This is a genomic window from Aquimarina callyspongiae (genome assembly GCF_034322225.1).
Lineage (GTDB): Bacteria > Bacteroidota > Bacteroidia > Flavobacteriales > Flavobacteriaceae > Aquimarina.
Window position 1 is genome coordinate 115,344 of the sequence record NZ_JAXLPA010000004.1, and the last position, 115,343, is coordinate 230,686.

Here is a 115,343-nt window from a genome sequence, read left to right on the forward strand (position 1 = left end):
ATTATCAGGATGATGAACCTATGAGGATTCAGGATAAAAATAAATTAAATGTCGTTGTAGGTAATAAACAAACTCAAAAAATTTCTCCTCTTGAATTATCTTTCTCTCCCGTTCCAGAAATAATTCCAGAAAAAGGAATATTACATAATTTTGATGAAACAAAAAGTAAAACTCTAGATAAGTTCATCAACACATATCAGGAATACTACGGAATCCCAGGAGTATCTTTAGCCCTTATAAAAGAAGGTAAAGTTATATATCATAAAACATATGGTGTAAAAAATACATTAACCCAGGAAAAAGTAGATGATAAGACTTTGTTTGAAGCAGCCTCTATTACTAAACCTGTTTTTGGATTTGCTGTAATGAGATTAGTAGAAAGAGGAGTAATTGATTTAGATAAACCTCTATACGAGTATTTACCATTTGAAGCCATTGAACACGACGAGCGTTACAAGTTAATCACGGCAAGACACGTATTATCACATAAGACCGGTTTTCCTAACTGGGCCTGGATGAATGATGATGGAAAATTAGACATCAAATTCACTCCCGGAACCGAGTATCGATACTCTGGAGAAGGTTTTGAATATTTAAAAAGAGTTGTTGCCCATATAACGGATAAGGATATGACAACTTTATTAAAAGAAGAAGTATTAGATCCTCTTGATTTAAAACATACGTATTTCAAAAAGAACGAATACCTTCAAAAAGTAGTCGCCAATGGGCATTTTAGTAATTATGCAACAAGAGCATCATTACCAGACAATCCAGGAATGGCTTGGAGTATGCATACCGAAGCTAAAACATTTTCAAACTATTTACTGGGGTTATCCGTCAAAAAAGGATTAAAGCCAGAAACTTATAAAGAAATGTTTAGTGTCCAAACCAAAATCCCAAAAGAAGAAAAAGATAATAGACCTGATTGGGAAGAATATTTTGGGTTGAGCATCCATCTGCAAAAAACACCTTATGGACTAAGCTTTGGACACGGAGGGAATAATGGAGATTTTAAATGCGAAGCACGAATGTATCAAGACCTTAATATGGGATATGTCATTTTTACAAATAGCAATACCGGCGATAAACTTAACGATGCCCTTTTAGAATTTTTGATAACTGGCAAGAAATAGAAAGAGTTCATAAAATCCAAAATACTAATTGATTATCAACAGCTTAATAGAATGCATTCTATTAAGCTGTTTTTTTTACAATCTATTTATATTAAATATAGTTTCATTATAGAAGATCAAACCAAACCCCAAACACACACATCTACTTCATATTCAGGAAAATACCCCTCAAAACATCCGTTTTAAAACTATTCATAAACCGTTTTTTACTTCTTGATCCAACATATGATCAGAAGTAATTTTGTCCCCAAGGTATTTCCGGAAAACCTAATTAAATCAAATAAATACTTTTAAAACCATTAATTATGAAAAGTTCATTTTTTAAAACATTTGCAATAGCAATTACTCTCGGAGTAGCCTTAGTTGCTTGTGAAGACAGAGAAGAAGACTTGCAAGAGGAGCAAGCACAAGAAATCAATGATACGCCAACAAAGAATGCCGTTTTTCCAACCGAAGTAAGCGATATTTCTTTTGAAGTAGCCAAAATCCAAAAAAATGGTCATGAATATCAATTCATAGCTGTTGGAGAAAACGATGATATGGTAGTTATTGAAAAGCTCTATGGTACTGCCGAAAAAAACAACGAAACCAGTAACTTAGAGAAAGATCAAACACCTTTCGACATTTTTGTTTCCTTAACAAATAAAAATATTCTGGTTCCTGAACGCATTGCAAAAACTGCAGAAGGAGCAGCGCTACAGACATCTGGAAGAACAATAGAAAAATCTGAGAGGCTTCTTGAAATTCTAGATCCAAATTATGTCGAATCCATTCAGCAAAGAGCTTGTTACGATGTGGGGTCCACAAATTTTAGAAATACATACTGTGGTGGCACTCCAGTAGTATCAACTCCTACAGATATTAGATTTTGTGATAATGGATTATGGTATTCAAATACTCGTAATTCATATTATGGAGGTTCCTGGAGAGAACGTGATGACGTACAAACCTGGACCAATGTTAAATGCGGTATGACCAGATTACAATTTTATGCATGGAAAAGTAGTGGTATATGGCCATTTAACACATATTCTTGGCATTTGCAATACCAGGTAGATTTTACAAATGGTATTTGGTATGCTAACTACTACACTTCTGATTATACAGAGAGAGAAGTGCGTAGAACAAGACCAACTAATAGCGGATCTTTCAGAGCATACACTCGATTCTTCTAAAAAATTGTATTTGCACAAAAAGTAAAATAAAACCCGAAGTAAAATACACATCACTTCGGGTTGCTTTATATTATCTCATTAAAAAAATTATTACCTTGAAACCACAATCAACAATGAGATATTCTTATGACTCAAAAACCCGAATTATACTTTAAAAATGATAAAGAATGGCGTTCCTGGCTTCATCAAAATCATAATATATCTGATGGAGTATATTTAATTTTCTATAAAGTAGAAAGCAAGAAACCAAGTATGAGATGGGAAGAAGCGGTCAAAGTAGCTTTAAGTTACGGTTGGATAGACTCTACTGTTAAAAAGTTAGATGATGAACGGAGACGTCAATACTTTTGCCCAAGGAAACCTAAAAGTGTATGGAGTAAACTTAACAAAACGTATATCGTAGAACTTACCAAAGAAGGTTTATTACATAAAAGTGGATTATTAACAATAGAAACCGCAAAGAAAAATGGTTCCTGGATAGCATTAGATGATGTAGAGAATGGTATAATTCCAGATGATCTAAAAAAAGCTTTTAATAAAAACGATGTTGCTTTTAAAAATTTTCAAGCGTTCAGTCGTAGTTATAGAAAAAACTATCTCTATTGGTTAAATCAAGCCAAACGTCAGGAAACAAGAGATAAAAGAATTATAGAAATTATAAGGCTTTGTAAAGCAAATATAAAGGATCGAGGAAATCGATAACATCAAATAATGATAATACTCTTTAAAGAAAATAAATTACTATCCTGTTCTATTATTAACATACTCTAATACTAAACTACTCACTTAACAACACTTTAAGATAATTTATAGCATAAATCATTATTTTCGGTTTCTATAAATTAATTCAATCATGCACAAACACATTGCTACTACTCTTTTATTAGGGGTGTTTCTTATTTTCAATACACAAGCACAGAAAAATAAAAAGGACAAAAAAGAAGATACCAAATGGGATGTTTCTAATCCAAATGGTGAATTCAATTATCAAGATCACACCTTTAGCACAGATGAAGGTACCTGGATGAATCTTGATGTAAGTCCTGATGGAAAAACTATTGTTTTCGATCTTTTAGGAGATATTTATAGCATCCCTGTTTCTGGAGGTAAAGCAAAAGTACTAAGAACCGGAATCCCGTTTGAAGTGCAACCTCGTTTTAGCCCAGATGGGAAAAAAATATCTTTTACTAGTGATGCTGGTGGTGGTGATAATATCTGGGTAATGAACACAGATGGAAGCGATGCTAAGCAAGTTACAAAAGAAAGTTTCAGGTTATTAAACAATGCCACCTGGGCTCCTGATGGAAACTATCTGGTGGCCAGAAAACATTTTACTTCTCAGCGTTCTTTAGGTGCTGGAGAAATGTGGCAATATCATATCACAGGAGGATCAGGATTGCAATTAACAAAAAGAAAAAATGATCAGCAGGATGTAAATGAACCTAACATTTCTCCTGATGGCAGATATATGTATTATAGTGAAGATGTGTATCCTGGCGGATTTTTTCAGTATAATAAAGATCCTAATAAACAAATCTATGTAATCAAAAGATATGATTTTGAAACAGGTAAAACAATTACAGTTACCGGAGGACCAGGAGGTGCTGCCAGACCACAAGTATCTAGAGATGGAAAAAAATTAGCATTTGTAAAACGAGTACGTACTAAAACTGTTTTATACATTCACGATCTTGAAACAGGAGAAGAATGGCCTATTTTTGACAAACTTAATAAAGATCAACAAGAAGCTTGGGCTATTTTTGGAATTTACCCTAACTATAGCTGGATGCCTGGTGATAAAGAAATTGTATTCTGGTCAGCTGGAAAAATTCATAAAATCAATATTGAAAATTTACAGGTTACCAATATCCCTTTCACTGTAGATGCTACTATTAAAATTGCAGAGACACTACGTGTAGATAGTCCCGTTTCTCCAAAAGAATTTACTGCCAGAGTAATTCGTAACGCGGTTACTTCTCCTGACGGAAAAACTTTAGTTTTTAGTGCATTAGGTAAATTATGGAGTAAATCTTTACCTAAAGGGAAACCTCAACGATTAACGTCACAAACTTCTGACTTTGAGTTTGAACCAAGTTTTTCTCCTGATGGACAACATATTATTTATGTGACCTGGAATGATGAAAACCTAGGATCTATTTCAAAAGTTCCTGTTACAGGAGGAGCCTCTACAAAGATTACATCAGAAAAAGGTATTTATAGAACTCCTGTTTATAACCAATCCAATAACCTTATAGCGTACTTTAAAGAAGGAGGTAATAACGACCAAGGAAGAAGTTTTGCAAAAAAAACAGGTATATATACCATGTCTTCTTCTGGAACTGATATAAAGTTAATTTCTAAAGAAGGGGCGTATCCAATGTTTTCTGCCGACGGAAAACGAATTTTTTATCAAACAGGAGGTACTTATTTTGGTAATTTAACTAAAACCCTAAAATCAGTAGATCTTAATGGTCAGGACAAAAAATCACACATAAAGTCTAAATATGCTAATCGTATAGTACCAAGTCCTGATAATAAATGGGTAGCATTTACCAATTTACATAAAGCCTTTATTGCACCATTAGTATTAAATGGCAAAGAAATCAATTTAGATAATAAAAGTAAGTCTGTTCCTGTTTCTCAAATCTCTAAAGATGCTGGAGTCAACTTACATTGGTCTAAAGACAGTAAAAAAATATTCTGGACACTGGGAGAAGAATACTTCTCAAACGATATTAAAGATCGTTTTACTTTCTTACCTAATTCCCCAGAAAAAGTAGCAGAAGTTACTACAGAAGGGATAAAAGTTAACTTGGTTGCTAATACCGATACTCCTTCTGGTAAAATTGCTTTTACCAATGCCAGGATCATTACTATGGAAGGAGATCAGGTCATTGAAGAAGGAACTATCATTATTAAAGATAACCGCATCGAAAAAATTGGAAATGCTTCAGACGTATCAGTACCAAGCGATGCAAAAATATATGATGTAAAAGGTAAAACTATAATGCCTGGTATTGTAGATGCTCATGCACACATAGGAGGTTTCAGATATGGATTAACTACGCAAAAACACTGGCAATTATATGCAAATCTTGCGTTTGGAGTAACTACAGCTCACGATCCTTCTGCTAATACAGAATCTATTTTCACTATAGCTGAACTAATCAAAAATGGGCAAATGGTAGGACCACGCCTCTACTCTACTGGTTTTATTTTATATGGAGCAGACGGAGATTTTAAAGCCGTGGTAAATAACTTAGAAGATGCAAGATCAGCTATACGCAGAACAAAAGCATTTGGTGCCAAATCTGTAAAAAGTTACAATCAACCTCGTAGAGATCAAAGGCAACAAGTTATGCAAGCTGCTCGCGAATTAGGTATTAATGTTGTCCCAGAAGGAGGATCTACATTTTACAACAATATGTCTATGATCATGGACGGACATACCGGTGTAGAACACAATATCCCAGTAGCTCCAGTATATAAAGACGTTACAGAACTTTGGAAAACCAGTAATTCTGGATATACACCTACATTGATTGTAAACTATGGTGGATTAAATGGGGAGTATTTCTTTTATCAAAAAGATAATGTGTGGGAAAATGAAAGACTTCTTAAATATACTCCAAGAGCTATTGTAGATGCTCGTTCACGACATAGAACCATGGCTCCTGATGAAGAATATGAAAATGGGCACATCTTAGTATCTAAAACCTGTGCGGCATTAGCAAATAGTGGAGTAAAAGTAAACCTTGGAGCTCACGGGCAATTACAAGGTCTTGGTGCTCACTGGGAATTATGGATGCTTCACCAAGGTGGGATGACCAATCTACAAGCATTACAAGCTGCTACAATTAATGGAGCAAATTATATTGGTGCCGGAAATGATATCGGATCATTAAAAGAAGGAAAATTGGCAGATCTTATTGTTTTAGACAAAAACCCTCTAGAAAACATCAGAAATACCGAAACCGTTAAATATACAATGGTTAACGGTAGATTGTATGATACAGAAACCATGAATGAAATTGGTAATACTACTAAAGAAAGAACCCAATTCTGGTGGGAAAATAATAAATACAACAGAGCTTTCCCATGGCATGAAGAAGCGCAAAGTTTTCAAGTGCCTGGATGTGGATGTCATATAGGACATAACTAATTAGTTGACGGAGATCTATAATGATCTCAGAGGCTAACATTAAATTTAAATACCTGTATAATGAAAACTAAGGTTTATCTCCTGGTATTGTTCATTACTATACTCCTACCCAGTTGTAATGATTCAGAAACAACGGAGAAAAAAGGTACAATACCAGTTCAGGAAGAAACAAACTATTTTGATTATACCAATCATGATGATCAATTTATGGGTGGTATAAAAATGATTCCTATCTCAACTCCTAAAGGAGAGTTTAAAGTATGGACAAAACGAGTGGGTAACAACCCTAAAATCAAAGTATTATTACTGCACGGCGGACCAGGAATGACTCACGAAATTTATGAATGTTTTGATGGGTACTTTCCGCAGGAAGGAATCGAATATTACTATTATGATCAACTAGGTTCTTATTATAGTGATCAGCCTAAAGACAAAAGCCTTTGGGATCTTGATCGTTTTGTAGAAGAAGTAGAACAAGTTCGTATTGCCTTAGGATTAAATAAGGATAATTTTTATCTGTACGGACAATCATGGGGCGGGATTTTAGGAATGCAGTATGCACTTAAATATCAAAATAATTTAAAAGGTCTTATCATCTCTAATATGGTAGCTTCTATTCCTGAATATCAAAAATATTCTGATGAAGTATTAGCTCCGCAACTAGATCCTGAAGTTTTAAAAGAGATTATGAGTTATGAAGAGAAAGAAGAATACTCTAATGAAAGATACTTGGATTTAATTGTTCAGCATTATTATACCAAACATATTATAAGAATGCCTGTAGATCAATGGCCTGATCCTATTAACAGAGGATTTAAACACCTAAATCCCGATGTTTATGTTACTATGCAAGGACCTAGTGAGTTTGGAATCAAAGGTGATGCAACTTTAAAAAATTGGGATGTGAAAGATCAATTGTCAAAAATTACGGTTCCTACTCTTTCAATAGGTGCAAAATATGACACTATGGATCCTAAAGAAATGGAATGGATTGCAAATGAAGTACAGAATGGTCGTTATTTACATTGTCCTAATGGTAGTCATTTATCCCAGTTTGATGATCAAAAGAACTTTTTTACAGGATTAATAAAATTTATTAAAGATGTAGATAATGGTGATTTTGAAATCAAATGATTATTAAAAATTTGTAAAATAAACATATAACAGAAAAACTAAAGAAATGAAGAAAATAGCCTACCTCTTATTATCATTATTTCTTTTTAGTTGTGCTCAAATTGAAAAAGATGTTTATGATATCGTGATTTCTGATATTAGTATTATTGATATTGAAAATGGAAACATATCAGTAAAAACCATTTTCATAAAAGATGATATCATCATTAAAATCGAAAACCAGGATAACTCTGATCTATATACTACTCCAAACAAAATAGACGGTTCTAATAAATATGTACTTCCCGGATTTTGGGATAATCACATACATTTAAGAGGAGGAGAAGAACTAATCGAAGAAAACAAAAATCTTCTTCCCCTTTTTATTGCCAATGGTATTACTACAGTACGAGATGCAGGAGGAGATCTTACGGAGTCAGTATTAGCCTGGAACAAAGAAATTGCTAATAAAAAATTGATTGGGCCTACCATCTATACATCCGGACCTAAATTAGATGGCAAAAATGCTACTTGGGCTGGATCTCTGGTAGTAGAATCAACTGAAGATGCAATCAGAGCATTAGATTCATTAGAAAAAATACCTGCTGATTTTGTAAAAATTTATGACAGTAGAATATCCAGAGAAAACTATCTGGAAATTTTAAAGCAGGCAAAAAAGAGAGGAATGATCTCTTCTGGTCATATGCCATTTACTGTAGAACTACATGAAGCCGTTAATTCTGGAATCGGGGCAATAGAACATTTATACTATATTTTAAAAGGATGTTCATCAAATGAAAAAGAAATCACGCAAGCCATTATCAATAAAGAAACAGGATTTTGGGACGCTATGGATGGTTTAATCAATACCTATAATGATACTATCGCTATAAAAACTTTCCAAAACCTTAAAGATAATAACACTTATGTAGTTCCTACTTTACACATAGGTAATATACTAAGTTACCTCGATGAAGATGATCATACCAAGGATTCTTATCTAAAAATAATTGGCCCTGGAATCATTAAAACTTATGAGGGCAGAATTAAAAGAGCTCTTAACGCTACAGAAGAGAGTAAAAAATCAAGAAAAGAGCTAAATGCATTTTTCAAAATGCTCACAAGAGCACTTAATGACGCTGGAGTAAAATTATTATCAGGATCTGATAGTGGAGCCTATAACTCATATACTTATTCTGGAATCTCGCTGCACAAAGAACTTGAAGCAATGGTAGCTGTGGGTATCTCTCCTTTGGATGCCCTACGTACTTCTGCATATAATGGATCAAAATTTCTCCAGAAAGATACTATTTCAGGAACCATAGAAATAGGTAAAGTATCTGATTTGGTTATCTTAAACAGTAATCCATTAAACAATATTAAAAACACTAGAGATATCTATAGAGTAATTAAAAATGATCAGATTTATGATCCTAAAGAAATTGCCAAACAATATGACTGTCTTGAGTGTTTTACTTTCAATAATAACTAGAACTAAACACCATAATTCAAATAGATACTATATCTATTGAGAATTAGTAAAATATTCTAACTCATGAAAAAATATATCTTTTTGCTTATAGTTGTACTATCTATATCTTGTGCTAAACCGCAAAAACAAGTTAGTCCAACTGCCATATTGATCAGTAATGTCAATATCATTGATATCAACAATGGCTCTATAGCTCAAAAGCAACAAATTATTATAGATTCTGGTAAAATCAAAAACATATCAGCGTCTATAGAAAACATTGATAAGTATACTACTGTTATTAACGGTGATGGCAAATATGTTATTCCGGGATTGGCAGAAATGCATGCACATATTCCGCAACCCACAACCAGCCAAGAACGTATTGAAGAGGTATTGTTTTTATATTTATCAAATGGTATAACTACTATTAGAGGAATGTTAGGACATCCTTCTCATCTCGAATTAAGAGAAAAAGCTATAAAAGATGAAATTTTAAGTCCAAGAATATTTACTTCTAGCCCTTCATTAAACGGAAACTCAGTTAAAACTAAAGAAGAAGCTATTTCTAAAGTAACAGCGTATCAAAAAGAAGGGTATGATTTTTTAAAAATTCATCCCGGAATTAAAAAAGAAGTATTTGATCAGGTTGTAAGTACTGCTAATGAGGTGGATATATCATTTTCAGGACACGTTCCTGTAGATGTTGGCATTCGTCATGCTTTACAAAGTAAGTATGCCTCTATCGATCATATAGATGGTTTTCTTGAAGGCCTAGTTCCTGAATCTGAAAATGTAAACCCGCAGGACAATGGGTTCTTTGGTTACAACTTCACTCCTTTGGTAGATATAACTAAAATTGATGAATTAGTACAGTTATCCAAAAACAATAAGGTATGGATCGTACCTACTCAAAGCCTGTATCAACGTTGGTTTGCACCAATATCAGCCGAAGAGCTTCTTAAAGATCCAGAAATGAAATACATGCCTGCTTCTACCCTAAAAAACTGGAAACAAAGAAAAGGGCAATATACTGAGGCTAATCCTAATTTTAATAAAGAACAATGGCAACAATTTAACGATATTAGGCAAAAACTACTTAAAAAACTTCAGGATAATGGTCATGGTATTTTATTAGGGTCTGATGCTCCACAGCTTTTTAATGTTCCTGGATTTTCGATTCATCATGAAATTCAAGGTATGCTACAAGCTGGGATGACACCTTTACAAATATTACAATCAGGAACTACAAATCCTTCAGTTTTCTTTGATAAACAAGATACCTTTGGTTATATCAAAGAAGGATTGGACGCTGATTTAGTTATTTTAAATGCCAATCCTATAGAAGATATAAAATCATTACAGCAAATCTCTGGAGTAATGGTAAGAGGAACCTGGCTTTCTAAAGATATGATCGATAGAAAATTAGAAGAAATAGCTAAAAATGCAGCAAATAACTAACTTTACAAGAAATAGCATTCTATGAGAAAGATTATCATTTTATTAGTATTTCTAGGGACACATCATAATTTTTATTCACAAGAAAATAAGATCCCTGATGTTCAAGTTACTACCTCTAATGGAGAAAAAATACAAATCCTTGATAAGATCGATAAACTTACGATCATTGATTACTGGGCAACCTGGTGTAAACCGTGTATCGCAGAAATGCTTTTTTTAGAAAAAATTGAAAAAAAATACGCAGGAAAATTAGATATAATCTCTATTTCGGTTGATAACAGCGAGGGTCCCTGGAAAAAATATATAACAAAAAAGAACAAAACAGGTCATCAATACTGGATCGACTCTCAAAATTCATTAATGGAATTAATTACCGAAGAAGTTACACTAAGAGATGGTCAAAAAGGAATCAGTTGGTCTATTCCTAGATTTTTGTTGGTAGATAAAGATGGAAAAATACTTAATAGTGACTGTCCTCCTCCTTCAACCGGATCTTTAGACACACTTATTGAAAAAAATCTATAATTCATTTAAGACGAAAATAATTAGAATGAAAAATATCTTTCGAAGCATTTCAATTTTATTGGTATTTGCTTTTGTATTCACAGCAAAAGCACAACAAATAAAGGTACCTATTGATACAACAATAGTTTCTAATCATACGGCAATTATAAAAGGAAAAACGATTCCTTATAAAGCCACAGTTGGTTTCCAACCTGTTTGGGATGAGAAAGAGGTTCCAATAGCATCGTTATCTTATACTTATTATAAAAGAACTGATGTAAAGAACGATGAAAATCGTCCTTTATTAATTTCTTTTAATGGAGGTCCCGGATCAGCATCAGTATGGATGCATATTGCTTATACAGGACCAAGAATTCTTAAAATAGATGAAGAAGGCTTTCCTATACAACCTTATGGAATTAAAGCCAACCCAAACTCCATATTAGACATAGCAGATATTGTATTTATTAATCCTGTTAACACGGGATATTCACGAATGATTGCTGATAAAGAAGGAGAAATGCCTGATGAGAAATTATTTTTTGGGGTGAATGCAGATGTTGAATACCTTGCAAAATGGGTCAACACATTTGTCACCAGAAATAATCGATGGCGTTCTCCAAAATATTTAATAGGAGAAAGTTACGGGACTACCAGAGTATCAGGTTTAGCTCTGGAACTTCAACAGCAGCAATGGATGTATCTAAACGGGGTCATTCTGGTATCACCAACACAGATTGGATTTAAATTCGACGGACCTGTAGAAGTTGCTAATCGATTACCTTATTTTGCGGCCGCTGCCTGGTATCATAAAATGTTACCACAAGAACTTCAAAATAAAGATCTCTTTGAAGTTCTTCCAGAGGTTGAGAACTATGCTATTAATGAATTACTTCCAGCCTTGGTACAAAGTGGTTATTTAGATTCTACTAAAAAAGAGGAAATTATAACTAAAATGGCCTATTATTCTGGACTTTCAAAAAAAACAATTCGCCAGCATAACTTAGAAGTTCCTAAACGCTATTTCTGGAAAGATTTGTTAAGAGAAAAAGAAGGTTTAACGATAGGTAGATTAGATTCGCGTTATAAAGGTATGGATATTAAAGAAGCTGGAGACTCGCCTGATTATAATAGTGAATTAACCTCGTGGTTACACGCATTTACACCTGCAATAAATTATTACTATAGCCAGGAATTAGGATTTAAAACTGATTTAAAATACAACATGTTTGGGCCAGTGTATCCTTGGGACAGAAATGATAATAGCACAGGAGAAAACCTTAGAAAAGCCATGGCAATGAATGCAAACCTGCACACCATGGTACAATCTGGTTATTATGATGGTGCTACTACTTATTTTAATGCCAAATATGTAATGTGGCAACTTAATGCCAATGGAAAACTTACAGATCGTTTAAGTTTTAAAGGATATAGAAGCGGTCATATGATGTATCTTCGTAATGAAGACCTTATTCAAGCTAATGAAGATATTAGAGTATTTATTACTAGATCATCATCCAACATTAAAAACGGATCTAAATATTAGTTTGTAGTCTTATAAGCCAATATAATTAAACAACCATTATTTAATATAAGGTATGCATTTAGCACAAGTAAATATAGCAGAGATGATAGCTCCAATAAATGATCCTATCATGGCAGATTTTGTTAATAATCTGGATCGTATTAATGCACTTGCAGAACAAAGTGATGGTTTTGTGTGGAGACTTAAAGGTGATGAAGGAAATGCAACAGCTATTCGAGTTTTTGATTATGATTTTTTAATCATCAATATGTCTGTTTGGAAAGATATTGATACGCTATTCGATTTTACTTATAAAACTGCACACGTTGAGATTCTTAAGCGAAAAAAAGAATGGTTCCACAACATGAAAAAAATGCATATGGCTTTTTGGTATGTTGAAAAAGGGCATCATCCTACTGCAGAAGAAGCCAAGGAAAGACTACAATACATTAGAGATCATGGAGAAACACCATATGCGTTTACGTTTAAAAGCAGGTTTTCTATAGAAGAATTAAAAACATATAAACCCAAAAATTAAACGCTGCTATAAATATGTTTTCTTCTTCCTTCAAAATTCAATATTATCTAATGTTCGTATGTATCATCCTTATGGCTCATACACATGCACAAACTAAGTTTGAACGAGAATATCGAATCAAAGTAGAAAATATTCCTAAAAAGGCTAAGGATTTTATCGATCAATGTTTCTTTCATCAAAAAACCAAATGGTATGCTGAAGAGAGTCAAGATGGAAAAACAATTGAAGCAAAAACACTTTATAATGATCATAAATATAGTATTGAATTTTCTACTGATGGTAACGTACTGGATGTAGAAAAGAAAATAAAATTCGATAACTTAAAAACTGCACATAAAAATCAAATAACTACAACATTAAAAGAGCTTTTTAGCAAATACAAGATTATAAAAACCCAAATCCAATGGAAAGCCGATAACCACGTATTGGTTTCTCTTATTAAAGATGGATATACTAACAAACAATATTCTTTACATTATGAGATGGTAATCAAAGCAAAAAAAGAAAAAGGATATCATTTATATGAAGTATTATTTACTCCCAATGGAGAAGCGATTAAAATTCTCAAAATTGTACAACGAAATAGCGATAATTTACAGTTCTAAAAATTAAGATTTTCTTGGTTTTTTATCTTTTTACTTATGAAAAAGATTTTATTTATTTTTTTTACCATCCTTAGTTGTTGCAAAATACAAGCGCAAAGCGAATTCTCAACGGGTTTATTACCAGGTGTTAGAATATCAACCAAAATATCAGATCAAATCAAATGGATTAATGGCCTACAATCAAGACATATTCTTACAGATAATACCAAAGTAAAATCTTTTGATTATGAATATATACTTACAGATATTTCTTCTTTAATTTCTATTAAAATTGGAGCTCACGGAGTTTTTAACACAGGATACTTAATACGTTTTCAAGATGATGAAGTAATTCATAGAAGTATTCAACAATATAACCTAGTGCAAAATCTTGAAAGGTTACGAATTGGACATAGATTTGCTACCGATCAAACTTTTAATACTAATAAATCTCCTCAATTTAGATTACGATACAAAATATCGCTCGAAAAACCCCTAGCTGGAGATAAAATAGATCCCAAAGAATTTTATCTAAAATTAGGAAATGAGTATCTAGGAATCTACCAAAGTAATGATACAGAATTAGAAATCAGAGTGTTGCCGTTTATAGGATATGAAATTAATCATAAAAATAAAGTAGAACTTGGAATAGATTATCGATTGAGTGATTTTTTTAATTCTGGATCAGAAAATGATTTATGGTTAAGCATGAACTGGTTTTATACTATTGATGCAAAAAATAAGTCAAGTAAGTAATTACTTAAGAATATGATCTTATGTTATTAACTAGGCTTTAAGAAGGAATGCAATATAAAACACATACTTTAGAGTACTTTTTATTTAAATAATTATGGCTGCAATTATCAAAATCAAACCTTTAAGTTTTCCTTGGGAAACCAGTGATCCATTTCTTTTCTGTGCTTATCATGAGGACAGCTATCCAAAAGGCAATAAAAAACTAGGGCCTGATGCTTCTCTAGAAGGAAGAGTTATCGGTCAGGATTTCACTTTAAAGGATGGTTGGCGAATGTATCACGGCACACAAGTACCTGGATTTCCTGCACACCCACATCGTGGTTTTGAGACTGTAACTATTGTTCAAAAAGGCTTAGTTGATCATTCCGATTCGTTGGGAGCTGCAGGACGATTTGGAAACGGAGATGTACAATGGATGACAGCTGGAAAAGGAGTACAACATTCTGAAATGTTTCCTTTATTAGATTCAGAAAATGACAACCCTTTTCTTTTATTTCAGATATGGCTTAATCTTCCCAGAAATAAGAAGATGGTAGACCCTCATTTTAAAATGTTATGGAATGATGAAATTCCAAAAATATCTACCAAAGATAAAAATGGAAATAAGATCGAAATTATTTTAGTAGCTGGACAACTTGATGATAAAACAGCCCCAGCTCCAGCTCCTGACTCCTGGGCAGCAGATTCTGATAATGAAATTGCAATTTGGACTATAAAAATGGCTCCAAATGCTACATACACTTTTCCAAAAACTTCTGTTGGTATGAATAGATCTCTTTACTTTTTTAAAGGAAGTGAAATTAATAGCGAAGCTTATACAATTCCTGTTAACCATGAGATTATTATAAATCCTAGTTTAGAACACACCATTGTAAATGGTGATTCTGAAGCACATCTTTTACTATTACAAGGAAGACCTATCCAAGAACCTGTAGTAAAACATGGCCCTTTTGTTATGAATAGTCAGTTAGAAATTAGAGAAGCAATACATGAGTATCAACAAACCGAATTTGGTGGCTGGCCTTGGCCATCACACGATCATGTACATTCAAAATCCAAAGGTAGATTTGCTTTATATCCAGATGGTACAGAAATCAATAAATAGTCCTATTAGTAATTTCTCCATAAACACTTTAACCTATGTAATTTTCTAAGGTTTTCTTTAGCATCACTACTTTAAGGATTTCTCAAAAAAAGCTTTGTAGATTATCTTTTTTTCAATCATATCACAAAATAACAAAGGTTCATTCTTTTAAATTGTTAAAATTATAGTACATTTATTAAAAAATGCTAAGCACTTTATTGAATAAACACCACTTGTAATGTGTAAAAAATTACCCCTGTTATTACTACAAGTTACAATTCTTATCTTTCTTTATTCTTGTTCAAAGAATGAAGATATTCTAAATGATCAACAAAAAGAATGGTTACAACAGCAAGCCCCTATTAAAGTTGCCATTTTCCCCTACTACCCTCCTTATCAACTACTTAATGACGAAGGAAATGCAGAAGGCATTTTCCCGGAGTATTTAGAACTTATTGAAGAAAAAATCGGATATAATTTTCAAAAGGTATATTTTGATACTTGGCCAGAATTAATGAATGCTGTCGAAAAAGAAGAAGTAGATATCATTTTAGAAATGCCTCCGTCAAAAACACGAGAATCATATCTTAATTTTTATGCACAGTTATTCGAAACTCCTAATATTATTACCACTCGTATAGCTGATTCTTTAGGAACCAAAATCTCTCACTTTGATGGTAAAACAGTGGTACTTCCAGAGAATTATGTAATTATCGAATTTTTGAAACAAAAATACCCTCAAGTAGATATTGTTACTTGTAAAAATGATTTCCTTTGCTTACGAAGATTAAATGCTGGAGAGTTTGATGCTTATATAGGCCCTAAAACTGTAGTTCATTACCTAATTAAAACAAAAAACTTTAACAATCTTCAAGCTATTGGAGAAACCGAATTTAATTATAATCCTGGACTTGCTGTTTTTAAAAACAATATTGTTCTCAATCAAATCATTTCTAAAGCTACACAGTGTGTTACTAAAGAAGAAAAGCAAGTTATTTTAGATAACTGGTTGTTTAATGTTGTTACCCCATTCTATCAAACAACAAAATTTTGGGTATTATTCTCTGTGGTTGTAATAATCCTATTAATCAGCATCTTATTAATTAATAGTTATCTTAAAATCAAAATAAAACAAAGAACTCGAGAACTACGAGCGGCAAAAGAAAATGCAGAAGAAAGTGATCGTCTTAAAACTAATTTCATCAGAAACATATCTCATGAGATAAGAACTCCAATGAATGGTATCATAGGTTTTTCAGAGTTTTTAAATAATCCTGATTTAACACCTAATGAACGAAAAGAATATACTCGTATTATTATAAATAGTGGTAAACAGTTGATGAGTATTATTGAAGATATTCTCGAAATTTCTAAACTTCGTTCAAAACAAGTTTCTGTTAATATCGAAAAAACAAATCTTATTATTTTGTTTCAAACTCTCTTCTCTGTTTTTAAAATAAAAGCTCAAGAAAAAAACATCGACTTACTTCTTGAAAATGGATTACCTGACGATCAAAAATTAATATTAATAGATAAATCAAAACTCAATAAAATCCTGAGTAACCTTATAGATAATGCTATAAAATTTACGGATACTGGTTACGTTAAAATTTCTCACAAAATAAAAAATGAGCTTTTACAGATTTGTATTGAAGATACAGGAATAGGAATCAATACTAAAGATCAAGAAGCAATCTTTGCAAGTTTTTCTCAATCAGAACTTGAAATTGCCAAAAATTATGGTGGTCTGGGTCTTGGATTAACTATTGCCAAAGAAAATGTTGCTCTTATTGGTGGCCATATCGCATTTAAAACTATTCTGGGAGAGGGAACAACGTTCACCGTTACTGTACCTTACAATTCAGTACAATCTGATATTATAAACACTTCTATAGAGCTAGATAAACCCGAAGAATCTAAAAAACATATCATTCTGATAGCCGAAGATGGAGAAGTCAATTTTTTATTTCTAAAAATGATCTTAATCAAAATGACCAATTATGATTTTATAATTCATAGAGCTAAAAATGGGAAAGAAGCTGTAGATCTATGTCAGGAAAATAATAACATTGATTTGGTACTAATGGATATAAAAATGCCAATTATGGATGGTTATGATGCAACTGCTAAAATCAAAAAAATAAGACCCGATTTACCTATTATTGCTCAAACTGCATATTCTACAGAAGAAGATATCCAAAAAGCATTAGCTGCCGGTTGCGATGATTTTGTTTCAAAACCAGTAGATTCTAAAATATTAAAACCCATGCTGCTTAAGTATTTTGCAATGTTTAGAAGCCCGAAATAATTATCTTTTTTTATAAAGAATAAAGTCCAAGTGATTTAAGAGATTACGATTTATCTTACCTACTTTTTACAATAATGATTTTTTATGACTTTAAAATTTAAAGTTTTTATTGTCATCCTAATACTTGGTATTCTAATACAGTTTTACAGGCCTCACAAAAATGTGCAAAAAGAAGTTTCAGCAAACGATTTTTTGGTCTACGAAAAAGCACCAAATAACGTGAAGCAATTGTTCATCAATGCATGTTATGATTGTCATTCTAATCAAACAAATTATGAATGGTTTGATAACATTGCTCCCATCTCTTGGTACATCGATAATAATATTAAAGAAGGGGTTTTTGTTTTAAATTTCTCTGAATGGGCAAATTATGAAACAATTGACAAAGAGATTATCTTCTCTGCTATACCATTTAATATTAATACTGATAGAATGCCTACTCCGCAATACAAAATATTACACCCTAAAGCAGAATTATCTAATAACAATAAAAGAAACATGTTACTATGGCTAGAACAGGTAAAAAAGCGATTTTTAAAGGAAGAAAGCGAAAAATCACATTATTAATACTTATAATATTATTTGCAGCAGTACAATTTTATAGACCTCATAAAAACATACAAAAAGTAGCTACAAAAAAGGATTTTCTTAGTTATGAAAAAGCGCCAGAAAATGTTGCTAATCTCATCAAAAACTCCTGTTATGATTGTCATTCTGATTATACAGATTATTACTGGTATGATCATATAGCGCCAGCCTCTTGGTTTGTCGATAACCATATTAAAGAAGGCAAAGAACATCTTAATCTATCCAAATGGTCTATCAAGGATTACCGTGATAAAAGATCTTATCTCTCGCAGATGGCTTCTATGATCAAAGAAAACAAAATGCCTCTTCCATCATATACCTTGGTACATCCTAAATCCAAATTATCAGATACAGAAAAACAGCAAATTATCGACTGGTTATTTACAATCGAAGTTAAAAGGTAGTTAAAAAGGTTTCATTTTTTGTTAATTGATCTTCAAACAAATACAAAAATTAAGCAATATTAAAAATTTAGAAATTAGTTAATATTATAATAATATACTATCTTTATTAAAGGGAGTAAAAAAAAGTAAGTGATAATTTAAATAAATATGTTTAAAAAGTTACCATACTATTTTTTACTAATCATTCAGTTAGTTTTTCTATCTGCTTGCTCTCAATCTCATACAATTGAAGAAGAAGAAAAAAATTGGCTCCAAGAGAATGATGATATTACAGTTGCCTTATTCCCTTATTATCCTCCATATCAATTTATCAATGACCAAGGCAATATTGACGGGATCTTTATTGAATATTTAGAGTTAATTGAAAAAAAAATTGATCATAAGTTTAAGAAAAAACAATATTCAAACTGGATACAATTATTAGAAGATAAAAAAGCGAATAAAGTTGATATCATCTTAGAGATACAACAAACAGAAAAAAGAGATTCTTATCTTAACTTTTACGCTCAACTTTTTCAATCTCCTCATATCATTGTTAGCAATAAAAAAAAGGATAATCCAACTAAACTTAAAGATTTATCAGGAAAAATTGTCACTGTACCAAATGAATATGCTATTTATGAAAATTTAAAAAAACAATATCCTAACTTAAATATAAAAGTAGAAATAGATGAATTAACCTGTTTAAAAAAGGTAAACTCTGGAGAATATGATGCTTATATTGGCCCTAGAGCGGTTGCTAATTATTTTATTAAAGCAGAAAATTTATCTAACCTTAGAATGGGTTCCAAAACAAAATTCAAGTATGAACCCAGTATTGCTGTAACAAAAGAAAATGCTATGCTCAATGCTATTATTGAGAAAGCAACTAAAAGTATTACTAGTAAAGAAAAACAATCAATTATCAATAATTGGCTGTACAACGTTGTACAACCATTTTACAAGAAACCAGTATTTTGGATCATATTATCAGGAATCATTTTTCTAATCCTATCATTCATTCTTTTACTCAACGTATATTTAAAATATAAAGTAAAAGAGAAAACAAGAGAATTAGTAATCGCCAAGGAAAATGCTGAAGAAAGTGATCGATTAAAAACAAATTTCATACGAAATATTTCTCACGAAATTCGTACACCCATGAACGGTATTGTAGGATTTTCTGAGTTTTTAAACAATCCTGATCTAACAGCCGAAGAAAGTAAAGAATATACTCGCATTATAATTAATAGCGGTAAGCAATTAATGAGTATTATAGAGGATATTCTTGAAATTTCCAGGCTCAGAACAAAACAAATTAAAGTTAATGTAGAGAAGACTAATTTGATCATTTTGTTTCAAACTCTCAATTCGATCTTTATAATGAAAGCCCAGGAAAAAGGGGTTAGTCTTCAGCTCGATAACAGATTACCAGATGATCAAAAACTGGTATTAATTGATAAATCGAAACTACATAAAATCTTAAGTAATCTTCTTTCAAATGCTATCAAATTTACAAATGAAGGCTCAGTTACTATGACCTGTAAAATAAAAGAGGAGTTGTTGGTTATATCTATTGAGGATACCGGGATCGGAATCAACCCTAGAGATCAAGAACTGATTTTTAAAAGTTTTTCTCAATCAGAAAAAGAGATTTCAAAAAACTATGGAGGATTAGGGTTAGGACTTACCATTGCTAAGGAAAATGCAACTCTAATAGGAGGTCATATTTCATTTAAATCTATTTTGGATCAGGGAACTACTTTTACCGTGACATTGCCACACAATCCTATACAATCAAATATTGTTCGTACTTCTTCAAAGTTTAAAAACAAACTTCCAGAATCAGAAAAACATATTATCTTGATCGCAGAAGATGGGGATGTTAATTTTTTATTCCTTAAAACTATTTTGATCAAAATGACAGATTATGAATTTGTTGTGCATCGCGCCAAAGATGGAAAAGAAGCTGTAAGTCTTTGCGAAAACAATCTTAATATTGATTTAGTACTTATGGATATTAAAATGCCTGTAATGAATGGATATGACGCTACAAAGCATATAAAAAGGATGAGACCAGGATTACCCGTAATAGCTCAAACTGCTTACTCTACAGAAGAAGATATCCAAAGAGCACTTGATGCTGGCTGTGATGATTTTATTTCTAAACCTGTAGATAGAAATATCTTAAAACCAATTCTAAAAAAATACTTTTTTTCAAAGCAGCGTCAATCCAATCCTTAATGTCATTAATTGATCAATACACTGGTTTTTTAGAAAGTCAACCATTATGGAATTCAAATGATCTTTTTGAATTAATTCAATTTAATACTCAAGAACTGTTTGAAACTTCAACAACAGATAAGGTTTCAGAAATCATTATATCTGAAAACGAAGTTTTAGGTAAACGAATCGAACGTTTTTTTGAGCATTGCATTAACGAATCAATTCACTACCGTATAATTTCTAAGAACATACAAGTATTTAAAGACAAGATTACTATTGGCGAACTGGATTTCTTATTACAGGATGTAAGCAATAAAAAACTTATTCACGTTGAACTGATATACAAATTCTATGTTTATGACCCTAATATTAAAGAAGAACTAGAACGATGGATTGGTTCAAACAGAAAAGATTCACTTTTGCAAAAAGTCCAAAAACTCAAGACCAAGCAACTTCCTTTACTCTTTAAACAGGAAACAAAATCAATTTTAGAAAATTTAGAATTGGATCGCTCTGTCATTCAACAAGAAGTATGTTATCTCGGACATTTGTTTGTTCCTCTATCATACATCAACAAAAAAATCCCTTTCTTAAATAATAAATGTATTGTAGGATATTGGATTCATCTAAAGGATTTCACCTATGATCAATACAAAGATTATCTATTTCATATCCCTCAAAAAAAAGATTGGGTAGTGAACCCCAAATCTTGCTTAAACTGGTCTTCTTATAAAACTATCTTGAAACAATTAGAAATGCAATTACTACAAAAAAAATCTCCACTACTTTGGTCAAAAAGTAATGAAGATTCTTATGCTCGTTTCTTTATAGTCTGGTGGTAATTATTATACCTTATTAAAGTCCACTTATATAGCTTCCGTAAAGATCTTTAAAATGAAACCCTTCAGACAGCCTATGTTTACTAAGTTTTTTATACTCTACTAGTCCCCATAATAAAAACTCTTTTATAAAATAGCTATCATTTTCAGAAATATCAGATTGATATTTTTTAATTAAACCATTGAGAGGCAAAATAGAATTTAATTTTTCTTTATAAATAGTATCCGGTACATCATCTAATAGTTCAAAGCCACTATTTTCAAAAAACCAATCTATCAATTCTTGATATGGACTTTCATACCCTTCTTTTTCTAATTTTTCGATTTTAGGAAAAAAGTCTGGAAACAAGGTCTTGATAGCATCAGATAATAATGACTGCGCAACAGAATCTGCTCCCTCTTGTTCTCCTTCATACACCAATTCTACTTTACCTGTTATCGCAGGAATAACGCCTATAAAGTCACTTAATCTCAATAGCGTATGTTTATCTTCTGATCTTAGAGCTCTATACTCTGCCGTACTTAATAAGTTTTCATATGCAGTAATACTCATACGAGCACTTACTCCACTTTTATGATCAATAAACTCACTCTCTCTTGCCTGAAAACTAATTTGCTCTAAAATATCTTTTGCTACTTCTGGGACATACACTAAGTCTTCTTGTCTTGAATCCAAATGTGCTTCTTGTTGGGTTATACTTTTAGCTATTTCAATTGTCTCTGGATAATGTGTAAGAATTTGTGATCCTATCCTATCTTTTAGCGGAGTTACAATACTACCTCGATTGGTATAATCTTCTGGATTTGCAGTAAATACGAACTGCAAATCAAGTGGTAATCTAAGTTTAAAACCTCTGATCTGTATATCTCCTTCTTGTAAAATATTAAACAAAGCCACCTGTATACGAGCTTGTAAATCTGGTAACTCATTAATTACAAAAATACATCTATTGGCTCTTGGGATCATCCCAAAATGTATTACTCGATCATCAGCATAACTCAATTTTAAATTGGCTGCTTTAATCGGGTCAACATCTCCTATAATATCAGCAACAGATACATCTGGTGTAGCAAGCTTTTCTGCAAATCTATCGGATCTATGCACCCAACTAATAGGTGTGTCATCTTCTTTTTCTTTCACTAAATTAACCGCATATCTGGAAATTGGATTCAAAGGATCGTCATTAATTTCTGAACCTTCTACTACAGGCATCCACTCATCCAGTAGATTTATCATTTGTCTTGCCAAACGTGTTTTTGCCTGACCTCTTAATCCTAATAGGTTGATATTATGACGAGATAAAATAGCTCTTTCTAACTGAGGAATTACCGTGTTTTCATATCCATAAATCCCTGTAAAGGTTTCTTCATTATTAACAATTTTTCCTCTTAGATTATTCCTGAGTTCATCTTTTATAGATTTGCTTTCGTACCCAGATTTTGTAAGTTGTCCTAATGTTTTTATAGTTGGTATTTTCATATTTTCTTCTTTAAGAAAAAAAGAACTTAGTACATAAAGGTTAACATATACTAATTTTTAATGTTTAATTGTTCTTTATCTCTTTTCTTTAGCTCTTTATTATTTTTTTTATCCTTTGATTCTTTTTTTTCTATTGGTCTCATAGTCTTCAAAAATCATTTCTCCTAAGCCTTTAAGACCTGTATAAAATGCTTTTCCTTGATTTGCATAAGTAAATTCTCTTACAAACTGCATCAAATATGGATCCTGAGCTATCATAAATGTAGTTATGGGTATATGAAGTCTTCGTGCTCTCTGCGCCATCATATAACATTTATTGACAATATGACGATCCAAACCATTACTATTTTTATAATACTCTCCATCTGGTAACCGTAAACAACTAGGTTTACCATCAGTGATCATAAAAATTTGTTTATTGGTATTTCTTTTTCTTCTGAGCATATCCATAGCCAATTGAAGTCCTGCAACTGTATTAGTATGATATGGCCCTACTTGTAAATAGGGTAAATCTTTAATAGCTATTGGCCAGGCATCATTACCAAAAACCAAAATATCCAATGTGTCTTTAGGGTATCGGGTAGTAATTAATTCTGCTAGCGCCATTGCCACTTTCTTGGCTGGTGTTATTCGATCTTCTCCATAAAGAATCATACTATGACTAATATCTATCATCAGGACGGTACTCATTTGAGCTTTGAACTGTGTTTCTTCTACTACAAGATCATCTTCAGTTAATCTCAGATCTCCAATCCCATGATTAATCTGAGCATTCTTCAGGCTCTCTGTAATTGATATTCGTTCAAGAGCATCTCCGTATTGATAATTTCTATATTCTCCAGAGTGTTCATCTCCTCTACCAATATAATTAGTTCTATGATTACCGGATCCACTACGTTTTAATTTACCGAATATCTGATCCAAAGCGCGTTTTCTAATTGCCTGTTCTGTTTTAGCAGTAATAGACATCCCTCCTTTTCCATCTGGTTTTATTTCTTCACGTATGTATCCCTTTTTCTTCAGATCTTCTACAAAGTCATCAAGTGTATATTCTTCATCAGTTAGATGGTATTCTTTGTCGAGTTCTTTCATCCAGTCCAAAGCTTCATCTAAATCACCAGAAGTATGCGTTATAATTTCCTGAAAAATATCAAAAAGCTTTTCAAACGGAGATTGTTTTGGAGCTTCATATATTTTAAACGTGAATCCTTTTCTGAATACTTTTTTTTCTTTTTTCATAACATTATATCCCTAACACTTCTATTATCAAATAATTAACCCAAAGTATTAGTGTTTTTTATAATCATTAAGGATGTTCTCCAGATAAAGTTAGTGTTTTTTATAAAAGATAGAAATACATATATCGGTAAGGAATAATAATTAACATTTGTTTTGGAGAATTCCAATACTTTCAAAAAACCAAAATAAAAGCTCACAACTAGTAACGAACATTTAGTATATTTGAGACACCAGTTGGGAAACCTGGGAAAGGTCAACACTTATATTACCTTCGTATTACTACACATTTTATCTTGATTACTATGAAAAAAACAATCTTATGTTCCGTCATCTTTCTTTTTACTACTTTCTTTTACGCACAAGAAGACTTTGAAAAGGTAAAAACTACTGTTTCTAAGGCCGAAATTGAAGGACATATTTATTTTCTGGCATCAGATGAACTAAAAGGAAGACAAACCGGAACTCCTGAAAATAAAATTGCAGCACAATACCTTGCAAATATGTTACGTGGTTATGGTGTTAAACCAATTCCTGGAACAGACTCTTATTTACAAAAGGTAGAACTAGAAAAAACGACTGGCGCTTCTAAAACCGAATTTAAGAGTGGTGATTTAAAACTAAATAGCGTTTTAACCGTTACTAAAACCAATATAAACTTTGATGGTAAAGCTGTATTTCTAAACTATGGTTTAGAAGAAGATTATAAAAGCACCGATGTAAAAGGTAAGTATGTGATGTGTTATCTTGGGTCTAAGGACAATAATTCTATCAGAGCTGCTTTTTCTTTAACAAAAGAAAAAAGTCAACTGGCTCAAAAAAATGGAGCTCTTGGTGTTATAGAAATATGTAGCGTAGACGATAATACAAAATATAGATTAGAACATTTCCTGAATGGCGAAAAAATGATCCTGGCAAACCCTAATACTTCAAACAAGGATGAATTTGCTTATTTATGGATCAATGATAAAGAAGAGAAAATCAGCCAGCTATTTACCAAAAAGAAAGAAACAGATATTACAATTACCGTAGAAGGGATTACAAAAAGTAAAATCGCTTCACAAAATGTAGTTGGTGTGGTAGAAGGCTCTGATCCCACATTAAAAAATGAATATATTATTTACTCTGCACATTATGATCATGTAGGTATTGGCAAAGCAGTAGAAAACGATTCTATTTATAATGGAGCAAGAGATAATGCAGTAGGTACAGTAACCGTTCTTTCTGCTGCAGAGAATATTGCAAAATATCCTACAAAGAGATCTGCTCTATTTATTCTCTTTACTGGTGAAGAAAAAGGTCTTTTAGGAAGCAGTTGGTACGTAGAACATCCTGTAATTCCTTTGCAACAAATGGTATATTGTTTTAATAGTGATAATGGAGGGTACAATGATACCAGTAAAGCAACAATAGTGGGCTTAGGACGAACCACTGCTGAAAAAGATATCATAAATGCTGCAGCAAAATTTGGCTTAGAAGCTATTGATGATCCTGCTCCAGAACAAGGGCTTTTTGATCGTTCAGATAATGTGAATTTTGCGGCTAAAGGTATTCCCGCTCCAACATTTAGTATGGGGTTTACTGCTTTTGATGAAGAAATCACTAAGTATTATCATCAGGTAACTGATAACCCTGATACTCTTGATTATGATTACTTATTAAAGTTTTTTCAATCATACGTATTAGCTTGCCGTAATATTGCTAATAACCCACAAACTCCTTTTTGGATAGAAGGTGATAAATATCATGAAGCAGGTATAAAACTGTATAAGAAGTAGTTTTAATTTTATACCATTCACTACTAATAAATAGATAGTTCTATAAGGTCAAGATTGATTGTTATAGCATTTCACTCTGAACAGATTTAATACAATAATTTGCGAAATTATAGTACTAAAGAAACAATAAACATATGCTATCTTAGACTCATTTTTTTAAATTTTTCACATTTTTTATACTAAAAAACCTCTTTATAACTATCTTTTTAAGAAAAATTCACCTTTTTTTAACAAAACTATGTCATAAAAAGGGCATTTAAGGCGTAAATTTATAGTCCCCTTTTTTAAGATTAATAAAAGCATTAAAAACAGCAAGTACAATATGATTACTATTTTAAAAACCTAGTAATTACATATTATGAAGCGGTGTAGGCATAGTATGTAATTCATAAATTTTTTAAATTATGAAAAAACATTTACTCTTCTCACTGTTATTCTCCTTAAGTACGCTGTATGTTAGTCCCAACATCCTAGATCAATTTGATATTATAACATCTGATATTCAAAGTAATAATGATCGTAAACTACCTGAAGAAGAAGTTAGACAACGAGGCATTGATCTAATGGCAAATCAAATTGTCGAAGATATAGATGAAATTGATCTTCGTAAGATGGCTCGATCTTCAATTTTTGAAACATCGTATGGCTTTAGATGGAAAATGGTAAATCTCCATACAGGAAAAATCATAATAATTAAGGTAAATAAAAATTTTGAACTCATTTCAGCTAGAAATAGTGATAATTCCAAAATAATGACCCCATAATTTCTGTCAAAAAACTAAGATCTATCTCCTTTTATGAAGAAAGTAGTTCTTTGACTTTTTCATAATCTTCCTCATATTCCCAATAGATAATTCTATTATATGCGTATTTGATCAAAATAAAGTTTTCACTTAACGACAAAATCCTATCGACTGATACTAATTTCTTAGAAGCTTCAGAAACCTTAACTTCTTCAATGATTTCCTGATTTCTGGCATCAAACCCATGTAAAATCTGATGATTTTTAAGAGTAAGCTCAATAAATTTCATGATGTATTCTTTTCGATCAAAAATACTCGATTTTACCTTAACACCCCTTTAAGAATTTAGCATTTACATTTTATTAACTTTAGGGGTTTTAAAATCAGTTACAGTGTCAAAAATTCTTTTTCTTTTCACTACAGTTCTTATAAGTACTATAAGTCTTTCTCAAGAGCGTATTAGTCTCGTCTATACAGGTAATATGGGAGTATATATATCTGATGGACAATCTTCTTTCTTAATAGATGGTTTACATACCAAGTATGGAGATGATTATCTTTTCCCTTCAAAAGAATTAGTTAAAAAAATTGGATCACAATTACAACCCGATGCGATACTGTTCACGCATTATCACGGAGATCATTTCAGTGCTGAGCTGTCAAAAGAATATCTCGATCATAATCAAAAGTCAGTTCTTTTTGGTTCTAGTCAAATCGCTAGTAATTTTAGAGCTTATAATAAAAGAATACATACGGTAACTACCAGTGATTATATTAAACGCACTACAAATGTTGGAGATCTTAAAATTACTGGTTTTAAAATAAATCATGCAGGAAAGAGACATCTTGCCGTAGAAAATGTGGGGTATATCGTAGATATTAAAGGAAAGAAAATCTTACACGTAGGTGATACTAATTGGCTAGAAGAAATAAACCTTTTTGATCAATTAGAACTAATTAAAGAAGAAATCGATATTGCTATTCTTCCATATTGGATGCTCTTACATGAAGACGCCACTAAACTCATAAAAAAACACATCAACCCAAAACAATTGGTCGCAACACATATTTCTCCCAGAATAAAAAAACAAGAACTTAGAGAATTAAAAAAACGTTATCCCAAAGTATATTTTTTAACAAAACAAGAACAACAAATACAACTATAATTAACTCACACACTACACAATGAAAAAATATCTATTTTTAATACTCCTCACTATTACTTCTGTTCTATCAGCACAGGATTTTTCGATGGATCTCATAAAAGACCTTACTCCTCGTAATATTGGACCTGGTGGAATGAGTGGTCGAGTTACCTCAATCGATGTGGTTACTTCTGATCCAGACGTTATTTATGCAGGGACAGCATCAGGTGGATTATGGAAATCAACATCTGGAGGTATTAAATGGAAACCCATTTTTAATAATGAGGCTACCGCCTCTATCGGAGCAGTTGCGATTCAGCAATCAAATTCATCTGTAATTTGGGTTGGAACTGGAGAAGGAAACCCTAGAAATAGTCTTAACGGTGGATATGGTATCTATAAATCCTTGGATGGTGGAAAAAACTGGAAATTGATGGGGTTAGAAAAAACCAGACATATCCATCGAGTGATAATTGATCCTACTAATCCTGATACGGTATATGTTGCAGCAATTGGTTCTCCTTGGGGAGAACATCCAGAAAGAGGAGTTTTTAAAACTACAGATGGCGGTAAAACCTGGAATAAAATTTTATACACTAATAATAAAACAGGGGCTGCAGATCTTATAATGGATCCTACAAATCCTAATAAGTTAATCGTTGCTATGTGGGAACATAAACGCGATCCTTGGTTTTTTAAATCTGGTGGAAAAGGCTCTGGGCTTTATGTAACGCATGACGGAGGAAAAATTTGGGAAGAACGAACGGATAAAGACGGGCTTCCAAAAGGAGATTTAGGAAGAATCGGATTAGCCATAGCTCCAAACAAACCTAATATTATATATGCACTTGTTGAAGCAAAGAAGAATGCTTTGTACAAATCTACAGATGGTGGTTTTAAATGGAAAAAAGTGAATGATAAAAATGATATCGGTAATCGTCCATTTTACTACTCCGATATTTTTGTAGATCCTCAAAATGAAAATAGAGTATACTCAGTATTCACGTATGTAAATGTATCTGAAGATGGTGGGAAAAACTTTTCTCAATTGATGCCGGCTTATGGAGTTGATAATGGCGTACATCCAGATCATCACGCTTGGTGGATTCATCCTAATGACGGTAGTTATATGATTGATGGAAATGACGGTGGACTAAATATAACCCGCGATGGAGGAAAAACCTGGCGTTTTATAGGTAATCTGCCTGTTGCTCAATTTTACCATATCAATGTGGATAATGAATTTCCGTATAATGTGTACGGAGGTATGCAGGATAATGGTAGTTGGAGAGGTCCTGCCTATGTTTGGAAAGCACAAGGAATAAGAAATTCATATTGGCAAGAAATATCATTTGGTGATGGTTTTGATGTGGTTCCTGATAAAGATGATTCCAGATATGGTTGGTCTATGAGTCAACAAGGATTTGTAAGTCGTTATGATTGGATTACTGGTAACAATTATACAGTTCGTCCTACACATTCTGATCCAGAAGTAAAACTACGTTTTAATTGGAATGCTGCTATTAACATTGATCCGTTTGATAATAATACTATCTATTTTGGAAGTCAATTTGTGCATAAAAGTATCGATAAAGGACTTACGTGGACTGTTATTTCTCCTGATTTATCTACTAACAACCCTGAGAAATTAAAACAATCAGAAAGTGGTGGATTAACCATGGATGCTACAGGAGCAGAAAATCACTGTACCGTTTTAGTTATTGAGCCATCTCCATTAGAACAAAACATGTTATGGGCAGGTACTGATGACGGACGAGTTCATATAACGCAAAATGGTGGTGCCAGTTGGACAGATGTTTCCAAAAACATAAAAGAATTGCCAAAAGGAAGCTGGATTGTGCAAATCAAAGCCTCTAACAAAAAGAAAGGTGAAGCCCTATTAGTTGCAAACGATTATCGTAGATTCAACTATACCCCATATGCTTTTAGAACTACTGATTATGGTAAAACATGGAAACGTATTGTAGATCAAAATGATGTAAAAAGTTATACTTTAAGTATTGTTGAAGATCCTGTAGAAAAAAATCTTTTATTCTTAGGAACCGATGACGGACTCTATGTTTCTTTAAACGCTGGTACAGATTGGATTAAGTGGACCAAAGGTTTCCCTACTGTTTCAGTTAAAGATTTAGTGATTCAACCTAGAGAACATGATTTAATCATAGGTACTTTTGGTAGAGCTGCTTGGGTATTGGATGATATCCGCCCATTAAGAGCTCTGGCCAAAAACAAAAATATCCTTAATCAGAAGTTACAACTGTTTGATCCTCCTGTTGCGTATCAGGCAGCATATCAACAACCTACAGGAAGTCGTTTTGGTGGTGATGCTCTATATAATGGAGAGAATAGAGATTTTGGAGCACATCTTGCTTATTATGTTAAAGTAGAAGAAAAGAAAAAAGAAGACCCAAAAGAGGATAAAAAGGAAGATAACGAGGTAGAAGATGAAAAAGAAGAAACTAAGATAAAATGGGATTCTATTCATATTAAGATTTATGATGGCGATCGATTGATTAGAACATTAAAACAGAAAACCCCAGATTCTACCGGAATACATAAGACTCGTTGGTTTATGGATGAAAAAGGAGTAGATCGTCCTTCAAGAAAAATTCAAAAAAGAGATAGAGAACCAGGAGGTGTAAGCGTAAAACCAGGAACTTACAAAGTCGTATTTGAATATGGAGATCAACGTTCTGAAACAAAAATTGAAGTTAAAAGTGATCCTAGATTAAAGATATCACAAAAAAATATTAACCAGATATATGATGCTTCCAAAAAACTGGAAGCTATGAGACAAACCGCTGCTGATGCTGTAAAACAATTAGTAGAGAGTAAAGAAATAGCTTCTAAGTATCAAAAAGAGCTTAAAAAACTTGATAAAGAAAAATTTAAAGATCAAATCAAAGCTTCTAAAAGTATTACTAAAAAAATAGATAGTGTGATTGCTATTTATATCGGTAAAGAAGATAAACGACAAGGAATTACCCGTAATCCAGAAGTAAATGTTATGCAACGAATGGGTACTGCAGGATGGTATGTAGGTAGTCGTCAGAACGGTTTAACAGCTACAGAAGAAACTTTGATAAAGAACGCCAAAGATGCTTTACAAAAAGCAATAACCAAGACTAATGAGTTTTTTACAAATGATTGGAAACCTTACCGTGAAGCGATTGAAAAATTAGAAACTTCACCATTTAAGGAAACAAAGAATTTTAGTTTAGAATAATAAATAAACCAATATATTTTAAACCCATGAGAAAACTAATCACAATTAGTTTGGGCTTACTTCTACTCTATTCTTGTAAAGAAGAAAAAAAAGAAGAAGTTGCTCAACCTATTCAAATCAAAGAGTACTCCATTAAACAATTTATGGATAATGAAAATGCATTTGCTAATGGATTTTCACCAGATAAATCAAAAGCTCTAATAACGAGTAATCGATCTGGGATCTACAATATGTATACGGTTTCATCAAATGGTGGAGAATTTACTCCTGTTACCGCTTCAGATAGTTCTTCTGTCTTTGGGATCTCTTACTTTCCTGAAGATGATAGAATACTATTCAGAATGGATGGTAATGGAGATGAGATCTTTAAACTGTTCCTAAAAGATACTTCTGGTATCAAACGTCTTACTCCAGCAGAGAATGTACGTGCACTTTTTAGAGGTTGGGCAAAAGATGGTAAAAGTTTCTTCTTTGGTAGTAACCAAAGAGATCCTAAGTTTATGGATCACTATGAGATGGATATTGCCAATTTTACATCCAAAGTAATTTATGAGAATAAAGATGGATTAGACTTTGCAGGAATGTCTGACGACAGAAAATACATTGCTTTATTAAAACCTGTAAACACTAATGACACAGATCTTTTTATACTTAATACAGAAACCAAAGAAAAGGTTAAGGTTAATGATAATTTAAGCGGTAACTCTCCAGAAGATTTCTCTCCAGACGGATTGTCTTTCTATTATACAACAGATGACGGAGCAGAATTTAGTTACTTAATGAAGTATAATTTAAAAGATGGTAGTAAAGAAAAAGTAGTTGAAAAAGATTGGGATATTAGTTCATTTTACTTTACAAGAAATGGAAAATATCAAGTGATGTTCACTAATGAAGATGCCAAAACAGTAATGCAGGTTAAAGAAGTAGCCACTGGTGCTGTAGTAGAATTTCCAACTTTTGAAAATAAAGAGATCAGCAGTGCCAGTTTCTCCAGAGACGAGTCTATGGCATTTTTAAATGTTTCAGGTTCTGGAACTCCGAGAAATGTGTACTCTTATGATCTGGCTTCAAAACAATATCATAAATTAACAGATGTTTTAAATAAAGAGATTAATGAAGATGACCTTGTTGCTTCAGAAGTAGTTCGATTTAAATCATTCGATGGTTTAGAAATTCCTGCAATCTACTACAAACCTAAGCAAGCTACTGCAGATAATAAAGTACCTGCTTTAGTGTGGGTTCATGGAGGTCCAGGAGGTCAATCAAGACAAGGCTATAGCTCTGTTATTCAATACTTAGTAAATCACGGATACGCTATTCTTGCTGTAAACAATCGAGGAAGTAGTGGTTATGGAAAAACATTCTATAAAATGGATGATCAAAACCATGGTGATAAAGATCTTAAAGACTGTGTAGCAGGAAAAGATTGGTTAGCTCAACAAGAAATCATTGATGCTAATAAAATAGGAATCATCGGTGGTTCATATGGAGGATATATGACAATGGCAGCCCTTACTTATACACCCGAAGATTTTAAAGTAGGTGTTAATATTTTTGGAGTAACCAATTGGTTGAGAACTCTAAAAAGTATTCCGCCATGGTGGGAATCTTTTAAAGAAGCTTTATATGAAGAAATGGGAGATCCTAATACTGCTGATTCTGTAAGATTACGTAAAATATCTCCATTATTTCATACCGAAAAAGTGACTAAACCACTAATTGTTCTTCAAGGAGCTAAAGATCCTCGAGTTTTAAAAGTTGAATCCGATGAAATCGTAGCAGGTGTTAAGAAGAATGGTGTTCCTGTTGAATATGTATTATTTGAAGATGAAGGGCACGGTTTTGTTAAAAAAGAAAATCAAATTGAAGCTTACAGTAGAGTTATGAAATTTCTAGACAAATACCTTAAAAATACTGGTTCAGAAATAATCAATGATGGTAAATCTGAAACAAAAAAGGTTGAATCTGAATAATCATTTTATAATATTATAAATCTATAAACTGTAAAAAATAAACTTGTCCAAAACGATATCTTAATTTGATTATTGGATAAGTTTATTTTTTACATTTGTGCCTTACATTAAAAAAAGATTACAATGAAAAAAATATTTTTACTAGCAATTATCCTAACAACTTTTATCTCTAATACCTATGCGCAGGAAACTGGAGAAGATGAATGGGGAGCTTGGTATATGTATTTTGGAACCAATAAGGTTACCGATAAATTAAGTATTCATACCGAAGCACAATTCAGATTTTATGAAATAGCTTCTACTTTTAACCAATTACTACTACGTACCGGACTTAATTATCATATCAACGAAAATGCTATCGCTACTTTTGGATACGGTTATATCAGTACAGATGGCACGTTTGAAGATGTTCCTGGAGAAGAAAACTCTGATGAACACCGTATTTTTCAGCAATTTATTCTTAAAAATAAAGTAGGTAAATTTAAATTCGAGCACCGTTATCGTTTAGAACAACGTTTTATTAGTACGCAAGCAGACGATTTTACCGAGCATCGTGCCCGATATCGTTTACAGCTTACCTATCCTATCAATGACAAATGGTTTTTAAACGCTTATGATGAAGTATTTATCAACTTACAAGAGCCTATTTTTGGTCAGAATCGTTTATATGGAGCGATCGGGTATAATGTAGAAAAGAACATTAGCGTTCAGCTAGGATATCTTAAAAATCATTTTACCGGTAGAAATTTTGACCGTTTACAGTTAGGAGTATTCTTTAATACCGACTTTAGAAAAAGTAAACAAAAAAACAAAGGTTAATAAATTTCTGCACTTACTTTTTACTAAGTAGTGTATAACTTTTTAATATGAGAACGAAGCGGTTAGATTTGTTCTCATTTTTTTGATTTATTTATTTTCAAATAATTAAAAACATCAAAAGCACATGAAATTAACAAAACAAGATAATCCTGCTTTACTTCTTATTGATATTCAGAAAGGTTTTGAGGACGTTCCTTATTGGGGTGGCGAACGCAATAATCCCCATGCAGAAGGTAATATGGAAAAACTACTACAATTATGGAGAAAACATCAACTTCCGGTTTTTCATATAAAACATTGTTCTACCAATCCTGTTTCTCCTTTGGCAAAAGGAAATCCTGGAAATGATTTCATGGACTTTAATGTACCTGCAAACAATGAACCTATTATCGAAAAAGATGTAAACAGTGCTTTCATCGGTACTGATTTGCAACAACAGTTAAAAGATCAAAAAATTGATAACCTGGTAATTGTTGGTCTTACAACAGATCATTGTGTATCTACAACAACTCGCATGGCCGGTAATTTTGGTTTTGACACGTATTTGGTTGAAGATGCGGTTGCAACTTTTAATAAAGTAGGAGCTAACGGAGAAAATTATAGTGCTCAATTAATACACGATACTGCAATAGCTAGTTTAAAAGATGAATTTGCTACGATTATAACTACAGAATCTCTTTTTGATCAATTCACTCAATAATTCATGCTAATATTTTTCGTTGAAAGAAAAAAAAACATCTATAACTAATAAATAGTGTCAATTGCTTAAATATTTCTTTTCGGAAATTCTTTCCACTTTTACTATCTTGTTTTTTTATCTATAAGTTCAAGCAGGTATTTTAATACTAATCACAAACTAAACGTTCACAACAAAATAAAGGTGGAATTTAAAGAACAAGTAATAACGTATAAGGATCGTGTTGTATTTATAAAGCTATCAATGCCTTCTTTCAATAGAACGCTAAAGCATTATATTGAAGACGAAGCTTGTTTTATGTTTGTAAATAAAGGAGAGGTTGGTGTTAGATCCTCAGAAGATTATTTTCTTCTCAATAAAAAAACAGCAATGCTCGCCAAATGTTTAAATTACTTCTTTGAGCCTAGTGATGATCAAACACATTGTAAAGATGGAATTGAATCTATTGGCATATTTCTTTATCCTTCTTTGGTAAAAGATTTATTTGAATTTGATGTTGCAAATTCTAATTACACTGTTGATTTTAATCTTAAACAAATTGTAGTTGATCGTCTTTTAGAAAATTACAAGGAGAGCATTAATATTCTACTTGATAATCCAGAGTTGGCAGATGATAACATTATAAAAACCAAACTCAGAGAATTTGTTTTACTTGTATCAAAATCACAAGAAGCTCCTTCACAATTGGACTTTTTAGCAGCTTTGTTCAAACCAAATGAAGTAGATTTCAAATCAACAATCCGCCATAATCTATATGCAAATTTATCATTAGATGAATTAGCAACCCTTTGTCACTTGAGTATTTCTTCTTTTAAAAGAAAATTTAAAACCATTTTTAACGATAGTCCTAAAAAGTATATTTCTAAAAAGAAAGTAGAGAAAGCAGCAGAGTTATTAAAAACAAACGATTTACGTATCTCTGATATTGCTTATGACGTTGGATTCGATTCATTAGCCACTTTTAACCGCAACTTTACTTCCATTTATGGAAAATCTCCTTCAGAATATCGTTTGAACCAAAATGATAAGTCTTTGGGCTAAAACGAGATAATATACCTTTCTCTTTTCGTGAATTTTGTTCTCAACAATTAAAAGAACAAAGTCATGAAAAATTCAAAAGTATTAAAGACCTATTTGGTAATTTCAGGATTACTACTCTCCTTTATAGGTGGCACTACTCTATTCATACCAATAAAAATGAAAGGTAGTGCCGGAATCGATATTGCAGGAAATATTAGTGTAATAAACGATGTCAGAGCTTTTAGTACTCTAATTCTTGCTATTGCAATATTAACACTACTTGGAGCCTTCCTCAAAAAATTAACCTATACATCCTCTCTTGTTTCTTTTCTTCTATTTCTCTCATTAGGAATAGGCAGAGTAATAAGCATTTTAATAGATGGAATGCCAGTAGGCGGTTTGGTAAAAGCTACTGCATTAGAGCTTGTACTCGGAACCATAGGAGCTATCCTTTTTTTAACATATCAGAGAAAAAAGTAAAAAAATAATTAAAAAAAAACAGAATTATGAAAACCACATTTAAAATAGGATTAACAGTATTGTTAATCATTGCAAAAACAAGCTTATTTGCTCAAAAAACAGATAAAAAAGTAATAACATTTTCGGTTGAACGAGCAATCAATGCGCCCGCTGATAAAGTATGGAAAGTGGTAGGAGAAGATTTTGGTGCCATTGCCAATTCGCACCCCAAAATTGTAAGTTCTAACTATAATCAAGGGCATATTATCGGAGGAGAAAATGCATCCAGAACTTGTAACTTTAATGAAAAAGGCACTAAATATTTACAAGAAACACAAGTGGATTTTGATGCTAAAAATTACACCTTCAAAGTACTCATAAATAACACTAGTGGGATTCCTCTAAACTCCGAATATAGTTATGGGATTTATAAAGTAATCCCTATTGATTCTGATTCTTCCAAACTAGTAATGACAATGGGGTTAAGAACTAAACCTGCATTTTTAGGATCGATTGCAAAAGGTCAATTTAAACGAGATATAGCCAATTACTTATTGGCAGTCGAACACTACGTATTAACTGGTGAAAATGTTAACAAAGAAAACTTCAAAGAGATTAAGAAAAAATATGAGAAGTAAATCTTCTCTAAATAAATAGTAAGACATTATGAAAAATTCACAAATAAAAAACAAAATCGTAATGATTACCGGAGCTAATGCCGGTATTGGTAAAGAAACTGCCAGGCAATTAGCGATGAAACCTGAGACTGAGAAAATTTACCTGGCTTGCAGAAATAAGGAAAAAGCCATAATTGCAAAAACATCATTAGAAGAATCCACAGGAAGATCAATCTTTGAAATATTGATTATGGATGTATCAGACTCTGATTCAGTAAAAAAAGCAGTTAAGAAATTAAATGAACCAATTGATGCATTGGTAATGAATGCTGGAGGTACAGGAGGCAAAAATCCGGAGAAAATCACTAAAGAAGGAGTTACAAACATTACAGCTACAAACCTTTTGGGGCATGTTGTACTCGTAGATGAATTATTAAAGGCTGATAAACTAAAAAACATTGTTCTCTTTGCTAGCTCAGAAGCTGCTAGAGGTATCAAAAAAATGGGAATGAAACGCCCTAATTTACAAAACTCGTCAATTGAGGAATTTACAACTGTATTTGACGGAACGTTTTTCGGAAATGATTTTGATCCAATGCAAGTATATGGAGTCATAAAATATGGAGGAACGCTATGGATGTCATCAATGGCTAGAAAACACCCAAAAATCCGTTTTATTTCTATAAGCCCAGGAGGAACAAGAGGTACTCAAGGATTTGATGACCTCCCACTTTTGAAAAAAATCATGTTTAAGTATATAGGGATGCCAATTTTCATGCCTTTACTTGGACTTTCTCATAGTCTTAAAAAAGGTGCAAAAAGATTTGTTGATGGAATTAGTAATGATTCCTTAAGTAGTGGTAGTTTTTATGGAAGTAAAGAAGGAGTTTTAACAGGTCCATTAGTGGATCAGGGAAATATTTTTTCGGATTTAAAAAATCAAAACTATCAGGACAATGCCAATATGGCGATTCATAGGTTTATAAATTAAAACATTATTTTGAATAAGATCTATAAGAAATAGCAAGGTAATCAAAATATTACCTTGCTATTTCTTATTCATTTTTATCTAATATCACATTTCGATTCCATCGATTTTTACTAATCCATCCGAGGCAAGTATAACATTAAACATAATCATTTGTACGCCTTCTGAGGTTTCTATACCTAATGCTATTTCGTCTCCTTCAGTTAATCGAATCTCAACAACTTTACCATCTTTTAACTTCTTATGAAATTGATTAAAAAAATTAAGATGTTCTTCCATAGGAAAAGATTGTAAAAATGAAGTCAGCGTTCTTCTCTCTAAAAAAGATTTCCAAATATCTTTATCCGTGGTACGCACTGTCTGCATAAAATCCTTGACTAACTGATCAGCCATCGTACCAGTTATATTATTTCTTTTATCTCTATCAGATATTTCTGGTCTAAAATCGAGAGTTAATAATATCCCTGCAACCTGAGAAGGTATTCTTTCATATTTACGCTGTACAGCATTTGTCATCAGGATAATCGTAATATCTTCTTCAAGATATCTCCAAAAGTCAGCAAAGAACACTCCGTTACCTCCATTATGCGCTATTAACTCGGTTTTTCTAGGTGTCGGAAAAATTGCCCAACCATATCCATAATAAGATCCTGCTCCTTCACCCTCTTCAATATGTTTATTATAAAATTTTTTCTTTGCCGCAGTATTCAAAATTTTATCTCCAAGTAATGCTTGATGCCACTTATACATATCCTGAACAGTAGAAAGGACTCCCCCATTAGCTTTAAGATGCCAGTAAGGTTCTTTACCATCCCATTCTTTTTCTGTTGGTTTTCCCCAGGTTTTATTTCTACGATATCCCACAGCTATATCTTTAAACTTTGGCAAGTCATATCCTGTTTGATCCATTCCTGAAGGTTTCCATAAGTTTTTAGCCAAATAGGTTTCATAAGACACTCCTGATACCTTTTCGATAATAATACCCAGAAAAGTAAAACCAACATTAGAGTATTCATATTGTGTTCCGGGTTTAAACAACAACTTTCGACCAGCTGCTTTTTTGATAAATTCAGTCGTTGTAATTTTTTGATAGTCATCTCCGATCGCTGGTGGTAATCCCGATGAATGTGTTAAAAGATGATGTAGTGTGATGTCTTTTTTGTCAGCAGGCATTTCTGGTATATACTTAGACAGTTTATCCTTTACTGATAACTTGCCTTGCATTTCTAACTTTAGAATAGCTGCGCCGGTAAATTGCTTAGTGATTGAACCTATATCAAAAACAGTTTGAGCAGTTGCTTTAATTTTTTGTTCACGATCACTGAAGCCATATCCTTTTTCTAAAAGAATTTTTCCTTTCTGAGCTACAAGAATGCTTCCTGAGAAACCAGATCTCTCTAATTCATCCATATAATCAGATAGTTTTTGAGTATAAGTAATTTCTGGTTTCTCATCAACACTTTGAGCAATCACTGGCTCTTGTCTACAGGATAGTAAGATACTTGCTATCCATGCTAATTTTAATAATTTAATCATAATTGTTCGTTTTTTGAAGTTCAATATTACTACTGGATTTGAACAGTTACAACAAAATGTTATCTAGCTAAAAACTAAGTTATCAATATCTTAGTTACTGTTACTAAAGAGATTTATACCTTTTATAACCCTTACATCACAAAAAACTCTATTACATCACATTTATATAATCGGTTCGACTATTATATATACTTTTGAATTGTGAATATGCAAAAGATAACATTACGACAAGGCGTAGAAATTTTCTTAAATGTCATTTTTTGGGCTATGGCTATTACCATTCTATTATTAACCACAGAAACTGGAGTAATAGAGAACGTAGAAGAAGATGACCACGGTAATATTATCAGGGAAACTATTGAAATGGGGCCTTTTATTCTTGAGAACTTTATAGGAATGTTGGGCATTATTCCTCTTTTTTATCTCAATACATTCTACTTAATCCCAAAATATTATACCAATAAGAAATATCTTTTCTTTTCGGGATCATTGATTTTAGGTTTGATTTTATTAATTGCTTTTGAATTAATTATAGTTATTTTTCAAAGAATTACAATCCATTCAATGATGGTTCGGTTTTTTATGTTCTATAATTTCTTTTATATAGCTATCGCTACTGTATACGGAATTATACGACATCAGTTCAAAATAGAACAAAAACAACAACTCTTAGAAAAAGAAAAAGTGAGTGCAGAATTACGGCTTATGCAATCACAGATCAATCCACATTTTATGTTTAATGCTTTAAATAATTTGCTCGCTGTATCAGAACGATCTAATAACCCTGAAACCTCGTCTGGGATCACAAAACTTTCTGATTTATTACGATTTATGATCTATGACACACAAGCAGAACGAGTGCCAATTGTAAAAGAAATTGAATTCATTAAAAATTTTATATCTCTACAAGAACTTCGTTATAGTAAAGAAGACCCTTTTGTTATTTCTTTTAATATCAAAACCAACCAAAACAACCCTCAAATAGCTCCTACTTTGTTAATACCTTTTGTTGAAAATGCATTTAAACACGGACTTCATATACAATCACCTTCTTTTATTAATATACAATTAGAGTTGAAAGATCATTTACTGAGTTTTAAAGTTGAAAATTCTAAACATCAGCTTCAGAAAACAGAGTTTGAAAAAAAATATTCTGGCGTTGGCCTGGAAAATGTAAAGAGACGACTTGATTTAATCTATCCCAATCATCACAATTTGGAAATTATCGAAGATGAACATACCTTTTGTGTACAATTAAAAATCGAGCTTTTGTAATGATCAAAACAGTAATCATAGATGATGAACCTAATGCTATAGAGCTGTTACAAGGATATGTCAAAAAAACACCTTTTGTAGAATGCATTAAAAGCTTTAGAGATCCTATAGAAGCATTAGTTTATCTGAATGAAAATCAAATAGATTTAATACTCCTCGATATTAATATGCCTCAACTATCAGGTATTTCTTTTATCAAAACACTTAAGAACCCACCAAAGATTATCCTGACAACAGCGTATTCTGAATATGCTGTAGAGAGCTATGAGTACCAAGTTGCTGATTATTTGTTAAAACCCATAGCCTTTGAACGTTTTTTAAAAGCATTATTAAAGATCAGGGATACAATAGATATTCCTTCAAAAAACGTAAAAAATAACAATACAGTTTATATAAAAAGTGGACAACAGCAGTATAAAATAAACCTTCAAGATATTCTATATCTTCAGAAAGATGGTAATTACATCAGCTATATTACTCATGAAAAGACCATTTTGGCAAGACAATCAATTAAAGAAGCTTTAAATGAATTAGGAGAACGGTTTATACAGGTTCATAAATCTACTATTATCAACTTAGATCACATTACAGCTTTTGATTCTAATTCTATAACAATAAAACAACATAAACTATCTATTGGGCAATCCTATAAAGTTACTCTTATTGAGCGTTTGGAAGTAAAATAAATATTTCGGTTCTTTTTATATTTATAACGTAGTTTCTTTTTGTATAAAAACTGTTGGTGTCATTTGAGTAACCTTTTTAAAAGCTCTATAAAAACTAGTCTTACTGCTAAATCCACACTCCTCTCCTATTGCTTGTACTGATAATTTATTCAAAGCTCCAGAACGTAGCATTTCTTTTGCTTTATCGATACGATATTTATTAACTATTTCATAAAAACTCGCTTGCATTTGCTCACTCAACACTTGTGAGATATGATGTGAGGGCACTCCTATCGCTTTAGCTAAATCTGCTATCTTTAAATTAGGATTTAAATAAAAATCCTCTTTTTCAAAATACACCTGTATATCTTTTTTGATTTTTCTTGATCGTGTTTCTGATAATGGTGAAGTTTTATATTTCGTGCCTTCCAAAACTGGTAAAACTTGTTTAATATCCACAATCCAATAGCCCAATAACAATATTGCAATAGACATTAAAGCAGAAAGTACAATCTCTGCAGTAATTGCAGATGCACCTGATAATAAAAATCCGGTTTGTAATAATAATTCTGTTAATGCTAATACTCCTAGCAGAATACTGAAGCGTTTTAATAAAATACTATTCTTTTTATCTTTTCTGTATACATATACAAATGCAATAATAGCATAGCCTAATAATAAAAGTAAATGCATACTGTTTTGCAACCAAACCGAAAAAGAAACTGCTCCATTAGGGAGAATATCATAATAATAATTAATCATTGATAATTTAGTTTCAGCATTCTCAAAATACTTAGGTATAAATAATCCCTGTATACCAAAAAATGGCAGTAAGTGTACTACATCAACTAATTTTAGTCTAAACGTACTATCAGCATAGCTTTTGATAAACATAAAGAATAAAGGACCTACTAAAAAAAATAATGGATACCCTACTCCAAACAGATGAGGCCATTGCTTTATCAATTGAGTTGTAAACAAAAGATAAGTAACTAAATGTTGAATTAGACCCAAAATGGTAAACGCCAAAAAATACCTTGATTGTTTTAATGAAGTACTTTTAAGGATGATCAACATCATAAAACATCCTATCAGAATAACACCTCCTAGTAAAAAGGTAATGATAAATGCAAAAGACTCTATACTGTTCATAGCATAAAAATAGTACTCCTTAATTACATGGGAAAATGTACCTGATTATAATACTACATAAAGTTGTTTCAATTAATTAAGAACACCATATCCAAAGGGATTTCAGTCTTTTTCTTAGGTACTTTTACTCAAAAAACAATCAGATATGGTACGTAAAATTTTAAAAGGTTTAGCACTATTTTTAGTTATAGATATTGTGCTTTTATTAGTTTATGGATTTGTTCAATACCCAAAAGCAAAAGGCGAGCAACATTTTACTGCAGAAAGAATTATTCATGCTCCCAAAGAAAAAGTATGGAAAGTAATCTCAGATGTAGGTAATTATCACGAAGTAACCGCACCTAACATTCATCATGTAAAAATTGTTGAAGGTAGTGGTCTGGGAATGAAAAGAGTTTGTAGTGCACCCGATGGAAGTAGTTGGGAAGAGACTTGCACACTCTGGAAACCTGGAGAAGAATTCAGGTTTAAAGTAAATACCCAAAGAGAAGATTATCCTTTTCCTTTAAAATCTTTGGCTGGTTCCTGGAAGGTTGAGACAGTAAGCCCTATGCAAACAAGACTCTTACTAGATTTTACTTATGAATTTAATAGTCCATTTTTAAGTGGTTATTTTCTTTCAGTGGGTATGAATCAAGCAAAAGAAGACACCGAGTATTTATTAGATAATTGGCAAGAATTAGCCGAAAAATAATCGGGATAAGTTCTTCTTCTGGATAAGGAGAAGAACTTATTACATAATAAATCATCCAACATAAAAAGAAAACAAATGAAAACATATATAATTAGCACTCTATTTTTATTAATCACCAATCTTTCTTTTGGTCAAAAAACTCCAGATTGGTTTGTAGATAATATGACACAATCGATTGGCACTTGGATAACCGACAACTCTTCTTACAAAACCAAACAAGAACCTTTTGATCAATATGGTATGGATTGGGAATGGGGAATTGGTAAACGAAATATCACCGGTAAATTATACGGGTTAATTAATGGTAAAAAACAAGGCATCTTCTGGGAATTCAGGCAATACTGGGATTTTGATAAAAATCAAGGTATCATTATACAATACGGGGCTGATGGTAGTATAGGAAAAGGTCCAATGATTTTAAAAGGAAATCAATTAGAACTTGTACAAGATTTTATATCCCCAGAAGGTAAAAAGACAGTACACGGACACCGTTCTACATTAAATAAAAACATTTTTATTAGTACTTCTTATGATATCTCAGCCAATGGTCACTGGCAAAAAAGACGATCCTATACCTGGTATTTATCTAGTGATCGATCTAAAATGGACCTAGGAGATTTCTCTATGTCTTTGGCTGTAAAAGACATCAAAGCTTCTCATTCTTTTTATGAAAAAATAGGTTATAAAATAGTTAATGGAAGTTTAGATCAAAAATGGGCTATCTTAGAAAATGGGACTTCCAGAATAGGATTGTTTCAAGGAATGTTCCCTACCAATACCTTAACTTTTACTCCTTCAGATATTAGAATTTTCTACAAAAAAATTTCAGAAAAAGGTATAAAAATTACCTTGCCTAATGGAATAGATAAAAAAGAAGGTCCAGCATCCTTTATGATCACTGATCCAGATGGCAACCCTATCTTAATTGATCAACATTAGACATAATCATTATCAAAAAAACAAGGTTTTTGTAATTCTATAATTTTGATTTAATGAAGCTCATCACATTTTCTAAAACCATTTGTTGTTCTGGTTCATTATGTAATTCATGATATAATCCAGCATATGCTTTAAATTCTATCAATGTATTTGTAGAAGCAAATTCTTCTGATCCTTTACAACTAGTAAGGCGATCTTCTGTTCCGTGCATAACTAATGTAGAAATAGATACTTTCTTTCCATTATCTTTTGCCCATTTTCCAGCATTAAAACAGGATAAAAAGAAAGATGGTGTGATTTTTCCGTGAACCAAAGTATCATTTTTATAGGCTTCAACTACATTTTTATCCCTGCTGATCGCAGTAACATCCAAGTTTGTGTTGTCACTAAAAGCAGGGTAAATTTTGTTCATTAATTTTGCTAAAATCACCTTGAATTTTGGAGGTTCAAAAGGCAATGTAAACCAAGGAGCTGATAAAATTACTCCGGTTACTTGAGGGTACCTTGTTAATAAATAATTTGCCACTACATTTCCGCCCATACTATGACCATAAACAAATAAAGGTATATTTTGATGTTCTTTATATGCAATAGAAACGATTTTTTCTACACTGTCCAATAAAAAATCATAATTAGGTGTATGACCTCGTTTCCCTTCAGATTTTCCGTGACCGATGTGATCAAAAGTAAACAAGCTAATATCCTGATTATTTAAAAAATCAGCTACATGTTGATACCGAGAACTATGTTCTCCCATACCATGTACCAAACAGACTACAGCTATAGGATTATCTGATTGCCATGATTGCGCATACATTTTTTTACCTTCTTGCAGCCAATCAAACTCTTTATACATCAATTACTTTGTTTAAAATAATATCAAATAAAATCCCGTTATCACCATTACGAACACGCATCCTAATATGAACATATTCTGACGATGCTCTACTTTCTGTTTTTCTCTAAATTTTTGATTGAATTCTCTAACTTCTTTTTCAGGCACCTTCTTAAATTCAGGTTTCTCAATATCTGTCACATCCTTATATCTGTCATGACTTTCTTTAAGTGATCTATTTTTAGCAAGTTGTTTTCTGTTAGAGTTTACAGATTTAACCATATCGCTTCCTGGTCCAAATCCAAATGCCATAAGTTTGAGTTTGCGTTGTTAAATAATTTTAATACGGTAAAATACACCTTTTATTTTAATCTCATCAACTCTTAAAGCATTAATTATCAACACAAAAACCATGTTTTGTTAACTATATAACATAATAATTTAATTACTTGGTAATAATGAGGTTTATCATTCTTAAAATTCTTTTTGAATTAATTAAATTTGAAAGATGTCATAAAACCAGCCCTAATTTCTACAAACCCCTTGATAAATCAAATCATATATAGGTAAATGAAAAAAACAAAGCAAATTGCCGATCGTTTTAGAGAAGTCATATTAAACGGCACTTGGGTTGCCAATACAAATTATAAAGATCAGTTATCTCAACTCACCTGGAAGGAAGCTACAACAAAAGTTGGTAACTTAAATACTATAGCCGTTCTTACTTTTCATATAAATTATTATATCGCTGGTGTACTACAGGTTTTTGAAGGTGGTGCTCTTGAAATTCGAGACAAATATAGTTTTGATGCTCCGCCTATACAATCGCAAGAAGATTGGGAAAAACGTTTAAATGCTTTGTTTAACAATGCAGAGAAATTTGCCAATAGAATCGAAGAAATGCCTGATCAAAAAATGGATGAAGCATTTGTAGATCCAAAATATGGTAGTTATCAAAGAAATATAGACGGAATGATAGAACATAGTTATTATCATTTAGGGCAAATCTCTTTAATAAAGAAAATGTTATTAGAAACCGAAACAAAAAGATAAGTAACAAATTATAATTCTATAGCACTAATAGATAAAATAGAATTATTCATAAAATGAAAGATTTATCAAAATTAATGAGAATAGAAATATTAATAATTCTATTGTTTGTTTTTTTTAAGTTTATCCGAAAACCTATTATACAAGGTAATTATCCAGACTATCTTAAAACATTTCTATTTTCATTTCCGAATTTATGTGAAGCTATTATTGGTACTTTTACACTAACTGCTATAGGATTAATTTTAAATAAAAAATGGAGAAAACCTGCATCTCAATTAAAGGAGCAAACCATTTATCTCTTAGCTGTTATTTTAGCAGGTATATATGTCATTACACAAGAATTTAAACTTCATAATTTAGGAGGCAAAAATATATATGACCCTATGGATGTATTATTCTCTATTATAGGATTGATCATTGCTTATGTATGGATAATCCGGATTTCTCCAAAATATAAAGAAAGATAATCGTATACCTCCTTCTATAAACTTTATATGTTTTGACTTACAAAAACTACCCGTTTCGGGTGGGAAAAAAGAGTTATTTTTTCTTTAATATTACCCAACACATTTTTATTATCTAAAATTAATACACTCATGAAAACCTTATTAGAAAGATTCGAAAATTTTAAAACTCTATCTCGAGAAGAACTTGTTAAAATAGGAGGTGGAAGAAATCAATGTACCGCAGCACAAGTAAATAGCTGTAGTTTTGTACAATATTATCCAGAAGGAACGGCTATGCTTGATTGCGGAACCTCTGTAGATGAAGATGGTGATGAAGTATGGACTCCTTGCGAAGCACATATAGCATAAACACTTATAATTACCCCACATTTAAATTCGAATTATTCCTGTTGTTATTATAAAAGACACATCTTTTTAGCATCAGTTCAGCACAGTCAAAATCAATATATTTTTAAATCGTTTTTTTGACTGTGCTACTATTAATAAATTCGTAACTTGAGAAGTTCATCAGAAATGAAAAATGATCTAGTTATGAAAAACTTTATTATTCTTTTTCTTATAGGGCTATTACCGTTTTCAAAAGGAATTTCGCAAACTAATTCGACTACGCCTATTCCGCAGGAATACACCTATGATCAAAAAAACAATTTAAAAATATATTGTTTCCGTCCTTCTACATATTCTGCAAAAGAACAATATCCAGCAGTAGTTATATTTCATGGAGGTGGTTGGTCTATAGGAGAGGCTTCTTGGGGTTTTGATACTGCTCAACATTTTGCCGATATGGGTTTAATTGCTTTTTCTGTACAATACAGACTTCAGGACGATAAAAATGATATCACTCCTTATGAATCTGTATTAGATGCTCAAACTGCGATACGATGGATGCGTAAAAATGCAAATGATTTATCTATAAAGGAAGACAAAATAGCCGCCTACGGATGGTCTGCAGGTGCGCATTTGGCTGCTTGTGCCGCAGTATTTGACAATCTTAATGCGTCGGATGAAAAAATTTCTAGTTCTCCAAATTTATTGGCTCTAAAATCTCCTGCTTTATCCCTTTTGTCATATTCAAACTTTCAAAAGAGGTTAGGCGATAAAATCTCGGTTGCTAATTTGTCTCCCGCAGAACACGTTTCTAAAAAAACACCTCCGTCGATTATAGTTATTGGTCGATCCGATACTGTGACTCCTTTATCTGGCTCAGAAATTTTTCATAATGCCATGCTTCTTCATAAAAATGATTCTGAACTACATATTTATGATGGAGTTGGACACCTTTTTACTCCATCTACTGAACCTGATGACGGTTGGCCAAATCCAGATAAAGCCATAAAAAATAAAGCTCAAAATGCTATAGATACATTTCTTAAAAAACATGGGTATATCAAAAATTGATAAAACAGTAGTAATAGTGTTATGGCCTCTCTGACCTCATCAATCAAGATTTCGGTTATAATTCATACTCTAGTCTCTTTATTAAAATAATCCGATCACTTTGGTTTAAGGTAAAGTAATTGAATGTGTTTTAACTTTTTTTTAACCAAATTAAAAAGTTAGAATACCATAAAAAATTCGACATTTAATATAAACTATAACCAAATGAGTCTTACTAAAATTACCTTCACCAATGCAGAAGGACATACGTTATCCGGACGTTTAGAATTACCTGCCGATCAACATCCTCACAATTTTGCATTATTTGCTCATTGTTTTACTTGTAACAAAAACTTGGGAGCTGTGCGTAATATTAGTCGAGCCTTAACCTCTCAAGGTTTTGGAGTATTGCGATTTGACTTTACTGGTTTGGGAGAAAGTGAAGGAGATTTTGCCGACACTAATTTCTCAGGTAATGTAGAAGATTTAATCGTTGCTGCTGAGTATCTTGCAAAAGAATATAAAGCTCCTGCATTATTAGTTGGTCATTCTTTGGGCGGAGCTGCAGCAATTTTTGCAGCAGCAAAAATTGATTCGATAAAAGCTGTTGCCACCGTAGGAGCTCCTTCTAATCCAAAACACGTTCAACATTTATTAAGAAGTGGAATAGAAGAAATTAAAGCCAATGGAAAAGCAACTATTAATTTAAGCGGACGAGATTTTACTATAAAAAAGCAATTCTTAGATGATTTAGAAACTAAATCATTACCTCAGGTTGCTAAAAATTTAAATAAAGCGTTATTAGTGATGCATTCTCCACAAGACATTACGGTCGGTGTTAAAAATGCTGAAGAGATTTATCACGCTGCTAAACATCCCAAAAGTTTTGTGTCTCTAGATGGTGCTGATCACCTATTAATGAGAAAAGAAGATTCTATATATGTTGGAAACGTTATTGCAGGATGGTCTTCAAGATATGTAGATATACCTTTGACACCTCAGCTTAAAAGTAGCCATCAAGTGGTAGCTAGTCTTGGTAATACTGAAGGATTCACTACTCAAATGAAAGTAGGAAATCATTATATGCTTGCTGATGAGCCTGAAAGTGTAGGTGGAAACGATTTTGGACCATCACCATACGAATTGGTCTCTGCTGGTTTATCAGCTTGTACAGCAATGACAATTAAAATGTATGTAGCGAGAAAAGGTTGGGACCTAAAACATGTAGAAGTACATACCAGCTACAGTAAATCACATGCTCTAGATTGTGAAAATTGTGAAGATCCTACTGCTAAGATTGACACCTTTCGCAGAGAAATAAAAATTGAAGGAGAGCTTGATGAAAAGCAAATAAAAAGGATTCTTCAGATAGCTGATAAATGTCCCGTTCATAAAACTTTGCACAGCGAAACCCAAGTAATTACTGAATTAATAAAATAATACTATAAAAAAAGGGAAGTGTACATAATGAGTTACTTCCCTTTTAATCACTATAATAAGTATAAAACAACATTTATTATTATTCAGACCAGTAACTTAGGGTCACCTCAATCCACCCTTCTGGTGTTTCATTTTCAAATCCTACTTCTACAATAGCTGAGGATGCTCCGTCAAAATATCCGTCATAAGCATCAAAACGATACGTACCTACAGGAAGGCTCTCAAAAAGATTTACCTCATAACGAGAGGTATAGAAATATTCTCCTGTATCCAAATTCTTTGCATAATATCCTGGTAAGGTTTCTGGCGAAACGGGTTGACCACTATTTTCATCAACCAATTGAATGTATACATCAAATGCAATACCTGTATTCTTAACTTCAGTGTTATTTTTAGTTATTGAAGTTGATTCTGGGGTGGATTCTTGAATACCAGTTTCGGTTTGGCAAGCAATAAAAAATGTGGCGCTAATTAATAAGCATACAATCGCTATACTATTATTTTTCATCAATATTTAGGTTTAAAAGATTTGGTTATAAATATATAGCAGGCTATTTCTATATTTTTTATCTAATTATTACTAAATAATTAATTTAAAAAACATCCCATCATATCTCGTTGACTGTATTCTTCTTTTTCAATTATACCATATATATTCTTTTGTATTTCTGGCTTTTAGCTATGTTTAATCCATAATAATTTTGAGGTCAAAAAAAAATAAAAACAGGGAATATTCCCTAAATTAGGAATACCAAAATGTATTGACCAATTATTAATACTCTAACACTTGAAAATACATGAAAAGTCAAATGCTTTTTTACAATAAAATTTCTAAATCTATAGTTAACGATATTTCACAATTCAAAAAGGAATCTTCTAATATCCTTATGTCAATTTTAAAAAATAGTAAAGCATATATAAATCATCCTAACAAAAATCATTTTCAAATTGTGTATGACTTTATTAATCTTGTGAATCAATATTATACTTTACATCATAAGGTATCATTTTATGCAAAATTGCTTCAGATTCCTTCAAAACGTATCTCCGAAGACTTTAAATACCTCGGAGTACTAACACCTCATGCTTTTATAAAGACTAGAATTATAACTGATGTCAATATACAACTAATACATTCTGAAAAAACGATTACATTAATATGCTATGATGTTGGATTTAGCGATCCTGCATATTTTGCGAGATTCTATAAAAAAAATGTCGGTATAACTGCTACTGAATATAGAAATATGATGCAAAAAAAACACGATTGTTGTTTAAGTCACATTTCAGAAGTTTCTAATCCATTTACCACATCTATTACAAAGCAAGATTCAGCGTAACTTTGGTTAAAATTACGCCGAATAATGTTAATAAAAGCATTAACCCTGCTATATGCAATCTATGATTATTGCTTAATTAATCTTTGGGTAAATAATGCTTTACCTTGTTGATCATTAACAGATAATAAATATATTCCTGCTTGATTCACTTTTGGTTTTATTACTATTCCGCTATTTTTTGAAATAATGTTAATTTCTTCTTTATGAACGACACTCCCCTTGATATCATAGATCATAACAGTATATTCTCCTACTCTATCTAAAGATGTTATGTTAATCGTATTATCAAAAGGGTTAGGATGCGCAACAAAAGGTTGTTCCTGCGTTACTGCTATGAGTTGTTGACCTACATTTTTTGAAGCTGTTGTATATTCAACAATCAATCGTGCCGCTTTGCTAGCTCCTCCTTCATAAGAGTCTGCTACTCTTTTTGCAGAAGTACTTGTCAAACTGTTTCCCATTCCTCTAATAATAAAACTTACATTATTACCTGGTACCCAACCACTCTTGTTCACTAAACTTTGCACCATGTTTTTAAGATCAGGAGAACGTTGAGCATTTCCATTTTCATTTCTAGACCAAGATGAAGGATTCCAAGTCACTTTATTTGTAAAAGTAGTTCTTCCTGATACATCATTAGAACCAGAAAACGCAGGTGAATTTGCACTATCATGTAATGATATTTCTAAAGAAGCTCCAGCACTGTTACTTTCATCAGCAGTAAATTGAAGATAAGCATTAGTAATTATCGCATTTTTAGGGATTTCTACAGATCTAAATCTTAACCCTATTTTTTGATAACCGTTACTATTATGGCTATCATACACCATTTCAAGATCGCTACTATTAGTATACAAAGAGCCATTTTGACTCTCCTCTACATCATCACTACCACTGGTTATTGCGACTTCTACACTTCCTGGTTGTCCTCCACCTCCAGTAGTTTCACTAAAAGTTGCAGTAACATTTTTATTAGTGTTCATCGTGATATTTGTAGGATTATTAGATCCTGAAAGTGATCCGCTCCATCCATCAAATTCCCAACCAGATGCAGGTGTTGCGGTAACAGCAACAGTACTTCCTTCAGTATAAGTTCCTCCTCCACTTACAGTTCCTTGTCCAACTGTATTGGTTGTCAAAGTATATGTTGTAGTAGTTTGGTTTCTTAAGTAATTAGCATATACAGAATATCTATAATTACTTTGACTTCCTGAACCATAACTAGAGGGCATATTATTTCCTCCCGAAGACCAACTGGATCCAGTAGCCTGGTATCTGCCAGGGCTTCCAGAAACATAGGCAATACCTGGGTTATTAGAAAACATCCATGCTATCCATACAGTATCTCCATTATTTAGAGTCACAGGATTTTCTAAAGAAATAGTCTGCCATCCTCTTGTTGATCTAACCGCTGTAATTGAAGTTTGTCCTAATTTATTACCAGGTACTCCATTGTTATCTGCATATACACCAAGTTGAGCATTTCCTGTTCCTCCTTCGATATGCATAGAAACACTTTGTATGATACCATTTTCTGTTATCGTATATGGCATTGCTCTACGAGTTGCATGTGAAGAATTACTACTACCAACTGTTGTTATACCTAAAGTATATAATGTAGTTGAACCATCTAATGTTGTTACATTTACAGTATTACTAAATCCAGAGACATTTCCTGCTGCATCTTTTGCTCTTACTTTAAAAGCATAAGTAGTATTAGATGATAATCCATTGATTGTATATCCGGTAGAAGCTATACTACCTATTAATGTATTATTTCGGTATACATCATACCCAGACACTGCTACATTATCTGTAGAAGCATTCCAATCTAATGAAACAGAGCTTGCTGTTACATTAAATGATGTTAAGCCAGAAGGAGTTGTTGGAGCCTGGTTATCTGGCACATTGTTATTATTAATAGTAACTACACTACCATTAGAAGGATTCCAGATATCTAAGTTATTAGGAATTGCAAATACATTATTGTTTGATACTGATCCTACCTGAGATTCATTATCTACTTTAATCGTTCTAATTTCAATTTTATTTTCATCTACAAAGATCCATTTAAACTGATTGAATTTTGCCGAATTACGTGTCCAGTTTTTATTATCATTATTCGTACGAAGTGGAGCTCCCCAGCATCCTTCTCCTGCATATACAGTACCATTTTGATCATCTCTTACAAACCCCTCATCGCTTCCGGATCCTGTAGATGGACGCACAGGCCATGTTGTTTTTACGGTGTGTGCATCACACTCTACAACTAGTTTTACATTATTATCATAAAATAATTGTGCCCAGTTATTGTATTGATTAATCCCCTCTGACTTAGAAGAAACGTGTGGACGCATAGGTTTATGATACTGTGCCATTTTCCAAACAGTATTGGGATTAACACTCAAATCATTTTGTAACCAGGTAGTTTGGCTTCCAGAAATAGAGATTTCTGTATTCAGTGTATAAGTTCTAACCAAATTATTTCCAAAAGTTAAAGCATAGTAGACATTTGATGAAGGCACATCAAAAAGATTATATATACTATTATTACTATCTTCATGATTTCCTCTGGTTGCAACAATAGGAAACATTCTGTTATCGCTAGCTATGGTTAATTGCCAATCATCAAACCATTCTCTCCATTCAGAACTACTATCACCATTGGTCATATCTCCTCCAAACAAAACTGCATGAGGTTTTAATTTTGCTACCAGGCGATTAGCTCTTTGTCTTGGTGTACGATTATTTCTAGAATCCCCACCTGCAATAAAAGAAAGCCTGCTATTATCAGATGGCGAAGTCTTGAACCAAAAGCGTTCACTTGTACCTTGACTATCCCTGATCACAAAATAATATGCTGTATTAGGTGTTAATCCTGTTAAACGCGCAAAGTTGTTATTCATTCCTTTATAGGAAACGGTTCTATTCGGTGTTTTAGAATTTGGATAACTACTATAATCCGTTCCAAAATCTGTTGTACCATAATATACGACAGGATTGCTTCCTGAAGTTTGATCCCAACCTACTACTATTGAGGTTGCTGGATTGCCTCTTAATGTTAATCTGTATTTACCATTAGACGCATACAAATTCATTGCCAATACTGACAATAGTAAAAGGATTATTCTTTTCATGTTGTGTAAAAATTTAATGATTAATGTTTTTTAGTATTAAAGAATATTTCACTGCCTTTATACTATTTAAGAAAACGTACTAATATCAAATACCATAAACATGATTTACTACAATCAAAAGTAAATCTTCATCTTGAGTAATAAAATAATGGGGTATCTGTTTGTTTTTTCATTTTGAAAGAGGGATTAAGTTAGTGAGTTTTATTTAGATAAAAATAGCCCAAAAACAAACTTTAAGTTCTACCCAAAAACAAGCTTAATTAACACTTAAATTAGGTAACTGTAGATTATAAATATGATAACAATCAATTAATTTTAGATTAATATCTAATATATTGATTTTGGATAACAATATATCTATTCTACAATCAGTTATAAACTTCTATATATGTTTTATAAAAAGTAAAAAAGCTGCCTTTTCAGGCAGCTTTTAACTTTAAGCTAATATAAATATTCGAGTATTTATCGAATTATTAATTTCTGTACTACTGGTTTTTCTCCTTCACTTTCAATTTTGATAAGATAAATACCAGATCCTAATGATAAGCCTTTAGCTGACAATGTATTAACACCAGGGTTTAATTGAACCTGAGAGGCCTTTTTACCTAAAATACTATAGATAGTAGCTGTAATATCTTTAGTACTATTACCAGTTACATTAAGAGTAAAGCTATCCTTAGCAGGGTTAGGAGAAAGTGTGATACTTGATAAAGCTCCTTCATCCTCATCTCCAAGTATTGGTGTAGTTGGTCCAAAATCTACTGCCGCAAATGAACCATTACAAGATCCTTCATAAATCTTCACGTTAGAGAACGTAGAGTTATTTCCAGAACCTCCATCATTATCATTAATAAATACTAATCGATCCATACTACCGGTATAGAAATTACCTACTGGGATCGTATATGTAGTAGTACCACTAGAGTAGTTATCAAAGTTTGTTACTCCATAATTTTGAGTACCGTGAACTTTAAAGTATCTAGTAGATGTTAATGTATTATCGTTTTCAAATCCAACGGCGTGAATCTCTCCTTGAGATGTACTGCTGAAATCAAACTCAATTACTGTATTTGCTGTAACTGTATAGTTCATTGCAATGTACTTCCAGGTATTGTTGGTTAAAGATAATGCTGCTCCTCCACTTCCTACAGAGAAATCACCTGCTGCATCCTGGTTAGAGAATGGAGTGATTGTAAAGTCATTGAAGTTTAAAGCATCACAAGCTGGTGGTGGTGGAGTACCTCCGTCACTAATGCTAAGAGCATCTACTGTGATATCTCCTTGCCAGCTACTACCTGTAACTACATTTAATCGCAATTGAACGCTTGCTTCTCCTGCATAAGCTGAAAGATCTACATCTGCAGCATTCCAATCTGTACCTTGAGCACCGCTTCTGTTAAATACGCTTGTCCAGTTTCCTGTATTATCTGTTCTGGCTTCAACATTAAATGTTCCTACAGAACTACCAATCATATGATATTGGAAACTTAAGGTAGGATTCGTCAATCCACTAAAATTCAAACAAGGTGAATTAAGAATAGCATTTTTACTAGGATACCCAGTACCATTTACTGAAGCTTCTACATAGATGTAAGAATTACCATCGATTGCACTACTTGGTCCTGTTCCATTAGAAGGTGTACCGTTAGAATCAACAGTCCAGTCTAAGTCATCTCCACTAGCTTGTGTCCAGTCTCCGATAGTACCTTCAAAACTCTCTGAATATGGGAATGAAGATATATCTCCTGAACAGTCTCCTGGAGGTGGTGGTGGGTTACCGTCACAAGGATTCACAAATGATACTGTCTGATCTGTTTGACCGTTAGAACCACCATTATTATTTTCATTAGCATCTTGCCCAACTCCACGTTCTGCAAATGCTTTCCAGATTACACACTCATACTGACCATTATAAAGATCTCTATCTGCCTGAAGAATACCGTCTCTACCAGAAACAAATCCAGGGTTATTAGCTGTATTTTTAAGACCTTCAACAACTAATGCCATAGCAATGTTATTTCCTCCGGTTCCATTATAAAAATCAGCATCGAATCCTTCTTGGTCAATTAATGCCCAAGTCATATCCCAAAGTATTGTAGCAAAAGCATACCCTACTCCGTGTGGTCTTGCTAGACCACCTATGTCTGCATAATCTGTATTATTTATAGATCTATCTATTGAATATCTTGTAGGACGAATTCCCGCTCCATCAGTAGCTTGCCCTAATACATAAGCTCCAACACCTCTACCATCTGTACCTGTATCACCAGCTCTCATAGTAAGCATTAACCCGAAATAATCAGACCAACCTTCACCCATTTGTTCAGATCCTCCTAAAACATTTGAGTTTGGTCCTCCTACTAATCTTGTAGAAATACCATGACCATACTCGTGTACAATAATTACATTATCAAAAGATCCATCTCTTCCTGGGTTTGTTCTGTTCCATAAGAACATTTGCATTCTAGGATTGCTTCCATCTCCAGGTGTTGCAAAATTTGCATTATTAGTACCACTTCCATCTTGTGCATCAGCATTTACAGAATCGCTACCGGCTCCTCCATTTCCATAATTGTTTTCCTGGAAATTACCACTAGCTTCATTGAAACCATATTGATAGAATACATCATGGATAATGTTATTCCAGTAAAATAGGTTAACGATTGAAGCATCTCTATACGTACTAGGCTGCTGATTTAAGTTTACCGGAAAATCAAAATCTAAACTAGATCCTCCGCTAGGCGAAAAACCAGTTCCGTTATTTCCATTACTATCATCTTGAGCCCAAACATTATTACCACGAGTAATATTGAATTCTGCTCCTGCGCTTCCATTAGTATCATGCCATCCAAATGGAGATGCAGTTGAGTTTGCTGGATTTGTTATAATAGAGCGATTTCCATGAATAGGACTCTCTAATGGCATTGGATATACATTATAAGAATCCGGAGCCAATGGTGCTGGTGGTAATGCTGCAGTAGGCACGTCTGATTCTTTATTAAAAAGAATAGAATCGTGACCATGCTCACTGTGATCTGGAGTCCCAAAATTACAGCTAATAACCCAGTTTTCTTCAGCTAAGATTTTTCCTGTAGCAGCATCGATGTTTGTATTCCACCAGTTTTGCCCATCTTTTTCATAAAGACTTACTCTCCAAGTTAGCTTTAATTGGTCTCCATCCTTACAATACACCTTTTCTACCTTAATAGGCTCAAGGCTTATTCCAGAATCCTCATAAATAATTTCGTTACCAGATTTTTTTGAAATAGCAACCATTTTCTTAGGAGTAGGAAGATTGTGAGTTCTTACCACTTTCATAACAGCATCTTTAGAACTTAATGAAGATTTAGTCGAAGATACTTTTGATTCTACATCTTTGATAAACTGATCAATTCTCCAGGTAACTTTGTTTTGCTCTACAGTAAGCTTATATGTTGCATACTGTATAGGAATACCTTTGTGATACTGCTGTACATAAACATGTTGAATAGCAGGGTTAAGCGAAGGAACAACGTCTGTCACTCTCCACTCAAACTGTTCACCACTATCCGATGCAGTTTTTTCAGTAAGTCCATTAAGATGTTTTTGGACGATTGCGTCCATGTTTTGCTGTGCAAGCAATGTTTGCCCCAATAAGAATATCAGTAAGGCAAACGAGTACATTTTTTTCATTTGTATTTTATTTGAGTTTGTGTAGCCTAAAATTAGTAAAAATTTAAGGATTTACTTAAAAGTATGTGAAATTCATATTTACCGAGTTAAAACATCAATTTTTATTAAAAATTCTTTAATAAAAGATGAAATCTTAATATCAAATACTAATTATTGATTCAACTGCTATAAACACTGAGGTTTTGAAAAAAAAAATTTATAAACTATTTATTTCTAATGATTTAAAAAAAACATCAATACCTTTTTCTAATTACGGTTTAATTGTCGAATTTTGAAATGAAAAAATTGATAAAATTCATATTAAAATTCTTTTTTATCATCATTTTGATTAACCAAACCTCCAAAAGTTTAAACAGTTTTTTCCAGAAGATAAAATTGGAAAAAGTAATATTATATTCAGTTTTTAAAAATCATTTTCATACTTTTTAACTCAAAACTATAATTATCAACTAGTTATATAAAAAATATGGTTAATTCAACTTTTGACACTAGTTTACAATCTTCTCATAGTATTATCGTTCCGGATAATATTGCTGAATCTTTTCTTCAAAAAGGATACAAAAGAGTCATTGTACAGATCACTTTTGAGAATAAAGTGGTAAATTTTCATGCAGCACTACAAAAATTTCACGGTAATTATCACATTACCTTTAATAAAGAGAATCAAAAGAAATTAGGTGTTTTTGATAATGACTATTTCAATGTTCAATTATCAGAAGACACCTCTAAATATGGTGTAGAAATGCCAGAAGAGTTTGAAGCTGTATTGTTGAGTGACTATGAAGCTTTTGAAATATTTGAAGCATTAACAGCCGGAAAAAAAAGAAGCCTTATTTATTACATCTTGAAAATTAAAAATTCTCAAACAAGAATTGATAAAGCACTGATTATTACTGAAAATTTAAAAAGGGGAATAAGAGATAATCGTCAATTAATAAAGAAGCTTTAAAATAGATTTCTAGTCTCCACGCAACTTTTAAGGAACTCTTTCATCTTTTAACTATAGATCAATCAGTTAAACTATGAAAACCATCAAAGTACTATCATTATTTTTAATTTTTTCTGTATTTCATAGTTGTTGTTCTCTTTTTTCAGATTGTGATGATATTGAGGATCCTGTTTTTTCTCAATATGAACCCATCCATATGGATAGAAATTCTTTTGAAAATTCAATACTTCTTAAAAACCCAATTTCTATTATTAATTCAGGTAAAATCTATATTCACGGGGATTTACTTTTTATAAATGACATAAACAAAGGATTTCATATTTACGATAATTCTGATCCTACCGCTCCGATTGCTATTAGATTTCTAGAAGTACCAGGATCCACTGACTTGGCGATACGGGAGAGTATCATATACATAAATCAGGCAACTGATCTTATTGCTATACAATATAACAAACAGAATCACGATTTTTTTCTTACTAAACGTATAACAAATACTTTTCCTGAATTATTATCTCCTGATGGATATTACGCTACGAATATCCCCAACACTAATGTTGTGGTTGATTGGAAATTGATCAATTAAATTTTAGACAAATGAAAAAATACATTTATATGATACTTACCTCTTTTATTATATTCAGTTGTGATTCTAATTCTGATAGTGATACGAATGTCAATTCGGATGGAAAAGGAGGATCCTTGGCTAAATTCGCTCTTAAAGGAGAATATTTATATACGGTAGACAATACGGATCTTAATGTATTTAATATTAATAATATTCAGGATCCTGTATTAGTAAATACCATTCAAATTGGTTTTGATATAGAAACACTTTTTAGCTATAAGAATTATCTTTATATCGGCTCCAGAAACGGAATGTTCATTTACGGATTAGACATACCTGAATTTCCTAAACTATTATCAGGTGTACAACATTTTACAGCCTGTGATCCAGTTATAGCTAATGACAATTATGCATTTGTAACACTACACTCAGAGACCTTTTGTGGAAACAATATAAATGTACTCGAAACCTATGATGTAACTAATATCAATGAGCCCGTACTTATAAACTCGAGAAATCTTACCTCTCCTAAAGGTCTAGGTCTTTATGGTGATTTTTTGATCGTATGTGATGACGAAATTAAAGTTTTTAATATCGCTAATCCTACAGAATCCAGTCTAATTACTTCTATAAACAAAAGTGCTTTTGATGTTATCATATCTGGTGATCTCTTGATTGCTATAGGAGAAACCGGGTTATACCAATACAGATTAAATACAGATACAAATTCTGGTATTAGTATTACAGAATTGAGTACTATTAATATTTAATATTATTTGATTATATCTTTACAACAAATTACTTCAGAAAAGTATATTCTTTCTTGTTTGTATGATATATGCTAATATTAGGTCAAATTCTTTGACATAAACTAAAACTACACTATCTTTCGTTTATAAAAAAAGGAACAAACAAATCATCAAATTATGAAGACGCTAAAATTGGGATTACTAACTATCTTAAGCATAGCAATGTTTAATTGTAAAGGAGAAAAGAAAGAATCTACAGAAACGGAAAATAAAGAAACAGAAGAGGTTGTAGAAACAAAAACATCTATAAAAAAAGAAAGTGCTCCAAAAACATTAGAAATCGCACTAGAACCTAAAAGTAAAAGTGAAGTATCTGGTAATGTTACATTTACTGAAACCGAAGGATTAGTAAATATGGTAGCTAATTTAACAGGACTTAGTGAAGGTACTCATGCAATTCATATCCACGAAAAAGCTGATTGTAGCTCTGCAGACGGAAAATCTACAGGTGGACACTGGAATCCAACTATGGAAGCTCACGGTAAATGGGGTGCTAAAGAAGGATATCACAAAGGTGATATTGGTAATTTTATTGCTAGTGCTGATGGTAAAGGAAATATTACTTTTGCTACTACAGAATGGTGTATTGGTTGCGATGATGACAAAAAGAACATCGTAGGTAAAGCCATCATTGTTCATCAAGGTACGGATGATTTTACCTCTCAACCTTCAGGAGCTGCCGGAAGCAGAGTAAGCTGTGGCGGAATAATACAATAGTAAAATTATAATACAGAAAAGAGGCTGTCTGAAAACAGCCTCTTTTTGTTTTGATATAAGAAAACAGTACCTTCGAAACTTCTTTAGTAAATCGCTAAATGCAACCCACAGAACTCATCATAGCCATACAAAACAAAGATCAAAATGCGCTCAAGCGTATTTATGATATGTATGCTGAGAATGTTTATGGTATTATCTATAATATTCTTAAAGATGAAGCATTATCTGAAGAGGTAGTACAAGATGTCTTTATTAAAATATGGAATAACATCGGTTCTTATTCAGAAAAAAAAGGACGTTTCTTTACCTGGATTCTTAATATAGCACGCAATGCTGCTATTGATAAAACGCGATCCAAAAATTTTAAGAACTCCTCACAAAACCTTACAGCGGATTATTTCGTAGATATATTAGAAGATAAAACTAACTTCACTAGTAAAATAGATAGTATAGGTATCAAAAAGTATATTGCAACCTTAGAACCTCTTTGTAAAAAAGTAATTGATTTACTGTTTTTTAAAGGGTTTACCCAAAAAGAAGCTTCTGAGGAATTAGAGATTCCTTTGGGAACGATAAAAACAAGGAACAGAATTTGTATTGATAAATTAAAACAAGTATTAGAAGTATAAGTAATACATGGATATTAAAGCTTACATAGCATCTGGAATTTTAGAACTATACGTCTACGGTTCTCTCTCTGATAAAGAGAATGCCGAGGTATATGAGGTGCTACAACAATATCCGGAAGCTGTAGAGGAAGTTGAACGTATTGAAAATGCTTTACAACATTTATCAGCTTCTTTAGCTCCTAATAATCCAGAATCTTTGTTTGCCAGTATCGAAAATAAAATAAATAAAGATACCAATACAGTAATCCCAATAACCCGAAAACGAACTAATTGGCCGGCATATATTGGCTGGGCTGCTTCTGTAGCGTTACTACTAGGTTTGTTTTTACAACTAAATAAAAATAGAGAGCTAAGAAAACAGATCGTTAATAATCAGATAGAGCAACAACTCCTTGAAGGAAAAATTAATGTTGCTGAAGAAGATTTGTCTAAAGCTAAAAGTTTATTAAGTGTACTTCGTAATAAAGACATCATTCAAATACCGTTAAACCCGCAAGAAGTAGATCCTAAAGCATATGCCGCCGTTTACTGGGACAAAGAAACTCAAACAGCTTATATTGATGTAGCCGGTTTACCTGCTCCACCGCCAGGAAAGGTATATCAAGTATGGTCTCTAAAACTAGATCCTCTTACTCCAACCAGTATGGGTATTTTGGATAAATATGGTGAAGATGAAAATAAAATCTTCTCACTCTCTAACCCTAACGATTCTGAAGCTTTTGGTATAACACTGGAACCAGAAGGAGGAAGTGAATCTCCAACGTTAGAGATGTTATATACATTAGGAGTTGTTGAATCTTAGAACACAACTATTTTTATTCTTCTTATTAAAAAAACTATTACTTTCTTGCTATTATTAGTAAATCTCTCATAGAAGAATCTATTTTTTCAGGATAATCCTTATATCGCACATCCATTATTTTAAAACCACTATTCTTGATCGTTTCTATTAAATATTCTTCTTCATGATAATGAATATACATCTTTTGTTCTCCACCAGAGCTTGGTCCTTCAAGCCCGGATTTATTGTAATCATCCTCCATCGTACTTATATAAAAAACTCCATTGTTTTCTAATAAGTCAAACACATCATATATAAGTTGTTTGGCATCTTCTTTTTCCAGATAGGGTAAGCAAAAACCACACATTATAGCATCATATTTTTGATCAATATCTTTGATTTTTCTACAATCCATAATTTGAAAATGAGCAGTCGGATTATTGATTTTTGCCAATTCAATCATTTTTGAAGACAGATCAATACCCAGGATTTTAAAATCCGGTCTTTTTTTTAATAAATACCTTGTAATGTTACCGGGACCACAAGCTATTTCTAAAACTTTTGCTTGTTGTTTAAATATCAAATCGCAAAATACATTAAATGAATCTTCATACATACTTTGATCCATATATTTATCCTGATATTCTTGGGCAAAATTGTCAAAAATCTCAATTGCAATTTTTGTTTTATCCATTAACACCTATTTATCCATTACAGAATTAATAACTCTTCTATTTTAATGATTCATAAAAGTAAAAGATATTTTTATTCTTTATTGACAAGAGGGGATTTTAATAAAATAAAAAAAAGCCTGTTTGCGCCCCTGCAAACAAGCTTTTCTTAACAACATCAAAAAACAAAACTCAAAAACTATATGATATTCCCGCTTCTAAGAAAAAAGCATCATCTGGAGTAAAATAAACTCCTCTTGTAGATTCATAACCATTGGTTAACCTAACAGCAGTAGCAAACTCAGGTTCTGACCAAGGTGTATTAAGTAAATTTTGCACGGCTACACCAAAGGTGAAATTCTTAAAAGTATAATTGATATCGATATCTGTTACCAAAGCTTTATATGTAGTGTTACTTTGATCTAAATATCGATACCCAATACTTGCCGAAAAGTTTTTAATATCTCTTATCTCGATATTTCCTTCTGCAGAAAACTCTGATAAATAAGAGACTGATTCATTATTAATCGCATAAGCAATTGTCGTATTTAAAGCTAGCTTTTCATTAATCTGATATTCCGCATTAAAATCTAAACCAGATCTTTTAAAAAAACCATTGGATACAGCTAAACCTTCATCATCTATATAGTTGAACTCTTTATCTAAGTCAAAATACCATAAAACGGATTCCAACCGTAATTTAGAAATTGGAGACCACTGTAATCCAATATCAATTCCATACCCCTTTTGTACTAATTGATTTCTATTTGAAATACCTCCTATTTCATTTTGCTGATTATTGAGTCCAAAACCAGAATTTATATAAAACTCCACGTTACTATTAAATACATATGACAGCTTTATTTTTGAAACATTAGTTACATTAAAAGAAGATTCTTTAGAAAAAGCTACATTCTTCTGATCTAGAAAATAATCCACCTGGATTGATGGTATTATCCTCCACTTCCCTATCTCATATATTTTATGTATTCTTCCAAATCTATTCATTGCATACCCCAAAGTATTACTGATCACGAACTCATCTTCAGTGGGATCTATTGACAGTAATCCGTCTTGATATGTATAGGAATGAAACTCAGAATTATAATCTGTTTGCTCAAGTTTTATTATTGGAGATCTAAATGTTTCTTGCGAAATATTAGGTACTGTCTGAATCTGCGCCTGAACATTTAAACCAAATAATAACAATATAATATGTATATAAAACAGTTTCATGATCTCTGAGGTATTATCTGAATAAAAATGTTTATAGATTTTTAATCTTTTCTAATGTTATCGGTCCTAATTCATAACCACTTTCTATTAGTTCTTTTTTAAGAGGATCAACTTTCTCCGTTAGACCATTAGCTTTATAAATCTCTGCAATGTGATAATTTGCTTCTGGCTCATAAGTTTTATTAACGATGTATTCCATAGCAATAGATAAAGCTTTTTCCTTTTCACCCTTCAGATAATAGATATATGCTAATAAATCATATGACTCTGGTGTTGGTCTGCTATCAACCTCTTCATTTGCTATTTGTAATGCCTTATCATAATCCTCGTATTCCTCAGCTAGTATCTTTGCATTATATGCATTATACATCTTACCATAGCGCTGATCTTGAACAGCGTTAGTATACTTTTTTAAATATGCTTTTTTAATTGCGCCATCCTTCTGAAACTCTGCTATCTCTGCTTTTAATAAAAAGTAATCAGGGCTTTTATATGTTTTTGTAACCGCATCAATAATTCTCAATGCTTCTTTTGGATTATATTCATATGAATAAACGATCCAGGCAATTCCTTTTTTAGCATACGCATTTGATGGATCTATTTGAAGGGCTCTTAAATAATGCTCATAGGATTCTTTAATTCTACCTGCATGACCGTAATAATCTGCTAGATTGGTATATGACCACAGCATTAAGCTTTTCTTTTTACTACGCTCTGCGATATCTTTTGCTTTTTCCATATATCGTATGGTTGCATCTAGGTTACCTTTATAATCACTCCATTTGGCCAATCGAATCAAAAAATTGTAATCACTATGATTGGTGATTTGCTCTAAGTACTTTTGTGCTTTTGTATAATCTCCCAATTCCATTGAGACATCAAACAAAACCATTTTAGAAGCCTTATTAGGATGTAGCATAAAGGCTGCTTCTGCCGCTTTCATTGCTTCAGAAAAACGATGTTGAGAAATATAATTTCGTGCAAGAGCCAAAAGATATCCTTCTTTTTTAATAGCTGCTACTTTTGCAGATTTGGTCAAAAGTTTTTCGGCTAATTTTAAGTATTTAATATCTCCCGAAGATTGAAATAATTGTGAGTAAGCTTCTGCAGCAGGTGCCATAGCAGATATTTGTATGCTATCTTTCTTAATCTTTTTATTCCAAAACTGAAGTCTTTGTTCTGCTTCTTTAGTTGTTTTTTTATCATCATTCTGAAGGTATTCACTATAATCCTTAGAATTCGTTATTGTTTTTTTGTTCTGTTGGCAAGAAATAAGGGTTATACCAACAATAAATATGGATATGATATTGAATAATCGCATTTGTTCTTTGTTTTTGAAATTTGATAGTTTTTTAATTTTTTATTTGTCTATCTGAGCCCGCTCTTAAGGCAGACAAGGCTATCGAAGTCTATTTGAGGACTAGCTTCTGATACTCTTGTATGTACCTAACGAATCATAAGGCAGGCTCAGCCAAGACAAATAATCACACTTTGTTCATCATTGCTTTTTAGTTCATCATTGCTTTTTTATAAACTATAAACTGTGCGGTGGTTCTAAATATGGAAAGACGTTTAAAGGTGTTTCTCCTGCAGCACTTACTCCATCAGTAACCAAAATCGGTAGATCAGGAGTTCCATCATTATCAATATCCTGACCATTAAATCGATCTCCATTTTGACCTCCAAATAAAAGTATTAACGAGATATCGATCACATCATCCGTCAATGTTCTACCTGTTAATACATTGGTACCATCAAAATAGCTTGTGGGTGCTCCCGGAGCTACCTGTAATACATCTGAAGCTAAAATTGTAGTTAAAGTAACAGCATCTAATCCAAGAATATTAGTTTCATATTGCGCTCCGAATGCTGCATGTAATGCCACTGCCTGGTCCAGAAATGCTTGTTGGAACTGCGCTCCTTGTTGAGACGGAATTGTTACATTAAAATTATCCTTAATTGTTGATGTACCACTCAATACTGTATTGATTCCTGGTCGCCCCATTTGATCTTCCTGTGAAAATGTTCCAGTGAAATCCACCACAGGATCTACAATACCAATTGTATCATCATCATCACTACAACTTGTTAAACCAAAGGTTAATATAAGAGTAGCTACTATATATTTTAAATTACTCAGTTTCATAATATTTATATTTTTTATGTTTTAAAAAGTTATCCGATTATTGTTTTCTCTTTGCTTCAACCCAAGTGTTAAAGACCTCTACTCCTGTTCCTGCAGGGTGACTAAATGTTCCTCCTAATAATGAGTTAGGAACTTCAAGTACTATTGACAGTACATTGGTTCCGTCAAAATCATCATTTCCGGGATTATTAAATCCATTAGGCGCCATTCCTCCTATTACCGCGTTAAATTGATTAAAATCAAAGAAGAATGGGTCTTCTCGCAATCCTGCAAAATATGAGATCCCGTTAGCTGTAGAAGTTGTAGCGCTCGCTCCAGTACTTATAGCCACTTGTCCTAAATATTGAGTATTCTCATCGATTGTACTGTTTAAACCAGTTGCAGATGGTTGATAAGGACCAAAGAAATACATGATATCGTTTCTTGGAATTGCTTGAATAATTAAATCCTCTATCAAATCTCCATCATTATCAATATTTATTTCTATCAAAACATTTTCATCAAAAGTTGCTGAATTACCAGCTGGCGCAAGTGAGCTTTGTACGTTTGCTACAAAAACTGTATTATCAGAATTAGCACCTTCAAAAGCATAAAAATCTGTTATATCTGCAGTTGTGCCTCTAACCGCAGGTGCATCTAAATGATCCGCAGCTGTTAATACAATTCCTATAAGAAATAGACCGCTAAGGATAATTACATTTGTTTTTTTAATACTGTTCATTTTTTTTAATTTTAAAAGTTTACGCCAATACATACGAGCCTTATTAAAAGGTGGTTTTGACAGAGTTGTTAAAAAAAAGTTAAAAAATAAATGCAGTAAAAAAGTGTTATCATCATTGATTTAATATTAGCCTATGCAGAATAAATAATACTACGGTATTATATTGGGCTACTCTTTGATAACGTTTTAACAACTTTTCAAAGTCGGACATCGTCAAAATAAAACTAACTTTGTAACAAACCGTAATTCAATGAACCCTTCGACTTCTGGTTGGATTGATAAATTTTTAAGAGATCTGGATAATGATCCACATCTTATGGAGTTATCTTTAGATCATTTATATACAGATCTAAAAAAGGCAGGTTTTATTTATGGTACCTCAATTCATACAATCTTCCATAAGGATTCAGATCTTGAATATTCTGAAGAAGAACGAACAAAAATTAATTTGTTTACAGCTCTGGTCGTAACTTATTACGATACCATAGAAAATGCTCATAAAGAAGATTGTATTGAAGCATTGACACATTTTTATAATTTTCTCGATACTAAAAAATCTATTTTTTCTTTTATCAATGCATTAGCAACTAGTAAAAGTGAAAAATTAGAAAAGATTATTCATACTCGTATTCAGACAAACGAGTCTATTTTTAAGAAGAATTTCAGTCACTTACTTACTAATGCACTTTTATTTATAGATGTATTAGCGTTTGAGCATTATCTGATTCATGATAAAAACCCTATTGAATATGCTTCTAAGTTGGAAGAGACTTTAACAAACACAGTTTTTCTGGCTTTAAACTCCAAACAACAAAAGGATGATCATGATGAGTTATTAGTTAAGTTATTTGCTTCTTCGGTACGTTACACCGAAGTATCCGCTGAAGAAGAACCTTGTTTTGATCAGATAGAACTTGGTTACTATACAGACGAACTTGTAAAAAGGTATATTCTGGATCTTACTTGTCTTGCTGTGTGGAATGATGAAGAATTAGATAAATCTGAACATGCTTTTATTAGTGCTTTGGGAGCAGAGTTAAATCTAGAACAATCTCTGGTAACTAAATCGGTAAAAGCCGTTCATTCTTTTATAAAAGAACATAAAGAAGATATTTCTTTCTTTAATTACTCGCATCCTGCTCTACATTTTTACAAACAAACATCTCGTACAGTAAGCGTTTTAGTATTGCGAAATAAAAAGAGATTGATTAAAGAAATTTCTGAAAGTAAAGATCTTATGGTTTTACTAGGTCAATCTACCGTAAGAGATTTATCCAAAGAAGAAAAACAGCAAGTCAAAAAACAATTACTTGACATTTGTAAAACGATACCATCACTGGCCATATTTATACTTCCAGGAGGAAGTTTATTATTACCATTATTAGTAAAGTTTATCCCTCAGTTATTACCTTCTGCATTTAACGAGAATAAATAATTTAAACTTCTAAGTTTTTTAATTCTTTATAGTTTCTTTTTAGTTTTCTAGTTAATAAGCCATATACCAGATAGTATACCAATCCAATAACAAATACTATAAAAACTGCTACAAAGAATAATAATGTTGCCAGAACTGCTTTTGGGACTGTATCTCCAGACGAGCTCTGTAATTCCTGAAACTCAGGACTGTAAAACACCAAGTATCCAAATACAAAAAACAACATCATCCCAAGTAATGATAAGTTTATAAATACATAGTATTTAACAGTCCTACGAGTTTTAAGGATATTTTTCATTAATACTTTTGCAGAATCTGTAGCTCTAATTTTCTTATAATTAAGATAGAATCTTGTCATAAAAAAGATTAATATCGAAAAAGATAAAATGGAAAGAAATATGTTGAAATTCTTACCAAGACCGATCTCTTCATATCCTTTATATAAATTCCCATTTATTCTTCCTACAATTTCCAAACCGGCAAGCAGTAAAAATTCAAGCATACTTATAATAAAAATCCATTTTACTATAGAAGAAGATCTCTTTAAGATCATCTTGTAGATTTCATTATAAGAAAGCTTAGGAAGTCCTTCTTCCTGCTTTTTCCAATCTTTTTTTAGCAATTCTAATTCATCCATACTTACGGATTTAATATTTTTTTCAATTTCGTTTTTACACGATTCATTTTCACTCTTGCGTTTACCTCTGTAACTCCCATAGTTTCTGCAATTTCTCTATATGATTTATCTTCGAGGTAAAGAAAAACCAATGCCTTCTCAATATCATTAAGCTGTTTAACTGCTTTATACATCAGTTTAAGCTGTTGCTCCACCTCATCATCATATTCTTCAGCTTTCATTTTGAAATTCATCGTATCGATATCCGAAGTTTTTATACTTCGTTTAGATTTTCGATACAAAGTAATTGCTGTATTTAAGGCAACTCTATACATCCAGGTACTAAACTTGGCATCTCCTCTAAATTTTGGATATGCTTTCCAGAGCTGAATTGTAATTTCTTGAAACAGATCATTATGCGAATCAGGGTCACTGGTATAAATCCTACATACCTTATGCACAATATTCTGATTCTGCTCAAGATTGGTTACAAAACTATGTTCTAATTCTTTATTCACATTAGTAAGTTACATCTTATATGTAGTAATAAAAACATTTCTGTTACATATAAAAATCAATATTGCTCATTTTTTATGTATTTAGTTCTTCTAAAATCAAAACACAAAACACACTATTCAACTGATAATAAAATTATTAGATCACTTATAATCAAAGCTTCAATTTTATTTTTTAAAACCCAAAAAAACCATCACAAAAAATATGTAATGGTTTTACTTTATCAATTTAAATAATTTTTTATCCTTCTTTAATCCAAGATCCTCGTTTATTATCTAAACTTTTGAGTTGCTTGATTGCCTGTTTTCCATTAATCTTAGAAATCTTGTTCTTTTCTTTTTCAGAACTCTTTATAAAAACAGCATTAATATCTTCTGGATCATATCCCACTTCTGTCAAAGCATCAAGTGCATTTTCAATAGATCGAATATAAACAAGTGTTTCATTGTTGACTAATTGAGAAACTTTAAGTTTAACTCTTGCCTTACCTGCTTCTTGTAAAACTCTCCGCAATCTTGCTCTTTTCTCACCTGTAAAAATGCCTATAATATCATTGATTACAAATTTTACAAGTTCTAAACCCGAATTAAACACCAGGTAAGTAGGAAGTCCAACAATAGTATTAAATACAGATGCACTTAGTTTTTTATTACTTAATAGAAATGCAGCCGAACTTGTCTGAATAGCATTTACTACAGGTTGCATATTAAAGATTTCTATCATAGATCTATGTTGAAGATCAAAACTAATCTTATGCTTTTCAATTTGATATTGCACCTTTTGTAAATCAGGAGGTTCTTTACTGATATCTTGAAATAACTTAATTACTTTTTCATTAAGTTTTCCTGTATAAGTTTTTAGTTGATCATAATCTTTTTTGGCTTCTCTAACCAATTTTGCACAATCACTTGCCAGTTCTTTTGCTCTACGCTCTCGTTTAGGGTTATCAGGATAAAACCAATCTGAAATTCCCATAACTATTGTTTTAAAAGTGCTTTTTGGATATCTTCCTTCTTATAGCCTATTGTCGTTAACACCTCAATGGTATCGTATACTACTGGGTTTCTATAAGCTTCAAAAGGCATCTCTATTTTTTCAGCAATAGGTTTTCCTCCAGAAGTCAACTTCATTTTTCTGGTTTCTGATGAGTCTATATCAGGATCTTCATTGGTCCAGGATCCTCTGGATCTATCTAAACTAGCTAAATCTCTAAGCGCATCCCCATATGTTATGTTCTCTATTCTTTCTTTATGCTTTTCGGCCAGGCTTTCGTAGAGTTTTCTTAAAGTTTCAATATCAAATTCTCCCAATTCTTTTAATACTTCAAAAGAAGCAGCAAGTGTACTTAATGATAAGAATGTATCTGCATTGATAAGTGCTTTATGCTTAAGGTCAACTCTTGGAGGTAGTATCTCATTAATAGCTCCTCTAAGATTTGCTCTTGTGGTAGCTCCTTGTATTGCAGAAATTATAAGTTCTCCTACCACTACTGCTGCAATACCTCCAGCTACACGCCCTAGAGTTATCCATTTAGGAAAGCCCACCAATCGAGAAAGTGCTGCTGGTCCAATAGCTCCTTTTCTTAATAAATAAGCTACCGCCGCTTTTCCTAGTGCTTTATATGCCAAAGAAAAAGTTAACATCCCTACAACAGTCTCTGCTAAATAAAAAGCCACTTTCACACCTTCAAACTCAAACTCAACTTCTTCTAATTCTGGAAGTGGTTCGCCAAGTATTGCCAGTAGATCAGAAAATCGTTCGTTTACCTCTTCTGCCTTTTTTTGTATCCGATCAAAAGTAGAAGATACATCATACGTTAAAGAAGCAATATCATTGGCTACCTCTTCTACTCTATGGTATCGTTCTTTATTATTTGGGTATAAAACATCATCAAAAAGTCCCATATTAAATCTATTTTATTGTAATACCTACTCTATTTGGTTTTCGGTTTCCCCTCTATGCCGACTTATCAAAGATGACGTAATTCTATTATGAATAAAAGACTGTAAATCCGGTATTTCAAAAAAGAGGGTAAACACTTATAACAATGTTGATTTTACCTATAAGATTTATAGTATTTCTGTAGGGTATATTATTTTATCATTTTACCTTTGTAAAACAACAATACAACATATGAATATACCTAGTAGTAATCTACCCAGACTGGTAATTATTGGTGGTGGTTTTGGCGGAGTTTCTTTAGCCAGAAAAATGATTAAAGAAGAGGTGCAACTTGTGCTATTAGACAGGCACAATTATCACACTTTTCAACCACTACTCTATCAAGTATCAACTTCTTCATTAGAGCCTGATTCTATTGCTTATCCGTTGAGAAAAATTATAAAAAAAGGTAAAAACGCCTATTTCAGAATGGCCGAAGTAGCGTCTATTGATCCTGATGATCAAAAAATCCATACAAATATCGGAAGCATATCATACGACTACCTCGTTATTGCTACAGGTGCTCGTACCAATTTCTTTGGCAATACAGCTATCGAAAACAATGCGATGCGTATGAAGAATCTTCCACAAGCATTAAACCTTAGAAGTTTAATGTTAGAAAATCTGGAGCAGGCAGTTATTACTACTGATCATGAAAAGCGAAAAGAACTTCTCAATTTTGTACTGGCTGGAGCAGGTCCAACAGGAGTTGAACTTGCAGGTGGTATTGCAGAACTTAAGCTTAATGTACTCCCTAAAGACTATCCTGATATGGATTTTAGTGATATGGAAGTTCATTTAATTGAAGGTGCTGACCGGGTTTTACCACCTATGAGTACTAATGCATCAGAAAAAGCCGCTAAGTTTCTCAAAAAAATGGGGGTGCATATTCATTTAAGTACTCAAGTAACAAATTATGATAACAATCTTGTATCTACAAATACAGATCTGGAGATAAAAACAGCAACCTTTATTTGGTCCGCCGGAGTGACTGGAGCGCCTGTAAATGGGATCCAAGCAGAATCATTAATCCCAAGAGCTAATAGATATAAAGTCAATCAATTTAATCAAGTCAATGGATATGACAATATTTTTGCTGTTGGAGATATTGCCATAATGGAAACTGAAGCCTATCCTAAAGGTCATCCTATGGTAGCACAACCTGCAATACAACAGGGTAAACACCTAGCCAAAAACTTAAAATTGTATTTGAAAGGAAAGACGATGATTCCTTTTAAATATTTTGATAAAGGTTCTATGGCAACCATCGGCCGAAATAAAGCAGTGGTTGATTTAGGTAAATTTAAATTTGGTGGTTTCTTTGCCTGGTTTGTTTGGATGTTTATTCACTTATGGTTTTTGGTAGGTTTTAGAAATCGATTCGTTACATTTTTTAACTGGACCTACAACTATATCAATTATGATAAAGCAGCTCGATTAATCGTGAGACCTTTCAAAAATAAAACAGATGGAATAGAAAGGGTATAGTTTTCTTCTTTTAATTTTGAAGAAACTCCATCATCTCTTTATTTCCCATTTCTTCTCTTGTCATTTTTTTACCTTTGGTTGGAGGAGAGACTATAAAACCACCTATATCAAAGGTGATTTTATCAGCTTTAATGTTTAAATTATTTGATTGAATCTCTAAAATAAGACCTGGTAATCCCCAATAACCTATGGGACCATCATTAGTTGGGATATCTTCTGAATACCAAGCTGATATGACATTTTTTTCTCCATTAAGTCCGGTGGTATTATAAAAGGCTCTTTTACAAGAATATCCCTTAATAATTTTTGTCTCATCAGTAAGAGTCCAGTCATATTCTTTAAGGTTTTCTGATATTAAAACATCTTCGGGTCTATTTAAAAAATGTGTATGAATAGAACTCACTTTGGTCTTTGAATCAATATCCTTATAAATAACTGAATACTGTTTAGCGTTAATGTAGTTATTTGTATTAGTAACTCCATCAATAGTAGTTTGCTGAGATATACTATCATTTGTAATCTCATTCATAGGATAGTATAACGAACGTTTATCATCTATTCTTAAAACGTTATCTCGATACTCTTTCCTATAGGTAAAGACAGACTCACCCGGTTTTTCAGGATCAATACTTAAAATATCAACAGTCTTTATTTCTTGCTTATAGATTACCGTAATCTCTTGACTATTTCCTACAAATGCAGTTAAAACCGTCACCAATAATAATACAATTCTCATATGTTGTTTGATAAATTTACAACCGCAAAATAGTAAACTATTTGACAACCAAATGATTATATATTAACCTATTTCAAAACACCAACCTTAATATCTAGTATATATTAAGGAAATTTGGTTTGTAAAAACTTCTTTGCATTATGTTCTGCAATAAGCCAATATTCGTCATCTGTAAGATATCCTCTTAAGTCAATACCAAAACGACGTTCTCTATAATCCTTTTGCAACATATAAAAATCAGTACCAAACAGTACTTTCTCTTTAATAGGATACGTATTTGGTTTTCTTGAATGACTATTTACAAGGTTTTTAAGTAAAGGATATAGTTTATCATCAAAAACTGTAAAAGAGATATCGCTATACACATTTTTATGTTTTTCTATCAAATCTCTTATCTGAGAATACCAATCTTCTGCATCAGCCAGGTACTCAGGATCAAGATCTTTGCTAAGTTTAGGAGAATCCAAATATTTATCCCATTCTTCATTTCCTCCAAAATGAGCAATATTAACTTTTAAATCTGGAAAATCCTTTAGTAGTTCACGATACCAATGTGGATGATTTAAGTATTGAGCAAAATCATACTGCTTTCTTGCTTCTTTTTCATCAAAGGTCTTGATCTGTCTCGCTTGTAAAATCATTTCACTGGTGATCTTTGTTCTAAAATGATTTTTGTTTTTAGGAATACAGTGCGTAGTTATGGGTATCTGATGTTCTTCTGCATACCTCCAAACTGGATATAACCGCTTGTCTGTAGGAAAATATCCTAGTCCTGGATATAACTTAATTCCTGCAAAATCATGTTCTTCGATATACTCTTTTACCAAATCTAACAACCCATCACGTCTAGGATCTGCACATATAAAAGGTAATAAATTATCTTTATACTCAGGTCTTCTTTTTAAAGCGGCAAGGTCTTCTATTTGCTTTATAAAACCATACTTGGCTTTACCAGCTCCCATATAATCAAAATCTACCGAGAGTACTCCAAACTTAGCTGTACTGGGATAATACTCTCTCAATTCTTTATAAGCTTCTTCTTGTGATTTTTTTAATGCGGAATAAAAAAAAGCAGAATAGCGATTAATTGTCTTTTTTGCCACTGCCTGTCCCAATTTAGCCACCCATCTCTTTCTTGCCCAAGTAGTAGGAAATAGTTTACTCATAAAATATTTGGGTATATACTCCATTGTAAAAATATGTGTATGGATATTATGAATCACATAACTGGGTTTAGGTTTGGTCGTTGCCATAATGTGCTGTTTTTAAGAACGAAGTATCAAAGTACTACAATTAAAAACATAAAGTAAAGGGGGGAAATACCTGAATTTTAAGTGTTTATTGAAAATATATTATAATACAGTATTCTACATATTTTATTGTTTAAAATAACATTTCTTCTTATTTGCAATCCATCCTCTATTTTCTACAGTTGAGTAAGATTCAATTTCAATTTTTTAGCCCTTATGACACCTTTGCTACATCAATCACTAAAAAAACAGTATTACATGAAATCTACACTTACCATCATCGTATTATTTATCTTGAGTTCGTTAAAAGCGCAAACTACTATCAGTGGTAAAGTATCAGATCCTTCTGGAATAGCAATTACAGGAGCCAATATATATCTAGATGGAACATACGATGGAGCTTCTTCTGATGATAACGGAAATTTTTCATTTATCACATCAGAAACAGGAGAGCAAACTTTAATTATTTCATTTCTCTCCTTTGAAACGTACTCCTTAACTACTTCTGTAACCCAAATGAATGATTTACAAATAAAACTTAAGGAGGATGTAAATTCGTTGGGAAGTGTAATTTTAAATGCCGGAACTTTTTCTGCCGGAGATAACAGCAAAGCTTCAGTATTAAACCCATTAGATATTGTAACCACAGCCGGAGCCGCTGGAGATTATATTGGAGCATTTCAAACATTACCAGGCACCTCAACAGTGGCTGAAGATGGAAGATTATTTGTAAGAGGAGGTGATGCCAATGAAACGAATGTCTTTATCGATGGTTTACGCGTTTTTCAGCCCTTTAGTGCAACCGCAAATAACATACCTACTAGAGGACGATTTTCTCCTTTTCTATTCAAAGGCACCAACTTTTCTACTGGAGGCTACTCTGCAGAATATGGTGATGCTCTATCAAGCGTATTATTATTAAATACTATCGATGAACCAGAACAAGAAAAAACTGATCTATCCTTTATTAGTGTGGGGCTTGGTGTTGGAAATACACAAAAATGGAAAAATAACTCCTTAAGCATCAATGCTTTTTATCTTAATCTAAAACCATATCAAGAAATTATATCTCAAAGAGTAGATTGGATAAAACCATTTGAGTCATTATCTGGAGAAGCTGTATACCGTCATAAATTTAATAATGGGTTATTAAAAATTTATGGAGGACTTAATTACACAGATTTTGAGCTTATCCAAGAAGATATAAACGTTCCCGATGGAATCAATTTTGGGCTTACGAATAGAAATTTATATATGAACGGTTCTTATAAAGGAAGTTTAGGAAATGATTGGTCCATCAATTCGGGGATAAGTTTTGCTAATGACCACAATGATATAAAAATCAACAGCACTGTCGTTGATAATGACGATAATAGTTTTCACGGAAAAGTAAAATTAAAAAAGAGGTTTAGTAATCGATTTAAACTAAGTTTTGGAGCAGAACAATTTATAACCTCTTTTACTGAAGAAGCCGATGATCCTAATTTTGAAACCTTCCCGACTTCTTATAAAAATAATAGTACGGCAGCATTTACAGAAGCTAATATATTCTTTAGCAAAAAACTAGCTATGCAAGTTGGTATTAGAGGAGTTCATAATAGTTTATTAGAGTATACTAAAATTTCTCCACGTGCTTCATTAGCCTATAAAACATCCTCTACCTCACAAATATCTCTAGCATATGGAGATTTTTATCAAGCTCCACAACAAGATGTTTTAAAATATAACAGTACTCTGGACCCAGAAAAATCTTCACATTATATCTTGAACTATTTATATCAAAATAACGGAAGAACATTAAGAGCTGAGGCTTATTATAAATCTTATGACAACCTTGTTAAATTTGATACTAATCAACCTCTTTTCAATAGTCTTTACAATAGTAATGGCGATGGATACGCTACAGGTTTAGATATTTTCTGGAGAGATAACAAATCTTTTAAAAATTTAGAATATTGGATGAGCTACTCTTATCTTAAAACTGAACGTGACTACAGAAATTATCCTACAAAAGCAACACCCAATTTTGCCGCGGCACACAATCTTTCTCTAGTAACAAAGTATTGGATTCCGGATTGGAAATCTTTAGTAAGTGGTACTTATAATTTTGCTTCAGGAAGACCATATAATGATCCAAATACCGGTGTATTTCAAAATCAAAAAACCAAAACCTACAATAGCCTTAATTTTAGTTGGGCATATCTTCTTAGTCAACAAAAAATTCTATACTTCTCTGTTTCTAACGTACTTGGATTTAATAACGTTTTCAACTATCAATATGCCAATACTCCTAATGTAAACGGTGATTTTGCAAGGCGTGCAATCCGACCAACAGCAGATAGTTTTTTCATTGTAGGGTTCTTTTGGACCATAAGCGATAACAAAACTGATAATCAATTAGATAATTTATAATCATTAAATACATTAAACGACTATGAAAACCATACAATCAATATGTATACTAGTATTAACTATCATAATTACTACAATAAGTACAGCTCAAGAATCAAAACACGTCATAGAAGTTAATATCACAAATATCAAATCTGACACAGGTACTTTACAAATTGGATTATACAACAATAAAGAAAGTTTTTTAGGTAAACCTTATAAATCTATAAATGTAAAAGCTGTTAAAGGAAAGGTACAGGTTTATTTTGATAATGTCCCAGAGGGAGAATATGGAATATCATTATACCATGATAAAGACGGTAACAAAAAAATTAACACATTTCTAGGTATTCCTACAGAACCTTACGGAACTAGTAATAATGCAAAAGGAAGGTTTGGTCCTCCTAAATGGGAAGATGCAAAATTTACTTTATCAGATAATAAAGCAATTCAAAACATCAAATTATAAATCTTCATATTTATAAAACACCAGTTATTGTATCGGTTACATTTCATCCTAAAAAAAATACACTTCGGTCATAAATACTTTAAAGACACAGGTGTTCTGATGATATTTACACTATAAATCAAAATCAACAAACTATGAAAAAAATAATAATCATATTCGCTTTTTTTACTATCTCAATCACTCAAGCACAGAGTACATATGAGAAAGGAATGAATAAAGCTTTTGAATTGTGGAAAAACAGAGAAGTTGATCAGTCAATCAATTTATTTGAACGAATTGCAAAAGCCGAAAAAGAAAATTGGTTACCTTATTATTATGCAGCACAGGTTCATATCATAACCACATTTATGATCAAAGATGCAGAAGAAATTGAACTACGATTAAAAAAAGCACAGAACTATCTTAACGAAGCCAAAATCTTCTCAAAAGATAATGCCGAAATCTTGATTATGGAAGCTATGCTTAATACTGCTTATGTAGTCTCTAATCCCTCTGTTTATGGGATGACACATTCTGCAAAAGTCGAAGCTCTTTATACACAAGCTAAAGTTTTGGAGCCAGAAAACCCAAGAGCAACATTATACCATGCCGAATGGAAAATGGGTGGTGCAAAATTCTGGGGAAAGGACCCTAAAGACTTTTGTCCCGAAATAGAAAAAGCTATCTTGTACTTTGAAAAAGAATCTGACAATGATACACCTTTCTATCCAGATTGGGGTATGGATCAAGTAGAGAGGATTCAAAAAAATTGTGAATAAGAATTTATTAGGTGTAGTATATACAATAACTAAAAATTCACCTTACATTTCAAAATAAGAAACAAAAGCAATCCTTATGAAAAACATTAAAAATATAAAGTTACTTGTTATTGCTATCCTGTTAGTCACCGTAATAGTAGGTCTCATTAATTTTATTTTTTCAGGTTTTAAAATAGGGAGAATCAGCTCGATTGAATGGTGGGGCATTGCACTGATATATTCAACTGTTCTAACAGTATTAAACTCTACATATTTTGGTTTTATTAATAAACGTTATAGTTGGAAAGATCAAGGATTAAAAAAACTATTTATTGGAGCTGGTGGTGCTATAGTAGTTACTATTCTTGGGTATGCATTTTGTGAATATTTAGTTGCTGTAATAATATTAGAAAAACAAACAACCGTTGATTTTTTAGAGAGTCAATCGCCAGGAGATTATCTTTTTCCTCTTTTGTTTACAACTATAATATCATTATTTTTTCACGCATTCTATTTTTACAAAGAACTGCAAAAGCAAAAAATCACAGAACAAAAAATAATTGCTGGTACCGCTTCTGCTAAGTTTGCCGCGTTAAAAAACCAATTAGATCCTCATTTTTTATTCAATAGTCTTAATGTACTAACATCACTTATCGAGGAAAACCCAAGAATGGCGCAAAAATTCACCACTTCGCTTTCAAAGGTATATCGATATGTTTTAGAACAAAAAAATAAGGAATTGGTTACTATAGATGAAGAGCTAAATTTTGCAAAAACTTATATGACTTTGGTAAAGTTGCGTTTTGAGGATAGTATCATTTTTGATATTCCCGAAAAATCCTCTAATCCAGAAGCAAAAGTAGTTCCTCTTTCGCTTCAAATATTACTAGAAAATACGATAAAGCATAATATAGTGATGCCAGAAAAACCATTACATATTAAAATCTATGAAGAAGATGGGTTTCTGATTGTTGAGAACAACCTTCAACCCAAAGAAGTTATAAAACAAAGTAGTGGTGTTGGATTAGGTAATGTACAGCAGCGATATGCTTTACTAACCAAAAGAGAATTTACAGTATATAAAACAGGAAAAGCTTTTATCGCAAAGCTTCCAATACTAACAAAAAAAATAACATTTGTCGATATGGAAATTTCACAAAATATAGAAAGCATAAAAAGTATAAAATACGAACGAGCTAAAGATCGAGTAAAAAAAATGAAAGAGTTCTATGGTAACCTTACTTCCTATTGTATTGTAATACCGTTTTTAATATTTATCAATTATAAAACAACCGGGTTTGACATTCCTTGGTTTATCTTCCCTACGGCTGGATGGGGTATGGGATTATTTTTTCATTATGCAGAAGCCTTTGATTATCACCCAATATTTGGAAAAGGTTGGGAAAAGAAAAAAATTAAAGAATATATGACCGAATCTAAAAGAAAAGATTATGAATAGTGATAACGAACGTATCATATACGAAAAAGCAAAAAAACGAGTAGAAGAAGAAAAAGGGTTTTACATACATATTGTTGTTTATATAGTAATAAATCTCGCTCTATTCTTCTTTAAGCAAAGACTAGCTATCTTAATTGATCCTGAAGCTAATAACGAAGATTTTAGAATCTGGTGGAACTGGAGTAATATCATAACTCCTCTTGCCTGGGGAATTGGATTATTTTTTCACTGGTTATGGGCATTTAAAAAAACCATCTTATTCAATAACAATTGGGAAGAGAAAAAGATTAAGAAGATTATGGAAGAAGATGATATAATTCCTTAAACTAAAATCAGCAAATAAATTAACTAAGTAATACCATGTATACTATGAGAAATGCAGAAGAACAAAGACGATATGAACGTGCTAAAAAAAAGGTGCAGGAAGAAAAAGGGTTTTATGGTCATTTAACTGCCTATATTATTGTAAACGTCTTTTTACTATTTATTAATCTAGACTTTAGTAGTCGTGATTATACTGATTGGTCAGGCTGGAGCATTTTAATCACTCCTGTTTTATGGGGAATCGGATTATTTTTTCATTGGATAGGCGTTTTTGGTAAAAATCCTTTTTTTAGTAAAAATTGGGAAGAACGCAAGATCAAAGAAATCATGGAAGAAGAGGATGATTTCTTAAAATAAAATCAAACACTATTTCATCAATCATTTAAATAAAAACTAATCATCATGGAAAATTATAACGAACAAAAAAGATACGAACGTGCAAAAGAACGTGTAGATGAACTTAAGAAATTTTATAATAACTTAATTTCTTACATCATATTTATTGGCTTTCTTGCATTTGTAAATTACTATACTCTTGGCTGGAGTTGGAATGGATATTTATGGTTTTTATGGGCCGCTTTTGGTTGGGGAATTGGATTAGCATTTCATGCAGTCAAAGCATTTGGAATTAACCCTATGTATAATAAAGATTGGGAAGAACGTAAGATCAGAAAATATATGGAAGAAGAGGATAATGACAAACAGCTTTGGGAGTAAGTAAAATACAATCAGGATATGAAATAAGCCATAACAATCAGGTTGATACCCACTGATATGATTACATGGCGATTCTATTTGACCATTAAAAAACAATAAATACAAACAGATGAAAACATTCATCAATCTTATCATACTATTTTGGGTTACCGGGTTTACAGCACAAGAATCATTTGTTGTAAAAGATGTAACTTTATTTGATGGCGAAAAAGTAATTGAAAAAACTACTGTACTAGTTGAAAATGGTACGGTTGTCAAAATTGCCAAAACTATAAAAGCTAACGTCACTATTATTGAAGGGACTGGAAAATTTTTGATGCCAGCAATGACCAATGCCCATGTACATGCCTGGGCGCCAACAGCGTTAAAACAAGCTGCTCAAGCGGGAGTCTTAAATATTTTAGATATGCACGGCGTAGAACCTTATCAAGGAATGATGAAAGCTTTACGGGATTCAACTAATTACGCTCGTTTTTATGTTGCTGGATATGCTGCAACAGCACCAGAAGGGCATGGTACTCAATATGGCTTTCCTGTACCAACACTCTCTAAGCCTGAAGATGCTAAGCAATTTATAGAAGATCGTATAAAAGCCAATGTTGATCATATAAAAATTATTGTAGAACCCTGGAAACCTACATTATCTCATGAAACCGTAAAAGCTATTATAGAAGAAGGACATGAAAACAACAAAACAGTAGTAGTACACATATCCAAAGTAGCTGATGCCTATGAGGTATTAAACAATAATGCTGATGGACTTGTACATATCTGGACAGATCAAGCAATTACAGAAGTACAACTTAAAAAACTAACCGAAAACAAAGATTTCTTTGTTATTCCAACCCTACTAACTAATGTTCTGGTTCAAAAGGTATTTTTAAAAAAAACCGATCAGGAAGTTTTAGAAAAGGAAAAATTTCTCAAAAAAGAAGTTAAAAAATTATATGATGCAGGAGTTCCCATCTTAGCAGGTACCGATCCTCCTAATGCTAATATTAATCATGGAACTGATCTTTATAAAGAACTAATTTTAATCTCAGAAGCTGGAGTTCCTAATATAGATGTTTTAAAAGGAGCTACCTCCTATCCTGCTGATCGTTTTAAATTGGAAAAATTAGGGTATATCAAAGAAGGATACAGTGCAGATATGCTTCTACTCACCAAAAATCCAATAGAAAACATCAAAAATATAAAAACTATAAATACTGTTTGGAAAGCAGGAAAAAAAGTGCAATTATAAAATCCATATTTTATTAAATAATGAACGTACTAATTATTGAAGACGAAAAACCCGCAGCACGAAGACTCAATAGAATGCTTGGTGACCTGGATTTAAAAGTAAATACAATGCTACATTCTGTAAGTGAATCTATTGAGTGGTTTAGCAATAATGAACATCCAGATCTTATATTTCTTGACATACAATTAAGTGATGGCTTATCTTTTGAAATATTTGATACTGTAGCGATTAAAAGCGCCATAATATTTACTACTGCTTATGACGAATATGCTTTAAAAGCCTTTAAACTAAATAGTATTGATTATTTGTTAAAACCAATTGATGATGATGAGCTTGAAGCTGCTATAAAAAAGTATAAAGAACAACTACCTGAGAAAAAACAAATCCAGGTAGATTTTGAAGATATCAAGAAATTATTGGTCAATCCGATAGATCGAACCTATAAAAAACGGTATACCGCTCGTGTAGGGCAACATCTTAAAATATTTTCTGTAGAAAACATTGAATGCTTTTATTCAGAAAATAAAGGTACTTATTTACATACTAATGAAAATCGAAACTATCTAATAGACTCTACACTCGAATCTTTAGAAGAAGAATTAAATCCACAGCAATTTTTCAGGGTAAGTCGTAAATTTTATGTAAATATCAACGCTATCAAAGATATTATCTCTTATACCAACTCCAGGCTTAAAATAAAACTAAATCATTTTGATGAGCAAGAAATTATTGTTGCAAGAGAACGAGTAAAAGATTTTAAAGAGTGGTTAGAATAGTTAATCTAATAAATATTGTTTCCTTTCTAAAAAGAAATTATTGTTAACTAATGCACCTCGTATTGATTAGGTAACGTATAGAAAAATAAAAGTTTACTTATTTTTGACAATACACACACCTATCAATATGATAATTCGTAACACCTTGTTAAGTAATAATTTCTTTTTATTTATTGCATTACTAAATTTTTTCTTTGTTTCTGCCCAGGATAATGATATTCAAGATGCTTTGGAGTATATCGAGCAGGCAAATATATTTTATGGAGAAGAAGAATATGAAAAAAGCCTGTCTTATTATAATAAAGCAGAACAACTAATTAAGGCATTACATAATGACTCTTTACTATCAATTGTGTATACCAGAAAAGGTCATGTGCATTTAAGAGATGGAAAAAATAAAGACGCTCTTAATGCTTATTCAAAAGCCTTAGAAACTAATGAGTTAACAGGTTATAAAGAAATTGAAATTAAAGCTAATTCTGGACTCATTGTTATTCTAAAAAGAATGAACAGATTAGATAGAGCTCTAAAAACAGCACATCGTTCACTTCAATTAATCCCAAATACAAATCTTCATAAAAAAGGAGGGCATGCGAGTATTTTAATTCTAACTAGTGAAATATATCTAGCTAAAGAACAGTATGATTCTACTTTACATTATATAGAAAAGGCATTAGTAGTAAGTAAAGAGCTAAAGTACAAAGAAGCAATTTTGGATTTATATATTAAAAAAGGAATGGTATATTTTTATCAAAAAAAATATAATGAGTCTCTAACTTTTTTATTTAAATCCAATGATATTCTATCAGAGCAAAAGATTGAAAATAAATCCTTTCCTATAATTAACACTAATTATTTTATAGCCTCTTGTTACTATCATCAAAAACGTTATGATCAAGCCGTTGAGATATTAATAAATAGTATCAATAATTTTGAAGAAAATGATCTCTTTAAACCTCCAGCTATTCGATCTCATTTATTGTTAGCCAATTGTTATAATGAGCTAAAAGAATACGAAAAAGCAAATCTTTGGCGTAGCAAATATGTGACATTAAATGAATCTTATCAAAAAGATAAAGATCAAACCGTAGATATTATTCACGAGAAAGAAACAAATAAACTTCAAAAAGAAATAACGAGTCTTAAAGAAAATCAAATTATTGATCAAGGGGAAAAAAAACAAGTATTCTGGATTCTTTTGCTTACCTCAACAGCATTAATTGGTATTGTGTTTATCTACATCAAAAAGCAAAAATCTAATAAAACTTTGTTTGATAAATTGGTGAAAGAAATTAATGATTTAGAATCTTCCAAACACTCGATTAGTAATAAAAAAGAGTCATCTAAAGAAGTAATCATCGATGATCAAAAAATCAATGAAATTATCAAAGGGATAGAAAAACTTGAAGTTCAGGAATATTTTTTAAAATCTGAGTGCAATTTAAGGTCAATGGCCAAAAAACTTAAAACCAATGCAACATATCTATCTAAAGTAATAAACATCCACAAAGAGAAAAACTTTACCGATTACATAAATGATCTTAGAATTGATTACGTTTTAAAAAGATTAAAGGAAGATAAAAAATTCAGATCATTTTCTATCCAATCCATCGCTTCTGAGGTTGGATATAAGAGTAGTTATTCACTAGTAAAGCATTTTAAAGCAAAAACAGGCATCAATCCATCTTATTATATCAAACATCTTGAAAAACAGAATGTAAGCGATAAGATCAATGTATAACTCATGACTATTTTAAACAATTTAGCCATGTATGATTATTAATACTCTTAAGAATAAAATATATTTCTAACGAAATACATTGTCTTATTTCAATTTGATTTTGTAAAACTGAAAAAGACTTAACTAACCATTAAATATTTTTAAGATGAAAAAAGAAGGACAACCGAGAATCAATCTAAAGAAACTAAGAATAGCAAGGATCAGCACTGATTCTATGAAAAAGATAGAAGGAGGAAGTTCTGTTTTAACTAGTGCGGTCTATGAACAAAATGGTCATATAATCGATTATTGTTATAACGAAAAATAAATTTATTTTTTCAAAACATATATTACCCTGCCAAAGTGCAGGGTTTTTTTATGGCTATTTTGTTCAAAATGGTCATACTTCATTTTTAATACCTCTGGTTACCATCTACTTTAGTGTGAGAATCAAAAACATCCTTAGCGAATGATTTTGATCAAGGGGTAACCGAAAACCTTATATACAGAGTAGGTAATCAAAACATATAATCATGCTTAATAACATTTTAGATTTAAAAGGAGTAACAACATTAAACAAAAAAGAACAACAAACTATCAAAGCTGGAACATACTATGGTGATCAATGTCTTAGTCTTTGTAGCGGGCGTTGTTCCTTTGGACGTTGTTTTGAGCAAATAGATTAAATATTATCATTCTAAGAATCAATCTTAGTTTTTTTCATTGTATTTCTAACTTAAAACGTCAAAAAATGATTCATGAAATTTTAAACATAAACGGAATTACAGTTCTAAAAAAGAAACATCAAAAATCCATTCAAGGAGGTACTTATGGCTGTCAAAACGTAGCTAGAAAATGTACAGAAGATAGTGATTGCTGTTCTGGAAATTGTGGTGTAGAAAGAATTATAAACGGAAACGTTGTCACACTTTCTATATGTTCATTTACCTAAATATTGAACATTATTTTTTTGAACAAACGGGGATAAAATCTAAAAGTCAGGAATTTTTCTAATTGGAAATAGACAGAAAACAGCAACTGTCTTAAAACGTTTGCAACACTATTAAAAACAATTAATTTCTAAAAAAATGAAAAAATTAATGCAATTAAAAGGTGCTCAAGTATTAAATAAAAAAGAGCAAAAATCTATTACTGGAGGAAACACGGGTATGATATGTTATAGTCATTCAGATTGTGATGTATTAAGTTCAATACCTGGTTTCGAATACGAGGAATTCTTTTGTTTTTGGGGGCATTGTCAAATAGCATAATTGCTTTTTTAATGACCATATAATAAATATAAAAAAAAGCCAGGAGATACCACACTCTCCTGGCTTCGGGGAAAAACAATAATTAATAAAACAACTATTATTATATTGCTACAATACCTTGGGTATTAGTATCTGGAAGATTTCCTGATTCTTCTCCGATAAATTCTAGATTTTGACCATTAACTCTGTAAATTCCTATGGTACCATCTAAACCATATAATTGATACAAGAACTGTCCATCATCAGAGATCCACATATCGATCCATCCATCTGTACTTGCAAAAGCATCAGGACCGTTATCCGCTCCTCCCGTACCGGTTCCCTGAGCAGCAGTTTGATCTAATAAAGTCACTGTTCCGTTATTAAAACTATAGGATGCTAATCCAGCTTCTATAGCATTAGAAACAAAGAACGTATTTCCATCAGCAGTAAAATCTAACCAGCAAGTCAGAGCTATTTTCATTTTAATGGAGGAAAATGATTATTCCTTGGACATGTGCTTGACGAAGAAAAAAACATTTTAAGAATAGATATTGACCTTGTTAACGACATAGAAAACTTAAAAAACAGTGAATCATTTAGGGAAGAAATCGGTTTTCTAATTGCAGTTACCATTCTACATGAATATGTTCATTTTGGTGATACAGTTTATGGAAATAATTTTTGGAGTAACGAGTTTTTTGAGGATCGTATCGAAGAAAATGAAGCTGGCATTCTTTTTGAAGAAGCTGTTTTTGGAGATACAGTTTGGAGATCTAATGTTGGAATAATTTTACGAAATTTTGGATGGTAATCTTAATATGTTTTAATAATTAAATCATTGAAAATGAAAAGAATTATAGTTTTTACAATAGTGTTTACAAGTTTTTTCTTCTGTAATGGACAAAAAAGCAATTGTACAGAAATAGCATTGTATAATTTAGTTTTTAAAGATTTGGAGCTCTATCAAAAAAAAGCGGTTAAAATTGAAGTTGGTTATACTCCTACAAAATCGGTAGTTGATATAATACAACGACTAGACATATATGATACAAAAAACATTGTGTCCTTTAAAAATGTATTATCAACAGATTATTCTGATTGCAACCAATTACAAGAAGCATTAAAATCTATTTTAGATCAAAAAAAAATTAAAGAAAATGGAAGATACATTTCATATAACTTTTCTAGTTTAATTACTATTTCAGAATCAGAAAAATGTATTTTAATGAACACTGCTGTCAGAAATAAAAATCATAAAGGTGGTAAAGCTATAGGAGATGAAGTACTTTTTATACTTAAAAAGGAACTCGATACTTGGAAGGTGACAAATAAACAATCTTTAGGATCTTATTAAAACTAATATTCAACTTAGCTTTAGAAAAAAGTAGAACCATAATCAATTTAAATTGTTTATTAGTTTTACTGTTTTTTTTAGAATATAACAACTATGTCAACTAAAGTAAAGATGCACTTGTCTTGAATAATGATTTGATCTGTAAAAGTTAAACTTTTCGGTTAAAAGCTACTACTACTCAAATCGATTTAACATTAAAAAAGCCAGGAGATACCATACTCTCCTGGCTTCGGGGAAAAACAATAATTAATAAAACAACTATTATTATATTGCTACAATACCTTGGGTATTAGTATCTGGAAGATTTCCTGATTCTTCTCCGATAAATTCTAGATTTTGACCATTAACTCTGTAAATTCCTATGGTACCATCTAAACCATATAATTGATACAAGAACTGTCCATCATCAGAGATCCACATATCGATCCATCCATCTGTACTTGCAAAAGCATCAGGACCGTTATCCGCTCCTCCAGTTCCAGTTCCCTGAGCAGCAGTTTGATCTAATAAAGTCACTGTTCCGTTATTAAAACTATAGGATGCTAATCCAGCTTCTATAGCATTAGAAACAAAGAACGTATTTCCATCAGCAGTAAAATCTAACCAGCAAGCAGTTCTACCAGTATTTCCTATTCCGGATCTAACATCTGTACTTATTGCTGTTAAACTACCATCTCCTTGTATTTGCCAGGTAGAAACAGAACCATCTTGTAAAGCCGGAAACGCAGGAGGTGTCCCATCCGGTTGAAACTCTCTGGCTTCTGTAACCACTACATAATTATTTCCTACAATCTGAAATCCAATTGCAGAAGGTAAGTTTCTTCCTTCTGTATTTCCTCTTAATGTTGATGTAACTCCATCAATTTGACTAGCAGATAATGTTCCGTCTGCATTAACCCCATAGATTACGAGTTCATCTTCACTACCTGATGCTAATGCTGCAGCCCCAGAATTAATTGAAGCTACTACTAGCCAGTTTCCATCTGGAGAAAACTGAACCGCAGAAGGTCTATTGGCTAAGTTTCTCGTAGAGCCTGCTATAGCAGACAAGGTTCCGTCTTCTAACAACCAAAAACCAGTTACTGTACCTTGTTGTGCAGGCTCACCGGCAGCCAAGAATTCTGCTCTTGTAATATTTGAAACATATACTATTCCTTTTACACCATCAGCATTACTCGAAGTATAAGCAATACTATTAGGGCCTATAGCACCGGTAGGTTGAGGAGAACCTGCAGCGACTATAGAAAAATCATCCTGAATATTGAATGAGGTAATAGTATTACTTCCTGCATTTACTGCTAATAAATTTTTATTATCATCTGTTTTTGCAAGAGCATATGCCGAAATAAGGGGATCTAGTCCTTCTCCGCCATCATAATCACCTCCATTACCACCTGTTGCAACAGGACCAATAGGCGTTAATGTACCGTCTGTATTTCTACCATAAGTAATGATAGTATTAGGACCTTGAATATTTGTTCCTGCTACCTGACCGTTTCCATTAGTCATTGCATAAACGGCTCCAACAAAATTATTACCTCCATCTGTAATTATAGTATCATCATCATCACTACATGATGAATAGACCAGGGCTATAATCAAAAGCGCAAATAAATTTAATTTGAAAGTTTTCATTTTCTTTTTTGAGTTTTAAGTTAATGTTCATCTATTACCTAAAAAATGAGTTGTACAATCTCTAAGTTTGTGTTTAACACGTAACAACCACTTACAACTTATTAGGTTTTGCACATTATGAATTCGGCCGAAAATATGATGTGAGGATCAAGAAGAACGCAATGTTATCATTGCATTTCTTAACTATAATTTGGTTCGGAAGTTCCTTTTTTAACTTACATTAAGAAAAAAGGCGAACTAGTATAAAAAAAAGAGAGAGTAATAATGACACTACACCCAGTCAACTAATAATCAATTAGTTATAAATACTAATGAAATTAAAGAGCAGAATAAAGAAAAAGAAAGAAAGTAACACTTTATCAAAGTTTTAACAAACCTATAAGAAAGCAATAACGTTTTAAAAAGCGCCTAAATGTAAGCTACCTAACAAAAGAAAGAAAAAAGTCCTATACTATATTAATACTCCCACTGTCGTTTTTTATTAAGCTCTTCTTGTGCTTCTAATTCTGCTTGCGGAATCACTTTTAGGAAAGATGGATGTTGTTCTATAGCATATTCTAGTTTCTCCACAATGTCATCTATAGAATCATTATCATAATCTACATCCAAAGGAGGTTTGATAACCATAGATTGTAAAATACCTTTCTTTTTAATTACCACCCCTTTTTTATCAAAAGATCTTCTAAAACCATCTATTACAATTGGAATAACGATAGGTCTATATTTTCTTATTATATGAGCAGTTCCTTTTCTGATAGGTTTAAATGGTTTGGTGGTACCTTGCGGAAATGTGATTACCCAGCCATCTTCAAGGGCTCTTGAAATATTAGTGATATCACTCATTTTTACCTGACGGTTGACATCTTTGCCTTTCTCTCTCCAGGTGCGCTCTACAGTAATTGCTCCCGCATATGATAATATTCTTGCCAGTAAACCTGCATTCATAGTTTCTTTGGCAGCTACATAATAAAGGTTAAGTTTAGGTTTCCATAAATATCCTACATTTTTTATAGAATCAGTACGACCACTTAAACTAGCGTTAAATACGTGAAACATTGCTACAACATCAGCAAAATAGGTTTGATGATTAGAAACAAACAAGACACCGTTATCCGGAAGATCCTTAAAAATTTCACTTCCTTCTATCTTAAGTTCATTAAACCCTCTATAGCGTCTATGCGTCATGGTACCCATAATACGGATAAGCCATTTTTTTAAAAATAATATATGACCAAAAGGATTTCTCTTAAACAATCCCATAAATAATTCTAATTTAGAATAAATTTGATATTAGCGCTCATCAAAAATCATTAAACACAATCTATCTTACTGATTTTCAATTAAATTAATAACAAATAATGAAATAACATATAAAATCTTCTATAAATTCTTGTGAAAATTTAAAAGAAAACAGGGCACAAAGGTACAAAATCATGATGCGATAGCAGTCTTTAGAAAGACTTTAAGTTCACTAAGCATCATAGCAGTTGCCCCCCAAACGGTATAACCTTTTAGTTTAAAGGAAGGTACTAAGATATTTTTGGCATACGATGTTGATAATCTTTCCGAAACCACATTATCTTCATTGAGCAAATCAGATAGAGGTATTTCTATCACCTTAGCTACCTCTTCTTCCTGTATTACAAAACTTGGAGTATTTTCTAAAACCCCTAAAAATGGATGTACCCAAAAATTTGAAGGAGGAATATATACTTTTGTCAAAGGTTTTAATACCTCTACTTCATCGACCTTTACACCTACCTCTTCCCAAGTTTCTCTTAAAGCTGTTTTCTCATAATTTATATCATACTCTTCAACTTTTCCTCCTGGTAAAGCTACCTGTCCAGAATGAACCCCTTCATAGGTAGGTCTAAGAATTAAAACAAGATGGGTGATAGTATCTTTAGGATAAAAAAGCATTAATACAGCTGCATTCCTGGGGTTTTTTTCTTCAATTTTGATTTTATAAAGCTCTCTCATCCTTACTTCGGGAGCCATAATAAAATGAGAAGATTCTCCAGGTACCGACATTTTCTTTATTTTTGGAACCAAATTTTTAAATGTATCAAATGTCATTTACCAGGGTAGTTTTTATATATAGTTTGATAGGTGTTTTTATATTCTCTAGTTGTGAAGATAAGCATTCTAAGAAAAATGAGCTTAATAAACAACAAAATGTAGATTCGATATCTGTTGATAAATCTACCATAGAAAAAGATATTCCTAAAAAGGATACTGAGGATAAACTAGTTACTGAAGAAGTAGAACCATTTAAACTCACTAATAAAAATTTAAGAGAGTTTATGGCACAATACGGAAAGGAAAACCCTGAGACTTTGGTCAAAATTAAAACATCATTTGGTGATATCCATATTCAGTTATATAAACAAACTCCTCTTCATAGAGCAAACTTTATATACCTGGTGAAACAAAAATATTTTGATGAGACTTTTTTTTATCGGGTAGCAAAAGGATTTGTGATACAAGGTGGTAATAGTGATCGCCAGCAAATGGCCAGAAAACGTTTTGAAATTGGAGATTATACAGTTCCTCAAGAACCTGTAAAAGGTTTTAAACATCATCGAGGTGCTGTAGCCTTATCAAAACAATGGGTCGATAATCCTTCTAATAGATCTACACCTTTTGAATTTTTTATTGTAGTAGCAAAAAATGGTGCTTATCATCTGGATGGAGAGCATACCATTTTTGGTAAGGTTGTAAAAGGAATGAATGTAGTTGATAAAATATCTAAGGTGCCTGTTGATGAAAGCGAATGGCCAAAAGAAGATATTTTTATTAAGGCAGAAATTATAAAGTAAAAGATAGAGAAATATCTCTATTCTAAAAAACGCCGACTTATAACTTCTGCGTATAGTAGTTATAATCTTCTATAACTTTTGCTACAAATTGAAGTGGTTTTTCCTGCGGAGTTACCTCCATTATATTTCCCATTTTTTTTGAAAGTTCCAGAATCACATTATGATTTGCATAGCGTTTTGAATCATTATATATAGATTTGATCTTTCTAATCTCGGCATCAGAAAAAACAGTAACTTGTGGATAAGTAGGCACATAACCTTCAGGAATATCTACTAAAATAGTCTGATGAAATCGAACACGTTGTTTTTCGCTAATCACAGTAGTTCCAGCTGCCATATCCCCAAGGCGCTGTCCGGTTCCTTTTAACAAAATAGTTACAACAGCAACACCTCCTGATGCAAATGTAATATCTAGTAAACGAAGTAACCATCTAATCAAATAATTAGAAAATGCCGGTCGAGAACCATCTAACTTCACTACTTTTATTTTTAATGTAGCTTTACCAGGGGTTTTTCCATCCCAAAAAGTTTCCCATAGCAAAAAGTATAAAAATGGTGGCAGTCCTAAAATCAACCAGAACGCCCATTGATCTCCTCCATCAACATCTAAAGCGGCCAATATAAAAATGGATACAATAAAATAAGCTATTATAATCAATAGGTCTATTAAATATGCAAGTATTCGTTCTCCTATTCCAGCAGCATTTTGTTGTATACTTACATTTTGAGCAGTTTCTATTTGAAAATTATCCATTAATTATGTTTCTTTGAACCTCTTAATTCATATCTATGATACATGCGTGAGGCGGCTTTTGTGAGGCAAAATAAAGATAAATGGTTAAAATTTGAAAGCGTTCTGGTTAATAATACCCAAATGTCTCCGGATGATCTTTCTAATTTGTATATAGAAATCACAGATCATCTTAGTTATGCCCAGACTTTTTACCCTAATAGTCAAACACTTGCCTATTTAAATAGTTTAGCTTCAAATGCCCATCAAAAGATCTATAAAACAAAGAAAGAGAAGAAAAATCGTTTCTATTCTTTTTGGGTTAAAGAATTTCCTTTAGAATTCTATTATTACCAAAAAGAATTATTGATCGCTTTTTTAATCGCTGTACTATTCACAGCTGTTGGAGCTTACTCCTCTGCTACTGATGGAGCTTTTGTAAGGTCTATATTAGGAGACGCCTATGTAAACATGACTTTAGAAAATATTTCTAAAGATGATCCCATGGCAGTTTATAAAAAAATGGGAGAAACCAATATGTTTCTGGGTATTACTATCAATAACATCAAAGTAGCACTATACTGTTTTATTTTTGGTGTTATGTTTGGTATTGGTACGATTTTCATTATTATGAGAAACTTTATCATGTTAGGGTCTTTTCAATATTTTTTCTATGACAAAGGATTATTATGGGAAAGTGCAAGAACTATATGGATTCATGGTACTATTGAGATATCAGTAATAATAATTGCGGGATGTGCCGGTTTGGTTGTAGGTAAATCAATATGGTTTCCAGAAACTTATACGCGACTCACTTCTTTTGTAAAAGGTGTAAAAGCGGGGTTAAAAATTGTAATCAGTACAATCCCTTTCTTTATAATCGCTGGGTTCTTAGAAGGTTTTGTTACCAGACATACAGAAATGCCAGATTGGTTAGCTATTTTAATAATATCAGGGTCGTTGGCTTTAATCTTATTTTATTATGTGATTTACCCTAGACAATTGTATAAAAAACAAACAAATGAATAACAAATACATAGAATTTAAAAAGAAGAGAGAATTAGGGGATATTCTTACGGATACCTTTGCTTTCTTAAGACAAAATATAAAACCTTTGTTTTCTATTGCTTTAAAAACAACAGGTATTCCATTTATTCTAGTAATACTATCTACAGCTTATTACACGCATGCCAGTGCTAATATGTTTGAACCTTTTGCTCTGGAAAGTGGTCAATTCTTTAACTCAGGTAATATTCTGATTTCGTTGTTAATGCTTTTTATTACGGCATTAATTTTCTATGGTTTACTTGCGGCTTCTATTCTACATTATATTAAAATATACTCCAAAAACGAAGGAGTTGTGGATGAAAAAGCAGTCATACAAGGTGTTAAAAAAGATTTTGGAAACATTATAGGTCTTGCAATCCTTTCTTGGTTAATTGTAGCTTTTGGAACAGTTTTATGTGTTATTCCGGGGATATATCTTTATGTACCAATGAGCCTAGTATTTTCGATACTTATTTTTCGAGAAACCTCTATTAGTGATGCGATAAATGATAGTTTTCAATTAGTCAAAAATGAATGGTGGATTACTTTTGCTACACTATTAGTTGTAGGGTTAATAACCTATATTATTAGTATGATTTTCTCTATTCCTGCTGTGATATATACCTTTGTAAAAACATTTACGGCAGCCTCAGAAGGAACACTTAGTGACCCTTCAGAAATGTTTGATTGGGTTTTTATAGTACTCAATACATTGGCGTCTGCAGCACAATACATTATTATGTATATAATTACTCCAATTTCTGTAGCCTTTATCTATTTCAATCTTAATGAGAGAAAACATAATACAGGAGCATTGGAACAAATTGATTCTTTAGGTAAATCTGAATAAATTGAAAAACCTTTATTTTTTATTATTTCTTGTTGGATTTTCTCTGCTTTCAAAAGCGCAGGATACTACTGCTTCAAAACCTCAAGAAATAATCTATGATCTCGAAACTCAAAAAGAAATCAAGTATTTTGATCATCAAAAAATAAAGGATTTTAATAATCAAGATGAGTTTGATTATACAGAGTATGAGGAAGCTGATAATTGGTGGACTCGTTTTAAAAGATGGTTAAATCAAATTTGGAGTAAGTTTATTAAATGGTTGTTTGGTGTAGATGAAGCTACCGGGTTCTGGGGTGTAGTTTTGCAAATACTCCCCTATTTGATAATTATTGGTGTACTTTTTTTACTAGGATGGTTATTTATGAAAGTAAATCCCAGTGATATGCTTTTGGAGAAACAAGAAGCTCCTCAAGTACAACTAACAGAAGATGAAGACATTATTCAAAATCAAGATATTCAACAATTGATAGATCAAGCATTGACGAATAACAATCATCGATTAGCAATACGATATTATTACTTATTTGTATTAAAAAAATTATCAACTCAAGAATTGATTACCTGGGAGTCTCAAAAGACAAATACCGATTATCTTAAAGAGCTATCAGATGATTCTTTAAAGAATCAATTTAAAGTCATTACTCGCTTATATGATTTTATTTGGTATGGTAGTTTTGATGTGGATGAAAAATCATACAGAAAAGCAGAAAAGGAATTTCAATCTATAAACAACCTTATACAATCATAAATTGCAAAGCCAAAAAGCTAAAATATTAATCATCATAATTGCCGGAGCTATTGGGTTGCTTATCTACCTAGAATCCAGTCAACCAGAACCTATTAATTGGTTTCCGAGTTATGAAAAAACTGATAAAATTCCTTTAGGAACATTCGTTTCTTACAATTTGATCGAAGACGCTTTCAATATCAGAAGTGTGACAGATATAAATATACCTCCGTATGAATTTCTTTCTGATAATGATACCATCTCAGGAACCTATTTTTTTGTCAATGGAAGTGTAAGTTTTGATGAAATAGAACTGAATAAAGTTTTAAATTGGGTCGAAAAAGGAAATACACTTTTTGTCTCAGCAAAAGGAATCAGTAATAACTTATTAGATACATTACAAATAGAAGTAGATAATATCCTGAAATATGACGATATCTCTACCAAGCCTATTGTAGAATTAACAAATAAACAACTTAAAACAACAGATCCATATCTTTATGATCGTGATACCTACAATCCATATTTTAGCAAGTTAGACACGCTTAAAACTACTGCTATAGGTATTATGCAATTGTACAATGATACGCTGCGTATTAAAGATCCTAAGATCAATTATATTAGTCAGGATTTTGGTTCTGGCAAGATCCTTCTTCATACATTTCCAGAAGCTTTTGGAAACTATTTTATGCTTAAAGATAAAAATTACGAATACACTCAAAATCTTTTGGCTTATATAGATCCCGATAAAACTATCTTATGGGACAACCATTATAAATCAGGTAAGACATTCTACTCTTCTCCTCTATATCTTATATTTATAAACAGATATCTTAAATGGGCATATTATTTTGTCTTAATCGGGGTAGTTCTTTTTGTTATTTTTGAAAGTAAACGTAAACAACGTAGTATTCCTGTAATTGCTCCCCTAAAAAATCAAACGCTGGCATTTACCAGAACGATTAGCGGAATGTATTTTGAAAAAAGAAAGCATAAAGAAATTGCAGTAAAGCAAAATCTATTATTTCTGGACTATGTTCGAAACGTATTAAGAGTACCCACAGATCATTTGGATGAAAAAACATTAATGGATATATCTGCCAGAAGTAATAACGACATAGAAGACACTAAAAAGTTATTCTTATATTTTGAAGAACTTAATCAAAAAATAAAAATAGAAAAAGAAGAATTACTAAGGCTTCACGAATTAATTACAAAATTCAAAAGTCAGACATAAATAGAAAATAGCCTATCATGGAAAATGAAGAACTTACAAATAATACGAATCCAGAAGAGATAAATCAGCCAGAATCTCAGGAGCAAAACTTGAGTTTTGAAAATCGAATTGATCTAAGTGAATTAGAACAAACTGTAGAAAAACTGAAGACTGAACTTGCAAAAATTATTGTTGGACAGCAGGATTTTATAGAATTGCTTATTGTATCACTTTTATCTGATGGACATGTCTTGATTGAAGGAGTTCCTGGTATTGCTAAAACGATTACTGCTAAACTATTTGCTCGAACATTAGAAACAGAGTTTAATAGAATACAGTTTACACCAGATTTAATGCCGAGTGATGTTCTAGGAACATCCATTCTTAATATGAAAACCAGTGATTTCGAATTTAAGAAAGGGCCTATTTTCTCAAACATGGTACTTATTGATGAGATTAACCGTGCTCCTGCAAAAACACAAGCTGCATTATTTGAAGTAATGGAAGAGAGGCAAGTAACCATTGATGGAATTCGTTATCCTATGGAACCTCCATTTATGGTATTGGCTACTCAAAATCCAGTAGAGCAAGAAGGAACTTATGCTTTACCTGAGGCGCAATTAGATCGTTTTCTATTTAAAATAAAAGTAGATTATCCTTCTCTAGAAGAAGAAATAAATATATTAAAAACACATCACGAGCGAAAAACAAAAAAGCCTTTAGAAATCATAAGTTCAGTGATGACTCCTGAAAAGCTGGTAGAATTCAAAGAAAAAACCCGAGAAATAATTATTGAAGAAAAGATTCTAAGCTATATTGCAGAAATTGTTACAAAAACCAGAACACATCCTCACCTCTATTTAGGAGGATCTCCGCGAGCATCTCTTGCGGTAATGAATGCTTCAAAAGCATTTGCTGCAATTAATGGAAGAGATTTTGTAACTCCAGAAGACATCAAAAAATCGCTTTTCCCGGTATTACGCCATAGAATCATTTTATCTCCAGAACGAGAGATGGAAGGAATGACCACTGAAAATGTAATAGAAATGATCCTACAATCCGTAGAAATACCTCGTTAGTTTTGATCAAATTTATCAAATCCCTATACCTAAGTTCCAGAGTATTTTATGTACTCTCTATACTATCAGTACTGTTTTTACTATCGTACTGGTTTCATATGTTATATCCTATAACCTGGTTATTAACATGGGGATTTACGATTATTTTTATTTTCGAGATTATTATTCTTTATAAAACTAAAGATGGTATAGAAGCTAATAGGCTCCTACCAGAAAAGTTTTCGAATAGTGATTTTAACGGGGTTCCTGTAAGGATAAAAAGTAATTACAGTTTTACCACTTTGTTAGAAATTATAGATGAGGTTCCTGTTCAATTTCAAAAACGTGATTTTTTAAAGACAGGAGAAATCCCTTCAAAATCAATTTTAGATTTTGAATACTCGCTTCGTCCTGTAAAAAGAGGAGAATACGTTTTTGGAAATCTTCATATCTATGCTATGACTAAGATCAAACTGGCTAAACGTCGTTATAGTTTTGATAAGTCCGCTCTGGTAAAAGTATATCCTTCATTTATTCAAATGAAAAAGTATGATTTTCTGGCAATCGATAATAAACTCACGCAGATAGGTCTTAAAAAGATAAGACGTATTGGGCATACAATGGAGTTTGAGCAAATCAAAGAATATGTTATTGGAGACGATGTAAGAACCATTAACTGGAAAGCTACCGCAAAGCACGGAAACTTGATGATTAACCAATTTCAGGATGAGAAATCTCAACCTATCTACTCTATCATAGATGCCAGTAGAGTTATGAAAATGCCGTTTAATGAATTAAGTCTTCTTGATTATGCTGTTAATAGTACATTAGCATTTTCAAATATTGCATTAAAAAAACATGACAAAGTAGGAATGTTATCATTCTCTAATACCGTAAGCAATTTTTTACCCGATAACAGAAAAAAAACCTACATCAATAATATCTCTGAAGCATTATATAATATTAAAACGCAATTTCTTGATTCTGATTTTGGTTTATTGTATGCACATGTAAAAAGACAGATTACACATAGAAGTTTATTAATGTTATATACCAATTTTGAGCATATTTCATCATTAAAAAGACAACTTCCTTTTTTACAAGCTTTGGCAAAAAAGCATTTGCTTGTAGTTATCTTTTTTGAAAATACAGAACTAGACCATCTTATTAAAAAAGATGCAGAAGACCTTCAAACCATCTATGATCAAACAATAGCTCAACAATTTGCCTATGATAAAAAGGTAATGGTCAAAGAACTTCAAAAACACGGTATTCAGACTGTATTAACTACTCCCGAAAACCTAACTGTAAATACGATCAATAAGTATTTAGAGATTAAAGCAAGAGGACTTCTTTAATTTTCTGAACTTTTCAAAAACAACTTTAAAACACTAAGTTTTGTAAGATCTTATTACAAAAATATGGATCAATAAACAGTGACTACAATTCATCCTCTATATTCTACATTTGAGTGAGATACTTTATTAATGCACTAACGATTTATGGACATTTGAATCATCAAAAAGAAACAAACTAATATAAATCCATAAATAGTGACTTATGAAAACTCTAGTATTATTTTTAGCTCTAACCGCAATAAATTTTATTACCAACGCTCAAGACAATGACAATACAGGAATTACAATTACTGTAACCGTTCCTAACGTATCCAATGCAGAAGGTGCTGTTTTGTTTGGCCTATATGATGAAGCTACTTTTATGAAAGCAGCTCCAATTAAAACAGGAAAAAGTGAAATTATTGATGGTGTAGCCAAAGTAACTTTTACAAATATCCCTGCAGGAGAATACGGAATCACCTGTGTACACGATGTAAACAATAATCAAAGAATGGATTTTGAAGAAAACGGTATGCCTAAAGAAAGTTATGGAGTATCCAATAATAACATGACTTACGGACCACCAATGTGGACAGATGCAAAATTTACTGTTGGTAAAGAAAATATGGAAATGGATATTAGATTATAATCTCCCAGCATCATTCATCAATCAAAAAGGTTTTATGGATAACACTCCATAGAACCTTTTTTAGCTTAAAAATTATAATCCCATTATTTTTAAATAATCCGGAACCATACGCAAATACACTTTGCTTGTTGGGTTATTTAACTCATCAAAACTAATTTTGAAATGAGATAATTCTCTTTTAAAATGAATTCCTGAATATGATAACCTTTTAGGTTGGATCATAGATGAAATGATTGGAAGTTTATAATTTTCTAAATAATCAAATTTTGTCAAAGTAGTAAGAAAAGTATCGCAGTTATTAATATGTTCAAAATGAAATTCGATACCTAAATTAAGACGCAGTTCTTTATTAAATTCTATAACTAATGAAATGCTAGTAGATAATTCGATCAATGTGGTCAATCTTTTTCTTAAAAATTCTAAATCCCCTCTCCAATTTACTTTTTCTAAATACTCAAAAACTGAAATACTGTTAAAACCTCTAATGTACCAACGTATTAATTTTTCTTTTCGAGATACCATCACTCCAAGATGTTCAATAAATTGACCTTTAGAAAGGGCGTGATAACATTGTTTTAATAATCTTTCATTACAATTGATCTTTTTATTTAATGATAGTATTTTTATTGATTTTAAAATGAATTCAAAATCTTCACAATACTCTGAAAAACTAAAAAATAAACTCGGTTCAGAATAATTACCATTAGACAAATTATCAGATTCTAACCACACCCCAATAATATTAGTATTTAGCCTACCATAATTTAAAAATTGATGAATATAATATGGATCTTTAAAAGACTCTTCTGTATGGTTAATTATAAAATCATAATCTTCATTCTTTGAAATTCCATAGGTAAAGTCTATTTCACATAAATCCTTATTCATATTAAATTCTAAAACATATGTCATATGTCTCCTAGGAAAAACAGTCTTAAGTAGTTTTTCTAGTTCTTCATTATATGAGTATTCTTCCAATTCAGGAAGAATACTCATAATATAACCTCTTTTATCCAAGATCATTACCAAGTAATTGGTTCTAATAACTCCACGAACAAACGTTCTAATTCTTGGGCAGAACAAGGGTAGCAAGATAAATCTATCAATGTTGATGTTAGTTCCTGACTCATCAAGATGTTATTTTCCTCTAAAATCCTAGCTATATATCCCTCGAATTTTGATTTGTATTCATTACGAGACGTTTCTGATTCTCTTACTTTTTGAGCCAAAAAATTAAATTCCTTAGGGTTTGATTCTACAAAGTTTATAAAATCTAAAAAACATTTTTTATCCTCTACAGACCACTTGAATCCCCAAATTGATTTAGCAGTAGATTTTCCAATAAGCTCATTAACTGCCCACCAATTAGGATCTAGGTGACGAGTATCACAAAAAATAGCATAACTTAAATCTTGAGCGGATTTCTGAGAAAGTTTCTCTTCGAGTAAATTAGTTATTGCTATTCTTTTTTCGACTATTTGTTCATCCTGATGTAATTTAACTGCTTCTGATAAATCTACTTCTAATTCTTTAAGTCTTGATCTGGTATTATCCTCATTATTCGCTAATACTTTCATATAATTTATTAGCTCATTACTTGTTTGACCCGATAATTTTAACCGAGTTCTTTCTTCAAATTCTGTTGTAGTCATATTTATTTGGTTTTAAGATTTATTTACCTCGTTATTTTTTTGATCCCTCCCGACAATCTATGGAGTATCAAAAACCAGGTATAAATTTAATGTCACAACAGCAGTATATGTTACCTCCTTTTTATTACTATAATGTTATTAAATCTTTTATTAATAGATAAAATAAATTTTTAATAAAAACTTAATAAGTATTATCAATAGCTTTCCTATTTTTGTTTTCCTAAAAAAGCAACAATGACCATAACACAACTACGATATGTACTGGCAGTAGCGGAGCATCAAAATTTCACCAAAGCTGCAGAAAAAACTTTTGTTACTCAGCCTACATTAAGTATGCAAATACAAAAGCTCGAAGAAGAATTAGATATTCTAATTTTTGATCGAAGTAAAAAACCTATTGAACTTACTGATGTAGGTCTAAAATTGGTTCAGCAGGCTCGTAACATCGTTAATGAAAGTGAGCGCATTCAAGATATTGTTGACCAACAAAAAGGATTCATTGGCGGAGAGTTTAAGTTAGGTGTAATCCCGACGGTAATGCCTACATTATTACCCATGTTCCTTAATAATTTCATCAAAAAATATCCAAAAGTAAAGCTAAAAATAGAAGAACTTAATACTGAAGCTATTATGGAGCGTTTACTTGATGGTCACCTAGATGCAGCTATTGCAGCCACTCCGTTAGAACATGAGAATATTAAAGAAAAAGTATTGTATTATGAGCCTTTTGTAGGATATATTCCAACGAATCATAGATTAAATCAAAAGAAAAAAATTGATACTTCAGATCTCGATATCGATGATATGTTATTACTTGAAGATGGTCATTGTTTCAGAGATGGGATTATCAATCTTTGCAAAACTCAAAAAAGTTATGAAGAAGATCATTTTCAATTAGAAAGTGGGAGTTTTGAAACTTTGGTAAAACTTGCTAATGAAGGTCTGGGTATGACTTTATTACCATATTTACATACACTGGATATAAAAGATAATGAAAAGAACAATCTTCATTATTTTAATGAACCTTCTCCTGCTAGAGAAGTAAGTCTGATCTATCATAGAAGCGAGTTAAAAATGCATATTATTGATGCATTACACGCTACAATAGCCGGTGTAATAAAAGGAGCAATTACTTTTCAGAATGTTCAAATTATAAGCCCTATTACAAAAATAAAAAGCGACTAAAAAGTCGCTTTTTTTTTATGATTTTAAATAAATTAAACAAGATTGTAATTCTGGTTGTTTTACTGTTAGAGATTGTATCCAAATTTTTAATTCTTCAATCTCGTGAGGAAGTAATCTGTTTAGTGCTTTTAGGACTTCCTTGGTAAAAAGATTAACATCAAAACTAACTTTCTTAAGTACCGTTTTAGTGTAATCAAACATTGCTCTAGCCATAAATTAATAGGGGTTTAGAATTGTTAGGTTTAAACAAGTAATTGTAGGAATAAGCTTACGTTTTTTTGATTTATATTTACTAATATAGGCAAATAAAACCAAAATCCCGTATTTTAGCGCTTATTTAACATTGTTAAAAACTATTGTCGCCATCCAATAGATCACCTATACCTCCTAAGATACTTCCTTCTCCTTTTCTTTTGCCTCCAGCTCTTGGAGCTAGAGCTAAAACTCTGTTCGCAAGCCTGCTAAATGGTAGTGACTGCACGTAGACAACTCCAGGACCTGTTAAGGTTGCAAAAAATAATCCTTCTCCCCCAAAAATTGTATTCTTGATACCTCCTACAAATTCTATATCATAATTAATCCCTTTAGAAAAACCTATAATACATCCGGTATCTATTTTAAGTTTCTCTCCTGCTTGTAATTCTTTTCTGGCCGTTGTTCCTCCTGCGTGTACAAATGCCATTCCATCTCCTTCTAATTTCTGCATGATAAAGCCTTCTCCACCAAACAATCCTCTACCAAGTTTTCTTGAAAACTCAATTCCTATAGATACTCCTTTTGCGGCACAAAGAAAAGCATCTTTCTGGCAAATAAATTTTCCCCCATATTGGGTAAGGTCAATCGGAATAATTTTACCCGGATAAGGAGAAGCAAAGCTTACTTTCTTTTTTCCTCCAACCTGATTATAAAATGCCGTCATAAATAGGCTTTCTCCTGTTAGTAATCGTTTTCCTGCACCAAAGATTTTACCCATGATACCTTTATCTTTTTCTGAACCATCTCCAAAAATAGTATCCATTTGAATACCATCATCCATCATCATAAAGCTTCCTGCCTCTGCAATAACTCCTTCTTGAGGATCTAATTCGATCTCAACGTACTGCATTTCTTCCCCTATGATTTCATAATCTATTTCGTGTGCTGTCATAATTAAATTGTATATCGTTTATTGAATAATGAATATATATTCTATATGTAAACAATTATGAAAAAGTGTTACATCTATTATTTCAATTCTTAATTTAGTATTGGATTTTATCTTATAATTAAGAATTCTTTCTCTCAGCTCTTAACTTTTAATGTCCATTCAAAATTAAAAGTAGATACTTCTACTCCTTCTTTATTAGTTCCTATAGATTTCATCCAAACCGTTTGCCCTTCTCCCGTATCTATAGCTTTTTGAATAGCATCCTCTATCAATCCTCCATCATTACATACAAAAGTGATTCTTCCCGTTGCCTTCTTGGTAAAAGTTGCATTGTTGTTAGCGACAAGCATTGATATTTTTTTTCCACTATTTCTAATGTACCCAGTCACTAACGCCCCTGTTGTTAATTCTGCAGCCATTCCTTGTACTGCCCAAAACATAGAATTAAATGGATTTTGATTGATCCATCTATGTTTTACAGTAACAGTACAGCTGGTTCTGTTCATCTCTTTTACTCGTACTCCACATAACCAAGCCGAAGGTAATTTTAAAAATAAAAAGGAATTAAGTTGTCTTGCAGTAATCTTCATAAGTATAGCTTTTAATCATCACAATATAGGCAAAAGTACGAATGAGAAAAAGGATTAAAAATCTTAAATTTATGTTAAATTATGGTACTATGTTTTGCATAATACCTTTTTTTAGCCATATATTTGCATAAGAAACTATTATATACTTTTAAAAATGTCAACAAATAACTACAAAAACATAGCAACATTTATGCATCTGGGAGCATTTTCAAAATACCTGGTGCCTTTTGGAAACTATATCGTTCCTATACTATTATGGTCAGTAAATAAGGAAAAATCAGAATTTATAGATAAGCATGGTAAAGAAGCTATTAATTTTCAGTTAAGTATTTTATTATACACTGTAATTCTAGGTATGCTATCAGTTCCTTTCTTTATTTTCAACATATTTGGTGACGCCTCTTTTTATGATGTAGTTAATTTTAATGATCTACACATCAACCTTTCAAATCCAGGTGGGTTTAGAACATTAATAGGAGCTTCTTTTGTAGGTGTCATTGCATTAGTAGGATTCTTTTTAGAAATAGTATTTGTTATTTCTGCTGCTATCAAAGCAAATAAAGGAGAAGAATACAGGTACCCATTAACCATAAGGTTTATCAAATAATCTAAGATTGTTAAGTCAATTAATTTATATAAGGCAAATAATCTTTAAAGTAAAGTAAATGAGACCATCTATAAACATAAAATATATTCTAATCACAGGCTTAGCTGTTGTATTGTCCTTTTTCTTTCATGAATTGGCACATTGGGCTACTGGTGAGTTATTAGGATATACTATGGGAATGACTCTTAACTCTGCTTTTTTAACAGAAGGAGAATATCATACAGCTTGGCATAGCAATTTGATAAGTGCAGCAGGTCCATTATTTACTATTCTTACCGCATTCTTATTTTTTTATGTGATAAGAAAAACAAAAAACAAATATTGGTATCCTTTCTTATTCTTTGCTTTTTATTCAAGACTAATGGCAATGATAGTTTCTATCTTTAATCCTAATGATGAAGCGCGAATAAGTGCTTGGTTAGGATTAGGATACTGGATATTACCTTTAATCGTATGTTTTACATTATTGTTTCTTTTGATAAAAACCTCAAAAGAACAGGAATACAGTCTAAAATTTAACTTAATCAACTATCTTTTAGCATCGGTTTTTGTTGCTGGTGTTGTATTCTCTGATCAATATTTTTTAAATAATTAAAATGAATTCATCAACCAAAAAACGCTTCTCATTCCTTCTTGTCCCGGTTACTATCGGGCAGAAGGGATATGATGAGAAGCCGAACAGTTTAACTTTTAAAAAAACAGCTTTATGAAGATCGAAAACACGAAAGCGCAAATGCGTAAAGGTGTTCTGGAATATTGCATACTTTCAATCCTTAAGAACGATGATGCCTATGTAGCTGAAATTCTGGAAACACTTAAAGATGCAAAGATGCTCGTAGTTGAAGGTACAATATATCCTTTGCTTACTAGGCTAAAGAACGCAGGATTACTGAGCTATCGCTGGGAAGAATCCACATCAGGTCCACCACGTAAATATTATGGACTTACAGAAACCGGACAACTATTTCTAAAAGAATTAAATACCACTTGGGACGAATTACAAAATGCTGTAAACCTCGTTACTAAACATAAAAAAGAAGCAAAATGAACAAGACAGTCAATATAAATTTAGCAGGCATATTTTTTCATATCGATGAAGACGCTTACCTAAAGTTACAGCGCTATCTTCAAGCTATAAAACGTTCATTTACTGACTCTCAAGGTAGAGACGAGATTATAGCCGATATAGAAGCTCGTATCGCAGAATTATTTAGTGAAAAAATAAAAGACGAACGACAAGTAATCGGAACCAAAGAGGTTGACGAGGTGATAGAAGTGATGGGACAACCTGAGGATTATCGATTAGATGAAGAAATCTTTGAAGATGAACCTAAAGAAACATCATATCAAAGAAGATCTACTTCTAAACAATTATTTAGAGATACTTCAAACTCATATGTAGGAGGTGTAAGTTCTGGATTAGGGCATTATCTTGGGATCGATTCTATATGGTTACGATTAGCCTGGATATTGTTTACCATTTTCTCTAGTGGAGCTTTTATCTTAATATACATCGCATTCTGGATTTTTGTTCCAGAAGCCAAAACCACAGCGGATGAGCTAGCCATGCGGGGAAAGCCTATCAATATCAGTAACATAGAAAGAAAAGTGAAAGAAGGATTTAATGATGTTGCTGATAAAGTAAAAGATGTAGATTATCAAAAATATAGTGATAAAGTAAAAAGCAGTTCAACCACATTTTTCGACGCTTTAGGAGATGTATTGTTAGTCATTCTCAAGATATTCGTTAAATTAGTAGGAGTTATACTGGTTATTGTAGCAGGAATTTCTTTAATCAGTTTCTTTATCGGATTGTTCACATTAGGAACATTTGGTTTTATGGACACTCCTTGGGTTGAGTATATTGAAGTTGGTAATCATCCTGAGGTTCCACTATGGTTAGTATCCTTATTAGTGTTTTTCTTTATCGGAATACCATTTTTCTTCCTATTCATTCTAGGATTAAAAATATTGATTAGTAATTTAAAATCAATAGGTACACCGGCAAAATTAGGATTGTTAGGATTATGGATACTTTCGCTTATAGGAATAGGTATAATTGGTGTTCGTCAAGCAACCCAAGAAGCCTTTGATGCAGAAGTAATATCAGAAAAACAAATGCTTCCTATTACTAAAAATGATACACTTACCATAAAAATGGTTGGTAATAACAGATATGTAAGAAGCTTATATCATAAACATAATTATAAAATCAAAAGAGATCCTCAAGACAATAGAGTTATTGTAATTCAAGACATAGAATTGTTTTTAAAGACCTCAAAAAGAGATTCTACTGTAGGGATAATTATAGAAAAGAAAGCTGAAGGCAGCTCCTATGATGAATCCAAAAAACGCGCAGAAGAGATTAAATATGCTTATGAAGTTGATGGAAACACCTTATTACTAGATGGATACGCAATAACCGATTATGTAAACAAGTATAGAGATCAAGAAGTAAAAATAATTGTAACCATACCAGAAGGTATTACTGTACTGGCAGATGACAACACATCAGGGTTTAACAATTCCTGGAAATATGATGATTATATCATTATTGATAGAAGAGAAGGAAAACATCTTAAACTCATCGACGGAAAATTTAATTGTGAAGATTGTCCTGAAAAAGAAAATGATTGGGAACATAACGAATGGGAAGAAGATGAAGAAGATGGAGTACAAATCAATATAAATTCTTCTGATGAAGATACCAACCTTAAAATAGATGAGGATGGTGTCCAACTCAAAAGCGAAGAAGTAGATATAAAAATAGACGAGAACGGAATTAAAATAAAAACCGATAATTAAATAATATACCACACCTGTATAAAATCAGGTTAATAAGCCTTGTCCCTCTCTCCTATCAATGGTTATCTGGACGGGAGAGAGCTGGGGTAAGGAAATCAAATCATCAATTAAACAACATAAAACAACAAAATCATGACCACACTAGCCAAAATATTAGTAACCATTTTATTATCAGCCCTTTTAGGTTCTTGTAATATCGTTTTTAACGGAGTTAAAGGACAAGGAGAAGTTATACGAAAAGAAAAAACTATTAATCAAGACTTTAGTGCCGTAAAAGCCAGTAGAGGATTAGATGTTATCTTGATAGATAGTGATGACAACAAAGTAATCATTGAAGCCAACGAAAATTTACACGATGTTATAGAAGTATATGTAAAAGGAGATGTATTATACGTGACCTCTGATGAAAATATCTATATGGCAGACGAAAAAAGTGTGTATGTTTCTTATGATAAATTAGATAAGATATCATCTACAAGCGGTGCCAGTATTACTTCAGAAGAAGCAGTAGTACAAAAAGAATTAGCCGTTAGCGCAACCAGCGGATCAGATATTAAGCTAAGAGTAAAAGCAGAAAACTTAAACTCTTCTGCAACCAGTGGAGCGATGATCGACTTATCTGGTAAAGTAAGTAATCACACATCTAGTGCTACTAGCGGTTCAAACATTAGAGCAGATGATTTATTAAGCCTTGTTTCAGAAGCAAAAGCAACCAGTGGAGCACACATAAAAATCCATGCAAAAGATGAATTTACAGGAAAAGCAACCAGTGGCGGAGATGTAGTATACTACGGAAATCCAGAAAAAGTATCTGAAAGTGATAACTCTGGAGGAAATGTAAGAGGAAACTAAGATCAGCAACCTAACCAATAATATTGCAGATCTAAACCAACCAAAAACAGAACTGCCTGAAAAGCAACTACCAATCACGCTAATTAAACAAAGACTTTTCAGGCAGTATCTTATCGATCATTCATCAAAACAATCAACCTTTATAAAAGGAATATCAAAAAACGTAACAAGATCAAGGTTACCATATCTTGATTTAAAACTACCCATAGATTCTACTTAACCTTTCTTATCTATGTTAAAAGTAAGCTTCATAATTATGAAACTTACTTTTTTAATTTATGATATGTAGCAAACTCTATATGTCATAGTATTTGATGTTTGTAAATCAAAACTATTAAAAACAAAAATTAGGTAAGTTTTACAACTTACCTAATTTTTAAGATTCTATAAAGCTTCTTTGAACTCAAGCAGTAAGAGATAAACAAAAGCCACTTGGTCCAATTATATCTATCTTAAGTATTATTTACTAATGAAATCCTACATCTGCACTAGCAAAACTTTTTATTTGCTGAACATTTTTTGATTTATATTTTTGAGTTTGCTGAACCAGTGAATTAACTAAATCTTTATACATAACACTTGGAGAATTTTGAGCAGATGCTTGCGCTATATTTACAAACTTATTGTAACTGGTTTGGTTTAGTACATAATTACCGTCATTATTAAGAACAGCAGTTACGAAATTTTTCATATCAAAAGACGCATTAGAAATATCGTACAATAATCCAATATTTAATGACCCTTCAAAATGAGGTGCCATAGAATAGTATGCATCTACATAAAATCCTCCCTCAGGCTTTGTTTCTAGCCAATCTCTTAAATTATACAAATTGTTATCTGGTAAATTAGCTGCCATCGTATTGTATTGACTAGTCATTTGATTAGTTTGTAGTGCGGATAGTGTCGAATTGCGTGGGCAAGTTACAGGTGCTCTACATCCGCCTGCAAATGGATGACATTGCGTTCGTCTGCTATCTCCATTATTACAATGGTGAACAGCAAGAGCGCACGGTCGACCTCCACCAGGCCCTTCAATAATCTCATCTCCAAAACGTGCACTTTTTTGAAGTGACTTTGATAAAACAGAGTTTTTAACTGCAGGAGAAGGAATATTATATTTAGTAATAAATCGTAACAATGACATATCATCATATTTATTACTAGGCTTTACAGTCTTTATCCCATTTGCTCCTATAGTAGTTATATTGCTATTCGGAAAAAGCATTCTAGAAACGTACAAGATGTTCTCAAGAGAAAATGAAGAAACCAGGTTTACAGGAAAATCAATTTGCTCAAATGTTTGTGCATCCAATGATTTCTGAAATACGGCTAATCTCAAAAACCCTTTATCATCTGTATAATGAACAATCAAACCTTTCTTTTTCTTATTGTTGTTCTCAAGAATGGATATCGTCAAAATATCCAAATATTCTGGCAATGATAAAAACAGAGCATTAAGATTTCCCCTATCTATTTCTGCAGTAGTTACTTGAACTATTTCAGTTTGTTCCTTAGAAAATTTAGCATCTGATTTAGATAAATCCACTAATATATTACTGCCTTTTAGATATCTTAAATCATCAGTCTTCTCATTAAACACCTCTTTTGTAGAGGCTTTATCAAATTCATCAAAATCAAGTTTTAATGAAGAAAATTCTTTTTGATTTAATTCGGTTTCCGAATCATCATTAGTACAAGAATGGATTACTAAAACTAATAATCCCAAAAATAAAATTGCTTTGAGTTTTTTAAATGGTCGTTTCATAAAATTAAAATTAAGTGTGATTAAACTTCTTTACGTCAGATAGTTCATCAACTCTTTTTTTGTTACCCAAAAAAGAAAAAGATATTTTCGTTTTCAAAAAAAATCACTTCTGCAGAATATTTAAACTCGCTTTTTAAATTTATGGCACATTTCATGTATTACGTAACAAACTTAAGATGTCATAGTCCTTTATATTTGTAAATAAATGCAATAGAAAATATAATTAAACGTCTAAAAATCTGTTTAAAAAAGTAAAACTTCACACTATGAGAGCATTTCTGATATTACTACTTTCAATTTCAGTTACAGGAAATTCACTTGCCCAAATTCAAAAAGTCAAGGGAAACAAAATTGTAATGACCGAAGAAAAAATAGTCGAAGGATTTCACACTATTGAATTATATAACAATTTTGAGGTTTCTCTTGAAGAAGATAGTGATAGCTATGTAAAAATTGAAGCAGACAGTAATCTTCAAGAATATATTGACGTAGAGGTGCAGGATAGTATTTTAATTATAAAAACTGATAAGGTCTTTAGACGAGCTAAAGCATTGAACATCTCTATTCACTATGGATCTGAGTTAAAGAAAATAAAAACTTATGACAAAGTAAATCTTAAATCTTTATCTCCCATAAAATCTTCAGAGATTATTATCGAATCAAACAATGAGTCTGAAACATTTCTTACAATTGATACAGGCAAGTTAAGTAGTATCTCAAACGGAAAATCAGAAACTGAACTTCATGCTACAGCCTCAGAAATATCATATCAGGTAAATGAAAACTCAGATCTTACAGGTATAGTTACTACGGATAGTTTAAAAGTAGATATATATCAAAAAGGGTATGTAAAACTTGAAGGAGAAGCAAAATCTATGCTTTCCAGAATTGATGGTAATACCAAATTTTATGGTCAAAAGTTAAGTACAGGAAAAACAAATCTAATTGCCGAAGGTTCTAGTGAGTGTTATCTATTAGTCAATGATCTCATTGAAATCGATGCTCAGGAAACTGCCAAAATTTATTTATTAGGAGAACCAAAAATCACTATTACTCGTTTTAGTAATGAGGTGACTTTGTATAAAAAGAATCTTGATTATAATCCTAACAGGCTTAAGCTTTAACTAATAAAAAAACCTTCAAAACTATAGAAGTTTTGAAGGTTTTATGTCTTTTATTTAACTTAAGGTTTAAGCAGAAACGCTCTCACCAGTTTCTACAGTAGCCAAATATCTTTCTGCATCCAGTGCAGCCATACATCCAGTACCAGCAGCTGTTACTGCTTGTCTGTATTCTTTATCCTGTACATCTCCTGAAGCAAAAACACCTGGAATATTGGTTTTTGTAGATTTACCTTCAGTAATGATATAACCGGTATCATCCATATCAATTTGACCTTTAAATATATCAGTATTTGGCTTATGCCCAATAGCAATAAATAATCCAGTAATCTCTATATCGTTTTTCTCTCCAGTTTGGTTATTTACCATACGTAACCCTTCTACTACCTGATCTCCTAATACCTCATCAACTTCTGTATTGTAAAGAACTTTTAAGTTAGGTGTATTATTTACACGATGTTGCATAGCTTTAGATGCTCTCATATAATCTTTACGTACTAGCATTGTAACACTAGAACAAATATTAGACAGATAAGTAGCTTCTTCTGCAGCAGTATCCCCTGCTCCAACAATAGCTACATCTTGTCCTTTATAGAAAAACCCATCACATACCGCACAGGCAGAAACTCCTCCGCCTCTTAATTTTTGCTCACTAGGAAGCCCTAAATATTTTGCAGTAGCACCGGTAGATATAATTACTGATTCAGCTTCTATCTCTTTAGAATTATCTACAGTTACTTTATGAATTCCTCCAGGTTCTTTACTAAAATCAACAGAAGTTACCATTCCGATACGTACCTCGGTACCAAAACGTTCTGCTTGTTGTTGTAATTGAACCATCATAGTAGGTCCGTCTATCCCTTCAGGATATCCCGGAAAATTATCCACCTCTGTTGTAGTCGTTAATTGTCCTCCAGGTTCCATACCTGTATACATAATTGGTTTAAGGTCAGCTCTTGCTGCATATATTGCCGCAGTATATCCTGCAGGTCCTGAGCCTATGATAAGGCATTTTATTCTTTCTATAGTTTCAGACATAATCTTTTCGTTTTATCTGATGTAAAAGTAGCAATTTGATCATAAAACTTACATGAAAGTTATTAAGAATTGTTATTAACCCATAAAATACAGTTATTACATTTTTCTAAAAAAGCGTAAGCAATCTTTTTAATACTATTACATTTACACCGTGATAGATAAAATATAATATCCATGACCGTATTTAGCGTATTAGATATTTTAGGAACCGTCGCCTTTGCTATTTCAGGAGCACTCAGCGCCATGAACCGAAAGCTTGATGTTTTTGGAATTTTTATCATTGCTTTTGTAACTGCCATAGGTGGTGGAACGCTTCGTGATATACTAATTGGTAGTACTCCCGTATCTTGGATGCAAAATCCAACCAATATGTATCTTATTGGTAGTGTTGCTATTCTCTCCATTATTTTCAGAAACAAATTAGATTATCTAAAAAAATCTTTGTTCCTGTTTGATACAATAGGTCTTGGTATTTGTACTATTATAGGTGTAGAAACAGGGATTAATGCTGGATTAGAACCTATAATATCTATTACGCTAGGAACGATGACTGGGTGTTTTGGAGGAGTTATTCGTGATATCTTATGTAATGAGATTCCTGTGATTTTTAGAAAAGAGATTTATGCTACAGCCTCTATAGCTGGTGGTATTTGTTTTATGATATTACACTCACAACAAGCTGATCAAAATATAACGTACGTCTCAACAGCTCTTTTAATTATTGTCATTCGATTATTAGTTGTCAAATATAAAGTTTCACTCCCGCTATTTACGCTAAAGAATTAAGAAGAACTTATGAAAGGTTTCAAAAAATAATTAATATTTTGAAATCCATATACCTACTATCAGTTCTAACAAGAAATGGTATAACTTCACAACTCTTTATTTTATGAATTTCGAACCAAAATCAAAGGATTATAAAAAAAAGGTTTCAGAAAGTTTTCATCGCCAGAAATTTATGAAGCTTATCAATGCTCAATTGGTAGATGTTAAACCAGGGTATTGCGAAATACATATCCCTTATGATGCTAACCTTACTCAGCAACACGGTTTTTTTCACGCTGGTATCATAAGTACAATTGCTGATAATACTGCAGGATATGCAGGGTTTTCCTTAATGGAAGAAAATTCGTCTATTTTAACAGTAGAGTTCAAATTAAACTTAATCTCACCTGGTAAAGGGGATTTATTAATAGGTAAATCTAATGTTCTGAAAAATGGAAAAACACTTACTATCTGTAGATCCGAAGTATATGTTGTCAAAGAAGGAAAAGAAAAGCTTTGCGCTGCAGCACAATCCACATTAATTGAGCTTAAAAACAGTTCGGACAGTGACAAAACCAATTAAAAAATGACAACAGATCAACTTAAAACAATTGCACAACAACTTAGAAAACCAGAAGGATTACAAGGAATTGAAGTAGGTAATAAAATGAATCTAGGCAACGCATTAATCAATCTTGCTACTATAGAAGCATTGTCATTAAAAAATAATGATAAGCTTCTGGAAATCGGAATGGGTAATGGTGGTTTTGTTAAAGATATTTTTGCTATTAATGATTCAATCAAATACGTGGGATGTGATTATTCACAAACTATGGTAGATGAAGCAGAGAAAATCAATAAAATGTTCATTGATAAGCATCAAGCTCAGTTTCATCATACTGGTGCAGAACAGTTACCTTTTCAAGATGACTCATTTAATACAGTTTTTACGATCAATACGATCTATTTTTGGGAGAACATTACAAAAATACTCTCCGAAATCTGGCGGGTCTTAAAACCAGGAGGTACACTAATAATTGCACTAAGGCCAAAATCCAGTATGCAAACATATCCATTTACGAAATATGGTTTTAGAATGTATAACAAAAAAGAACTTTCTGTAGCACTGGAAAAAAATGCTTTTAGAATGATCCAATTTATTGAGAAAGAAGAACCACCTCAAAAAGTAAATGGTACATTGATGAAAGTAGAAACTTTAATCGTTTGTGCTCAGAAAGAAATAATAACTTCAATATGAATGACAAAAAAAATCACGAACTATTAAGTATAAAAACAGTTATTCGTACTAAAGACTATACCGCTTCAAAACAGTTTTACACAGAGATTCTTATGTTAAAAATAGCAGAAGAATATGACGATGGAGATGGGTCGAGAGGTTCGATTCTAAGAATTGGTCCAGCGGATAGTAATGCTTTTATTGAAATTTCAGAAATTTCTGATCATCATAATTATTTCCAGCAACCTTTTAGCAAATCTATAAACAATGATAAAATAGATCTTCAGATAAGAACTAACGATGTAAACTTTTGGGCGAATCGTTTAAAAACTTATTCCTGGAACTCCACAGGTCCTGTATTAAGACCTTGGGGATCATATTATCTTTATTTAAGAGATCCTGATGGGCTACAAATTATCATCTATCAAGAAAAAGAAAAGGCTATTTAAAATACTGTAGATCTTATTTATATTTCATCACACTTTTATATTAAGGGAATTTTCCTTTTATTTAAAATTCAATTCATAATGAATAAAAGGTGGTTTATAGGATGCCATTTTTGTATGTAAAAACCTTTAAGAATAATGAGTGAAAAGAATACAATAATTGACATCAAAAAATTAGTTTTATCATTACTGGAAGAATCATTAGATCAAACTGAGATCGAAAAAAAACTAAACGAAATCCACACCCATTTTCAAGAGATTACTCAAATCACCGGTTATGAACAAAATATTGAGCATTTGGCAGCAATTCCTGCGGCCAAAGGAAAAGCTTTAGGTTTAAATCATGCCGCTCAATGTCTCTTGGATTATAAAAGAACAATAAAATTTTTAAAAGCTATTGTTACTGCGATTAAAGAAAAACAAAGAGAACATTCTGATGAAATCATACATATTTTTTATGCAGGCTGCGGTCCATATGCTCCATTTGTAACGCTGGTAACTCCCTTTTTTAAACCAGAAGAGATAAAATTTACATTATTAGAAATTAATAAGAATTCTCTTCAATCATCTAAATCTCTAATCAATGCACTTGAGGCAACAGAGTATATTGATGAGTTATACCTGGCAGACGCAGTTGCATTTAAAGTTACCGATCCTCAGAAATACCATATTCTAATTAGTGAAACCTTAGATTCATTATTATATAGAGAATGTTATGTTCCTATTTTATTCAACCTACTTCCTCAATTTGATAAAAATGTGACATTAATTCCTGAAAA

General features: G+C 32.0%; 116 protein-coding genes (2 of these 116 cut by a window edge). 83 read left to right on the forward strand and 33 right to left on the reverse strand.

Going from position 1 to position 115,343, the window contains the following annotated elements; all coding sequences use genetic code 11:
• The 18 genes from U0D62_RS16960 to U0D62_RS17045 all read left to right on the forward strand — a co-directional run.
• Positions 1–1,133, forward strand: the 3' portion of a protein-coding gene (locus tag U0D62_RS16960) for a serine hydrolase (protein ID WP_322288514.1). 895 nt of this gene lie to the left of the window's left edge; only the last 1,133 of its 2,028 coding nucleotides appear in the window; its start codon lies beyond the left edge, outside the window; it ends in the stop codon at positions 1,131–1,133.
• 305 nt (positions 1,134–1,438) lie between these two features.
• Entirely contained in the window at positions 1,439–2,308 is an 870-nt protein-coding gene (locus tag U0D62_RS16965; RefSeq protein ID WP_322288515.1) for a hypothetical protein, read from the forward strand.
• A gap of 126 nt (positions 2,309–2,434) precedes the next feature.
• Positions 2,435–3,010: a YdeI/OmpD-associated family protein gene (locus U0D62_RS16970; RefSeq protein ID WP_322288516.1), complete on the forward strand. Its 576-nt coding sequence runs from the start codon at positions 2,435–2,437 to the stop codon at positions 3,008–3,010.
• Between the two features lie 151 nt (positions 3,011–3,161).
• Positions 3,162–6,470, forward strand: coding sequence for an amidohydrolase family protein (locus U0D62_RS16975; protein WP_322288517.1), 3,309 nt, complete (start codon positions 3,162–3,164; stop codon positions 6,468–6,470).
• A 60-nt stretch (positions 6,471–6,530) separates the two neighbouring features.
• On the forward strand, positions 6,531–7,604 hold the full coding sequence (locus U0D62_RS16980) for a proline iminopeptidase-family hydrolase (RefSeq protein WP_322288518.1): 1,074 nt from the start codon (positions 6,531–6,533) through the stop codon (positions 7,602–7,604).
• 46 nt (positions 7,605–7,650) lie between these two features.
• A complete protein-coding gene (locus U0D62_RS16985; protein WP_322288519.1) occupies positions 7,651–9,075 on the forward strand; it encodes an amidohydrolase family protein in 1,425 nt (474 codons plus the stop codon).
• Between the two features lie 63 nt (positions 9,076–9,138).
• Positions 9,139–10,515, forward strand: coding sequence for an amidohydrolase family protein (locus U0D62_RS16990; RefSeq protein WP_322288520.1), 1,377 nt, complete (start codon positions 9,139–9,141; stop codon positions 10,513–10,515).
• Positions 10,516–10,536: 21 nt separating this feature from the next.
• Positions 10,537–11,040, forward strand: coding sequence for a TlpA family protein disulfide reductase (locus U0D62_RS16995; protein ID WP_322288521.1), 504 nt, complete (start codon positions 10,537–10,539; stop codon positions 11,038–11,040).
• Between the two features lie 25 nt (positions 11,041–11,065).
• Entirely contained in the window at positions 11,066–12,565 is a 1,500-nt protein-coding gene (locus tag U0D62_RS17000; RefSeq protein WP_322288522.1) for a S10 family peptidase, read from the forward strand.
• A gap of 52 nt (positions 12,566–12,617) precedes the next feature.
• The gene (locus U0D62_RS17005; protein ID WP_322288523.1) at positions 12,618–13,082 is read left to right on the forward strand and encodes a DUF3291 domain-containing protein; all 465 of its coding nucleotides are present in this window, start codon (positions 12,618–12,620) and stop codon (positions 13,080–13,082) included.
• A 71-nt stretch (positions 13,083–13,153) separates the two neighbouring features.
• Complete coding sequence (locus U0D62_RS17010; protein WP_322288524.1) at positions 13,154–13,687, forward strand: hypothetical protein; 534 nt, start codon at positions 13,154–13,156, stop codon at positions 13,685–13,687.
• A 36-nt stretch (positions 13,688–13,723) separates the two neighbouring features.
• Complete coding sequence (locus tag U0D62_RS17015; RefSeq protein ID WP_322288525.1) at positions 13,724–14,422, forward strand: DUF2490 domain-containing protein; 699 nt, start codon at positions 13,724–13,726, stop codon at positions 14,420–14,422.
• A gap of 94 nt (positions 14,423–14,516) precedes the next feature.
• Positions 14,517–15,527: a pirin family protein gene (locus tag U0D62_RS17020; protein WP_322288526.1), complete on the forward strand. Its 1,011-nt coding sequence runs from the start codon at positions 14,517–14,519 to the stop codon at positions 15,525–15,527.
• A 217-nt stretch (positions 15,528–15,744) separates the two neighbouring features.
• Positions 15,745–17,814: a hybrid sensor histidine kinase/response regulator gene (locus tag U0D62_RS17025; protein ID WP_322288527.1), complete on the forward strand. Its 2,070-nt coding sequence runs from the start codon at positions 15,745–15,747 to the stop codon at positions 17,812–17,814.
• Between the two features lie 84 nt (positions 17,815–17,898).
• Entirely contained in the window at positions 17,899–18,381 is a 483-nt protein-coding gene (locus U0D62_RS17030; RefSeq protein ID WP_322288528.1) for a heme-binding domain-containing protein, read from the forward strand.
• Positions 18,321–18,806, forward strand: coding sequence for a heme-binding domain-containing protein (locus U0D62_RS17035; protein WP_322288529.1), 486 nt, complete (start codon positions 18,321–18,323; stop codon positions 18,804–18,806). The genes U0D62_RS17030 and U0D62_RS17035 overlap by 61 nt, the downstream gene beginning before the upstream one ends.
• Positions 18,807–18,953: 147 nt before the next feature.
• Positions 18,954–21,029 carry an ATP-binding protein gene (locus U0D62_RS17040; RefSeq protein ID WP_322288530.1) on the forward strand — a complete coding sequence of 692 codons (2,076 nt, stop codon included), beginning with the start codon at positions 18,954–18,956 and terminating at the stop codon, positions 21,027–21,029.
• A complete protein-coding gene (locus U0D62_RS17045) occupies positions 21,029–21,853 on the forward strand; it encodes a DUF1853 family protein (protein WP_322288531.1) in 825 nt (274 codons plus the stop codon). The genes U0D62_RS17040 and U0D62_RS17045 overlap by 1 nt, the downstream gene beginning before the upstream one ends.
• A gap of 13 nt (positions 21,854–21,866) precedes the next feature.
• Here U0D62_RS17045 and U0D62_RS17050 read toward each other — a convergent pair whose 3' ends face one another.
• Both U0D62_RS17050 and U0D62_RS17055 read right to left on the reverse strand, forming a co-directional pair.
• Positions 21,867–23,330, reverse strand: a complete 1,464-nt coding sequence (locus U0D62_RS17050) for a magnesium chelatase (RefSeq protein ID WP_322288532.1) — start codon at positions 23,328–23,330, stop codon at positions 21,867–21,869.
• Positions 23,331–23,438: 108 nt separating this feature from the next.
• The gene (locus tag U0D62_RS17055; protein ID WP_322288533.1) at positions 23,439–24,569 is read right to left on the reverse strand and encodes a vWA domain-containing protein; all 1,131 of its coding nucleotides are present in this window, start codon (positions 24,567–24,569) and stop codon (positions 23,439–23,441) included.
• 302 nt (positions 24,570–24,871) lie between these two features.
• Between U0D62_RS17055 and U0D62_RS17060 the strand changes: the two genes are divergently transcribed.
• Entirely contained in the window at positions 24,872–26,344 is a 1,473-nt protein-coding gene (locus U0D62_RS17060) for a M28 family peptidase (RefSeq protein ID WP_322288534.1), read from the forward strand.
• Positions 26,345–26,748: 404 nt separating this feature from the next.
• Entirely contained in the window at positions 26,749–27,108 is a 360-nt protein-coding gene (locus U0D62_RS17065; protein WP_322288535.1) for a hypothetical protein, read from the forward strand.
• Positions 27,109–27,139: 31 nt separating this feature from the next.
• On the opposite strand, the gene U0D62_RS17070 is transcribed toward U0D62_RS17065, so the two are convergent.
• The gene (locus tag U0D62_RS17070; protein ID WP_322288536.1) at positions 27,140–27,376 is read right to left on the reverse strand and encodes a hypothetical protein; all 237 of its coding nucleotides are present in this window, start codon (positions 27,374–27,376) and stop codon (positions 27,140–27,142) included.
• 103 nt (positions 27,377–27,479) lie between these two features.
• Between U0D62_RS17070 and U0D62_RS17075 the strand changes: the two genes are divergently transcribed.
• The 9 genes from U0D62_RS17075 to U0D62_RS17115 all read left to right on the forward strand — a co-directional run bounded on the left by U0D62_RS17075 (position 27,480) and on the right by U0D62_RS17115 (position 38,055).
• Positions 27,480–28,253 (forward strand): MBL fold metallo-hydrolase, encoded by a 774-nt coding sequence (locus U0D62_RS17075; RefSeq protein ID WP_322288537.1) that lies wholly within the window; start codon positions 27,480–27,482, stop codon positions 28,251–28,253.
• A 19-nt stretch (positions 28,254–28,272) separates the two neighbouring features.
• A complete protein-coding gene (locus tag U0D62_RS17080; RefSeq protein WP_322288538.1) occupies positions 28,273–31,479 on the forward strand; it encodes a WD40/YVTN/BNR-like repeat-containing protein in 3,207 nt (1,068 codons plus the stop codon).
• A gap of 26 nt (positions 31,480–31,505) precedes the next feature.
• Positions 31,506–33,452 (forward strand): S9 family peptidase, encoded by a 1,947-nt coding sequence (locus U0D62_RS17085; RefSeq protein WP_322288539.1) that lies wholly within the window; start codon positions 31,506–31,508, stop codon positions 33,450–33,452.
• A 123-nt stretch (positions 33,453–33,575) separates the two neighbouring features.
• Positions 33,576–34,271: a DUF2490 domain-containing protein gene (locus tag U0D62_RS17090; protein WP_322288540.1), complete on the forward strand. Its 696-nt coding sequence runs from the start codon at positions 33,576–33,578 to the stop codon at positions 34,269–34,271.
• Between the two features lie 124 nt (positions 34,272–34,395).
• On the forward strand, positions 34,396–34,971 hold the full coding sequence (locus U0D62_RS17095; RefSeq protein WP_322288541.1) for a cysteine hydrolase family protein: 576 nt from the start codon (positions 34,396–34,398) through the stop codon (positions 34,969–34,971).
• 180 nt (positions 34,972–35,151) lie between these two features.
• The gene (locus U0D62_RS17100; RefSeq protein ID WP_322288542.1) at positions 35,152–36,009 is read left to right on the forward strand and encodes a helix-turn-helix domain-containing protein; all 858 of its coding nucleotides are present in this window, start codon (positions 35,152–35,154) and stop codon (positions 36,007–36,009) included.
• A gap of 63 nt (positions 36,010–36,072) precedes the next feature.
• Positions 36,073–36,468 carry a DUF4345 domain-containing protein gene (locus U0D62_RS17105; protein ID WP_322288543.1) on the forward strand — a complete coding sequence of 132 codons (396 nt, stop codon included), beginning with the start codon at positions 36,073–36,075 and terminating at the stop codon, positions 36,466–36,468.
• A 26-nt stretch (positions 36,469–36,494) separates the two neighbouring features.
• On the forward strand, positions 36,495–37,085 hold the full coding sequence (locus tag U0D62_RS17110) for an SRPBCC family protein (RefSeq protein ID WP_322288544.1): 591 nt from the start codon (positions 36,495–36,497) through the stop codon (positions 37,083–37,085).
• 28 nt (positions 37,086–37,113) lie between these two features.
• A complete protein-coding gene (locus U0D62_RS17115; RefSeq protein ID WP_322288545.1) occupies positions 37,114–38,055 on the forward strand; it encodes an SDR family NAD(P)-dependent oxidoreductase in 942 nt (313 codons plus the stop codon).
• Positions 38,056–38,139: 84 nt separating this feature from the next.
• Here U0D62_RS17115 and U0D62_RS17120 read toward each other — a convergent pair whose 3' ends face one another.
• Entirely contained in the window at positions 38,140–39,588 is a 1,449-nt protein-coding gene (locus U0D62_RS17120) for a serine hydrolase domain-containing protein (protein ID WP_322288546.1), read from the reverse strand.
• A gap of 207 nt (positions 39,589–39,795) precedes the next feature.
• Here U0D62_RS17120 and U0D62_RS17125 point away from each other — a divergent pair, with 207 nt between their 5' ends.
• Both U0D62_RS17125 and U0D62_RS17130 read left to right on the forward strand, forming a co-directional pair.
• Positions 39,796–40,863: a sensor histidine kinase gene (locus tag U0D62_RS17125; protein ID WP_322288547.1), complete on the forward strand. Its 1,068-nt coding sequence runs from the start codon at positions 39,796–39,798 to the stop codon at positions 40,861–40,863.
• Positions 40,863–41,549 (forward strand): LytR/AlgR family response regulator transcription factor, encoded by a 687-nt coding sequence (locus U0D62_RS17130; RefSeq protein ID WP_322288548.1) that lies wholly within the window; start codon positions 40,863–40,865, stop codon positions 41,547–41,549. The genes U0D62_RS17125 and U0D62_RS17130 overlap by 1 nt, the downstream gene beginning before the upstream one ends.
• A gap of 21 nt (positions 41,550–41,570) precedes the next feature.
• Here the strand turns inward: U0D62_RS17130 and U0D62_RS17135 are convergent, their stop codons facing one another.
• Entirely contained in the window at positions 41,571–42,680 is a 1,110-nt protein-coding gene (locus U0D62_RS17135) for a helix-turn-helix transcriptional regulator (RefSeq protein ID WP_322288549.1), read from the reverse strand.
• A 145-nt stretch (positions 42,681–42,825) separates the two neighbouring features.
• On the opposite strand from U0D62_RS17135, the gene U0D62_RS17140 reads away from it, so the two are divergent.
• Positions 42,826–43,374 (forward strand): type II toxin-antitoxin system RatA family toxin, encoded by a 549-nt coding sequence (locus U0D62_RS17140; protein ID WP_322288550.1) that lies wholly within the window; start codon positions 42,826–42,828, stop codon positions 43,372–43,374.
• A gap of 75 nt (positions 43,375–43,449) precedes the next feature.
• Positions 43,450–44,313, forward strand: a complete 864-nt coding sequence (locus tag U0D62_RS17145) for a VOC family protein (protein ID WP_322288551.1) — start codon at positions 43,450–43,452, stop codon at positions 44,311–44,313.
• Between the two features lie 37 nt (positions 44,314–44,350).
• Here the strand turns inward: U0D62_RS17145 and U0D62_RS17150 are convergent, their stop codons facing one another.
• On the reverse strand, positions 44,351–45,169 hold the full coding sequence (locus tag U0D62_RS17150) for an alpha/beta hydrolase (RefSeq protein ID WP_322288552.1): 819 nt from the start codon (positions 45,167–45,169) through the stop codon (positions 44,351–44,353).
• 12 nt (positions 45,170–45,181) lie between these two features.
• Positions 45,182–45,460 (reverse strand): hypothetical protein, encoded by a 279-nt coding sequence (locus U0D62_RS17155; RefSeq protein WP_322288553.1) that lies wholly within the window; start codon positions 45,458–45,460, stop codon positions 45,182–45,184.
• A gap of 258 nt (positions 45,461–45,718) precedes the next feature.
• Here U0D62_RS17155 and U0D62_RS17160 point away from each other — a divergent pair, with 258 nt between their 5' ends.
• From U0D62_RS17160 to U0D62_RS17180, 5 genes are all read left to right on the forward strand, one after another.
• Complete coding sequence (locus U0D62_RS17160) at positions 45,719–46,201, forward strand: DUF1572 domain-containing protein (RefSeq protein ID WP_322288554.1); 483 nt, start codon at positions 45,719–45,721, stop codon at positions 46,199–46,201.
• 53 nt (positions 46,202–46,254) lie between these two features.
• Complete coding sequence (locus tag U0D62_RS17165; RefSeq protein ID WP_322288555.1) at positions 46,255–46,668, forward strand: hypothetical protein; 414 nt, start codon at positions 46,255–46,257, stop codon at positions 46,666–46,668.
• 129 nt (positions 46,669–46,797) lie between these two features.
• Complete coding sequence (locus tag U0D62_RS17170) at positions 46,798–47,016, forward strand: hypothetical protein (protein WP_322288556.1); 219 nt, start codon at positions 46,798–46,800, stop codon at positions 47,014–47,016.
• Between the two features lie 183 nt (positions 47,017–47,199).
• Entirely contained in the window at positions 47,200–48,066 is an 867-nt protein-coding gene (locus U0D62_RS17175; protein ID WP_322288557.1) for an alpha/beta hydrolase, read from the forward strand.
• Positions 48,067–48,270: 204 nt separating this feature from the next.
• Entirely contained in the window at positions 48,271–49,485 is a 1,215-nt protein-coding gene (locus U0D62_RS17180; RefSeq protein ID WP_322288558.1) for a bifunctional alpha/beta hydrolase/OsmC family protein, read from the forward strand.
• Positions 49,486–49,564: 79 nt separating this feature from the next.
• On the opposite strand, the gene U0D62_RS17185 is transcribed toward U0D62_RS17180, so the two are convergent.
• Positions 49,565–49,993: a hypothetical protein gene (locus tag U0D62_RS17185; protein WP_322288559.1), complete on the reverse strand. Its 429-nt coding sequence runs from the start codon at positions 49,991–49,993 to the stop codon at positions 49,565–49,567.
• A gap of 289 nt (positions 49,994–50,282) precedes the next feature.
• On the opposite strand from U0D62_RS17185, the gene U0D62_RS17190 reads away from it, so the two are divergent.
• The gene (locus tag U0D62_RS17190) at positions 50,283–50,825 is read left to right on the forward strand and encodes a helix-turn-helix domain-containing protein (protein WP_322288560.1); all 543 of its coding nucleotides are present in this window, start codon (positions 50,283–50,285) and stop codon (positions 50,823–50,825) included.
• A 65-nt stretch (positions 50,826–50,890) separates the two neighbouring features.
• Here the strand turns inward: U0D62_RS17190 and U0D62_RS17195 are convergent, their stop codons facing one another.
• Positions 50,891–53,962 carry an InlB B-repeat-containing protein gene (locus U0D62_RS17195; RefSeq protein WP_322288561.1) on the reverse strand — a complete coding sequence of 1,024 codons (3,072 nt, stop codon included), beginning with the start codon at positions 53,960–53,962 and terminating at the stop codon, positions 50,891–50,893.
• Between the two features lie 462 nt (positions 53,963–54,424).
• Positions 54,425–57,634, reverse strand: a complete 3,210-nt coding sequence (locus U0D62_RS17200) for a M36 family metallopeptidase (protein WP_322288562.1) — start codon at positions 57,632–57,634, stop codon at positions 54,425–54,427.
• 466 nt (positions 57,635–58,100) lie between these two features.
• On the opposite strand from U0D62_RS17200, the gene U0D62_RS17205 reads away from it, so the two are divergent.
• The 6 genes from U0D62_RS17205 (at position 58,101) to U0D62_RS17230 (ending at position 62,108) form a co-directional block, all read left to right on the forward strand.
• On the forward strand, positions 58,101–58,583 hold the full coding sequence (locus U0D62_RS17205; protein ID WP_322288563.1) for a YdeI/OmpD-associated family protein: 483 nt from the start codon (positions 58,101–58,103) through the stop codon (positions 58,581–58,583).
• A 73-nt stretch (positions 58,584–58,656) separates the two neighbouring features.
• Positions 58,657–59,169, forward strand: a complete 513-nt coding sequence (locus tag U0D62_RS17210; RefSeq protein WP_322288564.1) for a hypothetical protein — start codon at positions 58,657–58,659, stop codon at positions 59,167–59,169.
• An 11-nt stretch (positions 59,170–59,180) separates the two neighbouring features.
• Positions 59,181–59,921, forward strand: coding sequence for an LVIVD repeat-containing protein (locus tag U0D62_RS17215; RefSeq protein ID WP_322288565.1), 741 nt, complete (start codon positions 59,181–59,183; stop codon positions 59,919–59,921).
• A 156-nt stretch (positions 59,922–60,077) separates the two neighbouring features.
• Positions 60,078–60,677 carry a superoxide dismutase family protein gene (locus U0D62_RS17220; protein ID WP_322288566.1) on the forward strand — a complete coding sequence of 200 codons (600 nt, stop codon included), beginning with the start codon at positions 60,078–60,080 and terminating at the stop codon, positions 60,675–60,677.
• A 98-nt stretch (positions 60,678–60,775) separates the two neighbouring features.
• The gene (locus U0D62_RS17225) at positions 60,776–61,306 is read left to right on the forward strand and encodes an RNA polymerase sigma factor (RefSeq protein ID WP_322288567.1); all 531 of its coding nucleotides are present in this window, start codon (positions 60,776–60,778) and stop codon (positions 61,304–61,306) included.
• Positions 61,307–61,313: 7 nt separating this feature from the next.
• Positions 61,314–62,108 (forward strand): anti-sigma factor, encoded by a 795-nt coding sequence (locus U0D62_RS17230; RefSeq protein WP_322288568.1) that lies wholly within the window; start codon positions 61,314–61,316, stop codon positions 62,106–62,108.
• Positions 62,109–62,145: 37 nt separating this feature from the next.
• Here the strand turns inward: U0D62_RS17230 and U0D62_RS17235 are convergent, their stop codons facing one another.
• From U0D62_RS17235 to U0D62_RS17255, 5 genes are all read right to left on the reverse strand, one after another.
• Positions 62,146–62,781 carry a class I SAM-dependent DNA methyltransferase gene (locus tag U0D62_RS17235; protein WP_322288569.1) on the reverse strand — a complete coding sequence of 212 codons (636 nt, stop codon included), beginning with the start codon at positions 62,779–62,781 and terminating at the stop codon, positions 62,146–62,148.
• Positions 62,782–62,950: 169 nt separating this feature from the next.
• Positions 62,951–63,994, reverse strand: a complete 1,044-nt coding sequence (locus U0D62_RS17240) for a hypothetical protein (protein WP_322288570.1) — start codon at positions 63,992–63,994, stop codon at positions 62,951–62,953.
• A 31-nt stretch (positions 63,995–64,025) separates the two neighbouring features.
• On the reverse strand, positions 64,026–65,315 hold the full coding sequence (locus U0D62_RS17245) for a tetratricopeptide repeat protein (RefSeq protein ID WP_322288571.1): 1,290 nt from the start codon (positions 65,313–65,315) through the stop codon (positions 64,026–64,028).
• Between the two features lie 213 nt (positions 65,316–65,528).
• Entirely contained in the window at positions 65,529–66,140 is a 612-nt protein-coding gene (locus tag U0D62_RS17250) for a DUF4331 family protein (RefSeq protein ID WP_322288572.1), read from the reverse strand.
• A gap of 37 nt (positions 66,141–66,177) precedes the next feature.
• Complete coding sequence (locus U0D62_RS17255; protein ID WP_322289103.1) at positions 66,178–66,852, reverse strand: DUF4331 family protein; 675 nt, start codon at positions 66,850–66,852, stop codon at positions 66,178–66,180.
• Between the two features lie 259 nt (positions 66,853–67,111).
• On the opposite strand from U0D62_RS17255, the gene U0D62_RS17260 reads away from it, so the two are divergent.
• Positions 67,112–68,296 (forward strand): LETM1-related biofilm-associated protein, encoded by a 1,185-nt coding sequence (locus tag U0D62_RS17260; RefSeq protein ID WP_322288573.1) that lies wholly within the window; start codon positions 67,112–67,114, stop codon positions 68,294–68,296.
• 1 nt (position 68,297) lies between these two features.
• On the opposite strand, the gene U0D62_RS17265 is transcribed toward U0D62_RS17260, so the two are convergent.
• The 4 genes from U0D62_RS17265 to U0D62_RS17280 form a co-directional block, all read right to left on the reverse strand.
• Positions 68,298–68,933, reverse strand: coding sequence for a hypothetical protein (locus U0D62_RS17265; RefSeq protein WP_322288574.1), 636 nt, complete (start codon positions 68,931–68,933; stop codon positions 68,298–68,300).
• A 2-nt stretch (positions 68,934–68,935) separates the two neighbouring features.
• Positions 68,936–69,430, reverse strand: coding sequence for an RNA polymerase sigma factor (locus U0D62_RS17270; protein WP_322288575.1), 495 nt, complete (start codon positions 69,428–69,430; stop codon positions 68,936–68,938).
• 238 nt (positions 69,431–69,668) lie between these two features.
• Positions 69,669–70,403: a hypothetical protein gene (locus U0D62_RS17275; protein ID WP_322288576.1), complete on the reverse strand. Its 735-nt coding sequence runs from the start codon at positions 70,401–70,403 to the stop codon at positions 69,669–69,671.
• Between the two features lie 2 nt (positions 70,404–70,405).
• Entirely contained in the window at positions 70,406–71,332 is a 927-nt protein-coding gene (locus U0D62_RS17280; RefSeq protein WP_322288577.1) for a hypothetical protein, read from the reverse strand.
• Between the two features lie 229 nt (positions 71,333–71,561).
• Between U0D62_RS17280 and U0D62_RS17285 the strand changes: the two genes are divergently transcribed.
• The gene (locus tag U0D62_RS17285; protein ID WP_322288578.1) at positions 71,562–72,857 is read left to right on the forward strand and encodes an NAD(P)/FAD-dependent oxidoreductase; all 1,296 of its coding nucleotides are present in this window, start codon (positions 71,562–71,564) and stop codon (positions 72,855–72,857) included.
• A gap of 10 nt (positions 72,858–72,867) precedes the next feature.
• Here U0D62_RS17285 and U0D62_RS17290 read toward each other — a convergent pair whose 3' ends face one another.
• Together U0D62_RS17290 and U0D62_RS17295 are read right to left on the reverse strand one after the other, a co-directional pair.
• Positions 72,868–73,593: a GLPGLI family protein gene (locus U0D62_RS17290; RefSeq protein ID WP_322288579.1), complete on the reverse strand. Its 726-nt coding sequence runs from the start codon at positions 73,591–73,593 to the stop codon at positions 72,868–72,870.
• A 104-nt stretch (positions 73,594–73,697) separates the two neighbouring features.
• Positions 73,698–74,846 (reverse strand): amidohydrolase family protein, encoded by a 1,149-nt coding sequence (locus U0D62_RS17295; RefSeq protein WP_322288580.1) that lies wholly within the window; start codon positions 74,844–74,846, stop codon positions 73,698–73,700.
• A 255-nt stretch (positions 74,847–75,101) separates the two neighbouring features.
• On the opposite strand from U0D62_RS17295, the gene U0D62_RS17300 reads away from it, so the two are divergent.
• The 14 genes from U0D62_RS17300 to U0D62_RS17365 all read left to right on the forward strand — a co-directional run bounded on the left by U0D62_RS17300 (position 75,102) and on the right by U0D62_RS17365 (position 85,950).
• Positions 75,102–77,255 (forward strand): TonB-dependent receptor, encoded by a 2,154-nt coding sequence (locus tag U0D62_RS17300; RefSeq protein WP_322288581.1) that lies wholly within the window; start codon positions 75,102–75,104, stop codon positions 77,253–77,255.
• Positions 77,256–77,277: 22 nt separating this feature from the next.
• On the forward strand, positions 77,278–77,703 hold the full coding sequence (locus U0D62_RS17305; RefSeq protein WP_322288582.1) for a DUF2141 domain-containing protein: 426 nt from the start codon (positions 77,278–77,280) through the stop codon (positions 77,701–77,703).
• Between the two features lie 134 nt (positions 77,704–77,837).
• Positions 77,838–78,461, forward strand: coding sequence for a hypothetical protein (locus U0D62_RS17310; protein ID WP_322288583.1), 624 nt, complete (start codon positions 77,838–77,840; stop codon positions 78,459–78,461).
• 76 nt (positions 78,462–78,537) lie between these two features.
• Positions 78,538–79,899 (forward strand): 2TM domain-containing protein, encoded by a 1,362-nt coding sequence (locus U0D62_RS17315; protein ID WP_322288584.1) that lies wholly within the window; start codon positions 78,538–78,540, stop codon positions 79,897–79,899.
• Positions 79,892–80,224, forward strand: a complete 333-nt coding sequence (locus U0D62_RS17320) for a 2TM domain-containing protein (RefSeq protein WP_322288585.1) — start codon at positions 79,892–79,894, stop codon at positions 80,222–80,224. The genes U0D62_RS17315 and U0D62_RS17320 overlap by 8 nt, the downstream gene beginning before the upstream one ends.
• A 44-nt stretch (positions 80,225–80,268) precedes the next feature.
• Positions 80,269–80,580: a 2TM domain-containing protein gene (locus U0D62_RS17325; protein ID WP_322288586.1), complete on the forward strand. Its 312-nt coding sequence runs from the start codon at positions 80,269–80,271 to the stop codon at positions 80,578–80,580.
• Positions 80,581–80,625: 45 nt separating this feature from the next.
• Complete coding sequence (locus tag U0D62_RS17330) at positions 80,626–80,940, forward strand: 2TM domain-containing protein (RefSeq protein WP_322288587.1); 315 nt, start codon at positions 80,626–80,628, stop codon at positions 80,938–80,940.
• A gap of 109 nt (positions 80,941–81,049) precedes the next feature.
• Positions 81,050–82,183 carry an amidohydrolase family protein gene (locus tag U0D62_RS17335; RefSeq protein WP_322288588.1) on the forward strand — a complete coding sequence of 378 codons (1,134 nt, stop codon included), beginning with the start codon at positions 81,050–81,052 and terminating at the stop codon, positions 82,181–82,183.
• 20 nt (positions 82,184–82,203) lie between these two features.
• Complete coding sequence (locus U0D62_RS17340) at positions 82,204–82,959, forward strand: LytR/AlgR family response regulator transcription factor (RefSeq protein ID WP_322288589.1); 756 nt, start codon at positions 82,204–82,206, stop codon at positions 82,957–82,959.
• A 127-nt stretch (positions 82,960–83,086) separates the two neighbouring features.
• Complete coding sequence (locus tag U0D62_RS17345) at positions 83,087–84,700, forward strand: tetratricopeptide repeat protein (protein WP_322288590.1); 1,614 nt, start codon at positions 83,087–83,089, stop codon at positions 84,698–84,700.
• Positions 84,701–84,845: 145 nt separating this feature from the next.
• Positions 84,846–85,007, forward strand: a complete 162-nt coding sequence (locus U0D62_RS17350) for a hypothetical protein (protein ID WP_322288591.1) — start codon at positions 84,846–84,848, stop codon at positions 85,005–85,007.
• Positions 85,008–85,212: 205 nt separating this feature from the next.
• Positions 85,213–85,365 carry a hypothetical protein gene (locus U0D62_RS17355; protein WP_322288592.1) on the forward strand — a complete coding sequence of 51 codons (153 nt, stop codon included), beginning with the start codon at positions 85,213–85,215 and terminating at the stop codon, positions 85,363–85,365.
• A gap of 65 nt (positions 85,366–85,430) precedes the next feature.
• Positions 85,431–85,631: a hypothetical protein gene (locus U0D62_RS17360; RefSeq protein ID WP_322288593.1), complete on the forward strand. Its 201-nt coding sequence runs from the start codon at positions 85,431–85,433 to the stop codon at positions 85,629–85,631.
• A gap of 136 nt (positions 85,632–85,767) precedes the next feature.
• Positions 85,768–85,950: a hypothetical protein gene (locus U0D62_RS17365; protein ID WP_322288594.1), complete on the forward strand. Its 183-nt coding sequence runs from the start codon at positions 85,768–85,770 to the stop codon at positions 85,948–85,950.
• A gap of 100 nt (positions 85,951–86,050) precedes the next feature.
• On the opposite strand, the gene U0D62_RS17370 is transcribed toward U0D62_RS17365, so the two are convergent.
• Positions 86,051–86,413, reverse strand: a complete 363-nt coding sequence (locus tag U0D62_RS17370; RefSeq protein WP_322288595.1) for a lactonase family protein — start codon at positions 86,411–86,413, stop codon at positions 86,051–86,053.
• A 33-nt stretch (positions 86,414–86,446) separates the two neighbouring features.
• Between U0D62_RS17370 and U0D62_RS17375 the strand changes: the two genes are divergently transcribed.
• Positions 86,447–86,743: a hypothetical protein gene (locus tag U0D62_RS17375; protein ID WP_322288596.1), complete on the forward strand. Its 297-nt coding sequence runs from the start codon at positions 86,447–86,449 to the stop codon at positions 86,741–86,743.
• 33 nt (positions 86,744–86,776) lie between these two features.
• Positions 86,777–87,286, forward strand: a complete 510-nt coding sequence (locus U0D62_RS17380) for a hypothetical protein (RefSeq protein WP_322288597.1) — start codon at positions 86,777–86,779, stop codon at positions 87,284–87,286.
• 264 nt (positions 87,287–87,550) lie between these two features.
• Here the strand turns inward: U0D62_RS17380 and U0D62_RS17385 are convergent, their stop codons facing one another.
• The 3 genes from U0D62_RS17385 to U0D62_RS17395 form a co-directional block, all read right to left on the reverse strand.
• The gene (locus tag U0D62_RS17385) at positions 87,551–88,921 is read right to left on the reverse strand and encodes a lactonase family protein (RefSeq protein ID WP_322288598.1); all 1,371 of its coding nucleotides are present in this window, start codon (positions 88,919–88,921) and stop codon (positions 87,551–87,553) included.
• A gap of 456 nt (positions 88,922–89,377) precedes the next feature.
• Positions 89,378–90,181 carry a lysophospholipid acyltransferase family protein gene (locus U0D62_RS17390; protein WP_322288599.1) on the reverse strand — a complete coding sequence of 268 codons (804 nt, stop codon included), beginning with the start codon at positions 90,179–90,181 and terminating at the stop codon, positions 89,378–89,380.
• 171 nt (positions 90,182–90,352) lie between these two features.
• Positions 90,353–90,997 (reverse strand): NUDIX hydrolase, encoded by a 645-nt coding sequence (locus U0D62_RS17395; protein ID WP_322288600.1) that lies wholly within the window; start codon positions 90,995–90,997, stop codon positions 90,353–90,355.
• On the opposite strand from U0D62_RS17395, the gene U0D62_RS17400 reads away from it, so the two are divergent.
• Positions 90,991–91,740 carry a peptidylprolyl isomerase gene (locus U0D62_RS17400; RefSeq protein WP_322288601.1) on the forward strand — a complete coding sequence of 250 codons (750 nt, stop codon included), beginning with the start codon at positions 90,991–90,993 and terminating at the stop codon, positions 91,738–91,740. The two genes, U0D62_RS17395 and U0D62_RS17400, sit on opposite strands and share 7 nt — an antisense overlap.
• A 37-nt stretch (positions 91,741–91,777) precedes the next feature.
• Here U0D62_RS17400 and U0D62_RS17405 read toward each other — a convergent pair whose 3' ends face one another.
• Positions 91,778–92,494, reverse strand: a complete 717-nt coding sequence (locus tag U0D62_RS17405; RefSeq protein ID WP_322288602.1) for an RDD family protein — start codon at positions 92,492–92,494, stop codon at positions 91,778–91,780.
• A gap of 42 nt (positions 92,495–92,536) precedes the next feature.
• On the opposite strand from U0D62_RS17405, the gene U0D62_RS17410 reads away from it, so the two are divergent.
• The 7 genes from U0D62_RS17410 to U0D62_RS17440 all read left to right on the forward strand — a co-directional run bounded on the left by U0D62_RS17410 (position 92,537) and on the right by U0D62_RS17440 (position 99,354).
• Positions 92,537–93,499, forward strand: a complete 963-nt coding sequence (locus U0D62_RS17410) for a stage II sporulation protein M (RefSeq protein WP_322288603.1) — start codon at positions 92,537–92,539, stop codon at positions 93,497–93,499.
• A complete protein-coding gene (locus U0D62_RS17415; protein WP_322288604.1) occupies positions 93,492–94,367 on the forward strand; it encodes a hypothetical protein in 876 nt (291 codons plus the stop codon). The genes U0D62_RS17410 and U0D62_RS17415 overlap by 8 nt, the downstream gene beginning before the upstream one ends.
• 1 nt (position 94,368) lies before the next feature.
• Positions 94,369–95,115: a DUF4129 domain-containing protein gene (locus tag U0D62_RS17420; protein WP_322288605.1), complete on the forward strand. Its 747-nt coding sequence runs from the start codon at positions 94,369–94,371 to the stop codon at positions 95,113–95,115.
• Position 95,116: 1 nt separating this feature from the next.
• Positions 95,117–96,331 carry a DUF4350 domain-containing protein gene (locus U0D62_RS17425; RefSeq protein ID WP_322288606.1) on the forward strand — a complete coding sequence of 405 codons (1,215 nt, stop codon included), beginning with the start codon at positions 95,117–95,119 and terminating at the stop codon, positions 96,329–96,331.
• A 17-nt stretch (positions 96,332–96,348) separates the two neighbouring features.
• Positions 96,349–97,389 (forward strand): AAA family ATPase, encoded by a 1,041-nt coding sequence (locus tag U0D62_RS17430; RefSeq protein WP_322288607.1) that lies wholly within the window; start codon positions 96,349–96,351, stop codon positions 97,387–97,389.
• A 2-nt stretch (positions 97,390–97,391) separates the two neighbouring features.
• Entirely contained in the window at positions 97,392–98,726 is a 1,335-nt protein-coding gene (locus tag U0D62_RS17435) for a DUF58 domain-containing protein (protein WP_322288608.1), read from the forward strand.
• Between the two features lie 202 nt (positions 98,727–98,928).
• Entirely contained in the window at positions 98,929–99,354 is a 426-nt protein-coding gene (locus U0D62_RS17440) for a DUF2141 domain-containing protein (RefSeq protein ID WP_322288609.1), read from the forward strand.
• Positions 99,355–99,426: 72 nt separating this feature from the next.
• Here U0D62_RS17440 and U0D62_RS17445 read toward each other — a convergent pair whose 3' ends face one another.
• Both U0D62_RS17445 and U0D62_RS17450 read right to left on the reverse strand, forming a co-directional pair.
• The gene (locus U0D62_RS17445) at positions 99,427–100,350 is read right to left on the reverse strand and encodes a hypothetical protein (protein ID WP_322288610.1); all 924 of its coding nucleotides are present in this window, start codon (positions 100,348–100,350) and stop codon (positions 99,427–99,429) included.
• A gap of 26 nt (positions 100,351–100,376) precedes the next feature.
• Positions 100,377–101,006, reverse strand: a complete 630-nt coding sequence (locus U0D62_RS17450; protein ID WP_322288611.1) for a hypothetical protein — start codon at positions 101,004–101,006, stop codon at positions 100,377–100,379.
• Positions 101,007–101,240: 234 nt separating this feature from the next.
• Here U0D62_RS17450 and U0D62_RS17455 point away from each other — a divergent pair, with 234 nt between their 5' ends.
• Complete coding sequence (locus tag U0D62_RS17455; RefSeq protein ID WP_322288612.1) at positions 101,241–102,191, forward strand: LysR family transcriptional regulator; 951 nt, start codon at positions 101,241–101,243, stop codon at positions 102,189–102,191.
• Between the two features lie 15 nt (positions 102,192–102,206).
• On the opposite strand, the gene U0D62_RS17460 is transcribed toward U0D62_RS17455, so the two are convergent.
• The 3 genes from U0D62_RS17460 to U0D62_RS17470 all read right to left on the reverse strand — a co-directional run bounded on the left by U0D62_RS17460 (position 102,207) and on the right by U0D62_RS17470 (position 103,928).
• The gene (locus U0D62_RS17460) at positions 102,207–102,404 is read right to left on the reverse strand and encodes a hypothetical protein (RefSeq protein WP_025664664.1); all 198 of its coding nucleotides are present in this window, start codon (positions 102,402–102,404) and stop codon (positions 102,207–102,209) included.
• A gap of 133 nt (positions 102,405–102,537) precedes the next feature.
• Positions 102,538–103,338, reverse strand: coding sequence for a TIGR00266 family protein (locus tag U0D62_RS17465; protein ID WP_322288613.1), 801 nt, complete (start codon positions 103,336–103,338; stop codon positions 102,538–102,540).
• Positions 103,339–103,472: 134 nt separating this feature from the next.
• Positions 103,473–103,928: a DUF4442 domain-containing protein gene (locus U0D62_RS17470; RefSeq protein WP_322288614.1), complete on the reverse strand. Its 456-nt coding sequence runs from the start codon at positions 103,926–103,928 to the stop codon at positions 103,473–103,475.
• A gap of 154 nt (positions 103,929–104,082) precedes the next feature.
• Between U0D62_RS17470 and U0D62_RS17475 the strand changes: the two genes are divergently transcribed.
• The 5 genes from U0D62_RS17475 to U0D62_RS17495 all read left to right on the forward strand — a co-directional run bounded on the left by U0D62_RS17475 (position 104,083) and on the right by U0D62_RS17495 (position 108,192).
• Complete coding sequence (locus tag U0D62_RS17475; protein WP_322288615.1) at positions 104,083–104,535, forward strand: DUF4870 domain-containing protein; 453 nt, start codon at positions 104,083–104,085, stop codon at positions 104,533–104,535.
• Between the two features lie 58 nt (positions 104,536–104,593).
• The gene (locus U0D62_RS17480; protein WP_322288616.1) at positions 104,594–105,130 is read left to right on the forward strand and encodes a hypothetical protein; all 537 of its coding nucleotides are present in this window, start codon (positions 104,594–104,596) and stop codon (positions 105,128–105,130) included.
• Between the two features lie 111 nt (positions 105,131–105,241).
• The gene (locus tag U0D62_RS17485) at positions 105,242–105,583 is read left to right on the forward strand and encodes a PadR family transcriptional regulator (protein ID WP_322288617.1); all 342 of its coding nucleotides are present in this window, start codon (positions 105,242–105,244) and stop codon (positions 105,581–105,583) included.
• On the forward strand, positions 105,580–107,340 hold the full coding sequence (locus U0D62_RS17490) for a PspC domain-containing protein (protein WP_322288618.1): 1,761 nt from the start codon (positions 105,580–105,582) through the stop codon (positions 107,338–107,340). The genes U0D62_RS17485 and U0D62_RS17490 overlap by 4 nt, the downstream gene beginning before the upstream one ends.
• A gap of 132 nt (positions 107,341–107,472) precedes the next feature.
• Positions 107,473–108,192 carry a head GIN domain-containing protein gene (locus U0D62_RS17495; RefSeq protein WP_322288619.1) on the forward strand — a complete coding sequence of 240 codons (720 nt, stop codon included), beginning with the start codon at positions 107,473–107,475 and terminating at the stop codon, positions 108,190–108,192.
• A gap of 466 nt (positions 108,193–108,658) precedes the next feature.
• Here the strand turns inward: U0D62_RS17495 and U0D62_RS17500 are convergent, their stop codons facing one another.
• Positions 108,659–109,957: a hypothetical protein gene (locus U0D62_RS17500; RefSeq protein ID WP_322288620.1), complete on the reverse strand. Its 1,299-nt coding sequence runs from the start codon at positions 109,955–109,957 to the stop codon at positions 108,659–108,661.
• Positions 109,958–110,223: 266 nt separating this feature from the next.
• Here U0D62_RS17500 and U0D62_RS17505 point away from each other — a divergent pair, with 266 nt between their 5' ends.
• Positions 110,224–111,081, forward strand: coding sequence for a GIN domain-containing protein (locus U0D62_RS17505; RefSeq protein ID WP_322288621.1), 858 nt, complete (start codon positions 110,224–110,226; stop codon positions 111,079–111,081).
• Positions 111,082–111,147: 66 nt separating this feature from the next.
• Here the strand turns inward: U0D62_RS17505 and trxB are convergent, their stop codons facing one another.
• A complete protein-coding gene (gene trxB, locus U0D62_RS17510) occupies positions 111,148–112,116 on the reverse strand; it encodes a thioredoxin-disulfide reductase (RefSeq protein WP_322288622.1) in 969 nt (322 codons plus the stop codon).
• Between the two features lie 174 nt (positions 112,117–112,290).
• Between trxB and U0D62_RS17515 the strand changes: the two genes are divergently transcribed.
• The 5 genes from U0D62_RS17515 to U0D62_RS17535 form a co-directional block, all read left to right on the forward strand.
• Positions 112,291–112,902, forward strand: a complete 612-nt coding sequence (locus tag U0D62_RS17515; protein ID WP_322288623.1) for a trimeric intracellular cation channel family protein — start codon at positions 112,291–112,293, stop codon at positions 112,900–112,902.
• Positions 112,903–113,005: 103 nt separating this feature from the next.
• Positions 113,006–113,464 carry a PaaI family thioesterase gene (locus U0D62_RS17520; RefSeq protein ID WP_322288624.1) on the forward strand — a complete coding sequence of 153 codons (459 nt, stop codon included), beginning with the start codon at positions 113,006–113,008 and terminating at the stop codon, positions 113,462–113,464.
• A gap of 3 nt (positions 113,465–113,467) precedes the next feature.
• Positions 113,468–114,139 (forward strand): class I SAM-dependent methyltransferase, encoded by a 672-nt coding sequence (locus U0D62_RS17525; RefSeq protein WP_322288625.1) that lies wholly within the window; start codon positions 113,468–113,470, stop codon positions 114,137–114,139.
• Positions 114,136–114,567: a VOC family protein gene (locus U0D62_RS17530; RefSeq protein WP_322288626.1), complete on the forward strand. Its 432-nt coding sequence runs from the start codon at positions 114,136–114,138 to the stop codon at positions 114,565–114,567. Before U0D62_RS17525 ends, U0D62_RS17530 begins: the two co-directional genes overlap by 4 nt.
• A 135-nt stretch (positions 114,568–114,702) precedes the next feature.
• A protein-coding gene (locus U0D62_RS17535) for an SAM-dependent methyltransferase (protein ID WP_322288627.1) crosses the window boundary here: on the forward strand, positions 114,703–115,343 show its 5' portion. Its footprint extends 355 nt past the window's final position; the window shows 641 of its 996 coding nt (coding positions 1–641); its start codon is at positions 114,703–114,705; its stop codon lies beyond the right edge, outside the window.

Coding starts and splice junctions, on each gene's coding strand:
- U0D62_RS16965 (WP_322288515.1), top strand. CDS start 1,439: ATGAAAAGTTCATTTTTTAAAACATTTGCAATAGCAATTACTCTCGGA.
- U0D62_RS16970 (WP_322288516.1), top strand. CDS start 2,435: ATGACTCAAAAACCCGAATTATACTTTAAAAATGATAAAGAATGGCGT.
- U0D62_RS16975 (WP_322288517.1), top strand. CDS start 3,162: ATGCACAAACACATTGCTACTACTCTTTTATTAGGGGTGTTTCTTATT.
- U0D62_RS16980 (WP_322288518.1), top strand. CDS start 6,531: ATGAAAACTAAGGTTTATCTCCTGGTATTGTTCATTACTATACTCCTA.
- U0D62_RS16985 (WP_322288519.1), top strand. CDS start 7,651: ATGAAGAAAATAGCCTACCTCTTATTATCATTATTTCTTTTTAGTTGT.
- U0D62_RS16990 (WP_322288520.1), top strand. CDS start 9,139: ATGAAAAAATATATCTTTTTGCTTATAGTTGTACTATCTATATCTTGT.
- U0D62_RS16995 (WP_322288521.1), top strand. CDS start 10,537: ATGAGAAAGATTATCATTTTATTAGTATTTCTAGGGACACATCATAAT.
- U0D62_RS17000 (WP_322288522.1), top strand. CDS start 11,066: ATGAAAAATATCTTTCGAAGCATTTCAATTTTATTGGTATTTGCTTTT.
- U0D62_RS17005 (WP_322288523.1), top strand. CDS start 12,618: ATGCATTTAGCACAAGTAAATATAGCAGAGATGATAGCTCCAATAAAT.
- U0D62_RS17010 (WP_322288524.1), top strand. CDS start 13,154: ATGGCTCATACACATGCACAAACTAAGTTTGAACGAGAATATCGAATC.
- U0D62_RS17015 (WP_322288525.1), top strand. CDS start 13,724: ATGAAAAAGATTTTATTTATTTTTTTTACCATCCTTAGTTGTTGCAAA.
- U0D62_RS17020 (WP_322288526.1), top strand. CDS start 14,517: ATGGCTGCAATTATCAAAATCAAACCTTTAAGTTTTCCTTGGGAAACC.
- U0D62_RS17025 (WP_322288527.1), top strand. CDS start 15,745: ATGTGTAAAAAATTACCCCTGTTATTACTACAAGTTACAATTCTTATC.
- U0D62_RS17030 (WP_322288528.1), top strand. CDS start 17,899: ATGACTTTAAAATTTAAAGTTTTTATTGTCATCCTAATACTTGGTATT.
- U0D62_RS17035 (WP_322288529.1), top strand. CDS start 18,321: ATGGCTAGAACAGGTAAAAAAGCGATTTTTAAAGGAAGAAAGCGAAAA.
- U0D62_RS17040 (WP_322288530.1), top strand. CDS start 18,954: ATGTTTAAAAAGTTACCATACTATTTTTTACTAATCATTCAGTTAGTT.
- U0D62_RS17045 (WP_322288531.1), top strand. CDS start 21,029: ATGTCATTAATTGATCAATACACTGGTTTTTTAGAAAGTCAACCATTA.
- U0D62_RS17050 (WP_322288532.1), bottom strand. CDS start 23,330: ATGAAAATACCAACTATAAAAACATTAGGACAACTTACAAAATCTGGG.
- U0D62_RS17055 (WP_322288533.1), bottom strand. CDS start 24,569: ATGAAAAAAGAAAAAAAAGTATTCAGAAAAGGATTCACGTTTAAAATA.
- U0D62_RS17060 (WP_322288534.1), top strand. CDS start 24,872: ATGAAAAAAACAATCTTATGTTCCGTCATCTTTCTTTTTACTACTTTC.
- U0D62_RS17065 (WP_322288535.1), top strand. CDS start 26,749: ATGAAAAAACATTTACTCTTCTCACTGTTATTCTCCTTAAGTACGCTG.
- U0D62_RS17070 (WP_322288536.1), bottom strand. CDS start 27,376: ATGAAATTTATTGAGCTTACTCTTAAAAATCATCAGATTTTACATGGG.
- U0D62_RS17080 (WP_322288538.1), top strand. CDS start 28,273: ATGAAAAAATATCTATTTTTAATACTCCTCACTATTACTTCTGTTCTA.
- U0D62_RS17085 (WP_322288539.1), top strand. CDS start 31,506: ATGAGAAAACTAATCACAATTAGTTTGGGCTTACTTCTACTCTATTCT.
- U0D62_RS17090 (WP_322288540.1), top strand. CDS start 33,576: ATGAAAAAAATATTTTTACTAGCAATTATCCTAACAACTTTTATCTCT.
- U0D62_RS17095 (WP_322288541.1), top strand. CDS start 34,396: ATGAAATTAACAAAACAAGATAATCCTGCTTTACTTCTTATTGATATT.
- U0D62_RS17105 (WP_322288543.1), top strand. CDS start 36,073: ATGAAAAATTCAAAAGTATTAAAGACCTATTTGGTAATTTCAGGATTA.
- U0D62_RS17110 (WP_322288544.1), top strand. CDS start 36,495: ATGAAAACCACATTTAAAATAGGATTAACAGTATTGTTAATCATTGCA.
- U0D62_RS17115 (WP_322288545.1), top strand. CDS start 37,114: ATGAAAAATTCACAAATAAAAAACAAAATCGTAATGATTACCGGAGCT.
- U0D62_RS17120 (WP_322288546.1), bottom strand. CDS start 39,588: ATGATTAAATTATTAAAATTAGCATGGATAGCAAGTATCTTACTATCC.
- U0D62_RS17125 (WP_322288547.1), top strand. CDS start 39,796: ATGCAAAAGATAACATTACGACAAGGCGTAGAAATTTTCTTAAATGTC.
- U0D62_RS17130 (WP_322288548.1), top strand. CDS start 40,863: ATGATCAAAACAGTAATCATAGATGATGAACCTAATGCTATAGAGCTG.
- U0D62_RS17135 (WP_322288549.1), bottom strand. CDS start 42,680: ATGAACAGTATAGAGTCTTTTGCATTTATCATTACCTTTTTACTAGGA.
- U0D62_RS17140 (WP_322288550.1), top strand. CDS start 42,826: ATGGTACGTAAAATTTTAAAAGGTTTAGCACTATTTTTAGTTATAGAT.
- U0D62_RS17145 (WP_322288551.1), top strand. CDS start 43,450: ATGAAAACATATATAATTAGCACTCTATTTTTATTAATCACCAATCTT.
- U0D62_RS17150 (WP_322288552.1), bottom strand. CDS start 45,169: ATGTATAAAGAGTTTGATTGGCTGCAAGAAGGTAAAAAAATGTATGCG.
- U0D62_RS17155 (WP_322288553.1), bottom strand. CDS start 45,460: ATGGCATTTGGATTTGGACCAGGAAGCGATATGGTTAAATCTGTAAAC.
- U0D62_RS17160 (WP_322288554.1), top strand. CDS start 45,719: ATGAAAAAAACAAAGCAAATTGCCGATCGTTTTAGAGAAGTCATATTA.
- U0D62_RS17165 (WP_322288555.1), top strand. CDS start 46,255: ATGAAAGATTTATCAAAATTAATGAGAATAGAAATATTAATAATTCTA.
- U0D62_RS17170 (WP_322288556.1), top strand. CDS start 46,798: ATGAAAACCTTATTAGAAAGATTCGAAAATTTTAAAACTCTATCTCGA.
- U0D62_RS17175 (WP_322288557.1), top strand. CDS start 47,200: ATGAAAAACTTTATTATTCTTTTTCTTATAGGGCTATTACCGTTTTCA.
- U0D62_RS17180 (WP_322288558.1), top strand. CDS start 48,271: ATGAGTCTTACTAAAATTACCTTCACCAATGCAGAAGGACATACGTTA.
- U0D62_RS17185 (WP_322288559.1), bottom strand. CDS start 49,993: ATGAAAAATAATAGTATAGCGATTGTATGCTTATTAATTAGCGCCACA.
- U0D62_RS17190 (WP_322288560.1), top strand. CDS start 50,283: ATGAAAAGTCAAATGCTTTTTTACAATAAAATTTCTAAATCTATAGTT.
- U0D62_RS17195 (WP_322288561.1), bottom strand. CDS start 53,962: ATGAAAAGAATAATCCTTTTACTATTGTCAGTATTGGCAATGAATTTG.
- U0D62_RS17200 (WP_322288562.1), bottom strand. CDS start 57,634: ATGAAAAAAATGTACTCGTTTGCCTTACTGATATTCTTATTGGGGCAA.
- U0D62_RS17205 (WP_322288563.1), top strand. CDS start 58,101: ATGGTTAATTCAACTTTTGACACTAGTTTACAATCTTCTCATAGTATT.
- U0D62_RS17210 (WP_322288564.1), top strand. CDS start 58,657: ATGAAAACCATCAAAGTACTATCATTATTTTTAATTTTTTCTGTATTT.
- U0D62_RS17215 (WP_322288565.1), top strand. CDS start 59,181: ATGAAAAAATACATTTATATGATACTTACCTCTTTTATTATATTCAGT.
- U0D62_RS17220 (WP_322288566.1), top strand. CDS start 60,078: ATGAAGACGCTAAAATTGGGATTACTAACTATCTTAAGCATAGCAATG.
- U0D62_RS17225 (WP_322288567.1), top strand. CDS start 60,776: ATGCAACCCACAGAACTCATCATAGCCATACAAAACAAAGATCAAAAT.
- U0D62_RS17230 (WP_322288568.1), top strand. CDS start 61,314: ATGGATATTAAAGCTTACATAGCATCTGGAATTTTAGAACTATACGTC.
- U0D62_RS17235 (WP_322288569.1), bottom strand. CDS start 62,781: ATGGATAAAACAAAAATTGCAATTGAGATTTTTGACAATTTTGCCCAA.
- U0D62_RS17240 (WP_322288570.1), bottom strand. CDS start 63,994: ATGAAACTGTTTTATATACATATTATATTGTTATTATTTGGTTTAAAT.
- U0D62_RS17245 (WP_322288571.1), bottom strand. CDS start 65,315: ATGCGATTATTCAATATCATATCCATATTTATTGTTGGTATAACCCTT.
- U0D62_RS17250 (WP_322288572.1), bottom strand. CDS start 66,140: ATGAAACTGAGTAATTTAAAATATATAGTAGCTACTCTTATATTAACC.
- U0D62_RS17260 (WP_322288573.1), top strand. CDS start 67,112: ATGAACCCTTCGACTTCTGGTTGGATTGATAAATTTTTAAGAGATCTG.
- U0D62_RS17265 (WP_322288574.1), bottom strand. CDS start 68,933: ATGGATGAATTAGAATTGCTAAAAAAAGATTGGAAAAAGCAGGAAGAA.
- U0D62_RS17275 (WP_322288576.1), bottom strand. CDS start 70,403: ATGGGAATTTCAGATTGGTTTTATCCTGATAACCCTAAACGAGAGCGT.
- U0D62_RS17280 (WP_322288577.1), bottom strand. CDS start 71,332: ATGGGACTTTTTGATGATGTTTTATACCCAAATAATAAAGAACGATAC.
- U0D62_RS17285 (WP_322288578.1), top strand. CDS start 71,562: ATGAATATACCTAGTAGTAATCTACCCAGACTGGTAATTATTGGTGGT.
- U0D62_RS17290 (WP_322288579.1), bottom strand. CDS start 73,593: ATGAGAATTGTATTATTATTGGTGACGGTTTTAACTGCATTTGTAGGA.
- U0D62_RS17295 (WP_322288580.1), bottom strand. CDS start 74,846: ATGGCAACGACCAAACCTAAACCCAGTTATGTGATTCATAATATCCAT.
- U0D62_RS17300 (WP_322288581.1), top strand. CDS start 75,102: ATGAAATCTACACTTACCATCATCGTATTATTTATCTTGAGTTCGTTA.
- U0D62_RS17305 (WP_322288582.1), top strand. CDS start 77,278: ATGAAAACCATACAATCAATATGTATACTAGTATTAACTATCATAATT.
- U0D62_RS17310 (WP_322288583.1), top strand. CDS start 77,838: ATGAAAAAAATAATAATCATATTCGCTTTTTTTACTATCTCAATCACT.
- U0D62_RS17315 (WP_322288584.1), top strand. CDS start 78,538: ATGAAAAACATTAAAAATATAAAGTTACTTGTTATTGCTATCCTGTTA.
- U0D62_RS17320 (WP_322288585.1), top strand. CDS start 79,892: ATGAATAGTGATAACGAACGTATCATATACGAAAAAGCAAAAAAACGA.
- U0D62_RS17325 (WP_322288586.1), top strand. CDS start 80,269: ATGAGAAATGCAGAAGAACAAAGACGATATGAACGTGCTAAAAAAAAG.
- U0D62_RS17330 (WP_322288587.1), top strand. CDS start 80,626: ATGGAAAATTATAACGAACAAAAAAGATACGAACGTGCAAAAGAACGT.
- U0D62_RS17335 (WP_322288588.1), top strand. CDS start 81,050: ATGAAAACATTCATCAATCTTATCATACTATTTTGGGTTACCGGGTTT.
- U0D62_RS17340 (WP_322288589.1), top strand. CDS start 82,204: ATGAACGTACTAATTATTGAAGACGAAAAACCCGCAGCACGAAGACTC.
- U0D62_RS17345 (WP_322288590.1), top strand. CDS start 83,087: ATGATAATTCGTAACACCTTGTTAAGTAATAATTTCTTTTTATTTATT.
- U0D62_RS17350 (WP_322288591.1), top strand. CDS start 84,846: ATGAAAAAAGAAGGACAACCGAGAATCAATCTAAAGAAACTAAGAATA.
- U0D62_RS17355 (WP_322288592.1), top strand. CDS start 85,213: ATGCTTAATAACATTTTAGATTTAAAAGGAGTAACAACATTAAACAAA.
- U0D62_RS17360 (WP_322288593.1), top strand. CDS start 85,431: ATGATTCATGAAATTTTAAACATAAACGGAATTACAGTTCTAAAAAAG.
- U0D62_RS17365 (WP_322288594.1), top strand. CDS start 85,768: ATGAAAAAATTAATGCAATTAAAAGGTGCTCAAGTATTAAATAAAAAA.
- U0D62_RS17370 (WP_322288595.1), bottom strand. CDS start 86,413: ATGAAAATAGCTCTGACTTGCTGGTTAGATTTTACTGCTGATGGAAAT.
- U0D62_RS17380 (WP_322288597.1), top strand. CDS start 86,777: ATGAAAAGAATTATAGTTTTTACAATAGTGTTTACAAGTTTTTTCTTC.
- U0D62_RS17385 (WP_322288598.1), bottom strand. CDS start 88,921: ATGAAAACTTTCAAATTAAATTTATTTGCGCTTTTGATTATAGCCCTG.
- U0D62_RS17390 (WP_322288599.1), bottom strand. CDS start 90,181: ATGGGATTGTTTAAGAGAAATCCTTTTGGTCATATATTATTTTTAAAA.
- U0D62_RS17400 (WP_322288601.1), top strand. CDS start 90,991: ATGTCATTTACCAGGGTAGTTTTTATATATAGTTTGATAGGTGTTTTT.
- U0D62_RS17395 (WP_322288600.1), bottom strand. CDS start 90,997: ATGACATTTGATACATTTAAAAATTTGGTTCCAAAAATAAAGAAAATG.
- U0D62_RS17405 (WP_322288602.1), bottom strand. CDS start 92,494: ATGGATAATTTTCAAATAGAAACTGCTCAAAATGTAAGTATACAACAA.
- U0D62_RS17410 (WP_322288603.1), top strand. CDS start 92,537: ATGCGTGAGGCGGCTTTTGTGAGGCAAAATAAAGATAAATGGTTAAAA.
- U0D62_RS17415 (WP_322288604.1), top strand. CDS start 93,492: ATGAATAACAAATACATAGAATTTAAAAAGAAGAGAGAATTAGGGGAT.
- U0D62_RS17430 (WP_322288607.1), top strand. CDS start 96,349: ATGGAAAATGAAGAACTTACAAATAATACGAATCCAGAAGAGATAAAT.
- U0D62_RS17440 (WP_322288609.1), top strand. CDS start 98,929: ATGAAAACTCTAGTATTATTTTTAGCTCTAACCGCAATAAATTTTATT.
- U0D62_RS17445 (WP_322288610.1), bottom strand. CDS start 100,350: ATGAGTATTCTTCCTGAATTGGAAGAATACTCATATAATGAAGAACTA.
- U0D62_RS17450 (WP_322288611.1), bottom strand. CDS start 101,006: ATGACTACAACAGAATTTGAAGAAAGAACTCGGTTAAAATTATCGGGT.
- U0D62_RS17455 (WP_322288612.1), top strand. CDS start 101,241: ATGACCATAACACAACTACGATATGTACTGGCAGTAGCGGAGCATCAA.
- U0D62_RS17460 (WP_025664664.1), bottom strand. CDS start 102,404: ATGGCTAGAGCAATGTTTGATTACACTAAAACGGTACTTAAGAAAGTT.
- U0D62_RS17465 (WP_322288613.1), bottom strand. CDS start 103,338: ATGACAGCACACGAAATAGATTATGAAATCATAGGGGAAGAAATGCAG.
- U0D62_RS17470 (WP_322288614.1), bottom strand. CDS start 103,928: ATGAAGATTACTGCAAGACAACTTAATTCCTTTTTATTTTTAAAATTA.
- U0D62_RS17475 (WP_322288615.1), top strand. CDS start 104,083: ATGTCAACAAATAACTACAAAAACATAGCAACATTTATGCATCTGGGA.
- U0D62_RS17480 (WP_322288616.1), top strand. CDS start 104,594: ATGAGACCATCTATAAACATAAAATATATTCTAATCACAGGCTTAGCT.
- U0D62_RS17485 (WP_322288617.1), top strand. CDS start 105,242: ATGAAGATCGAAAACACGAAAGCGCAAATGCGTAAAGGTGTTCTGGAA.
- U0D62_RS17490 (WP_322288618.1), top strand. CDS start 105,580: ATGAACAAGACAGTCAATATAAATTTAGCAGGCATATTTTTTCATATC.
- U0D62_RS17495 (WP_322288619.1), top strand. CDS start 107,473: ATGACCACACTAGCCAAAATATTAGTAACCATTTTATTATCAGCCCTT.
- U0D62_RS17500 (WP_322288620.1), bottom strand. CDS start 109,957: ATGAAACGACCATTTAAAAAACTCAAAGCAATTTTATTTTTGGGATTA.
- U0D62_RS17505 (WP_322288621.1), top strand. CDS start 110,224: ATGAGAGCATTTCTGATATTACTACTTTCAATTTCAGTTACAGGAAAT.
- trxB (WP_322288622.1), bottom strand. CDS start 112,116: ATGTCTGAAACTATAGAAAGAATAAAATGCCTTATCATAGGCTCAGGA.
- U0D62_RS17515 (WP_322288623.1), top strand. CDS start 112,291: ATGACCGTATTTAGCGTATTAGATATTTTAGGAACCGTCGCCTTTGCT.
- U0D62_RS17520 (WP_322288624.1), top strand. CDS start 113,006: ATGAATTTCGAACCAAAATCAAAGGATTATAAAAAAAAGGTTTCAGAA.
- U0D62_RS17525 (WP_322288625.1), top strand. CDS start 113,468: ATGACAACAGATCAACTTAAAACAATTGCACAACAACTTAGAAAACCA.
- U0D62_RS17530 (WP_322288626.1), top strand. CDS start 114,136: ATGAATGACAAAAAAAATCACGAACTATTAAGTATAAAAACAGTTATT.